Here is an 88057-nt window from a genome sequence, read left to right as displayed (position 1 = left end):
AGGCCTGGCTAAATTCTATAACGTATATGAAGGATGGTTAATGTTTCAAAACTTCAACTAAAAGATGTGTACACACAGTAGCCTCTCAAGAGGGGATTTGAAAAAGAACCCTTTGGCCGCATAGTTTGATTCATTTAACATCGTTCCATTTTCAATTTCTTCCTTGTTAAGTGCTCCAAAGTAGCGCCATTCATCAACCAATTCGCAATAATCATTACTCCCCATATCCTAAACGAGCATTTTAATAAATGCGCTTGTATCCCAACCCCTTAAATACACTAACCCCACCGTAAAAAGCACGATAAATTTGTATCATTTTAAGGCGGATATTAATTATAAAACTCTCTTTTTTTATTAATATAAATTATAAATAACTGATAATCAATGTATTTATACAGGTTAACATTTGTTGTATCAATTTTAACATATGTAGTACAATCGATTGTTTGGGTTGTATAGATTTGGTATCAAGGTTTAGTAATTCCGCTTGCAAGAGGCAGGATATTGAACCGCTTAGATAGCAAACCAATTTTTAAATTTTAACATAATAATGTATGAGAGGAAAACTACACATCAAAAAAGTTGTGTCTTTGATCTGGGTCAGCTTATCACTTTTGCTGGTGAGCATGTCGGGTTATGCGCAAACTAAAGTTACCGGAAAAGTTACCGGTGCCGACGACGGGCTGCCAATTCCGGGCGTAACCATCAGGGTAAAGGGCACAACAACGGTAACAAGTACAAATACCGAAGGAACTTATGCTATCAGCGCGGGCAGCAATGCTACCCTGATATTTACCTTTGTTGGTTATACAAGCCAGGAGGTAGCAGTAAATGGCGCTGCATTAAACGTAAAATTAGCCCCCGAAAATAAGGCCCTTAACGAGGTTGTGGTAATTGGCTACGGTAGCGCCAAGCGTAGCGACGTTACCGGTGCCATAAGCTCGGTTAGCGCGGCCACTATCGAAAAGGTACCGGTTACATCCGTGGATCAGGCATTACAAGGCCGTGCGGCGGGTGTACAGGTAACTAACAATGATGCTTCTCCGGGCGGTAACGTTTCGGTGATCATCAGGGGTACGGGTAGCCCGGCAACCGGCGGTAACTCACCATTGTATGTTATCGACGGTTATCCGTTGAACGCGGGCGGTATCAATAACATCAATCCAAGCGATATCGCTTCAATGGAAATCCTGAAAGACGCGTCGGCCACCGCCATTTACGGTGTAAGGGCTGCTAACGGTGTTGTTTTGATCACTACCAAAAGCGGTAAAAAAGATGGCAACGCGATAGTTGAATTTAACGCTTATAACGCGTTTCAAAGCAAGCCTAAACAGTACGATTTGTTAAACGCGCAACAATTTGCCACCCTGGCCAATACCGTAGCCGCTACAGATCCCAACAAGCATTTTACCACATTAGCTAACTGGGCCGACCCATCGTCGTTAACTAATGCCGACTGGCAAAATGCTATTTACCGCTCTGGTTTAACTCAAAACTATGATCTTTCTATCCGTGGTGGTAATGAAAAGGTACAATCAAAAGTAGCCGTTGGTTATTACGATCAAAAAGGTACCGTTTACGCTTCGTACTTTAAAAGGATCACCCTTGGTGCCAAGTTAGATTATACGCCCATGAAATGGCTTAAATCAACCACCAACGCCAATTACTCATACCAAAACTACAACACCCCTTATGGTACCGGCAGTTTAGGTAACATTAACCAATTGCCACCAACATTGGATGGCGGTAACAAAAATACCAGCCAGATAAAAGATGGCAAAGGTAACTACGGTTTTTATAACCCTATTTATACCTATGTTGCTAAAAACGGCAACCCTATTTATGATCTGGATCATAACCAATACAAAAACATTAATAACTTTTTCAAAGCAAACTCACAATTAGAAGCTTCTATTTTTGACGGTTTGAAATTGAAAACCAATGCAGGTGTTACTTATACAGGTTATAACGGTTCTTATTTTCAACCATCAGATAGCCGTAAAATTGATCAGTATGGCGCGGCTGCCGGTGCATCTGGCAACGCTTTGTTCTCTCAGCACATCAACAGTACTTTTGACTGGTTGTGGGAAAACTACCTAAGTTACGACAAAACCTTCGGTGCGCACACTATCAATTTTGTGGGTGGTGTATCTGAGCAGGAACGTGATTACAACAGCATGGGTGGCAGCGTAATTCCGCCAAACAGCGTTATTAAGGATTTAAACCAGGGTACAAACCTTAAGCTTGATCCTTATGGTAACGGTGAGGTTAAACGTTCATACGCTTCGCAATTTGCAAGGTTATCTTACAACTATTTAACCAGGTATTATTTAACCGCTACAGTTAGAAGAGACGGTTCATCGCAATTTGCGCCCGGTCACCAATACGGTACTTTTTACTCAGGTGCTTTAAACTGGAATGCTAAAAAAGAATCGTTCCTGGCTAATGTAGATTGGTTATCAGGTTTAAAATTCCGCGGTAGCTATGGCGAGTTAGGTAACCAGGCCGGTATTGGCGATTTTACTTACCAATCGCTTTACACCGCGGGTTCGGCACCGGGCAACAGTGGTAACCTTGGTTACGCTTTTGGTAAAGTTGGCGGTACAAACGGTACGTACCAGGCAGGTATAGCTTCTTTTCAGCCAGAAAATGATAACATCCGCTGGGAAACAGATTACGAAACCGATATTGGTACCGATATCTCGTTTTTACATGGTGATTTAACCCTTACAGTTGATTACTTTAACAGGAGATCAAAAGACTTCCTTTTAAACCTTACCGCTTCGCCGCAAACAGGATATTTAACCTTGCCAAGTAACGTTGGTTCGATAGTAAATAAAGGTTGGGAGTTTGCATTAAGCTACAACCATGCTGTAACCAGCGATTTACGTATTGACCTTGCCTTAACCGGTTCATTCATAAAAAATAAGCTTACCAGCTTAAATTCGGGCAACACTTATATAGGTAACCTGGGTAGCCTGGCCTTAACTGGTGATGGCTGGTCTGATTTTACCCGTACTTACATCGGGCAGCCAATTGGCGAATTTTACGGCTATAAAGCACTTGGAATTATCCAAAGCCAGGCGCAGTTAGATGCCTTAAACGCGGCAGCAAAAGCTAAAGGCAACTCTTATTATTATAAAGCTACTACCGCTGTAGGCGATAGGTTATTTGCCGATGTTAATAACAGCGGTAGCGTAACCCCTGATGACCAGGTAGCTTTAGGTAGCGCGCAGCCAAAATTCTTTGGTGGCTTTAACTTAGGTGCAAACTATAAAAACTGGGATTTTAACGCCTACTTCTATGGCGTTTACGGTAACAAAATACTTAACTACCAGGAGAGTAATTTAGAGAGCTTTGCGCAACGCGGATCTGTAAGTATCGAAAACGTGAGCAAAGAGTATTATAACAATTACTTTACACCTTCTCGCCCTTCAAACCGTTACGCGGCCGTTTATTATGACGATACCGATCATGGTAACCTTGTACCATCAAGCGTATGGATTGAAAACGGCAGCTTCCTTAAATTAAAAACCTTAACAGTTGGCTATAGCCTACCAACAGATCTGGTTAAAAAATTGACCCTGACTAAAGTAAGGATCTACGTGTCATCACAAAATTTATTCACCATTACAAAATACACTGGTCTTGATCCGGAGATCGGTTCACAAGGCGGCAGCCCAACACAAACTGGTATTGATAACGGTACTTATCCGTCATCAAGATTCTATACCGTGGGTTTAAACGTAGTATTTTAATAAGGAGATAAAAAAATTAACGATATGAAAATGAACAAAAGATATATAGCAGCGGCAGCCCTCCTGGCAGGTACACTACTGGTTCCGCTTAGCTGCAAAAAGAATTTTTTAACCCAAACCAACACGTTCCAGTCAACCGCTGATGCGACTTTTGAAAAATCGCAGGATGTAGTGGCCCTGGTAAACAGCATTTACGATGGTTACCAGAACAGCGATTTGCTGAAAAAATCAATCTGGTACTATGCCAACTTTACATCGCACGATTGGTTTAACGATGGTGGCGATATTGCCTGGAATAACTATACCATCAGCCCAACTTTTGCCGCTTTGTATACATTTTGGCAAAACGGGTATATCGATATCATCCGCGCCAACTCGGCGTTAGAGATCATCGCGACAGCTAAATCAAAAGGTGTTGTTACCGAAGAATTAGGAAACCGCCTGTTAGGTGAGGCTTACTTTTTACGCGGCATGACTTACTATTACCTTGCCGGTAGCTTTGGCGGCGTACCTATCGAATTAAAAGCATCAACCAATGGCTTATCACCAAGAAGCACGCAAGACCAGGTATTTGCCCAGGTTGTTGCCGATATGAAACAAGCCGAAACCTTATTGCAATCAAAAACAACTTTACCGGCAACAGAATTAGGCCGCGCTACCAAAGGTGCCGCTTATGCCTATGAAGGTTCGGCACAAATGTGGTTAGGTAAATATGCAGATGCGTTAACCGCGTTTAACAACCCCGAGTTGACCAACAACTATCACCTGTTGCCAAACTTTATTGATGTTCATGAATTTGATCATCAAAACAACGATGAATCGTTATTTGAAATTCAGTTTGACATCCAGGGTTCACAAAGCTGGGATGGCGGCTGGCAAAATGGCGGCGAAGTTGCCTGGATTGATGACTTTAGTTGGCCACATGAAATAAGCGGTTTTGGTTACGATTACGGTAACCCAGGCTTAGAGTATTCATACCAGACTGGTGATTTACGTAAACATGCAACCATTGCCGGTCCTGGCGATTCATTGATCAGCCCGGGGATTATCAAAAAATGGGGTGGTATTAAAGGTTACCAGGTAACTATTGATGGGTTTAAAAATGGTACCAAAGATAATGCCGGTCAGCAATATGGCTCATACGTAGGCGACGACGGCAAAATTATCAATACTGTTGGTGCTATCAGGCAGCCATGGTATGGTGATGACCTTACCCGCTCTGGTTATTATTGCGCTAAAAAATGGCGCGATCCAAACCTTACAGGCGCAAACGGCAACTCAACCATATTTGGTTCGCAAAACCAAATCCTGATGCGTTATGCCGAAGTGTTATTATCAAGGGCCGAGTGTAAAATACGTACAGGTGATGTACCGGGAGCAATGGCCGATTTGAAAATTGTACGTAACAGGGCCTTTGGTGGTACCGCTCCGGCAGTTATGCAGGATGGTTTAACCTTTGATGGTAAAGCAACCACGCCAATCACCGATCCTTTGCAAATGGTGTTAAGCGAATACAGGCACGAGCTAACCGGCGAATATTCATTGTTTTACCTGTTACGCAGAGCTGGCGCGGGTGTAGCTGCCGCATTTATCAAAAACAATTATGGTACTGATGGTACAGTTACACCGCAACCTTATCCATACGGCCCAACTGCCGATGGTAAATTGCATGGTGTTTGGCGTACATCGTTGCCGGCTGGTCATGATATATTACCGATACCGCAAACTGCAAGGGGGCTTAATCCAAACCTGACTCAAAACCCAGGTTATTAAGCAGAAGAGTTTAAATCAAAATGAGATTTGGTTTATAATTGGTTATCTTGTTTCGGCTTCTCCCAATTGGGAGAAGCCTTTTTACCTTTCGGGATTTAAAGCTTTTACCCCGATTTATGAGCGTATATTTATAACATACGCGGCCCTTATAACCTAATTGTACTTGCAATACCAATGGCGGTACATCAATAATTTAATATGCATTGCATCAAACCAAAATTTGATAAAATAGTGCTGAACTGATATGATGCTATGAAGAAAGTTTTAGCTATAGCAGGTATTTGTATAGCATTACTGGCCATTTTATATGTGCAACTTAAGCCCGGTACAGCCAGTGCCGATCCGCGGGGCAATGCTTACGCCGGCTCAAAAGCCTGTGCCAGATGCCATGCTAAAATTGCCGACTCATACCTGCATACGGCGCATTTTATGGCATCAATGCCCGCTACTGCCGGCACGGTGCATGGTAGCTTTGCAGCCGGGAAAAATACTTTCAGCATAGATCAAAACCAAAAAATAGTGATGGAGAAACGTGGAGGCGGCTTATATCAAACGTATTATGTAGATGGCAAGGCAAAGGATGCCCATCGTTTTGATGTTGTTTTTGGCGGGGTTAAAGGCGAAAGTTATTTGTATTGGAAAGATGACAGGCTTTACCAGTTGCCGCTTTCATACTTTAACCGCCAGGATGAATGGTCAACCAGTCCCGGTTATAAATTTAGTTTCGTTGATTTCCGGTCGATAGGTAAACGTTGTTTAGAGTGCCATGTATCCTATGTTAATGAAATGCCCGGCGAAAAGCAACAGTTAAGCCGCGACGAGCAATTTGATAAAAGCACCATGGTTTACGGTATTGATTGCGAGCGCTGCCATGGTCCCGGCGCACAACACGTCGATTTTCAAACTAATAACCCACAGGTAAAAACGGCGAAGTTTATAGCCAGGTATGCTTCATTAAGCAGGGCGCAACGTATGGATGCCTGCGCGGTTTGCCACTCGGGCATTCATACTTCCCTGCTTAAATCAACCTTTGGCTTTATGCCAGGCGATACCTTTGCCAAATATAAACTGCCCGAATTTCAGCAACATTTAGATACTACACAGTTAGATGTGCATGGTAAGCAATTTCAGCTATTGCAAAGCAGCAAATGTTACCTCAACAGCAAAATGGATTGTGGTACATGCCACGATACACACCAAAATACAAGAGGTAACGATGTTTTATATGCCCAAAAGTGCCTTAGCTGCCATAACAACGCTGGGCATACCTATTGTAAAATGAGTAATAAGCTTGGTGCAGATGTTTTAAAAAGCAAGTGCATCAGCTGCCATATGCCTGAGTTAACTACCAACGTAATTTCTGTACAGGTTGCGGATAAAGCGCCGCCGGTCCGGTTTTTTGTACATACCCATCATATAGCCATATATCCGCAGGAGGTTAAAAAGATATTGGCCTTTATCAACAAATAAATCAATGCATACTGTTAAATTTCAGCTCCTATTCTTTTATGAGTAAAATATATACTTCCGCTTTGTTTTTGCTTGCTGCTTGCCTGTTTTCGTGCAGAAAGCATACGCTGTTCCAGCAAATTTCGTCTTCGCATTCAGGCATCCATTTCAATAACCAGATCATCGAAACGGATACCATCAACCCCTTTGATATGACCAATATTTATAACGGTGGCGGCGTTGGTGTTGGCGATTTTAATAACGATGGCCTGCCCGATTTATATTTTACCGGCAACCTGGTATCAAACAAACTTTACCTCAATAAAGGCAATTTTGAGTTTGAAGATATTACGGATAAAGCAGGCGTAAGTGGCATGGGCCGATGGGGGCGTGGCGTTGCCATTGTAGATATCAATAACGATGGCTTAATGGATATTTACGTGTGTAATACCATTTACCCCGATTCGGCAAGGCGGCGTAATATTTTATACATAAATCAGGGCAAGGATAAAGACGGCGTGCCTCATTTTAAAGATGAGGCTAAGGAGTATGGCTTGGATCTTACCCGGCAATCAACCATGGCCAGTTTTTTTGATTACGATAACGATGGCGACCTGGATATGTACCTTACCGTAAACACGGCATCATCCAATTATTACCCCAATGTATTTGGTAAGGCAACCCGCACCAACAGCAACAGCACCGGCAGGTTATACCGTAACGACTGGGACGAAAAACTGCACCACGCCGTATTTCATGATGTTTCGCAGCAAGCCGGCACCAATATAGATGGCTTTGGCCACGGTGCCACTACGGTAGATATCAATGGCGATGGCTGGAAAGATATCTACGTATCTAATGATTTTGTATCAAGTAATATCCTGTACATCAATAACCACGACGGCACGTTTACCGATAAATCAAAGGAGTATTTTAAACATACCTCCTACAACGCCATGGGGCAGGATATTGTGGATATCAATAACGATGGCCTGGCCGACGTAGTGGAGCTGGATATGAACCCCGAGGATAATTATCGTAAAAAGATGATTTTGGGTGCCAATAGCTACCAGATGTTTCAATATTTTGACATGTTTGGCACGCAGTACCAATATGTGCGCAACACCTTGCAGGTTAACCAGGGGCCAAAAGTAGGCGCGCAGGGACGCATAGGCAGCCCGGCATTCAGCGAGGTTGGTTTTTTAAGCGGCATGTCGCAAACAGACTGGAGCTGGACACCGCTGGTTACCGATTTTGATAACGATGGCTACCGCGACCTGGTGGTAACCAATGGCTACCCCAAAGATGTATCCGATCGAGATTTTATGACCTACAGACAGCAAGCCTTCGCGGTAACGCCCAAGAAAAAGGTGCTGGAGCAAATTCCGCAAATAAAGCTGCACAACTATGCTTTCTCCAACAACGGCAACCTTACGTTTACCGATGTAAGTAAAACCTGGGGCTTAAGCCTGCCAACGTTTTCAAACGGTGCGGTATATGCCGATCTGGATAATGACGGCGCTATGGATATGGTTGTCAATAATGTTAACGACGAAGCGCTGGTATACCGCAATACCTCCCGAGATGATAAAGAGAAGAAAGACAAAACCCATTACCTGCAAATAGGTTTTACGGGCGATAAGCAAAACATTGAAGCCCTGGGTACTATTGTAAATATTTATTATGACCATGGCAAACAACAGGTTTATGAAAACGATCCTTACCGGGGTTATTTATCATCAGATGAATGTATAGCCCATTTTGGCTTAGGGAAGGTTAACATCGTAGATTCGGTGGTGGTTAAATGGCCCGGCAATAAAAAACAGGTTTTAATTAACGTGTATGCCGATCAAAAGCTGAAGCTTAAGATAAGCGACGCCAAAAATACATACACTTTAAACCAGCCCCAGTTTGCTACTAAAGCTTTGTTTAAAGAGGTGTCCGATTCGTTAGGCATTCATTTTAAACACAAAGCGGCCGATTTTATCGACTTTAATATTCAAAAACTATTACCGCACAAATTATCAGAATACAGCCCCGCGCTTGCCGTAGGTGATGTGGACGGCAACGGTTTCGACGATATGATAGTTGGTGGTAACGCCGTATACCCCGCTCAGGTATTTTTACAGCAGCCCAACGGCAAATTTACTCAGCGCGATTTGGTGAATACCCCATCAGATGGTAAGCACCTGTATAAAGATGCCGGCTTGCTGCTTTTTGATGCCAATGGCGATGGCAAGCTTGATTTGTACGCCGCAAGTGGCGGATACGAGGCCATGACAGGCAGCCCCGAGTACCAGGACAGGCTTTATCTTAACGATGGTAAAGGCAACTTTACCCTGGCAACAGATGCTTTACCGGCCAACTTTACCAGTAAGATGTGCGTGCGCGCCTGCGATTATAATAAAGATGGCAAGCTTGATCTGTTTGTATCTGGCAGGGTTGCCCCCTGGAATTATCCAAAGCCGGTATCGAGCATGATATTGCGTAACGATAGCAAAGATGGCCACGTTAAATTTACGGATGTTACCGCCCAGGTAGCCCCGGTATTGAAAAATGTGGGTATGGTTTGCGATGCCTTGTTTACCGATTTTGATAACGACGGCTGGCCCGATATGATCATGGCCGGTGAATGGATGCCGGTAACCTTCCTTAAAAACGACCATGGTAAGTTTGTTAATGTAACCGCGAATACCGGTGTTGGCGGTAAATTGGGCTGGTGGAATTCCATTGCAGCCGGCGATTTCAGGCATACCGGTCGTACGGATTACATTGTGGGTAACCTTGGGCAAAACAGTTTGTTCCAGGCCAGTGATCAGTATCCGGTTTACATTACCGCCAAAGATTTTGATAAAAACGGCAGTTTTACGGCTATACCGTCGTTGTTTTTACCATCGCAGGATGGTGATAAAAAAGAATTTCCATCGGTAGGGCGCGAGGATTTGCTGAAGCAGATGATCAGCATGAAAAAGAAGTTTCAAAACTTTAAATCGTACGCCACGGCTCCCATGAGCGATGTGCTATCGCCCGAGCAAATGGAGGGCGCGGTGAGGTTGAAAGCCAATATGCTTAAATCATGCTACCTGCGTAACGATGGCAATGGCAAATTCACCATGATTCCTTTACCTATAGAAGCCCAGGTATCTGTACTCAACGGCATGGAAACCGGCGATTTTGACGGCGACGGAAACCTTGATGTAATGATAAACGGTAACGACTACGGCACCGATGTATCCATAGGCCGCTACGATGCATTGAACGGCCTGATGCTGAAAGGCGATGGTAAAGGCGGCTTTAAACCCATGAGTATTTTGCAAAGCGGCATTTATATACCCGGCAACGGCAAAGCCCTCGTTAAACTGCGCGATAACAGCGGCCATATGTTGTTGGCTGCCAGTCAGAATAAAGACTCATTAAAGGTATTTAAAACAAATGCCCCAATGAAAAATATACCGGTTGCCGAACACGATGCTTATGCTTTAATAACCTATAAGGACGGTAAAACTGCAAGGCAGGAGTTTTATTATGGTAACTCGTTTTTATCACAGTCGGCCAGGTTTGTACAGGTAGGAGATAGGGTGAAAAGTGTGGTTGTTGTTGATAATAAGGGGAATAAGCGGAGTGTAGCGTTGTGAAAATGCCGGGAGCCTGAAAAAGCATTAATAACGCAGATTGCATGGCGGAGAAGACTCACCCGGCCACGCTACGCTGGCCACCCTCTCTTCAACCTGCGGTTGGAAAGAGGGGTTTGAGCGCTGATTATCAAATAATTAATTATTAATTGGTCATCACAATAAAGGCAAACTTTTCAAACCCCTCTTTCCGGCGAAGCCGAAGAGAGGGTGCCGCGCGTAGCGCTGGCGGGTGAGTCTTCTCCTGCGTTCAAACCGATGTTTGGGTAAACGCCTTGTGCCGTAGATAGGATAAACAATAATCAAGATAACTTTAGCCAAGAATCGGAGCAACTCTGAAAATGTAAACATAATTTTTTAACCAATAATCCTGATCAATCAAACACTCAAACCATTGTATCACAAATATTAACAATAATTACGCAATCGATTGTTTTTAAATTATTAAATTGCACAGGATAAGGGCTTACGGCGCTTATTCCATTTAAACCATATTATAAATAAGAAAGCATGTATTCTATTAAGTATCCCACTATAAAAATTAGCGGTAAAGGTGCTTTGGTGATGTTTATTTGTCTGCTGGGTGGCCAAAAACTCCAGGCGCAAAGCAGCGTACCACTTACCAATCTTTCCTTTTTCCAGGAGCCATCATCAAACTGGAAACTGGCCACCGGCGTACAAGCTGATTTGCAACAAGATGAAGTTTTAAGCACCAAAGATGGTACGGGCATTTTAGTAAACCTGCCCGGTAAAAAAGGAGCGAAAGATCTTTATACCAAAAGCACTTATGGCGATGTAGATATTGAACTGGATTACCTGATGGCTAAAGGATCAAACTCTGGTATTTATTTGCAGGGACGGTATGAAATTCAACTGCTGGATAGCTGGGGTACGGTAAATCCCAAATCGGGCGATAATGGTGGAATTTACGAACGCTGGGACGATAGTAAACCCGATGGGCAGCAAGGCTATGATGGTCATGCGCCAAGGCAAAATGCCAGCCGTGCACCGGGTTTATGGCAACATATGAAAATATCTTTCCAGGCACCAAGGTTTGATGCCGGGGGACAAAAGATCAGTAACGCTAAGGTGATTTACGTCTGGCTTAATGGTGTGCTGATACAGGATAATGTAGAGCTTGCCGGCCCAACCCGTGGCGCTATGGATAGCAAGGAAACCACGGCTGGTCCGCTGCGTATCCAGGGCGATCATGGGGCTGTAGCTTTCAGGAATATCAACATTACCAACTTTGATAAGCCGCACCCGGTATTGGGCAATTTAAAATACGCGGTTTACAAAGGTGGCGCTATAAAAAATCCGGATTATAAAACGCTTAAGCCCGAATCTGAGGGAAGCTCAATCGAACTATCATCTAACCAGGGCAAGTTAACCAACGACTTTTTAATGCGCTACACCGGCAATATTAAAGTAACCGAAGCCGGCGAATACACTTTTAGGCTAAGCGTACCAGGTGGCAAAGGCGCTTTGCGTATTAACGGCAGCGATGCGGTTACAGCCAACAACAGGGGGGAGGGCAAGATTCAACTGGCTGCCGGTGAGCACCCTTTTGACCTCGTTTACGCCAAAACAGTAGATTGGGCCAAGCCAGCTTTAGGCCTTACCGTTTCCGGTCCGGGTGTTAGGGAATATTTGCTGAGCGATGCCAACGTGAGCAACAATGATCCGGTTGATCCGATACTGATCAACGCCACCGAAAATACCATCCTGCGTAGTTTTAGCGATTTACCGGGCGGAATCCGGGTTACGCATGGCGTAAATGTAGGGAGCCCAAAATTGGTGCATTATACTTTTGATTTGGATAAAGGCATGATTGTGCAAGCCTGGCGTGGCGGTTTCCTTGATGCCACCCCCATGTGGCACGATAGGGGCGATGGTTCATCACGCGTCGCCGGCTCCGTACTATACTTTGGCAAACCTGTACCCTCAATTGAAAAATTGGGTACCGAACAAACTCCATGGGCAGCAGATACAGCAGGAACAGGATATAAACCTAAAGGTTATCTATTAGATAATAGCGGCCAGCCAACTTTCAGGTACATGGTTTATGGCGCTATGGTAAATGATGTCAGCACGGTTATAGATGGCGGGCAAGGTATCAGCAGGCAAATTATGGTACAAAACCAGGTTGATGGTTTATTTGTGCACCTGGTAACGGCCGGCAACATTGAATCATTGGGCAACGGTTTGTATACCGTGGATGATAAATCATACTACATCCGTATTGATGACGGGGCAAAACCAATTTTAAGGGGTGCCGGGGGAAAGCAGGAACTGATTATTCCCATCAAGCAAAAATTAACCTATTCTATCATCTTTTAAGCTGCCTGCATCATGATTCACAATATAAAACAAATGATAAATAAGGGCGCGTTGGTTATAGCCTTAACAGCTGCCGCGCTTTCCATCAATACGCAGAATACCTACGCCCAGGCCGAATCGCCTAAAGAGGACGATTTTTTTAAGATCATGAAAATCCCTGCGCCCGAAGGTACCATATTGGAGGTTGGAGGTTTATGTACCCTGCCAAACGGTACGCTGGCGGTAACTACCCGTCGTGGTGATATTTTTATGGTAGAGAACCCAACGGCTCAACACCCCTTCTTCCGCAAGTTTGCTTCGGGGCTGCACGAGGTTTTGGGCGCGGCTTATAAGGATGGCTCGCTGTATGTGGTACAACGCGGCGAACTCACCAAACTTACCGATACCAATATGGATGGTAAGGCCGATGTTTTTGAAACTATTTACGCCTGGCCGCTATCTGGCAATTACCATGAGTATAGTTTCGGCCCTAAAATAGCGCCCGATGGTTCTTTCTTTGTTACACTCAACCTGGGCTTCCCACCGGATTGGTGGCACCCCAAAAGCTTTGTGCCTTACCGCGGCTGGACGTTGAACATTAAAGAAGATGGCACCGTAACGCCATGGGCCGCGGGCATGCGCTCGCCTTGTGGTATCAGCATGATTGACGGCGAGTTGTGGTACAGCGATAACCAGGGTGACTGGGTAGGCTCTGGCAGTATTATGCAGGTAAAAAAAGGGGCGTTCATGGGGCACCCATCAAGCCTGGTTTGGACTAACTTGCCAAACTCGCCCCTCAAATTAACTTCTGAGCAGTTCTTCGCCAAAAACAACCCACGGATTGAATTTGACAAAGATGGCCAACCCTTTAAACCCCAGGATATTGTTAACGAAAAATTTAAAACCGAGTTTGAGGCCAAAAAAGAAATCCCCGAATTAACGCTGCCGGTAGTTTGGCTGCCGCACGGTATTTTGGGTATCTCCAACTCCGAAATTGTAAAAATTCCGCAGGACGCTTTTGGTCCGTTTGGCGGACAACTGCTGGTGTGCGACCAGGGGCAGAGCATGGTTGACCGGATCTTTTTAGAGAAAGTAAATGGCGAATACCAAGGCGCGGCATGGGCTTTCAGGAGTGGTTTTCAGTCGGGTGTGATCAGGCTGGCCTGGTTACCTGATGGTTCATTGGCCGCCGGTGAAACCAACCGTGGCTGGGGATCGGCAGGTGATGCCACCATGGGTCTGCAACGTTTGGTATGGAACAATAAAGTGCCGTTTGAAATGCGTGCCATCCGCGCCATGCCCGATGGTTTTGAGATAGAATTTACCAAACCGGTTGATAAAAAAGTAGCCGAGGATATCGCCTCGTATTCAGTAGAAAGCTACATTTATAAATACCAGGCCGTTTATGGCAGTCCCCCGGTAAATACCGAAAAATGCCCCATAGCAGGTGTAAAGGTATCTGAGGATGGTTTAAGGGCGAGGCTGATCGTTAATAACCTGCGCCGGTATTATATCCATACCATTACTTTAGATGGCATACGGGATAAGGAAAATTATTTTAATCTGGTGCATCCAACAGCTTATTACACACTTAACAGCATCCCCGTAGGGCAAAAACTTTCAATGAGCGAGGTGAGCACGCTAAACTCGGCCAAAACAAAAGCGGCGATGACAGCAACAGGTAAAAAAGGGGCTTTGGTAAAAGGCGTTCCTGCAAAGGTACTGGCAGCAACAAACGTAACGCCTACTTTTGATGATGTAAAACCATTGCTGGCAAAAAATACCTGCCTATCATGTCATAACGCCAATAAGCGCCAGGTTGGACCTGCTTATGTAGATGTTGCCAAAAGAAAATACAGCGTAAACGAACTGATACAACTGATTCACAGTCCTAAGCCCGAGCATTGGCCGGATTATTCAACACCAATGCCGCCCATGCCGCAGGTGCCTAAAGAGGAAGCCCGTAAAATAGCGCTCTGGATTAAATCACTGGCTAAATAAATTGACTACTAACCACATAAGATTTTACATAATGAAAAGGAATTACACTTTAATATTTGCCACGCTGTTGGCAGGCAGCGCCCTAACCGCAAAGGCCCAGGAAAAAGCCAAACCCGAAGATACCGAATACTACACCCCGGTACCACCCGTAGTAACCCCGGCCAAAAACATGGGCGATGCGCCATCTGATGCCATTGTTTTGTTTGATGGTAAAAACCTGGATGAGTGGGTAGCTACCAATGATTCCTCATCAACCCATAAATGGAAGGTAGCCGATCATGTGATCACCGTTGATAAAACCGCAGGCGATATCCAAACCAAACGTAAATTCCAGGATTTTCAACTGCATATTGAGTACCGCATCCCATCAAACATTACCGGTAGCGGGCAGGCCCGCGGTAACAGCGGTATTTTTTTGGCGGCTTTGCCTTGGGGTGCAGGTGGTTACGAATTGCAGGTATTGGATAACTACAACAATAAAACCTATGTAAACGGCCAGGTAGGCAGCTTATACAAACAATCGCCACCACTGGCAAACGCCTGCCGCAAACCCGGCGAATGGCAATATTATGATGTGATTTGGACGGCCCCGCGTTTTAACGAGGACGGTACTCTTAAGTCGGCAGCCCGCGCCACGGTATTACACAATGGAGTATTGGTTCAAAACAATACCGCCCTTAAAGGTGATACCCCATATATCGGTCAGCCCGAGTATCGTAAACACGGTAAGGAGCCTATTAAATTACAGGCTCATGGCGATAAAAGTGAACCGATTAGTTACAGGAATATTTGGGTAAGGGAGCTGTAAGTATTTTGCACATAGTTTCCGCAAGGTTAGCGTAACTTAAACTCGTGGCAAGAGAGCACAAAAACAAGCGTCATTGCTTCGTCGTTCCTTCTACCCATGACGTATTATAAAAACGATTTGTCATCCTGAGTTTGTAAATCCAGGGACTCTGAAAGTGAAATGACAACATCAAAAAAATGGGGTCATGCTGAGCCTGTCGAAGCACGTGGGCGAAGGCCTCTGCGCGCGACCCTTCGACAGGCTCAGGGTGACAGGCCGCCTTACTTTAAAACATAACTTGTCATGGGTAGGAACGAAGGATCTTCTTCGCCCTGCTAATTACAGGCTTTTATAGTGAAGAAGATTCTTCGTTCCTCAGAATGACAGGATGAATGACAGGATGGAGAGAGTAGTTCTTGCATCATCTCCATCTTCAGAGTCTGCGGATTTTACAACTCGCAATGACGCTTCTTTTTGTTTAAGATAATTCTTTATCAAGCCGAGTGTATCGAAAGTAAATTCCCCTCGCTATCCTCAAATACCCCCAAACAACCAAACTGGGGCGAAATTTGCGTTTTGGGCATAATAACTTTGCCCCCGGCGTTTTCAACGCGGTTTAGTACCAGGTCCAGGTCGCTGCCGCCGTTCAGGTAAATTTTTGCGCCGTCTTTTGATGGTGTGTACCCTTTGCCTTGTACAATGGCTACACCTATACCCACGCCACGCTCATGCAGTAAAAAGCCCATGCGGTTTGGTCCCATCATAATTTCGGGCATGTCATAATCATATATAGCACTGTAAAACTGCTTGGCGCGGTCAAAGTCAGTAACAGGTATCTCGGCCCAAAATATCGAATCTTTTAACATTTCCATGGTTGTCGGTTTTAAATGTTGGGGGTATTTGATACAAATGTATTTTTAATACCAGGAATTAAGAAGGTAAATAGCGATAAATTTGGGGCGTTTTACGCTCTTGTTTTTTTAGATTGTAGAAGCGAGACTTACGAAGTTTTTAAAACTTCGTAAGTCTTTCGTACGCCCGGGCTTTCGTGGCTTTACAGTGACTGTTATTTTGAAAGTATTTGCTCTGCCAGTTTAGTGCCCTCAACGCGGGCGCGGATCTTGGCAAATGCTATTTCGCGGGCTGTACTGATATCATCGCCAAAAGGAGAAAAGCCACAGTCGTCTGTAGTGCCTAACTGGCTAATGGGGATAATTTCGGCGGCTTCTAAAATCAGGTCGCTTATTTGGCCTGCAGTTTCTACCTGCGGGTTAAGCACGTCGGTAACCCCTAAAAAGATGCGCTGGTTGCTGCCCAGGCTTTCTTTAATAGCCTCAAGTACCGATGGTTTATCCTTTTCGGCAGCATATTCCATATAAAAATTGCCGGCGTGCAGTTTAAACAATAATGGCAACAGTTCGGCATACGGAATATCTGCACTATGGGTTGAATCATGATCACCACCAGGGCAGGTGTGTACACCTATCTTTTTCTGCTCTTCGGCGGTAAAGTGGTCTAACACTTGGTTGTTAAGATCAATAAAGGCAGCTAACAATTGCTTGCTTGGGTCTAATTTTATAGCCAGGCGGGCTTCTGTAAAATCTATCTGAACGTTGTAAGCACTGCTATCTAAACACGACCGGATGTCGTAAACAGCGTCATTCACCAGGTCGGACAGGAATTGATCGCGGCTGTAGCCGTCAATACCTTCCTGTGGATAAAGCAAACTCATAGCCGAGCAGGAAATAACCGCCTGCTTAATAGGCAAAGACGAATATTGCCTGGCCTTTTGCAGGTAGCTATTAGCAAATGTAGTGTAGTGAAACGGGCCACCGGTAAGCTTTGGCAACTGACGGGTATGACCATCGGCAAAAGGAATCACCACGCCATCGGCAGCAAAGTGTTTAAACCCCTGCATGGGGTAGGTAACAAAACTGGGTTTAGATTGTTCTCCATCTGATATCACGGGCGAACCGGTGGCTTCCAGTTCTTTAATGGTTTCCTGGGTGGCTTTGTCAAAAAGAGTTGATAATTCGGCTTGTTGAATTTGGCCGCCGGCAAAGGCGGTCATGGCTTGTTGTAAGTAAACCGGGCGCGGAATGCTCCCGATAGGTTCGGTTAATATGCTCATAAGTATTGGTTAAGATTGTTCATAAAGTTAAATAACTTAATTTCATAAAATAAATAGCCAGGATATTTTACTTGAAAAATATAGCAATACATTAAAATTTGTGTTAAGTACAGGTAAAGGCTGCTATAAACAAGTACATATAGCAATATGATATCTTTGAATTATTGCCGTTACTGTAACGTACTATTATCAGTAGCTTTGCATAACCTTTAGGATTTTAATACTTGTACAATCATTCCCTATATAAAATTATACCGATGTCTGAAAGATTGAAATTGCTTATCATTTTTATTGTTGGCTTGTTTTTGTTGCTGCCCCCTCAAAATTCATTCGCGCAAACCAAAAAGAAAAAAGGACATCATACGCTAAGGGATTCTTTACGGGAAAAAGTATTGCAAAGAGATTCCGTTATCCGGTCGTTTAAACACTCCGATGGTTCAGTGAACGTATTGTTGGGTAAAATTGAAGACTATACATCCACTTATGTAGAAACCAACTCCGATCTGGCACGCGGTTTTGATACTTTAGATATAAGCCAGCAATTGCCGACTTTAGAGAAACGCATGGCCCTGATGCGTAAAGCCATAGATAACTCCACTACCATGGGTTTCCTGGTATCAATAAGGGGAATGGTTGATCATTTAAAAGATCAGCTAAATTCATGGGAAGACCAGCTTACGGCCTACAATAACCAGCTTGATAAGATCCATTCAGATATTGCCGATTTTAAAAAAGACACCGTTTTAAGAACTGCCCCTGCTGATAGCAGTTTGAGATTGAAAAGCTTCATCCAGGTACAAAGCCTGGAGCGTAAGTGGAAAAGCCTTGATGATAGCACCGAAAAGGCTATCATTAAAATTGGACTGTTGGAAAACCGTGTATCGTCATTAACCATTTTGCTGATAGATGTTGACGATAGGATAGATTTAAAGATTCATGACTTCACTCTTAAAGCCATGGATAACGAGTACGGTTACATCTGGAACATCCATAAAGAGGGAAGTAAGCAGCGGCTTGATACCGCGCTTGTCCGTAGTTATAAGCTCAATTCCAGGTTGTTTCGTTATTTTTTAACTAACCAATCAAACTATAAAGGGCATTTCATCACCATATTTTTGTTGCTGGCTTTCCTGGGCTGGTTAATCAATAGCCGGCGCAAAGTTGCCAAAACAGGCAATGTGCATCAAAAAATAGTTGATGAAACCAGTTACGTGGTAAAACATCCGTACCTATCTGCTATTATGGTTATCAGTGTACTCGCGCCGTTTTTTTATGATCACGCCACACAGGTATTTTTGCATATCATGTTGCTTATTACAACTGGGATGATTGGCTTTTTAATTAAGGACGTATGGCCCAAACCCTTATATAAATTCTGGACGCTTCTTTTGGGCGCAGCAGTAGTTTTCGCGTTGAGCAGTTTACTGATCCTCAATACCGATTTTGATCGCGTTGTATTATTGCTGTTATCGGGTTACGTTATCTTCTTTTCGGTAAAGTTTGCTAAACTATTAAAATCATCTACAGATATTTATCCGCCACACCTAAGGATAATAATACGGGTATTTATTGGGTTGCAGCTGGTTTCGGTTTTGCTGAACGTGTTGGGCCGTTTTAGTCTGGCAAAAATAATGGGGGTATCTGCTACTTTAAATTTATGCCTGGCCATGGGCTTTTACCTGGTGGTGCAAATATTGATGGAAAGCCTGTTTTTACAGCTGGAGGCTAACAAAACCGCCAATAGCCAAAATTTTATCTCGTATATTGATTTTAAGGTTGTTCAAAAGAAATTTAAAGGTGTTTTAATAAAAATAACATCAGTATTATGGCTTTTGGCGTTGGCAAAAAACTTAACTATTGATGATTACCTGTACGATACCATAAACGATTTTTTAAACCATCCGTACCAAATTAGCAGTACGGCGTTCACGTTTAGGAGTGTGCTGGTGTTTATTATAGTTATCTGGCTTTCGGGCTTGTTGGCGCGGGTAATAAGCTATTTTTATGATTTTGCAGGGCAACAAACAAAGCTTACGCCACAGGCAAAAAAAACACGGTCGTCCATATTACTCATCAGGCTAACGGTATTTGTTGTTGGTTTTTTTGTGGCGATAACCGCCGCCGGTATCCCAATGGATAGGGTAACCATTATTATTGGCGCATTGGGTGTAGGTATTGGTTTTGGTTTACAAAACATTGTAAACAACCTGGTGTCGGGTGTGATACTGGCCTTTGAAAAACCGGTTCAGGTAGGCGATATTATAGAGGTAAGCGGCAAATCGGGCACCATTAAAGAAATTGGTATTCGCTCAAGCAAAATAGAATGTGGCGATGGCTCTGAGTTGATTGTGCCCAACGGGGATTTGATTTCGCAACACGTTGTTAACTGGACGCTGACCGACAATAACCGCAGGGTTGAATTAATTATACGTGTTGTTTATGGCTCTGATGTTGTTAAGGTTGAGGATTTGCTTTCCTCAATAGTTAATGAACATGCCGATATTATGAAAAGCCCATCGCCGGCTATATTTTTAAATAACTTTAGCGATGCCGCGGTGGAGTTTCGTGTTTTGTTTTGGGCTGCCGATATCAACAGATGGTCGCGGTTAAAAAGTGATGTAATGCGGGAGATTTACCTGGCGTTTAACAAAGAAGGTATTGAAATAGCCCAGTCGCAAAAAGAAATACAACTGCTTTTTCCTGAAAATGGCATTGCGGAAGCGAAAGCCATCGCGGCGGCAAAAAATCAACTTCCGGATACGCCAAGTGCCGCGCAGCCTGAATAAATATATTGGATTGTTTGTTGATGATTGAAATTTGCAAAAGATGGATTGAAGTTTGCAATTTGGAAGCATGATTTTAGTTTGATATTTGTAATATCAAACTAAAATACCAAAATGAATATCAAAGGAAACACCATTTTAATAACAGGCGGAACATCGGGCATTGGCCTGGCTTTTGCCGAAGAGTTTATAAAAGAAGGCAACCAGGTGATCATTACCGGCAGGCGAGCCGATAGGCTGGAGGAGATCAGTAAAAGGCTGCCCGGCATTATTACCAAATTATCCGACGTAGTAGACGCTGCACAACGGACTGAACTGGCCGATTGGGTTAAGCAAAACCATCCCGAAACAAATATTCTCATCAATAACGCGGGCGTTCAGCTGGTGGTGGATTTGAAAACCCCTTTGGATTTGGATAGGATTGCTCCTGAAATAGAAACCAATTTTATCGCCCCGGTACACTTAGGGTCGTTGTTTGTACCCATTTTAGGTGAAAATGCAAATGCCACTATCATGAATGTTACATCGGGGCTGGCATTTGTCCCTATCGCTTTAATGCCAATTTATTGCGCTACAAAGGCCGCTATGCATTCATTTACGTTATCGCTCAGATATCAGCTTAAAGATATCGGTATTAAGGTATTTGAAATTGCCCCGCCATCGGTAGATACCGAATTAGGGCACGATAGGCGGGCAGACAAAAGCCAATCGCACGGTGGTATCCCTGTTAGTGAGTTTATTGCCGGCGCTATGGATGCTATCAGGAATGATGTTTATGAAGCTACGGTAGGTATGTCGGCCGGCTTGCGCGAAAAACGCGAAGCTGTATTTGAAAGCATGAATGACCGCATTAAGTTGATTTAATAATTGCTAAAAAACAAAAGCCGCTTTGCAGTAAGCGGCTTTTGTTTTTAATAGTGGTCAATATTAATTATCCGTGCCTGCGGGCATGTATTTGCCTGCTGGCCTGATTTTGCTGACGATTGATCATTCGGGCTTGTCTGTTATTAAGACCACCACCATTGGCCTGCCTGTCGGCACGTACCTGGCGATTGATGTTTTGCTGCCTGTTTTCGGAATTGGCAGCTTCACCGGCGTTTAATTGGCCGTTGCGTACGCCATTGGCTATACGTTGTTGTTGGTTATAACGTCGCTGACCCACCCGGTTATCGCCGTATTGAGCGTTGTTGGCGTTGTGTTTATCGGCATTAATATCGTTGCTAACCTTGTTTTGCTGGTTATTGATATGCTCTTTTTCCTGTGAGGTTAAACGGCCATCGTTGGCTTGTCTGTCGTCGCGTTTTTCCTGGTTAATGTTTTGTTCTTTTCTTTCCAGGTTTTTTGATTCGCCGGCGGTTAGGCTACCGTTTGACATGCCGTTGGCAATACGCCCCTGCTGGTTGTAGCTGCGGCCGTTAACCCTGTTCATAGCGGTTGTAGCTGGCCGGCCGTTATTTACAGATGCAAACTGGTTACGGTCATGACTTGCTGTTTGCATGTGGTTTTGCTGCTCGGAAGTAGCCTGCTCATGATGCTCGTTCATGGCGGTGCGCTCCTGTTCGGTAGCCCTGGCATTAACACCGCCTGGTCCGTTAAAACTGGTGTGGTTATTTATAGTGGTGTTGTTAATAACCGTGCGGTTTACATAGGTGTTATGAATAATGGTAGTATTTACGTTGGTAACCGCAGTATTATACCTAAAAACGTTACCGGCCCAAACGCCGCCGCCAAAGCCTACGCCGCCGTAGCCAAAGCCATAATTAATACCCCCATAAAAACCTACGTGTGGGCCCCAATAGCCGGCATGGAAACCGTATACACCACCCTCGAAACCCCAATAGGCGGGAGTCCACAACAAACCATAGTGTGGCGGCCTTACCCATACACCGGGTACCCAATAGTAACCATCATCGCCATAGGCCCAGTAACCGGGCGTCCAGATGTAACCATCGCCCGGAATTACGGGTTGTTCATACACCGGTAAAGCCGGTGGCGCTATGCGCGCACTAATACTTACGCCTATGCTAACCTGGGCAAATGAAGAGGCCGCAATAACGATGAGTGATAAGGTTAATACAGCTTTTTTAATTTTCAACAAATTTTTCATTTTGTGTAGATTAGTAAATAATAGTTTAGGTATCTGACAATTGAAAAGACAAAAGGTTTATTGCATCCGCTAATCTTTCTTTCCGGGGAGGATGAGTTGGGATACCTAAGCGCGGCTGCAAGACTTACGAAGTTTTTAAAACTTCGTAAGTCTGGAATTTATAACATATTTTACCTTTCAAAGACCGCGTATCCTTGCGCTCGAAATTACTATTCCACCCCAATTTTTTACCGCCGCTATTTTCCCTGTGCGCACAAGATAGCCAATTAAAAGAGCTATTAACATAAACTCAAAATGCAAAACGTGAATAAATTGGTTAGATAGCTGATGCTTAGAATTAAGCGTCATTACTTACTTGTACGGGACTATTAAACAGAAAGATGCGATAAAGTGATAAAAATCAGGGTTTTTCTGGTAAGCCGATTTGCGGTTTATAACCTGCCTTAAACGTGTTAACAACAGATTTAGGCGTTAGCACAGTGACCGTTTGGTTTATGAGGAAAGGTTCCGCATCCTCATAGCCAAAGGATGTCCATCGGTAAACTGAATTGTTTGCGAGCAAATAGGGTTCTGTATTTAGTTCGATAAAAGTGCCGGATGGCAGCTTTTGAAGCTGATCTTCATAAGTTACTTTAGTTCCCTTAGTTATCCTTTCCGCGTGGATAATGTTGTCTATTTCGCTGATCGGCGTTTTATCAGTAAAACCATATTGGGGATTACCTTTAAGCCAGGCTGTTTTAAAATGCTGATGGTCCTGGTAACGGCATTGAAAGCAGGGGCGATGCCCGGCCGAAAAGGCGGTAGCTTCATCAAAAAAGAAAAGCTCGGTCCAGCGGTCGGGCATCATCACCTCCCGGTGGCGGCCCCTGAATTGCAGCGCGCAAATAATCCAGGCCTTTACTTTAAACGGGCGTACTATTTGCTGTTGCACGTTATGGATTACGCCACGGTTGCCCAACCACGCGCCACGGGCAGGGGTGGTGATGATATTTGCTTTTGGGTCAACGCGGTTTTGTAAAGGCATGTTTATGATTTGAACAGGTTATTCATTTCGGCATATGTTTTAGCTTCATTAGCAAAATCAAAGGTACCGGAACCGATTATTTCTTCGGCCGCCCTGAAGAACGCGCCGTAGGCCGCCCGGGCTAATGACGAACCTAAGCTTACCCTTTTCACACCCAGATCTTCCAGTTGGTGCAGCGAAAAGTTAGTGCCCGGTATGCCCATAATTACGTTAACAGGTTTAGGGGCTATGGCTTTTACAACAGTGGTTATATCGGCAGCGGTTTTAAGGCCGGGGGCAAAAAGTACATCGGCACCGGCAAATACCACTAATCGCTTAATAGTATCTTTCAAATCCAGTTTACCATGAATCAGGTTTTCGGCCCTGGCCGTCAACATAAAAGGGTAGGGCAGGCTTTTTGTTGCCGCTACGGCTGCTTTTACACGTTCGACAGCCAACTAAAACGGATAAATAGGATCGGCCGGATTACCTGTGGCATCTTCAGTAGAACCGCCCGCGAGGCCGATGTTGGCTGCCAATAAAATGGTTTCGGCGCATTGTTCAGGCTCATGGCCAAAGCCGTTTTCTAAATCGGCCGATACGGGTAAAGTAGTTGCGTTAACTACACTCTGCGCGTTTTGCAGCGTTTCCTGGCGGGTAATGGATGCATGTCCATCCGGTTTACCCAAAATATAGGCAAGGCCCGCGCTTGTGGTAGCTAAAGCTTTGAAGCCCATCATTTGTAAAACCTTTGCCGTGCCTGTATCCCAGGGATTGGGCACTACAAAAATACCGGGTTGCTCATGGAGGGCTTTAAAAGCGGCGGCTTTGGCAATTAATATGTTGTTAGCAGAGGTAGCCATTGGTTTTGAATTTTGATCAAAGTAAAGTATTTTCTTTTGCAAGGCTTCATATTTGTTAAACCGAGTTCAGAGAAATCGCCTTTAAAGATTTGCGTAAAGAAAGGTAGCTCCTATGGAGCAAAAAAAATAAAATATTTGTACTACAAACAGGTAGCCGCTATGCGGCATCGAATATCCAATAAGACGAAATCATGCCGCATGGCGGCTACCTGTTTGTAGAAAAGATCGCCCAGGCAAGTTATGCCGCATAGCGGCTACCTATTGTGCTCATTGAAAGAGTTTACCTTATACCCAAATACTAAAAGCGATTTTCCTGGCCCGGAAAGGAAAAATTCCGGCAATAAAAAAGCCTCCCCGATTAAGAGAAGGCTTTGGAGCGAAAGACGAGATTCGAACTCGCGACCCCGACCTTGGCAAGGTCGTGCTCTACCAACTGAGCTACTTTCGCGTTGGTGTTTTTTGAGGTCGCAAATATAGGAATTTGGTTAGGCCAAGCAAAAAAAATATCAATATTTTGTAAAGTTTTTGTTAACTTGTTTATTGTTAGTTGTTTGTGTTTTGTAAAACAACAGGGCGAATTGGAGAAGAGTGGAGGTCTGTTCGCCGCAACCTGCCGCGCGGGGCAAAAAAAGATTTTAGCAAGCAGGAGCGAACCGTAAATCAAGTTTAACTCTGTAAAACGTTTCGTTCTTTCACAATTTCTTTGATGAGTACCTGCAGGATCACGGCGTTCCAATCGGTGGCAAAGCTGCGGCTTTGGCGTTGCGCTTTGTTATGCCGATTGTAGATCATGAAGTAATGGTAGTAACTGCTGATGGCTATGTCATCCCAGCTTAAAATGTTTTGTAAATCCCAGCCTATGCCATCAAAATGGAAGCCGATACCGCAAAGCTCAAACGTTTGGTGAATTTTATACAGATCGTAATAGTAGTTGTAAATATTTACAAAGTAATTTTTCCATAACTGGTGAATAATATCATTCCATAGTTTGCCATAAAGATCTTTACGGATGCTGTAATAGCTACCCAGTTTTAGGCGGCAAACGTTTTTATCCTCGTTCCTGATCTCCACAAAATACTGCCTGCCAAATACAAAACGATAGCCTCGGGTCCACTTGATGCCGTACCTGAAAGCCAGCATATTTTCGGCCGGGACGTATTCCATGGGTATCAAGTCGGTAGGCATAAAGCTGTTAGGCTTTTCAATAACCAGGCCCGCTGGTTTAAAAACCAGTTTACGGTATAGTTTTTTGCTTAGCAGCTGCGGCACCTCTATGGTATTCACTCTATAAAAATAAGCATCAGTTTTTACAGATTATTTACATGTAGTAAATAAGTTACCCTGATACTGTATTTTTTATAAAAAGCATAACTTTATGCCGTTAAAAACAATGAATATCCGAAGGAAACAAAGCGGAGGACGTGCGCGATTCCTTCCTTGGGGAAGGAGGAGGTAGGGGTTTCTGTAAGCGTTTGCGCGGATATGCAAGCTCACCTTTCGTTGAAATGGCGTTAGAGGTTTTTAAAAATTCAATCATCAAAATACACCATTATGGCTGCCAGCAATATCATTCCCGCCCGTAAAAATGCCATTCTTACTATTTTATGGCTTGGCTTTTTAACAGGCACCCTTGATGCTATGGCGGCTATTATATGGAGTTATATTATCAACAAAAAAATAGTAGCGGGTATCATCTTCAAGTTTATAGCCTATGGCGCTTTTGGGCAGGCTGCCATGAACGGAGGTAACGAAATGGTGGTAGCCGGTATAATTTTTCATTACGTTATCGCTTTCGCGTTCAGCATGGTGTTTTATCTGTTGTATTCGCACTTTGATAAAGTGTTGCGCAATAAGTACCTTATAGGTGTTATTTACGGCGTTATCGCCTGGATGGTGATGAACCTGGGCGTAGTGCCGCTTAGTAAAATCGGTTTTCACCGCATCAAAATAGAAACCGCGTTAACCGGCCTGGCTATACTGATTGTGTGCATCGGGCTGCCTATAGCACTGGTGGCCGATAAAAAATACTGGTCGGCAAAATTTTCTCCCAAAAAATAATGGCTATCCAGTTCCCAACTACGGACTTCCCTGTTTTGCATACCCCGCGTTTGGTGTGTCGCGAGCTAACCGAAGCCGACGGCAATCAATTATTAGCCATTCGTAATAATGAAGATATTAATCGTTTTATTGGTCGCAGCTCAAACCAACCGCTTCAACATGTGCTTGGCTTTATAGCTTCAAGGCAGCAGGATTGGGAAGATAAAAAAAGTGTTTACTGGGGTATTGTTTTAAAAGAAACAAGCTGCGTTATTGGCACAATTTGTTTTTGGAACCTGGATTATGTCGTCGCCACAGCCGAAATTGGCTATGAGTTGCTCCCCGCCGAACAAGGCAAAGGCCTTATGAAAGAAACCATAGATAATGTGCTTGCCTACGGTTTTGAAGTAATGAAATTGAGTGCGATAACCGCCTGTTTACTGCCTGCTAATGAGCGCTCTTTGAAATTGCTCGAAAACAATGGTTTTACATATGCCGAGACGGTAGAAAACGAATTGGTTTATAAATTAAGCCACACACAATGGCTTAACAACAGACACCAATAAAAAAGGCCCGGTATTTTATTACCGAACCTCTTGGATTTAAAATTGATTAACAATTGCCGGTATTACTCCGGCATCTCATCACACCATAAACAGCGTTATGAAATGCTGAAGTTTACCTGCAATAAAAATCTACTTTAAATATTACTGCGGCATTAATATGCCATTTAAGCCATGGATAACACCATTTGATGCCATGGTATCAAATGATATCACCAACGCGGCATTTCCTTTAGCATCGGTGATTTGCAAATTGCTTTTATCATTTACCGATAGGGTAAGAGTATCGCCGTCAATGGTTTTGAGCGTGGTTTTTCCTTTACCAGCACTTAATGCCTTAATAATATCTGTTTTGGTGTATTTGCCTGCAACTATGTGGTATTTTAATAGTTTGGCCAGTTTGCCCTGGTCTTTCATTAAATCGTCCATAGTTGGTTTGGGCACCTTGCTAAAGGCCACATCATTTGGGGCAAAAACGGTAAACGGCCCCGGCGTTTTTAAATTAGCTTCAAGACCGGCGGTTTTTATTGCCAATGCAAATGGGGCATAATCTGTTGTGCTGCTTAACACGCCAACAACATCGCTGGTTGCTGCAGAAGGGGCGGCCGGTGTTGCGGCCGGAGCAGCGGTTTTAGCTGTGTCCTGTTGTTGAGTTTGTGCAGAAGCATTAGTGGAAAATAATCCGATAGTTAATGATGCAAGGGCAATTAAAACTGACTTTTTCATGTTCATCTTTCTTTTGTTCGGGTTCATAAATAAAATGTAAATGAGTAGCAGTTTATCTGATATTATTTCTTTTTAGTTATTTAAATTATCGTTTGTTGTATATGTTATAACTTATAATTATAGAAAAGGTTTTAAATAACATGAATTTCGTTAATTGAGGTCGAATTTCAGGAATAGAAAAGGGCGCGAATTTCTTTGGATTTTGACATTAATATTAGCGCTTTGTGCCGTTAGTTGCATTAATTTGCATCAATTATGAAAGCATTAGCCAGGCCGCTTTTTAAGGCCTTTATATTTTCGGTCATATTATCTATCGCGGCCAGTAGTATTTACTATGCCGTTGCCCAAAAAGGATTGGATTACAGCAGCGCGCTGCCAAAAATATTTGAGGGGATCGCGTTCCTCAATATCATTATCTTCATCATGTCGTTGCCATCGTTGTTTTTGGTTAACCCCGTTTACTGGAATAACCTTGCGGTACGTTTGCTGCTATATTTTGCCGGGCCGGTGGTATTTATTATCACTGCCGCTACATTGAAGCTACCACCTGCCGATAAAGTTGTTTACCTGCTTACCGGTGTAATATTCATTGTTGTACGCGCTGTGTTTTACTACCTGTTGGTTAAAAAGCAGAAATAATCAGATCTTATTAATGATAAGGGCCTGGTATAACCTCATTGGTTTTGACATCTTAACCGATTTTTCATAATTGATTTTGTAAACTTGCGCAGGTTAAATTTTTACAACACATTATGGGCCTGGGTAAACTGCTTTTAAGAACATACATCTTCTCCTTTTTGCTCACGATTGTTTTGGCAACCGCTTGGTCGTTTATATTTAATGCGCCGGCAACAGATATTAAGGCCATACAGGTTATCGTTTTAAGCAGTTTTTTATTCAATATACCCCTAAATCTCATTGCTTTCCCGGGGCTGTTTATGTCGGTAAGCTTTCAGGCAAGTAAGCTTAAGGCCGGCATAGCTTGTTTTTTGGCACCCGCGGCCATCCTTATCAAAGTTGCAACTATGAAAGGCACGCCGGCCAGTGAAATGGCTTTCAATATCATTATCGTCACGGCGTTTATATTGGTGCTGGCTTACTTCTTCTACAAAAATTTAACACCCAATAATCCCCGGCCGGTTAAGGCTTAGCCTTGCTAAATTGATATAGGCTTTTTGAAAGATTTGCGGTAAACTTGCATAATCAAATGAAAGCATTTTACGGAGATCTTAAATTGGGTATCTTGGGCGGCGGTCAGTTAGGGCGCATGCTGATACAACAGGCTATAAATTACAACGTTACAGTAAAAATTCTCGATCCCGACAGGGAAGCGCCTTGCCGAAAACTCTGCGACGAATTTACCGTAGGTTCCCTCGGCGATTATGAAACTGTATACAATTTCGGCAAAAATGTAGATCTCCTTACCATCGAAATTGAGAAGGTAAACGTAGATGCCCTGGAGCAGTTGGAGAAAGAAGGCGTGTTGGTTTACCCGCAATCGCGCATTATCAGGCTCATACAGGATAAAGGCCTGCAAAAGCAGTTCTTTAAAGAGAATGGTATACCCACGGCCGATTTCCAGGTGATTACTTCGCCGCAGCAGTTACAACAAAGCTATATCCCGTTCCCTTACATTCAAAAGCTACGTAAAGATGGCTATGATGGTAAAGGGGTTTATAAAGTGGTTGATAGCTCATACCTGGCCGGTGCCTTCAAAGAACCAAGCCTGATAGAGGAATGGATTGATTTTGAAAAAGAGATAGCTGTAATAGTTGCCCGCAACGAAAAGGGCGATATCAGCACCTTCCCGATGGTAGAAATGGAATTTAATCCGCAGGCCAACCTGGTGGAGTTTTTAATAGCACCATCCACACTTCCATTTGAAGTACATGAACAAGCCGAGCAAATTGCCCGTAAAATAGCCGAGAGTCTTAAAATTGTTGGCTTGTTAGCCGTTGAAATGTTTTTAGATAAAAACGGCAAGATATTAGTAAACGAGTTGGCCCCACGACCGCACAATAGCGGTCACCAAACTATTGAGGGTAACGTAGTATCGCAGTTTGAACAGCATTTAAGGGCCATATTTAACCAGCCCCTGGGCAATACCGACTGCCTCAACAACGCCATTATGATAAACGTACTGGGCGAAGCCGGCTACGAAGGCCCGGCCATTTATAAAGGCATTGAAAAGGTGCTTAATGTACCAGGTGTATATGTACACCTTTACGGCAAGGCACTAACTAAACCATTCAGAAAAATGGGCCATGTGACTATTGTTGATGCGGATAGAGAGAAGGCAATAGAGAAAGCGAGATTTGTGCAGAAGACGCTGAAAGTAGTTGCTTAATTAAGAAGAATGTATGCGCCTAAAAACTTCGTAAGTCTGGAATAGCTAATAGAGAATCCGTCATTGCGAGGTACGAAGCAATCTCCGAACTATACAGAGTAACTTTTCAAGTCGGGGATTGCTTCGTACCTCGCAATGACGTTTAAATAAAAAATTATGAGTACACAACCACAAGTCGCCATTATAATGGGCAGTAAGTCTGATTTGCATATTATGCAGGATGCTGCCGATGTTTTAAAAGAATTAGGTGTTAACTACGAGATTACCGTGGTATCGGCGCACCGTACGCCCGATAGGATGTTCAGCTACGCCCGTGCCGCGGCCGACCGTGGTATTAAAGTAATTATTGCCGGTGCCGGTGGTGCCGCCCACCTGCCGGGCATGGTTGCTTCGCTCACCCATTTACCGGTGATAGGGGTGCCCGTAAAATCAAGTAATTCTATTGATGGCTGGGATTCTATCCTTTCCATTCTGCAAATGCCAAATGGCATCCCGGTTGCTACTGTAGCGCTCAATGCAGCCAAAAACGCCGGCATCCTGGCCGCCCAAATCCTGTCAACTGCCGACGAATACCTGGTTAAAAACCTCATCGACTTTAAAGAAGACCTTAAGAAAAAAGTTGAGGAATCTGCAAAGGAAATGGAGGGGTAAGATGTGCAGATATGCGGGTTTCAGATGTGCAGATTTTTTTGTCTGAACCGCGATTAAACAGATTTTTTAGATTAACAGGATTTTTTTGGATAAAGGAGCAAGGACATTTTGACAAAGGAGCAAGGACTTTTGGATAAAGGACTTTTAAAATTCTGTTAATTATTTAATTCTGAAAATTCTGATTCAGACAAAAAAATCCTATTAATCCCTTAATCCAATAATCCGGGTTCAGACAAATTCTTGTGTTAGGGATTGAAACGGATACCGGCCAAAGTGGCTAAGGCCTGTGTAGTATGAGTGTAAAGCCCGGGCCGCAGGCAACACCATTTTAAGTAAAAGTCAAAATTAATATTTCAAAAATTTTTGAAATAACCCGATAACGGAAATAATTTGTAATATTTTTCAATAATTCTTAGATAATTTAAGGCTCATTAAATCAGTTATTTACATAAAAAATAAACCCTAAGTCCACCATCCCAAATCCCCGGTAAAAAATAATTTGTAATAAAAGTGTAACATCCTGTTATTTTACCTGTCTAAATGACACTATATAGCCAAGGTACTCCAATCCAGTTTAAGCTATAAGTGAGTTGAGGGCCCCGCACCTTAAGGGGCCCCGTAAAAAAATCAATATATTTAAAAACTAAATCTTTAAAAAAAATGGACAAATCAATTGTGATGTTATTTTATGCTGTGCCTGTAATTTTAATACTTGTACTGTACAAGTTTGTGTTGCGGGTGTTTTTTGGTATGGTGATAGTGCCTGATGACCGTATTGGTTTGGTGGTAAAAAAGTTCACCTTATCGGGTAAATCGCGCTTACCCGATGGTAGAATTATCGCTACCGCAGGCGAAGCCGGTATGCAGGCCAAAGCATTGGCCCCGGGCTTGTATTGGGGTATGTGGCCATGGCAGTATGGAATTACCATGGAGCCGTTTACCATTATTGAGCAAAACAAGCTTGGGCTGGTAAAGGCAAAAGATGGTGCATCTTTTGATACCGGTAGGGTATTGGGTAAACCGGTAAACTGCGACAAGTTCCAGGATGCTATTGCCTTTTTGGATAATAACGGTCAAAAAGGCCCGCAGGCGGCTTTCCTTACACCGGGTAGTTACCGTATCAATACCTTTTTGTTCGAGATTGTAACAGTGCCTATTACCCAGATACAGGAAAATAAGGTAGGTATTATTACCACCCTTGATGGCGAGCCGCTAAACAAAGGCGAAATTGCCGGTTACTCGGTTGAAGGCCACAAAAACTACCAGGACCCAATAGCGTTCATTAACGCTGGCGGCCGCAAGGGCTTGCAGGAAGATGTGATTTTGGCCGGTACTTATTACCTTAATCCATGGTTTGTGCTGGTTGAACAGGTTGATATGATTTACATACCAATTGGTTATGTAGGCGTGGTAAACTCCTTCGTAGGTGCCGAAGGTACAGATACCAGCGGTGATGCCTTTAAACATGGTAACATTGTAAAACGTGGCCAAAAAGGTGTGTGGGATGAGCCGCTTGACCCTGGTAAACACCCGGTAAATATTTACACTCATGCCGTTGAAATTGTACCAACAACCAACATTGTGTTAAACTGGGCCGATAGCCGTACAGAAGCGCATGAACTTGATAAAAACCTGAGTACAATTACTGTACGTTCAAGTGATGGTTTTACATTCAATTTGGATGTGTCACAAATTATCCACGTTCCGCGTAATGAAGCGCCAAAAGTTATCGCCCGTTTTGGTAAAATGAAAAACCTGGTATCGCAGGTGTTGGAGCCTACAATTGCCAACTACTTCCGTAACTCGGCACAAAAAAGTGATGTTATTGGTTTCTTAGCCAATCGTATTCAAAGGCAAAATGATGCCCGCGAGCATATTGGTACGGTATTAACAACCTATAACGTGATTGGTGTAGATACCCTGATTGGCGACATAGTGCCACCAGCAGCCTTGATGAAAACCCTTACCGACCGTAAACTGGCCGAAGAGGAAAAAGTCACTTACGAAATACAACGCCATGCGCAGATTGAGCGTAAGGAGTTTGAAAGCGCCCGTGCCGGTGCCGATATGCAGCCGGAGGTTGTAAAATCAACCCGCCAGGTGGAGATCAATACCCAGATGGCCGCCTCAAGGGTTGCCGCTTCTCGTGGTGAGGCCGAAGCTAAAACCATTAACGCTAAGGCGGATGCCGAAGTAAGGATTACGATAGCCAAAGCCGATGCCGAAGCTAAAACCGTGAACGCCAAGGCTGATGCCAACGCTACCGAAGTAAATGGTGTTGCCGAAGGTGCTAAAATTAAAGCCATAGGTATGGCCGAAGCCGAAGTTACCAAACAGAAAACCGAAGCCATGGGTACCGAACAATATGCCATTGTGCGTGTAGCCGAAGCCCTTGCCTCTGCAGGTATTAAGTTAGTACCAGAAATACTGGTGAGTGGTAAAGAAGGCGGTGGCAACGGCATGATAGATGCCCTTATAGGCACCGAAATGCTTAAAAAACTACAAAAAGCTAATGATGCCGGTAGTAGTGTGAGTGGTGAATAGTTTTGTTAGTATCAAGTAGTTAGTGTCAGGTAGCAAGACAATTTGCTGTCTGATTGAAACTTACGGAGGGTAAAAGCTTCGTAAGTTTTTTTGTTTTAGGGGAGAGTAAGGCATTCAACATTCCAATGTTATGCTCCCCTTCACAGTCATGGAATTTATTTCAGTACCCCACAGCTTAGGTGTCTAATATAAAGTATACTTGGCATATGGGACAATCGCTTTTAGACTTTTATAGCTTATTTTGGCTGAAGCCACTTTGTTTATTGCTTTTCTCCGCCCCATAAATGGGACGGCAATGAGTTTTAAAATACCCTTCAAGCCTGATTTTTTTATTCATTGCCGTTTTGGCTTTAGCCAACGGTTAATGAAAGTAACCGGAAAGGTGGCTTTAGCTCCAAATTGCAGAGTTGGGTTCTAAAAGCGATTGCTTCGCAGATGGGCTCCTGAAACAAGTTCAAGGCCGACTTTATACTTTACAACAGTTGGTGATTGATAGGTGTGTTAAAAATACTGTTTAAACAAATCATACATCAGCCACACAGCTCCGGCGCTTAGGCTAAACACTTTAAGCCGGTCGCTAACCCTATATTCCGCCCGGATATCGGCGCGGCAGATAAAAACAGAAATAAATATACTGACAAGTATTACCCCCGCCGAGGTAAACAAATAGCCATAGCTGATGGGGGAACTAAACAAGTGATCCATTTTTACACTTATATCGCCTTGTAATATCAACAATTGAAACAGCGCTTTGTAGATGTTTACGGCAATGATAATAACCCAACCTGCTTTTCTTTTGAGCGTAAAAAGTACAATACCAATAGGGAAAAGGAGATAAGGTATAACAGCATGAAAAAAATTAACGCTATAAAAAGCAGGACTAATCAGGTTAGCAAGCACAAACCTGCCACTAAACCTCACTGCTATAATATATAGAATTATTGTTACAGCTACGGTAATGTAGATATTTCTGTTAACTACCGCTTGTGGATTGATAACATTTAGTATGGATTGCTCAATGGCTTCAACCTTTTGTTGTTTAAGTACCTTTTGCCGGTCTGTAATTTCTGCTTCGGCATTGAGCTGATCAATTAGTTCTATACTTAATTGTCGGCTTTTCCACTCGGCATTCGCGGCCTCGATTGCTGCAGGCTGATAATCATGGCTATTATTTAAAATAGCCAGCAATTTGGCATCGCTTAAGGTTTTATATCGTACAGAAAATGGGTTTGGCGGTTGCTGCATCAGGTTTTGGCAATGTGAAAGGATTTCGGTTCATCAAAAAAATCAAACCTAAATATAGATCAATTAAACTGTTCTAATCAACTCAAACTATCAACACTTCCATCATACACTGCTCACCACTCGCCATTTACCACTCACCGCTATCTACTCACCACTCCCATCATATTATCTTCGTTGCTTGTAATATCAAAAAGGCAAAGGCCGCGGCAATAGTGAGTAACATGGTGGGTAAACCTGTTTTCATTTTCGCCCGGATGTTTGGCAGGCACACAACTATAGAAATCAGCAAAAAGAAAGCGATAACGATGCTGTCTTGTACAATGTTGTCAATAGTTATCGCGTCGGTGTAATGTTTATCCAGTTTCGCCTCAATGTCGGTAAAAAAAAAGTAGGCCTGTTTCAGCGCGTTGTACATTACGGCCCAGCTAAGCATAATCCAGCCTAATTGTCGCCTTAAACCAAAGCCGATAGCGCCAAATGGAAGTGCAAGGTAGGGTAAAGCTATCCAGATGAAAGACGGACGGTAGGAGTCAGAGTGGATCAGCATGTGCAAAACTACAGTATCGCCTTGTGCCAATGTTATAAAGTAAACCGCCAGCACGGTTAGTGAAATAGTATTAATTACTCTGATGGGTGTAAAAAAAGGTTGTTTAGCGGGGCGTGCTTTTATTTCCGCCGTTTTCGGGGCAGCTCTTTCAATGGTTTCCTTATTAACTTTACGCTTAAGGTAAAGATTAAAATCATCGGTTATCTGTTTGGCATCTTCGGGCGATAATACCCTGCGTTGAAGTTCAATATACGCGGTTTCTACAGCCAGGGGCTGAAAATTACGGGAATTGTGTACAATAGCGATCAGCTCTTTACTTTCAAGCCGCTCGTACTTATACTCAAAAGTATTAGCGAGGTTCATAACAACGGTTTATAAAAAAGGGGAATTAGGGTATGCAAATATATATACCAACTAACATAATTATATACCTGTAAACGGGTATTATTTTTTCAGTTGTTTAAGTTCGGTTTTTAGTTCTTGTAATTGCTGTTGAGCCTGTCTGTTTTCGAGGTAGAAATAAATGGCGCAGGCTAAAAATATCTTACCTAACACAAATATACCCGCCAAAACCCATTTCCAGTTTTTGTGGATCTTCATGTGGCTCGATTCAGCCTCTACCTCAATATACTGATGCCCGTTGTTATACTGTTTAGATTGATTGAAATCATCATTGCCGCGTTGTTTTTGGGTAAACTTTTCAGGGTTGGTTTTATCGCGTAAAATAATGTCATTTATTTCCTGTTCAATTTTGCCCCAGGTGTTTGGCGGTGGTGTAATGGCCATATTACGCGCCAGCAGCTCCATATCCAGTTCCAGCTGCTGTAAAGCCTCGTCCACTTCAGGAAAACGAGCTTTCATAAACATTAATTCTTTAGTTTCATCGTCAGAAGCCGCGCCCATTACAAAGGTTTCCAGGATGCCGCTTTCTATGTAATCTTCTACTCTCATTTGGCAGCGCGGATAATAGTGAAGCATTCTTTTAATAATCTCCTGATCTCGTCTTCTGTTTTTTGAAGCTCGGCCGCAATTTTACTGATGGGTTTACCATGCCAGTGAGCGCCGCAAAAAACCAGTTGCTGATCGGGTGTCATTTGTTGTATAAATTTATTTTTAACGATGAACACATTGTTCTGCACAGCATCGGGGGCGCTGTTATCGTTGGTGGTTTCAACATAACCGGCCAGTTTTTTACGGGCCATTGATTGCAGGCGGCAAAAAGCGTTTACGCCAGGTTTATAAAACTCTTCAATTTGGTTAGGTACATCATTAAACACCGCAATGAGATATTGCTCGGCAATGCCCCTGTTTTTTACAACCTCAAAAATATAACCCAGCAGCATAGCCGCGTAGTTGTTATACAGGTTATTTACAGATAACAACTTACTACCACTCACCTCTCCGGAAGTCTGTAACTGCATATTTTAATTTAATCAGGGGGCTAATTTTCACAAATGTACCAATCAAATATAAAAATAATTTAAATTATTTTTAAGTTAAAAAAATGTCTTTTTTTAAGAAGGCGCTTTTTAAGTGTTTGATGATTACATGTTTACGTGTAATTGTTAATTTAAGTTAAATGTATTTTCGCTCCAGTTACATTTAAAATTTATTTTTATTTTTAGGCATGCTTAAACATTTCTTTTTGTTGATCCTTGCAAGCACATTTTCTGCATTAGTATACGGGCAAAGCAACCGCACCGGGTTGGTATATGAAAGTGGTAGCCGGGTGGTACTGCCAAATATCCAGGTTGAAAACCTTACTACTCATAACGTAGTTTTAACAGATAGGGCTGGTGCCTTTAAAATTGCCGGTAAAAACGGCGAAATTCTGGTATTTAGTGGCAGTTTTTACAAAGCCGACACGGTTTTGCTTACCAATAATAAGCCTATGGAAATAGCGCTGATACCCCAACACAATATGCTTAGCGAAGTAAAAGTGACCGCTACAGAAGCTACACATACCGGCTCATTTCAATCGCCCGATTTTCATAACCAAACGGTGGTTTACCAGCGCGATGAAAAAGGCAATTATAAAGGCGGCGTAGCCATACGACTAAGCTATTTTAAAAAGGACGAGCATAAACGCGAAAAACAAGCCGCGTTTTTGAAAGACCAGGAGCAACAGGATCAAATAGCCCAGGTTTTTAATGCCAAAAAAATAAGCGAATATTTACCTTTAAAAGGCAAGGATATGGACGATTTTTTAATATTGTACACCCCATCTCCCAAAACGTATTTTACACCTGCTTTTAACCTGGCAGCATATCTTGATACCAGTTACAAAGAGTTTATTAAAATACCTGCAGATCAGCGTAAAACACAGTTGGAGCAGGCAAAAGCTGTCGCGAAGGAACTGGAATAAGGTTTATGTTTTTTTCCTGTTGCCACGGCTCGTCCAGATTGGTTCAGAATAAATAACCGTGAATCTACTTGTATGTGGCAGTATGCAATGTGACCCAATTTTTTTTTAATATTTTTCAGTTCGATTCCGGCTGTCTGTTATAATTGTCTATCAAATCCTAATGTAATAGTCCGGTAGTCCCGTAATCCCAACAGGCCCATAATCCCAAAATCCCTAATCCAATAGTCCCACAGTCTCATAGTCTAACAAGTCCCACAGTCAACAAGTCCCCAAGTCCCACACTCCAATAGTCCAAAAAAACTTATCTTGGCTTAAAATCTATCATCTAATGAAAAAAGGCCTTGTTACCCTCGCGTTTATTTTAATTGCTACTATATCATTTGCTCAAAGTATCACCGGTGATTGGTATGGGGTTTTGGATGTAAATGGAGCACATATACATTTAGTATTTCATATTGCAAGTGTTGCAGATAAATATACCACCACTTGGGATAGCCCCGATCAGGGAGGTAAGCAATTGGCAACTACCTCAACTACAGTTATCGGCAACCAGGTTACTATTGATGCATCTGCATTTAACATTAAGTACACCGGCACGTTTGTGCCCGATAGCAACAAAATCAAAGGCACATTTGCGCAAGGCGCGGCATTATTACCGTTAATATTATCTACCAACAAAAATTCGGCGATAGCCACTAAGCCCGCCGCCCGCTTGCAAGACCCTAAGGATTTTCCCTACAAGCAGGAAGAAGTTACTTTTATAAACCCCAAAGCCGGCGATAAATTAGCAGGTACCTTAACTATGCCGGCCAACGGTAAGGTATCAAAAGTAGTGGTACTGATAACAGGTTCGGGGCCGCAAAACCGTAATGAGGAATTGTTTAACCACCGGCCGTTTTTGGTTTGGAGCGATTGGCTTACCCGCCATGGTATTGCTGTGTTAAGGTACGATGACAGGGGCATAGCTAAATCAACAGGTGATTTTGCCACTGCCACCACTGCTGATTTTGCCGAAGATGCCGAAGCCGCTGTTAATTACCTTAACGCCCGGGCCGATTTGAAAGGTGCCGAAATTGGGTTGATGGGGCACAGTGAAGGCGGGATTATTGCTCCCATGGTAGCCAGCCGAAACAGGGTAGTTAAGTTTGTAGTGCTGCTGGCTGGTCCGGGTGTGCCATCAACGCAATTGCTGCAAAAACAATCGGCCGATCAGATGCGCTTGTTAGGTGCGCCGGAGGGCGCTATTACCCAGGCGCTGGCATCTAATGAAAAAATTTACAAACTTATTAAGGATAACCAAAGCTTGCCCACAGCCCAATTTAAAGTAAAGGCCGATACACTGCTATACCAGATAGCCCGTCAGTTTTCTTCGGCTACGCTGGGCAATCAAACTGCCGATGATTTTGTAAAAACAAAATCAGTTAGTATTGTGAGTCCCTGGTTTAGGTATTTTATGATTTTAAACCCCCATGATTACCTTAAAAAAGTAACCTGCCCCTTATTGGCTATAAACGGAACACTGGATAAGCAGGTAAGCAGTGCCGAAAACCTTGCAGGCATTAAAGCGAGCATGGAAAAGGTAGGGAATAAGCATTACGCAGTAGTACCCTTAACCGGTTTAAACCATTTATTACAAAAAGCCACCACCGGCAGCCTGGCCGAGTACGGCCAGATAGAAGAAACGATAGATCCCATCGCTTTAAAAACAGTGAATGACTGGATAGGGGAGTTGAAATAACAGACGGTAGAGTTACAAGCTGTTCATAATTAATATTTTATAAATTCAGCTTTTGCTGCCTTGGTCATGGCTAAGTAATTTGAGTGTTTTTGTAAACTTTCCTGGCTTTTTCCCGTTATAATATTGATGAATGGTGAAGTTTGGGATGCCGCTAAAGGATCATAAATTGCGCGAAACAAACCCCGCAAACCCGTTAGTTTTTAAAGTTGAGATATTTTAGGATCAAAACATGAATGAAATTATTTCTTTGGCAGAAATGGCTGCCAAAACGCTCACAACCGATGTTATTCACTTACTGCGAATAGAACTTGGTGAGCATGGCACTGTAGCCAGCATGGGTAACCAGGTATTGATCAAAATTAGCCAGGCCGATTTTGAATCGAGACTGGGCAATATGTTGCAGCAAATTCAACGGGTTATTGATCAGCATTTTCCTGCCCGGCAAAATCATTTATCCATTATTATACAGGATAACGAAGCCCGGTACCAAAATGTGTTTAAAATCTGGAAATCGGCGTAAAAGAATGCCTGGGTGGCAAGTTCAAAACCATGGGAATAGCTACCATTGTAGTCAGATACATTCAAATTTCCCGGTTGCTGTAACATCCCACCACATATTCCGTCTTTTAGGTAAATTTAAACAGCATCCTAAAGCGGCACTATGCATCCCGAAACCATTACCCCGGCAATAGAAACCCATAAAAGCGTTAAAATTGCATATGTTGATAATTTAAAAGTGATCCTTACGGTGCTGGTGGTTTTACACCATACGGTGATCACTTACGGCGGCCCTGGCAGTTGGTACTATTCCGAAAAAACAACCCATATTGGCGCGCTTATCCCCATGACTTTGTTTGTGGCCACCAACCAGGCATTTTTTATGGGTTTCTTCTTTTTTCTATCAGCCTATTTTACCGAATCATCATACCGCAAAAAGGGCGCAGTCCGTTTTATGGCAGATCGTTTGAAGCGGTTGGGAATCCCCCTGTTGTTTTACTCGCTTGTTTTATCCCCGGTGCTAAGCTACCTGGTATATCGTTTTGCCGAGGGGAATAAAATTAGTTACCTGCAATACCTGGGCGGTTTTCATTCATGGATAAGTTTTGGCGTGCTTTGGTTTGTGGCAGCCTTGCTTTTGTTTAGTCTGCTTTACGTAGGGGGAATGCTGGTGTTTAAAAGCAATAACCAGTCGTCACCAAAAACACCGGGAGCAATTGCAGTAGTTGTTTTTGCGATATTATTGGCTTTGGGCAGTTACCTGGTGCGCTGGGCTTTTCCTGTAGGTTGGGTGCTTGCACCTGTTGGTTTCCAATTTGGTCATTTTACGCAATATGTGGCTTTGTTTGCCATGGGTATTGTGGCATCACGCGGGGAATGGCTTAGTAAGGTTAATTATAAAATGGGTAAAGATTTCGCGATAATGGTTTTTGTGATGATTGTGGTGTTGTTCCCGGTATTGTATTACGTAGTAACGGTAACCAAAAGCCCTATTGAAACTTTAAATGGTGGTGGCAGCTGGCAATCATTGATGTACGCGTTTTGGGAACAGTGTACCGGTATTTTTATTATAGCAGCCCTGCTTGGCATTGCCGGTAAAAAGTGGAACACGCAAAGCGCTTTCTTTAAAAAACTATCTCGGGCTACCTTCGCGGTTTATATTTTCCATCCGCTGGTACTTATATCGGTATCCATGTTGCTTAGGTCATGGGCTATTGATCCGGCTGTTAAATTGCTGGTAGCGGCACCGGTAGTAGTAACCTTATCATTTTTAGTAGGACTGGGCATGGTGAGGGTACCCATAGTAAAAAAGATAATTTAATACATAGCCGAAGAAGTTTCTGAAAATATCCCTTGTAACGTATTGCTTTTGAATTTCAAGTACAGAAAAATATGCCTGGCCTTCTTATTTATTTGGTTAAAATAAGTTGAAAAAATATCAATAAACGGTGAGGATATTACCTCAACTAATCGTAATATTAGGCACTTAACCGTGTTACAAAATTGTACTTTTAAACTTAATAATATTGCCCTGTTATACTATTGTGTAATAGTTGATTAACTTATTTAATTTAAAAAATATATTTATTTTCAGCGTTACAGCTAATTGCTATATTAGGCTACTAACCCCTACCTTATGTCAAAACGTTTATTGTGTATTGATGATAACTACATCGATATAGCCATTATTAAAAACCACCAGGCCAAATCAAATACTTTTGCTGATGTTAAATATTATATGGATGCCAAAAGCGCCATCAAATTTCTTAAAGACAACATGCACAAACCTGCCGAATTGCCGGATGTGATTTTTTTAGATCTGTACATGGATTCTTTTAGCGGCTGGGATTTTTTAGATGAGTACAACCAGATATCTGGCATGTTTGCCAAAGAAATCACCATTCACATTGTATCATTTTCCATTTTGCCTAAAGATATTTCCCGGTCAAAAAATTATTCGTGCGTTACATCTTACTTCCCGAAACCAATGACCCAAAAGGCATTCCAGATTTTGTAGGGTAAAGTGGTATTATGGCTTGAAAGGTAGGGAGTATTAAGGCCGGAGGGTAAGGAAGATTTTATTTCAATCCAGCAGATCACTGAACAGGTATTCTTCATCGTATTCAACAGCGTAATGTTTTAATATTTCGAGGTATTCATCCCTGAATGATTTTTTGAGGTGATGTTGTTTTTGATTGCCGATGTATTTTACCACGCCATCAATCTGCGATTTGCTATTACTGAACGCACCGTACCCCCGTTGCCATTGAAATTTTCTTTTAGTAAATCCCGATTTGTTGATAAATTCCGAGCTATCCCCTTTTACGAGTCGCATCATTTCGGAGATGGATTGTTGAGGATCGAGGCCGATGAAGATATGCAGATGATCGGTAGCGGAGTTAATAGCCAGCATTTTATGACCGTTGTTTTGTACGATGCCAGTAATGTATTTATGTAGATCCTCTTCCCATGATGATTCTATAACAGCCAATCGGTATTTAACAGCAAAAACGCAATGGATATATAATTGTGTATAGGTATTTGGCATAACCAAATCTAATAAATTAGGCGGTTCGCGAGGGTAGGCATATTTAAAAAATCAGTTGGAGAAAACAAACAGGTAGCCGCTATGCGGCAGATTTGCGTGTTGGAATTGGGAGGTGCATAAGTTTTGGCGGATTAAAGAAAGCCTTTAACTGCGCAATTAAGCGGTTTGTGGCGAATATGTCCATTGGGAAAATCATCTTGAAGATAACAAACAGGTAGCCGCTATGCGGCATAAAGGTCATTCGAAACCGGATTTGCTACAAATAGGTAGCCGCTGTGCGGCAGATTTGCGTGTAGAAATTGACAAATGGATAGACTTCGTCGGATTAAAGAAAGCCTTTAGTTGCGCAATTAAGCGGTTTGTGGCGAATATGTCCATTGGGAAAATCATCTTGAAGATAACAAACAGGTAGCCGCTATGCGGCATAAACTTCATTCCAAACCGGGCTTACTACAAATAGGTAGCCGCTATGCGGCAGATTTGCGTGTTGGAATTGACAGGTGGATAAATTTGTCGACCTAAATAAGCTCTTTAATTGCCGCATAGCGGCTACCTGCTTGTAGAAAAAGATCGCCCAAGCAAATCATTCCGCATAGCGGCTACCTGTTTGTAGAAAAGGTCACGCATGCAAATCATGGCGCATAGCGGCTACCTGCTTGTAGAAAAAGGTCACGCATGCAAATTCTGCCGCATAGCGGCTACCTGTTTGTAGAAAAGGTCACGCATTCAAATCATGCCGCGTAGCGGCTACCTGCTTGTAGAAAGGATCGCCCACGCAAATCATGCCGCATAGCGGCTACCTGCTTGTTGAAAAAGATCGCCCCAGCAAATCATGCCGCGTAGCGGCTACCTGTTTGTAGAAAAGGTCACGCATGCAAATCATTCCGCATAGCGGCTACCTGCTTGTAGAAAAAGGTCGTCCAAGCAAATCATTCCGCATAGCGGCTACCTGCTTGTAGAAAAAGGTCGTCCAAGCAAATCATTCCGCATAGCGCCTACCTGCTTGTAGAAAAAGATCGCCCAAGCAAATCATGCCGCGTAGCGGCTACCTGTTTGTAGAAAGGTCGCCCAAGCAAATCATGCCGCATAGCGGCTACCTGCTTGTAGAAAAAGGTCACCCAAGTAAATCATGCCGCATAGCGGCTGCCTGTTTGTAGAAAAGGTCATCCACGCAAATCTGCCGCATAGCGGCTACCTGTTTGTAGAAAAAGATTACCCACGCAAATTATGCCGCATAGCGGCTACCTGTTTGTAGAAAAGATCGCCCAAGCAAATCATGCCGCATAGCGCCTACCTTTTTGTAGAATCAAGCAAAGCTACAAACCAGCGAAAACACCACGCCCTTCCATTGTTGTTATGCTGTTTATAAACAGGTGTAGCGCTGTAAATACTTCGGCGGGGTTGCGTAAATTGTTAAACAAAAAAAAGTCGGTTACGGAGGTGTAAATGCCGGCTGTGGTTTCAATATCAAGGTTGTCCCGGTAAAGCCCTCTCTCTATACCTTGCTTTAAATTCGCTTCGATAACACTTTTTAGCGTATCGTTTTTAAAATGAAGTACAACTCTGTGTGCGCGTGGATATCGTTGTAACACGGCATCGTTAAAAAGGTACCGGGAGGCAATCAAGTGTTTAAAAAGATCCTGTTGCAGAAATAACTCCCAAACAGGATCTGTAGTCATGTTTTTGTTTGCCTTCAATATGCCTTCGCCCTGCTCAATCAGCAAATCAACAACGGCTTCAACAAGGATGCCTTTGTTGGCAAAATGCTGGTAAAGCGTTTTCTTCGACATGCCCGCCGCGCCCGCCACCTCATCCATGGTAACACTTACAATGCCATGTTGGATAAAAAGCCCGATGGCGTTATCAATAAGATGTGTTCTTTTGTTGTCCATTGCAGCGGTTGATATTACTTGGCTTCTCTCCGTGGGGTTAAGCCCGCTTTATAAAAGAGCCAGCTACTATGGCTGGCTCTCGGTTTTCGCGGTTACATAGCGGTATACGGCCGCTCTTACGTTAAAATCGGCAAAGGCGGTAACCACAGTGCTTGAGGCTTGCTGGTAAGCAGCTTGGGCATCCAATACTTCAGAAATGGTAGCCAGGCCGGCTTTATAGTTATCCTGGTTAACTTTTACGTTTTCGGTAGCCTGTTCCAGATTGTCTTTGGCATAGCTAATTTGGGTTAGCTGGTCCTGCATATCATACCAATAGCGCACAATACCTACTTTCAATTGATTTTGGCCATCGCTGAAATCATTACGGGCTATTTGCTCGCTTATATGGTGTTGTTTAATCTTTTGCTTACCGCGTCCCCATAAACCGTTTGAAATAGGAATGCTAAGTGTAACAAAACTTGCTGGTGCAAAATTGCTTCCAATACCGCTATTGATCGATCCGGTTTGCGACGCGCTTAGGCCGACAGACAGACTGGGCAGGTTATCGCCATTGGCTAACCTGGTTTGCAGTTTTTCGCCCTCAATACGCTTTGTTAATAGCTGATAATTGGCATTCCCGTTTAAATTAGTATCGGGTTGCAGGGCAGGCAGGGTAGGCGTGCTTGTTTTGTTAAGTGTATCCTGCATCGTCATCAACGAATCAAAAGGAATACCGGTATACATCGAAAAATCTAACTGCGCTACATGGCGACCATTCTGGAGCTTGCTTTTGTTAACCAATAGCTGACTAAGCTGAACTTTTACCTTCAGCAAATCGTTCCTGGCTATTAAGCCCGATGCCAGCATATCTTTTTGCATTTTAAGTACGGCATTAAGCAGGGCTTCATTTAAAAGTATGGTTTTTTGCTGTTCCTGTATGTTTACCAGGTTCCAGTATTTTTGTTCGGTAAGTAATACCACAGAATCTGCCGATTGCTTTTTCCTGATCTGGCTCACCTGCAACTGTAATGCGGCCAGCTGGTTGCCGGTTTTAATTTTACCGCCGGCGTAAAGTGCTTCGGTACCGGTTACGCCAAACAGGTAAAGGTTATTAACTCCTTTTTCTAACAGGGGAGGCATGGCCGATACAAAATCCTTAAAGCCGAACAATCCAACCCCGGTGGCACTCACCGAGGGTAGATAATCTGATTTGGCCGCAGCAACATCGGCTTGGGCCGAGCTGATTTTTAACTCGCCGTTTTTTAGTGCGTAACTATAGGCAAGGGCCGCCTGCTTGCTTTGTTGCAGGGATATGCTGTGCTGCTGGGCACCAGCCTGCAGACACGATAAAATAAATATGGAAAAAAAGAATGTTTTCATGATCATGAACTTATGCGGTTACGGTTTCCGGGGTTTGGCTATCCGGTTTGTTTTGATCCTCCTTGCGGAAGAAAAGCCAGTAAAGGGTAGGCAGCACGAATAACGTGAGCAACATGGATAGCAATAACCCGAAACAGATCACTGTACCAAGCGGTCCCCATAATGACGACCGGCTGATCACCATCGGTATTACACCAACAGCCGCTGCCGATGAGGTAAGGAAAATAGGTCGCATCCGGCGCTCGGCAGATAGTTTTGCAGCTTCAAAGGCAGATTTACCCTCGTGCAGCCGCAACTCTTCGGCAAAATCTATGAGGATGATACCGTTACGCACTACAATACCGCAAAGCGCAAGCAAGCCCAAAAAGGATGTAAACCCGAACGGATATCCCATCACCAACAAACCGAACGATGCGCCTAACAAACTCAAAGGCATGGTGGTAATGCTTAGCAGGGCATGTTTAAGATGTTTAAAGTGCCATAATAAAATCAGGAATATCAATATGATACTTACGCCAAGCGCGGTACCCATTGGCCCCTGGTTTTCGCCTTGTAACTCCAGTTCGCCTCCGTAACGTAATTCAACACCGTTGGGGAGTTTTATTTTTTCAATGGCCGGTTGCATTTTGGCCAAAACGGCATTTGCCACAGCGTCCTGGGTTACATCCATACGTACAGTGAGTGTACGCACGCTGTTTCTGCGTGCTATCTGGCCGTCGTTCCATTCCTGGTTTACATCAGCAACCTGCCTTAAGGGGATAATGGATTTTGTTTGTGGCGATACGATATTAAGATCGCGCAGGGCCGATAGATCGCTCCTTGCAGCTTTTGGCGATTTAATTTTAACATCTACGGCGTAAGTGTTTTCCCAAAGCTGGGTAGCTGTTATCCCTTCGGAGTGCATAGCTACCGCGTTGGCAATATCGCTTTTGCCCAGGCCAAGCCTTGCTGCTTCGGCTGTTTTAACATCTATTTTAAGAGTGGGCTGTATCTCGTTATAATCTGTTCTGGCCCAGGTTACCTCTTTGTAGGTTTTGCCAATGGCTAAAACCTGGTTAGCCACCTGTTTTAATGATGAGATATCGTTTCCGCTGATCCTTACCTCAATAGGTGCCAGGGCGTTAATCATGTTCAGCTGCTTCATACGCACATAGGCGGATGGAAACAGGTTACTGTATTTATGCTGATATTCGATAATAACCTTTTCGGTTGCATCTTCAGATACTGTTTTGATCAATATCTGCGCATAGTTTTTTGCCGGCAAATTAGGCGCGTATACCGAGTGGAAACGTGGCGAACTGCTACCAATGAAGCTGGTATAGTTGATGATGCGCTTATCCTGTTTCAGTATCCGTTCCATGCCCTTTACCACACTATCTGTTTGAGATAGGTTATAGCCAGATGGTAAATAGATCTCCATCGCGAACTGGTTGCGCTCTACCTTAGGGAATAATTGCTGCGGCAGTACACCCATAATGCCAATTCCCACAACTACAGCCATCACCGCGAAAAACACGGTGAGTTTGTAGTGCTTCATAGAATTGCCGATATGGTTGTTGAAAAAATCCTGCAAGCGGTCCAGGAATGATCTTTTTTCATCTGCCTTATTATGCAGTAATCCTTTTTTTACAAATAGGGTGTTAAAGAAAGGAACCACCAGCATAGAGATCAGCAGCGATAGGGTTAGCGCTATCATAATGGTTACCGGGAATAACCGGATGAAATCTTTAGCGGTACCGGTCATGAAAAATGCCAGCGGTACAAAAGTGGCAGAAATGGCCAGCGTAGCGGTAAATACCGATGGAAACAATTCTTTAGCACTACTGATAGCCGCATCCCAAATAGACATGCCATGATCCAGCTTTTCAACGTGATTATCAATCACCACTATAGGGTCATCAACCACAATACCCAGCACCACAATTAAGGCGGCAAGTGTAACGGTATCAAGTTCAATGCCGGTCATATACATAATACCCAGCGTAGCGGCTATGGTGATGGGGATAGTGGCGGCGGCCACGGCGGCCACCCTGAAGGGTAACAGCAACAGGGCCACGCATACAACACCAATAAGCGCGAAGGCAAACTCTTTCATAAAGTGGCTTATCGAATCGTCCACAACCTCGGGCTGATCGGCCAGTTTTACCAGTTTAATATCCGGTGGGAGGTGTTCGCGTACTTTTTCGATGTGCGCTTCCAGTTCTTTACCAAATAGTACAATATTTTTGCCGGTTATCATCTCCAGCGAAACCACTATTGATTTGGTGCCGTTTGAGGTTACATAGCTATCCGGCTCGTCATATTCACGTTTCAGTGTAGCTACATCGCGCAGGCGCACGGAGTTGCCGTTTGCATCCTGCCTGATGATCTGGTCGGCAAGTTCTGCCTCGGTTTTGTAAAACGTGCTCAGGTGGATTGGCTCATCAACTACGGCTCCTTCTACTTTGCCGGTAGCGTTTATAGCGCCTTCATTTTGCAGTATCTGCATAATGTTGCCTGCCGATACACCTTTTTGCAGCAGCTTATTGTTATCCACGTAAACTGTTAGCTGCTCGTTTAGGTTGCCCGTGTGCGATATTTTGGCAACATCCTGCACCTGCCGCAATTCGGCTTCAATATCTTCTACATTGCGGAGCAACTCTTTATATGGCCTTGTATTTGATTCCACCGATAGGAGCAGGGCCGATGTATTTCCAAAATCGCTATCGATGTAAAACCCTTTAACCTCTTTGGGAAGCTGGCTTTGCAAAATGAGCATGCCGTTTTTAATCTTGTTCCAAAATGCCTTGGTTTGTATGGCGTCTAAATTATCGGCAACCTCAACAAAAATGTACATGACACCATCGCGGGAGTAGGAGTATGTTTTTTTCTTATTCACCTCATTATTGCTGAATAAGTACTCTTCCACTTTTTTGGTCAACTGCTCTTCAACCTGTTTGGATGAAGCACCGGGGTACACCCCGGTTATAAGGCCCTGCCTGATGGTAAAATCGGGAAACTCATTTCGCGGCATGTTAAAAAGCGCGGCTATACCAAGCAGAACAAGCACGGCAGATAAAGCCAGCGGGAATACATGGTACTCCATAGCCCATTCAATTAAATTACCTTTCTTTTTCATGATCTGCTGTTAGTTGTTGACAATTACGGGGGTTTTATCGGCAAGTTTCTGGTAACCAGAAGTTATTACCTCCTCGTTGCCGTTAAGGCCGGTTTTAATAGTAATGCCTTTACTGTAAAGCTGGCCGGTGGTTACTTCCTTTCGGGCCGCTTTATGATCTGCGGTTACTATGTATAAAAAGTTGTTGCCTTTTTCGTCAACCTGTATGGCCTGTACCGGTACTATCACTTCTTTGGCGCTGGTTGTATCTGCAACCCTGGCCGCTTTATCAAACACTACTTTACAAAGCATACCTGGTTTTAGCTTCATATCGTTATTGGCCAGGGTAATTTTTACGTTGTAATTGGCGCTGCCGCTAAGGGCTAAAACACCCACCTCGGCAACCTTGCCCTGTAAGGGAGTATCGCCCAGCGCATCAATTTTCACGGTAGCCGGGGTGCCTGCTTTATACCGGTTAACTTCACTTTCGGGCACGGCTACCAATACCTTAACAGCGCGGGTATCCAATAACTGCAATACCGGCTGACCGGGGCTTGCCACCGCGCCGGCTTCGGCTTTCTTTTCGCCAACGTAGCCGCTAACGGGAGCATAAAGATGGGTATGGGCTATATTTTGATAGGTTGCCTGCGCTGCCGATGTTGCCTGGTCGAAATTTGATTTGGCTTCCAGCATTTTTATTTCGGCAACGCTGCCTTTTTTAAATACTTCGTTTATGCGGGTGTAGTTTTCCTGGGCAAGTTTTACCTGGGCTAATTGAGCATTGTACTGGTTGCGGTAGGTAGTTTCATCTACAGCGCCTACCAGTTGTCCTTTATTTACAAAATCGCCGGTATGTACGGGGAATGATAAAATGGTTCCCGAAACCTGGAAACTTAAATCGATAGTTTTATCGGCCTCAAGCGTTCCGTCGTAAACGGTATTATCGCCGGCGGATATGGATTTGGTACTTAAGTTAAATACGTTGACAGCTAAAGTGTCCGGACCTGTAGTTTGCTCTTTTTTACCGGCGCATCCGGAAATCCATAAGGCAGTTAATACTGCCGCGGTGAGTGTAGTTTTGGTTTTCATTTAATTCAATTGAACATTTTGTGTGTTTTTGTCGATATGTATTTCAGGCTTTATCAAGGAATTTATATCAATAATTAGTAAATCCATTGATGAAAGTACAGATTTGTTTATCCGCTTAACTTACGTCTGATGCAAGCTTCGACAAATATACAGTATTTGTATCGATGATATTTTTAATGTGAATGTCATTTTAGAATTTCATTCAGATTACGATTAAACCGTTTGATTGCATCATAGTCACAAACAAAAAATGTATTTTTGTCGAGCCATGAAAGTAGATGAAAACGATAAGGTAAAAGAAGAGATTATTAAAGCGTCGGGCGTGGTGTTTGAACGTTACGGCTATTTAAGGGTTTCCATGCAGGATATTTCAAACGAATGTAAAAAGGGACGCAGCACGCTCTATCATTATTTTAAAAATAAAGAAGAAGTGCTGGATGCCGTTTGCGGTAAGCTTTTCTCGCACTGCTTGGAAGAAAGCGCGGCCTCCATAAGTAAACGACGATCTTTTTCGGCCAATATAGAATCCTTTAACAGTATCAAGATTAAAAACTTACGCGAGGTGGTTTTAAAATACCAGCTTGTTATTGACGATTTGAAACAAGACCCGGCGCAGCTGATGTTAAAAACCAGAGCTTTTGCCGATGATGAAATCGCCCTTGTAAAGCAAATGATACGGTGGGGGATAGAAAACAAGGATATAGTTGAACTATCTGAAGAAGATACCCAGTTTTTGGCCGAAACCCTGAGTGCCGCCTTTAAAAGCTTTGAACAGGAAATTATGATTTTTGGCCGTTTCCCACAATTTGAAAGCAAAATAGCCTGGTTATCGCAAATGTTGCATAAGGGTTTGATGTAGCGGAGAGTTGATTAAAAGGAAGATCTGCCTGAATCCAGAATTGGAGACTTTTTAGCGTAAACAGGTAGCCGCGACGCGGCATCTTGCTGGTGGGGCTATTTTACTACAAATAGGTAGCCGCTATGCGGCAGGAAATGTGGCTGGCAAAGAAAAAATCTCAACAATACAAAAATAAAATTGAAAGAAATGGATGACCGCTACGCGGTTACTCGAGGCCCCACTATTTGCCAGAAAATCTGTTTTATTGATGATGAACTTTACACACGCATGTAAAGCAACCGATATTATCCTCTCAAATATTTCTGCCGCATAGCGGCTACCTGGTTGTAGAAAAGAACATAAAATATTTTTATGCGCCGTAGGTGCTACCTCTTTCGTGTACCGCTAATTCTCAAACAAATACCCGCTATAGGCCAACCCTTTGGCAACGCTTTTGAAATTATCGCCCGAATTTAAATTCACATGCGGAAACCTGTTTTTGAACAGCTTTTGAACGCTGCCCACCAAAGATGTGCCGCCAGTTAAAAATAAGCTGTTGATGTTTTCAGGGTCGATGCCGTTTTGGGTCATAAATTCATCCAGGTAATTGGCAATCCTGTTTACATCTTTGGCTATAATATCTTCGTAACCGGGCAGTGAAATTTCCTCTTCAATATCGATATCCATTTTATGGTAACTAAATGTAGAAGTATCACCGTTTGAAAGTTCAATTTTTGTTTTTTCGATAGCCTGAAATACCGAATACCCCAGGTTATTGTCAATAAGGGTGATCAGGTTTTTAAACTGGCGGTCGTTACGTGAAAAGTAGTAATAATCTTCAATGTCTTTTTTAATGCGGGGCCCGTTAAAAAAGTTCATTTGTTCCCAGGAGCAAATGTTTACAAACAGCGATTTGGGTACTGTTAGCACTTTACCCGGCGTGGCCTCATACAACGTGTTTTTGCCAAAGTAGGGTGTACCCTTTTCCCACATAAAAGCCGAATCAAGGCTATCGCCGCCAATGTAGATACCGCCGCTGGCCATCATATCATTCTTACGATCTTTGCTGCCCACTTTTTCGGGGTCGAGTACCAGGTAGGTAAAATCTGTTGTACCACCGCCCAAATCGGCTACCAATACGTTCTCTTTTTTCGCCAGTGTTTTTTCATAGGCAAAGGCCGCGCCGATTGGCTCAAACTGAAAACGGACTTCCTCAAAACCTGCCAATGCCGCCGCTTTACTCAGTCTGGTTTGTGCCAGCGTATCTTTCTGCACATCATCATCATCAAAAAATACCGGGCGACCAATCACCGCCTTACGGCAATCCTGGCCAATCAATTCGTCGGCCCGTTCTTTTAATTCCTGTAAAATGATGGCTACCAGGTCAGACGCGTTGTAGCGCTTGTTTTGGATGCGGGTTTCGGTGAAGCTGCTTCTGGATAGGATTTGTTTAACCGATTTGATAAAACGGCCCTTCATGTCATCGGCAAGGTAAGCTGTGATGGCTTCTTCACCTACCACGTAATTCTTAGCATTACCCACAACCGGCTGCGCGTAAAAATAAATAAGCGAAGGGATGATGATGGTACTATGAATTTCCCTGGTTTCTTCATTGTAAATAGCCAAAGCCGAATTGGTGGTACCAAAATCAATTCCGTATAAAAACTTATTCATAGCAGCGGTAATAAAGCCTTTTTAAAATTTAAAGGGCGGCGAAAATATTAAAAATTAGCTTAAGAATGAAGCACAGGATGGGAATAACAAGTAAAAAGGGCTATGAATTTAGGAGCATACTTAATGCGGCAAGTTCATAAAAAAGCCCCGCATTGTTGCGAGGCTTCTAAATATTTTTAATTAAGCCAAAAAAGAGTTGGAAATATTAATGTCCCGCTGTCGCGGCGTCAAATATCCGGCAAAAATTGCCGCCGCCTATTTTGCCAATTTCATCGGCATTAAAACCGGTTTGCAACAAGGCATCTACCACGGCATAATAGAACCCAACCTTTTGATCTGGCCAAGTCTCGTTGGTACGCTCGCCAGCCCGCTGACGGTTTGGACCGCCACCCGGACCACCATTACCACCCGGAGGAGGGCCATCACGGCGGTCGCCATTATTGCCACCCAGCGGCGGACCGTCGCGGTGATCGCCATTGTTACCACCCGGCGGCGGGCCACCATTATCGCCCGGTTTACCCGGGCCGCCCTGCATTGGGCCAAAGTTACCTGCCGCCCTGTAGGCCGGGGTTAGTTTGGTATCGGTGCCAATACCTACATGGTCAACCCCAATAACATCAACAAGCGCGCGGATATTTTGGGCATACTCCAAAGGCGAATCAGCAAGATGTGTCCATACGCCAATTACGCCGCCCGCGTCTGCCACCATCTTAGCGGTTTCTTTACTAATCAGCCTTGGTTTCATCATGCGGGCCATAAACTGGTTTTGCCCCAGTTGGGTATCAAGGCCGGTGTGCGAAATGAGTGCCGGCTGCTTACTTACTTTAAGTGCCGCGGCTACGGTATCATTGCTGGCATGCGCCAAATCTACCAATATACCCAACCGGTTACATTCCTTGATCACATCGGCCCCAAACGCCGTTAAACCGCCTAATTTTGCCGGGTTGGTATACACGTCGCCAAGCGGTACCGATGCGTCGCTGTCATGAAGTAACCCCAGGTGGCGTAAACCGCGTTGGTAGGCAACTTCTACCCGGTCAAGGTGTCCTTCTAAAAAATGGCAGCCTTCTACAGATTGAATTACCGTAGGCTGGTGTTGCTGGTGCGCGTCGCGCAGATTGCCCATGTTTAATGACCGTTTTATTTTATTTTTGGCCAGTTGCTGGTCCATCACGGTAAGGCCGTTCAGGAAGCGCTCATAGGCCTGTTCAGGTTGATCTAATCGTTGATAATCCAGCGCGAATGTCATACAGATGGCCGATAAGCCAGAGCGGGTCATTTCGCCGGCCAGGTCAATATCTGGTCCGGGCATTTCGGCCGTGGTAAGCGGTACATCAATGTGATTATGCGTGTCAATGCCAATAGTAGCGGCTACAATGGCGGCCACGCGCGGATCAACCTCATTTACCATGGCCCAGCCTGCCAGCGGACTAAGCATCATTGCAGCACCTGTCCCGGCAATGGTGGCAATGAAGTCGCGTCGCGACCAGTTTGAAGGATTTTTTATCATTACTATTTATGTTAAAATCAGAAAACACAATGATAAATGTAAGTATCTGTTTTAAAAACGAACATCGCCCAATACATCACGAAAATCGACGATGGCCAATATTCAGCCGATTAAAGGAAAGCAAATTGCAGGTTATGTTAGGTTGGATATATCGGATGTTTCGATACCACAAGACTTTTATACCGATTGATTTTATAATTTTGCCCGCACAAAACAACTAAATGAAAGAGCAACTACTTCAATTAATAGCCGCGCTAAAAGAAAATTCAATAAAGTTTACCGATGTTTTAGCGTTGATCGAAACCTATTACACCCATCAGCCAACCGCTTTTAAAAACGGCGATACATATAATGAAGCCACACAAAACCAGGGTAGCGCTAAAGTTTTAACATTTGCAAAGCTGAATGACCTAAGCGCGGAAGATACGTTGTATTTATTTGCCGAGCACTATCAGGCCGTATTAGCACACCCGGATGCAACAGATCACCAAAACATCAGGCAGTTTATGGCTCATGGCTGGGCAGGCGTTGTTTTTGAAGGAGATGCCTTAGTAGCAAAGTAGTAATTGTTAAATAAAAGATACACCGTTTAAAATGTAGAATGCCCAACAGCGAATACTATTTCAATTCGTTATTGGGCATTCAATATTCGATATTACTTTTTTTTCTTAATTCTTGACTCTTAATTCTTGATTCTGTCTCAAGAAAGTTTCCAGTCCGGGCGTTCAAAGTGGCAGGTGTATCCGTAAGGGTGTTTTTGTAAATAATCCTGGTGCTCTGCTTCGGCATTCCAAAAATCGGTTGCGGGTACCACCTCGGTAACTATTTTGCCTGGCCATTTGCCGGATGCTTCCATATCGGCAATCAGGGCTTTGGCAGTTTCATGCTGGGCCTCATCCAAATAAAAAATGGCCGAGCGGTATGATGTACCGATATCATTACCCTGGCGATTGCGGGTTGTAGGATCATGGATCTGGAAAAAATATTCAAGCAAGCCCCTGTACGGCAAAACTTCGGGGTCAAAAACAATCTCGATACCTTCGGCATGTGTGCCGTGATTGCGGTAGGTAGCGTTAACAACATTGCCACCGGTATATCCCACAACCGTTGATATAACTCCGGGTTGCACCCTGAAAAGTTCTTCTACTCCCCAAAAGCAACCACCAGCCAAAATGGCTTTTTCAGTTTTCATAATAGCATATATTTTATATGTATAAAGGTAGCGCAGAATTGATAAAAAGGCAAGTGGGATACAACACGCCTATGTAAAAGATTACAACAGGAAAGGTTTATCACACTTACCACTGCAACTTATCCCAGCGGAATTGTGAAATAAAAAGTAGACCCTACGCCGCTTTCACTTTCGGCCCAGATACGGCCTTCGTGGCGGTGTATGATTTCGGCACTTAAATACAAGCCAATTCCAAAGCCAGATATATGTTGCGTATGTGTTGTTGCAACGCGGTAATAACGTTCAAATAGTTTACCAAGGTCTTGTTGCTTAATGCCCATTCCTTCGTCCTGTACGCTTACCTGGGCGTGGTTGGGCAAAAGCTCACATTTTATCTTAATAACCTTTCCCTTTGGCGAATACTTTACCGCGTTGCTGATAAGATTTGAAATTACCGAACTGATTTTGTCGCGGTCGGCGTTTACAGTAGTTTGCGCGCAGGGTTCAAATATAAAATGATGGCTGGTTGTGGTCAGCTCTGCTTCGGCCAGTACTTCGCGAATCAGATCATCCACATCAAAATTACTTTTATCGATAACGATCTTGCCCGATTCAAGCCTGGAAACATTTAGGAAACCATTAATCATGGTGCCCATTTTATTCACCTGCACATTAGCTTTACTTAAAGCCGATACGGCAAAAGCGTCATCGGTATTCAATGATTTTTTGTGTAAAACCTGTATAAGCGCGCTTAGCGATGTAAGTGGGGTTTTAAGTTCATGGCTAACCATGCCTATAAAATCGTTTTTACGCAGTTCGTCCTGTTTCTTTTCAGATATATCCCGGGCTATTTTAGATACGCCGATAATGTTTCCCTGTTCGTCGCGGATAGGGGAGATGGTTAGGGATACATCCAGTTTTTGTCCATGGTTGGTCAGGCGTTCGGTTTCAAAATGCTCTACACGGTCGCCGTTTTTAATGCGTGCTATAATCTGTGGTTCTTCCTGGTGCCTATCGGGCGGTATTAATTTCATGATAGGTTGTCCAATCATTTCGGCAGCCGTGTAGCCGAAAATCCGCTCGGCCGAACGGTTCCAGCTGGTTATAACGCCCTGCAATGTTTTGCTGATGATGGCATCGGCAGATGATTCTACAATAGCCGCCAGTTTTGCGCTCTTTTCCTGGGCCTGTTTGTAGGCAGTAATATCCAAAGCGATAACCAGCCCCGCGTATGTTTTGCCCGCATCATCTTTTAATGGCACAAAGTCAACCTGGAAATCGTCGCCTGCTACACTTTTCAATTCTTCACGAATTTGTTCGCCTGCCAGCATGCGCTCATAAAACGGGCGGGTTGCCGCGTAGCGTTCGGGCAGGGCAACATCGGCTATATATTTACCTGCATAGCTGGCATCGTGGTAGCCCAGTTTATCCATCAGGTCGCCCTCAATAGTAATAAGCCGCTGCTCGGTATCCATTACCAGGATTAAAGACTGTGGAATATTTACAGCTATAGACCGGAATAGCTTTTCACTTTTCTGGGCAGCTTCGCGGCTACGTTGCATTTCCTCGTTGCTGGCCAGCATTTCTTCATTCGCGGCTGCTAATTCTTCGTTGATGGCCGTAAGTTCTTCATTAAGCGCCTGAGTTTCCTCTTCGCTTTCGGCCAATGCGCGGGTGCGTTCTGTTACTTTATCTTCTAACGAGCGGTTTAGGGTAAAGAGTTCTTCACGGGCTTCAGAAAGTTCCTCATTAATAGTCATGAGTTCTTCGTTTGATGCCGAGATCTCTTCATTGGCAGCTGTAAGTTCTTCGTTAAAGGCGGCAGTTTCTTCCTCTTTTAGCTGTAATTCTGTTTGCAGTTGTTCTCGATGTTTCAATTCGCGAACAACGCCAAGATAAGATAGTAAGGCAATAATTACTGCCAGCGTAATGGCCGCAAGGATGGCCAGTGGCGCAAATGCGATGTACCGGTTAAGTAAGGCGGTTTTGTTTTCAAGCAAGCGGTTCTCATCCTGCTCGGCCTTGTCAACAGCCTGGCGCAGGGAATCCATCGCATATTTACCGGCCAGCAGGTCGGCGGTGTTCACAATGCCGCCATCTCGTTTTTTATCGGTTAAGGTATGCAGTATGTCAAACCTTTTAAGGAGTATAGCGCGGATGCGGGAAAGATTAACGATTTGGTCAGGATTATCGGCGGTGAGCGTAGTAACATCATTGGCCAAATGTACAGCATGTTGATATGCACCGTTGTAGGGTTCAAGAAAGTCTTCTTTATCGGTTAGGAGATAGCCCCGCTGACCGGTTTCGGCATCTTTCATTACCGACATCATTTTTTCCAGTTTTTGGATAACAAGCGTGCTATGTGCAACAGATTGGCTGCTGCTTAGCAAACTTGTTAATGTGGTAAACGACATTATGCCAACCACCAATAATATAACGATAGAAATACCGTACCCAAGTTGCAGGTTACGGTTAAATTGTAATTTCATAGAACCAGGGAAACACTCCTTTAAAGAATGCTCATAAAGGTATGTTTTTGCGGTATATAGCACAATGGGCAAGGTTTTCTAATGTACAATAGCTTGATTTGTAACGCGAATGTTACAGTTTACGTGTGACTGCTGCCCATTGCTTCGCGTTGACGGTGTTGTTTTGAAGACTCCCCCAAATATCCTGTTTATGGTTTGGCATTATTGGGTTTTAGTAACCTGCGCCATTATCACTCAATTGATACAAAACGTAGAAAAATTGATTCATTGCGGCTATTTGCGCTAAGGTTAATAACGTTTCTTTGAAAACTATTATAAACCACGTTTAATAAACATCAATGCCTGCTGCAAATTCAAGTTCTGTTCTTTTAAAAAGTAAACCACATTTTCAAATTTTAGATGGCCTCAGGGGAATCGCCGCCGTATCTGTAGTTATTTTCCATTTTATGGAATTTATAGTTCCCAAATATCCCGATAGTTTTATAGCACATGCTTATCTCTCTGTCGATTTCTTTTTCTGTTTATCGGGCTTTGTAATCGCCTATGCTTATGATACTAAGCTGGAAAGTATTGGCAAGCTGCAGTTCTTTAAAGCACGCCTTATTCGCCTGCACCCCATGGTTTTGGTTGGCGCGGTGATAGGTTTGTTAGCTTTTGTGTTTGATCCGTACAGCAGTCTTTACAAGGTTTACGGAGCCGGTAAAATTTTGCTGATGTTTTTAAGCTCCTGCCTGTTAATTCCGTACCCAACGGTGCATGAAAGGTATTTTAACCTTTTTCATCTTAACCCGCCAACATGGTCGCTGGCCTGGGAATATCTGGCCAATATATTTTACGCTTTTGTGCTCATCAGGCTACCCAAAAAGTTCATATGGGCACTCATGGTAATTGGCGCGGCCGGCCTTTATTACGAAACCGCGAAAGCCGGCTTTTTAGGCGTTGGCTGGGGAGGCGATAATGTGGCGGGTGGTGGCTTCCGTGTTTTATACTCGTTTTTAGCGGGGATATTGGTTTACCGTTATAACTTTATTATCAAATCAAAATTGGGATTTTTGGGTGTGGGTGCTTTGCTGTTTGTTATTTTTTTAATTCCATTTTCTGAGAAAACTAACCCGTTTATCGATCCTACGATTGCCATATTTTACTTCCCGTTTTTAATAGCCATGGGAGCAGGCGCGCAGGTAGGGCAAAAGCTGCAAGGCATCTGCAAGTTTTTAGGCGATATATCTTATCCGCTTTACATGATCCACTATCCCTTTTTATGGATATTGATGAGCTACATGGATTCAAAAAAGCCGGATACTCACCAGCTGATTATCATTATGTGTATAGGCGTAGTTTTATTAATTGCCTTTGCTTACCTGGTGATGCGATTGATAGATGTGCCCGTACGGAGGTATCTTAGCGCGAGGAATAAGCAGGTAGTGACGAAGGAAGTGAGCATAGTAGGGGAGGAATAAAGAAACTATTGAACTAATGTACTATAAAGTCATCCCGAACTTGTTTCGGGACCCCACAGGACAGGTAACCCGCATGAAGTATACTTAGCAAGTGGGGTGCCGAAACAAGTTCGGCATGACGTTGGAATTAAAAGTAATTGTCATAATCACTTTCACAGTCTGCGGATTTCACAGCTCAGCATTAACTTGTGATCATAAATTTATAGCATAACATATTAACCATATGAAAACCATAACCAATAAAATAATCGCTTGCCTGTTTTGCATAGGCCTGTGCACGATAGCCGCGGCCCAAACCAAAACCACGGCAATCCCCGGCGATTTTCCCGATCCTACCATTATTCATACCCCCACAGGGTATTATGCTGCCGGTACTTCTTCAGAGTGGGCGCCACATTATCCTATTTATCACTCTGCCAATTTAAAGCAATGGAAACAGGTTGGTTACGTGTTTGATAAAGCTCCTGATTGGACAGCCGGATCATTCTGGGCACCGGAGTATTACCACATCAACAATACTTACTATATTTATTACACTGCCCGCCGCAAGGCCGATAATATATCGTGTATTGGCGTAGCCACCTCCAAATATCCCGACCATGGTTTTACAGACCACGGCGTGATTGTAGCTTACGGTAAGGAAGCGATAGACGGATTTATTTACAACGATAACGGGCAGCTGTACATCACGTTCAAAGCATACGGACTGGATAAACGCCCCATTGAATTGCTGGCCAAAAAACTATCGGCAGATGGTCTTAAAACCGTTGGCGATGATGTGATTTCGCTGCTTAAAGACGATAAAGGGCAGGGCCTAGAAGGTGAAAGCTTTCTTAAAAACGGCAAATACATCTACCTGTTTTACTCGGCAGGCGGGTGTTGTGGTGTTGGCTGCAGTTACCACGTAAAAGTAGCCCGGGCTACCAGTTTTGCTGGTCCGTACGAAAAGTTGGAGAGCGATGAGGTACTGCAACCGGCCCCTGGTTGGAAATGCAGCGGCCACGGCACTTTTGTACAAACGGGAGCAGGTAAATATACTTACCTATGCCATGCTTATAACGAACGCAGCGAGACGCTTACGGGCAGGGAAGGCATGTTGGCCTCGTTAAGTTTTACAGGCAAAAACGGCTGGCCTGTAATGAAAGCCCTACCCAACCCAACAACGCTGCCCGATATTCACGACACCTTTACCGCTAACAAGCCCGCCTTGTACTGGCAATATGATTTTCATAGTGCTGTGCCGAGGGTAAAACAAGGTAATGGCAAGCTGCAGCTATCAGGTACTATGTTAGATAACAATAACGAAGGAGTTATTTATGGTGTACGCCCGGTATCTGATAATTTTGCTGTAACCACCACCGTAACTAACCACAATGCCGCTTTAAAAGGGCTGTCATTTTACGGTACGGCAAAAGCCGCACTGGGCATAGGTGTTGCGGGTAACGAGGTGAAATTCTGGATGATTCAAGACGGTGCGTTTAACGTAATTGATTCTGCGGCGATAAAAGCCGGTACTCCCGTTCTGCTTAAAATAACCATGCAGCCCGATAAAACCTGCAAAGTTTACTATAGCCAAAACCAGGGTAAGTGGACTGAGTTGGCTACCAGTAAAGTCATTGATATTAGCTTTTTGCCACAATGGGACAGGCCACAACGGGTAGGCTTATTTTACAAAGGCCCGGCGGACGAGTATGCAGAGTTTAAGGAGTTTAATTTGGTGAATAAAGGGGAGTAAAGAATCTGGAAATAATATCGAATAATGAATCTCGAACGCCGAAGGGTGTTAGTTCATTGTCCGATACCGATTTGCATAAACTTCAACGCCAGCACGCTTTTGGTGTTGTCACCAATAGCAGATTCATATTGTTGGGTGTTGATCTAGCACGCTGTTGGTGTTGTCACCAACAGCTGATTCGCACTGTTGGATGTTGTTCCTTTACATAAAAGCATTGGGGAGAAGACCTTGTTCGCTAAAATGGTAGCATTGCTGTTTGACGACGATAGCGCCGTAAACGAGTTGTCGGTGACAACACCAACAACGTGCGGGGCTGTTGGTTGTCAACAATAGCACATTCGTGTTGTTGGATGTTGTCTCTTTATCTTAAAATTCGCCCTTTGTCGGCGTTCACCGCCCGTTGTTGGTGTTGTCACCAACAACTTTTCTTCATCCCATATGATGTCGTAAAAATCCAAATTCATCTTCGCCTGTGATATAAAACCGGGCCGACGAATATTTATAATCTTCAGGTAATGCCGCCAAATTCCATTTGGGCTGTAGCGGGTTGTTGTGAATATAATCCAACTTCTGCATAAAAACTTTCGGACTCCACAAATCAACACTCAATGAATTGCGTTCCCAAAACTGGTACTGCCTGTCTTTAGCATTTACCCTGAATGCGTCGAACCATGGGTTTTTAGAATCAAGCAATCTGAATTTCATTTGCTGGGCAGTGAATTTCATCAATCGTTGTTGAACAGATTCACGCTTGTATCCATCCTGTATTTGCCATATTAGGTGGAAATGGTTGGGCATAATCACAAAAGCGTAAACCACTATACAGCCTTCATCAGAGAGGAATTTTAAACTTTGAATAATGACATCTTTAAACTCATCGTCTTTTAAAAGGTGTTTCCATTCAAGTATAGTCGCGGTGAAAAATTGAGGATGATAGTCGAAATTAATAAGTGCCATTTAGCCAATATCGTGCTTTCGCATTGGAATTCCTATGGCTATATCACTCTTGGTTTTCATACCGCACGCTGTTGGTGTTGTCACCAACAGCAGGGTCGTGTTGTTGGATGTTGTCGTTTTACTTTAAAATTCGGGATTGAGTGAGGTGTATGGAGAAAGCGACATTATTTTTAACGACAATAGCGCCATAAACGAGTTGTTGGTGACAAAACCAACAACGTGCGGGTATAGTCGCGGTGAAAAATTGAGGATGATAGTCGAAATTAATAAGCGCCATTTAGCCAATATCGTGCTTTCGTATTGGAATTCCTATGGCTATATCACTCTTAGTTTTTACACTAACAACGGGCGTATAACAATTACAAAACCAGTCCACACCGCACGCTGTTGGTGTTGTCACCAACAGCTGGTTCGATATGTTGAATGCCGTTGCTTAACCTAACAGCATCGTGCAAAGGGAAGTGATAATATGAAACAATCGGCAGTATTGTTATCGACGATAGTGCCGGAAAACAATTGTTGGTGACAACACCAACAACGTGCGGGCCGCAATATTGAAAATCTCCCCTTCCGGGGGAGATTTAGAGGGGACTTACTGCCCCACCTTCTTCAAACTATCCTCCTTGGCCTTTTTCGCTTTATCCTTAAAAAAGCCTTTCAGGAAAAAGTTGTGTTGGGCGGCTTCCAGGTCGTCGTTTAGTTTGATGGAGCTTTGTTGCAGGTTGTTGAGGGTGGTTTGTACTTGTACGGCCCCTTTGGGGTCGTTAAGGAGTACACCTATGGCGTTATCAGTACGGTTTAATTTTTCGCTGGCTTTGTTGAGGTTATTGGTAAGGGTAGAGGCGTTGGTAGCCGCGGCCTGCAATTGGTTTGCGGCCTGGCGGATGCGGTTAAACGTTGCGGTATCGGTAAGCAGGTTATCTGCTAAACCTCCTTTGGTGTTTAGCTTATTGCTAAATCTATTTAGCTGATCGGCCATTAGTGCCGCGCTTTGGGTGGCGGTTTGCAGGTTTTTCATGGCGGCGCGCAATTGCAGGGCCATGGTATTATCGGCCATCAACGCGCCGATGGTTCCTTTGCCTTGCAATATCTGGTGACTCAGCGTTTTAAAGTCGCTGGTTACGGCAAGCAGGTTTTGGTTGTTTTCCTGCAGGGTTTTCAGCATGTCATCGGTTGATAGCAGTTTCTCGGCTTGCAATACATCGCCATCCTGCACTTCGGGCGCCTGCGGACTGCCGCCATCTATCACAATAATTTTATTACCTATCAACCCGTCGCTACTGATCTTGGCCTGGGCGTTGCGGTGTATAAATTGCTGGGTAGCCTGGTCAATACTCATAAAAACCTGCACCTGCGATGGGCCGGTAAACCGTACCGCGCTGATGGTACCCACCTTTACGCCCGAAAACCAAACGTTGTTGCCCTTTTTTAAGCCGGCCACATCGCTGAATACCGAACTGAGCTTGATGTTTTTAACAAAGGCCTTTTGTTGCCCGCCAAGCGTAAATATGCCCAGGATGAACAATATAAGCCCCAGCCCCAAAAACAGGCCTACTATGATTGCTTTTTTATTTTCTGTCGCGTCCATGATAATGGTTGTAATGTCTTTTTGTATTTATTTGATAAAGTTATAGTCGTAAAATGGCTTCACCCGGTTGTCGTTGGTATCAAAAACTTCCTCAAAAGTGCCGGTGCGCTGAAACTGACCGTCGAGCATCATGGCAATACGGTCGCCGGTTTGTTTGGCGCAGGTTAAATCGTGCGTAATGATGATGGATGAAGTGTTGAAGCGTTCCTGCACCTCGTTAATCAGGTCGTTGATCTCAATACAGGTAATAGGGTCCAGGCCTGCGGTCGGCTCATCGTACAACATAATTTCGGGGTTCAGGATCAGTGTACGGGCAATGCCGATCCGCTTACGCTGCCCGCCCGAAAGCTCGGATGGCATTTGGTTGATGGTTTGCAACAGGCCAACGGCATCAAGCACGGTTTCTACATTGGTATCAATTTCCTTACGGGTAATGCCCTTGCGGTTGCGTACCAGCGGAAATTCCAGGTTTTTGCGCACTGTCATACTATCATATAAGGCGCTGTTCTGGAACGAGAAGCCTATCCGGATGCGCAGGGCCTGTAACGCTTCTTCAGTAATATGCGCTATGTTGCTGCCAAGTACCTCTACATCTCCTTCATCGGCCTTTAACAGGCCGGATATGATTTTGATCAACACTGATTTTCCCGTGCCCGACCTGCCAAGCACCACCAGGTTTTCGCCCTGGTAAAGGTCGAGGTCAATGCCGCGGAGCACGTGATAATCTTCAAAAGATTTTTTTAATCCCCTGATGCTGATAACCGGGTTAGTATGGTCGCCTTTTACAATTTTCTTTTCCATGGTGATGCGTAATTAACGGAACCAGCTGGTAATCTGCACAATAATAACCTCCTCAATAAACACCAGGAACATGGCCGTAACCACCGCGCCATTGGCCGCCTTGCCCACACCCTCGGTACCCTTTGCCGAATTATAACCCTGGTAGCAACCCACAATACCAATAGTAAACCCAAACATGATGGATTTAATGAGCGATGCCACAAAATCGGTATACGTAAGCGGATCAAAAAACTCCTGTATAAAGGTGCTCCAGGTGGTGCCCTCGTTTTGGGCTACATTTAAGTAACCACCAAACATGGCGATGAAGCCTGTATAGGTAGATAGGATGGGGATGGTAAGCGTGGTAGCCAGAACCCGGGTGCACACCAAAAACTTAAAGGGTTTGGTACCCGATACTTCCATGGCGTCTATCTGCTCGGTAACCCGCATGGAGCCAAGCTCGGCCCCAATGCTTGAACCTACTTTGCCCGATGCGATAAGTGCTGTAACCAATGGAGCCAAAGCCCGCATAATAGCGATAGACACCAATGATGGCAGCCACGAAGTAGCGCCGAACTGTGATAATGATGGCCGCGATTGTTTGGTGAAAATCAAACCCACTATAAAACCCGTTACCGTAATAAGAGTGAACGAGCGTACGCCAACCTCATAGCACTGGCGCATCACTTCCTTTAGTTCAAAAGGGGGCATAAAGGCTTCCCTGAAAAAGCGCAGAATGAATTTGTTGATATTATACAGGCTTACAAAAAAGTCGGTTATGGTTTGCCACAGTTTCGACTTTTTTTTGCGTACCGCCGGAGTGCTGCTTGCTGCTGTATCCATTAATTTATGATAGTAATGTTTTAATCATTGTTGATTACTGTACAAGTGCCCGCCGGTATTTGTTTGCGATGGGCGTTTTATAGGTCATAATGTTAAAACCTTATGACAAAATTGTTTAAGCCAATTATAATGCCATTGTTTAGCGACAGGTTTTAAGTGCTGACCTTTTGGGTTAAAAGTTAAGTTTTATTCGCGGTTGCAAACGTAAGTTTTTATAAATACCTGCCGGTAAAGTAAATGTAAAATTAAAAGCGCGTTAAGTAGATATAAGGTGCGTAAAAGGTGCTTAGATGGATGCGAAAGGTTATCAAAAGGTGATTGTTTGGTGCTTAGGAGGATACTAAAAACAGCGTTATTTGAGGCAAAAATGGAATCTATATTGATGAGATTATTGCAAAATATAATTCAAAACTTACAAAAATGATGAATAGTTGATATTGTTTTGTTAAATTCGTATCACCATTTATCCCCATTAAACCTGTTTCTGTTTTATGACAACCAATAACGTGATGCGCGAAATTACGCCGCTAACCCCAAGCGACTGCTTTACCATTTTTTCGAGGAATAAAAAGAAGTTTGATTTTCCGCTGCATTACCATGATGAGTACGAGTTAAACCTGATTATCAATGCTAAAGGAGCAAAACGGGTAGTGGGCGGCCATATTGAAGTGATAGAGGAACTGGAGCTTGCCCTAATCGGTCCGAATTTGTATCACGCCTGGTTTACCCATCAATGTCAAAGCGAGGATATTATGGAGGTAACCATACAGTTTCATAAAGATTTGTTTGATGAAAAGTTTCTGAAACGCAATCAGTTAAGCTTTGTGAAAAGCATGCTGGAGCGTTCGCAGCGTGGTATTGTATTTTCGCCGGAGACTATCCAGGTGCTTAAGGAGCGTATCCTTAATCTCGATAAAAAGAGCGGGTTCGATTCGGTGCTGGAGCTGATGTCGATCATGCATGATCTGTCTATCTCCCGCAATATGAAGATGTTATCAGATCCCAGCTTTACCAACGATAAGTTTTATTATAACAGCCGCCGCATTGAAAAAGTGTTTGAGCACATGAACACCAACTACAACAAGCAGGTATCCCTTGCCGAGGTAGCCAAAATAGCCAATATGCCCGAGGCTTCTTTTAGTCGTTTTATTAAAAAACGCACAGGTAAAACCTTCATTGATAGTCTTAACGAGATTCGTTTGGGCCATGCTTCCCGCATGCTCATCGATTCAACTTCCACCGTGGCCGAGATCGCCTATAAATGCGGTTTTAACAATATCTCTAATTTTAACCGCATCTTTAAACGCAAAAAGCTCTGCATCCCCAAAGATTTCCGCGAAACGTATACCGGGAACAGGGTGTTTATTTAGGTCGATTTGAAAATTTGAAAATGATGAGGTTGCTGGGTTTGTGCCTGGTTTACAGATGTTCATATCTTAGATATGACGCATTTTTTGTATATTTGAGTTGTTCACGGAGAAAACCTTCTCTCATATAAACTAACGCCATCGTTTCCTTATAAATGTATTGCTATAGCCGGATGGTAGTGGGATGTGAAACATGCATAATTGCGCTTCAATATTTAAACGATAAAAAGTCTATAATATTCAAAAACTAAAATAGAAGGTTAAAAAAGTATTATAAAACTTGTTTTTATAAACTCATTTTTGAATATGCCAATTATCATCAGAATTTGCAGAATTTGAAAATTAACAGAATTTGAAAACCTGTGCGCCTTTTTGCCCATCGCCAGGCATTCTGAATATTCTTAAATTCTGAAAATTCTGATCCCAAATAAAATTAAATGAAGTTACACTTCCTTGATGTTGCCATCATCGTTTTATACCTGTTGAGCACCATTTTTATCGGTTTATGGTACCGTAAAAAGGCCCGCGAAAACAAGGAAAGTTATATGCTTGGCGGTAAATCGTTGCCGTGGTATAAACTGGGGCTGAGTGATGCATCGGATATGTTTGATATCAGCGGCACCATGTGGATGGTGAGCCTGTGCTTTGTATACGGCATGAAGAGCATCTGGATTCCATGGCTTTGGCCGGTATTTAACCAGGTGTTTTTGATGATGTACCTGTCCCGCTGGCTGCGCCGCTCAAACGCTACCACCGGTGCCGAATGGCTGGCTACCCGCTTTGGTAAAACCGGGGCAGGAGTAGGGCCATCGCATATTGTGGTGATAGCCTTCGCGTTGTTAAGCTGCTTTGGGTTCCTGGCCTACGGTTTTATTGGCCTGGGCAAGTTTATCGAGATTTTTATCCCCTGGGATTTGGTAAAAGCCTACGTTCCTTTCAATGTAGCGCCTCAATATGTGCCGCATGTATATGGTATTGTATTCACCCTTTTCGCCATGTTTTATTCCATTTTGGGTGGCATGCACAGCATTGTATTAGGCGATATGATCAAATACGGCATCATGAGTGTGGCCTGTGTTTGGATAGGTTTTATAGCCGCAGGCAAGCTAAGCGGGCATCACCTCAATGTGCCTGATGGTTGGTACAGCCCGTTCTTTGGCAAAAGTTTAGGGCTAAGCTGGTCGGGCATTATCAACGAGGTAAATCAGAAAATAAAGGATGATGGTTACTCACTTTTCGGGTTGTTTTTTATGATGATGACCTTCAAGGGTTTTTTCGCGGCGCTGGCTGGTCCGGCACCAAATTACGATATGCAGAAAATCCTGTCCACCCGCTCGCCCGAGGAAGCCAGTAAGATGAGCGGTTTTGTGAACATTATATTGCTGCCCATCCGCTACTCGCTTATTGTAAGCTTAACCATTTTAGGTTTACTGTATTACCATCAAATGGACCTCAAGGATGCTACCGGCGCTATCGACTTTGAGCGTATCCTCCCGGCAGTTATCAATAACTTTTTACCCGTTGGTTTAGTAGGTTTACTACTGGCTGGTTTACTGGGCGCTTTTATGAGCACGTTTAGCGGTACCATGAATGCGGCGCAGGCCTATATCGTAAACGACATTTACCTCAAATACGTTACCCCGGCGGCTACTACCCGCAAGGTTATCGCCATGAATTACCTGGTTGGTGTGTTGGTTGTGGCTATAGGTGTTATCCTCGGCTTTTTTGTGAAGGATGTGAACAGTGTACTGCAATGGATCGTATCTGCGCTTTATGGCGGCTACGTAGCATCAAACGTATTAAAATGGCATTGGTGGCGCTTTAATGCTAATGGTTTCTTTTGGGGGATGCTGGCTGGCATTTTGTCGTCGATGGTATTCTCCTGGTTTATCCCTTCGGGCGAGTTATTGTATTGGTTCCCGGTGTTGTTTGGTATTTCGCTGGCCGGTTCAATAATTGGTTCTTACGCAAGTGAGGCAACTGATATAGCAGTACTCAAATCGTTTTACAGCACTGTACGGCCATGGGGCTTTTGGGAGCCGGTCAAAAAACAGGTAACGGCCGAAGATGCTGCTTTTGTGCCCAATAAAAATTTTAAGCTTAATATGTTCAATGTGGTTATAGGTACCATTGTACAATTATGCCTCACCATATTGCCCATGTATCTTATTCTGCAGCAAAAAATGCCCCTCATGGTAACTATCGCCCTGTTACTTGTGCTCATGACGGTACTTAAAAAAACCTGGTGGAATAAATTAAAAGATTATTGATTACGATACGCGATAAATATATGACCCCTCACTTTAAACAAAGGCTCAATACGCTGCAACAAGAACAGCAACAGTTGCTTACCAGGCCAAACCATATAGCAGGCACAGGCAATGGCGTTTATGACCGTTACGTAAATCCGGTGCTAACCGCTGCCCATGCCCCTGTAAACTGGCGGTACGATTTGAATGCTAATACTAATCCATACCTGATGGAACGTTTCGGCATCAACGCCGCTTTTAATGCAGGCGCTATCAAATTCAACGGCAAATACATGATGGTTGTGCGGGTTGAAGGGGTAGATCGTAAATCGTTCTTTGCGGTGGCCGAAAGTCCGGATGGCATTAGCAATTTTACCTTTTGGGAGTACCCGGTAAACTTGCCCCAAACGCATGAGCCAGATACCAATGTGTACGATATGCGTTTAACGCTGCATGAGGATGGCTGGATTTATGGTTTGTTCTGTACCGAAAGGCGCGACCCAGAAGCTCCGGCTCATGATCAATCAATGGCTGTGGCTGCCTGTGGTATTGCCCGCACTAAAGATTTGGTGACCTGGGATCGTTTGCCCGATTTAAAAACCAACTCGCCGCAGCAACGTAACGTGGTATTACACCCTGAGTTTGTGGATGGCAAGTACGCACTGTATACTCGTCCGCAGGATGGTTTTATCAGCGCCGGTACCGGTGGCGGTATCGGTTTTGGCCTGGCAGATTCCATGGAAAACGCGGTTATCGACCAGGAAACCATTATCGACAATAAAAATTACCATACCGTTTACGAAGCCAAAAACGGGCAAGGGCCAACGCCCATAAAAACAGAAAAAGGCTGGCTACACCTGGCGCACGGTGTACGCAACACCGCGGCAGGTTTGCGGTATGTACTGTACATGTTTATGACCGATTTGCATCAGCTTACCAAAGTTACTCATAAACCGGGCGGCTACTTTTTGGCCCCCGAGGGCGAAGAGCGCGTAGGGGACGTATCAAACGTAGTTTTTTGCAACGGCTGGATAGCCGATGAGGATGGTAAGGTATTTATTTATTATGCATCATCGGATACACGTATGCATGTAGCCACTACTACTGTTGATAAATTGATTGACTATGTTGTAAATACCCCGGCAGATGGCTTTAGATCGTCAACTTCGGTGGATACGATTTATGGTATTGTTGATAGGAATAAGAGCTTTCAGGAGACTTTATAGTCCTCCAAAAAGCAGGGGAATGTGCGAATCCCCTCTTGAGAGGGGCGGAGGGGTGTGTTCTTCATGCGAATAGAATGCTGATCGATACCCCTCACCTTAATATCCATCGTTCTCGTCTTAATAGTGGGATGGGAATTTAAGTTGAATAATGAAATATTTAAAATACACACTCAAGCAGACAATAGTCTTGCTGGACTTCTCATTTAAGAGGGGCGTAGTAGTATGCTTTTAGTATCAAATATAACATGCCGGAGAACACACCCCAGCCACCACACAATCCACCGCGCCCCCTCTCAAGAGGGGATAAGGAAGTTTTACATGTTTTAAAATCAGAATTAAGTTTAGAACTAAACAACATTATCAATTACTGGAAAAAATACACGCCGGATGAACAGCACGGCGGTTTTTTAGGTAAAATTGATAACGATAACCGCGTTACTGCCGATGCCCCCAAGGGGTCGGTTTTAAACGCGCGGATTTTGTGGAGCTTTTCGGCGGCTTATAATTTAAAGCCGGATGCTGAAAGTTTGGCGATGGCTCATCGGGCTTATGAGTATATCAGTAAGTATTTTATAGATGCTGAATTTGGTGGGGTTTATTGGTCGCTTGATTTTAAGGGCGATCCATTGGATACCAAAAAGCAGGTTTATGCAAGCGCGTTCACTATTTATGCTTTGAGCGAATACTACGTTGCATCGGGCGTGGAGGTGGCAAAAGAGCAGGCAATCAGTCTATATCATTTACTGGTTGATAAAAGCTATGATGCTGATAAAACCGGCTACATGGAAGCCTTTACCCGCGACTGGCAACCCCTTGGCGATTTGCGACTAAGCGCCAAAGATGCCAACGAAAAGAAAACCATGAATACCCATCTGCACGTACTGGAAGGCTATACCAACCTATATCGCATTTGGCCCGATGCAGAACTTAAAAAACAGATAGAAACACTGATAGACAACTTTTGCGATCATTTTATAGATGCAAAAACCAATCACTTAATATTGTTTTTTGATGAGGACTGGAATGCGAAATCGGGCACGGTATCTTACGGGCACGATATTGAAGCTACCTGGCTTTTATTGGAAGCCGCGGAAGTGATTGAAGATCATGGCAGGGCAACGCGCATCAAAAAGATTTGCCTTCAAATTGCAGATGCTACCACAGTGGGCTTAGATACAGATGGCGGTTTATGGTACGAATATGAACCTGCCCAAGACCACCTGATTAAAGAAAAGCATTGGTGGGTGCAGGCCGAGGCCATGGTAGGGTTCTTTAATGCATGGCAGATCAGCGGCGATCAAAAATACCTCGACTTATCTATTGCAAACTGGGCGTTTGTAAAGAATAGTATATTAGATCATCAAAACGGCGAATGGTTTTGGGGAATACTTGCCGATGGTAGTATTATGCCGGGCGAGGATAAAGTTGGCTTGTGGAAATGCCCCTATCATAATAGCCGGGCTTGTATTGAAATTATCAGGAGGATAGGGGAGTGAAGGAATTTAAAAATGAGCGTCATTGCGAGGTACGAAGCAATCTCCAAGTAGGCAAATCGAGCTTGTAAAGCCAGCTCTGTATAGTTTGGAGATTGCTTCGTACCTCGCAATGACGGATCTATAAATCAGTGCATTTCCATTTTTTCGGAGTTTTCTGATTGAGACTCGCAATTACGATTAATATATCACCATTAAATCTAAAAATAACCGATATGAAAATCAACCTATATAAACACGTTATCATTACCACATTGCTCTCCGCATCAACCTGTGCCAACTTGTTTGCGCAAACAGCCGATGGCGCTGCTCCTGTGGCGATAGCAAAAGAACAAATAGCAAAGGCCAATAACCTGGCACCCACGCCGCCAATGGGCTGGAATACCTGGAATACTTTTCAAACCAAAATTGATGAGCCATTGCTTAAAGGCATGGTTGATGCTTATGTGTCATCGGGCATGCGCGATGCCGGTTATCGATATTTTGTGCTGGATGATGGCTGGATGAGCATGGAGCGCGATAAAAACGGCGACCTGGTGGCCGATCCTAAAAAATTCCCTAAAGGTATGAAAGCCTTTGCCGACTACGTACACGCCAAAGGACTCAAGTTTGGCATCTACAACTGCGCCGGCAGTAAAACCTGCGCCGGGTATCCGGGCAGTCGTGGGCACGAATACCAGGATGCCCGTTTGTACGCTTCTTTTGGCGTCGACTTTTTAAAGTACGACTGGTGTAATACCGATAGCCTCAACGCCCGCGAGGCCTATATCACCATGAGCCAGGCCCTCAAAGCAAGCGGCAGGCAAATTGTGTTTAGCCTGTGCGAGTGGGGTAACCACCAGCCATGGCTTTGGGCAGGCGGTGTAGGCGAGTTGTATCGTAACACCGGCGACATCACGGCAAGTTTTGATAAAAATAAAAACTATGGCAGTTGGTCGGCATTAAGTGTGATGTCTATTTTAGATAAGCAGGTAAATATTGGCAAATACAACGGCCCAAATCATTGGAATGACCCTGATATGCTTGAAGTTGGCAATGGCATGAGCTTTAATGAAGATAAAGCGCATTTTTCCTTATGGTGTATGCTGTCGGCGCCACTGGCGGCCGGTAATGATTTGCGCAATATGTCGCCCCAAACACAATCAATTCTAACCAATAAAGAAGCCATCGCCATTGATCAGGACGCGTTAGGCATCGCCGCCACTCGAATTTACCAGGCCGATAGTTTGGAGGTATGGGCTAAGCCACTGGCAAATAACCAACTGGCTGTATGCTTTTTAAACAGGTCGACCGTAGCAAAAGATGTTGCCTATAAATGGCAGGAGCACACTATAAACAACGAGGAAGGTAAGCTCAATGCAGATTTTGCCCAGGCAGTTTACAAGCTGCATGATGTTTGGACAAAAAAAGATATCGGCACCACAAAAAAAGAATTTAAGCAAACATTAGCCGGCCATAGCGTTGTAATGTTGAGGCTTGTTAAGTTTTAATCATTCGATAAAATCAATAGCGTCGGGGCTGTGCGATTCCTTCCTTGGGGAAGGAGGAGGTAGGGGTTAAATTAGCTGTTCGTTATCAGCGGAAGGTCGCTCGCAGAAACCCCTCCCTGCATTTGCGCACATGTCCACCACGACCCTCCCAAGGGAGGGAATTAAAAATGAAATGATGATAACTTTAAAATATGGAGCGATATTCATGTTGGCTCTTTTAGGTTTGAACGCAAAAGCACAACTATACGCCCCTGCGGATAAAATGGCCACGGCAGGAGCCCGTGCGCTTTTTTACAGCATGCAGCGCCTGGTTGGGGCCGGTGTGTTGTTTGGCCACCATGATGATACCGCCTATGGTGTGGGCTGGCGCTTTGATGCCAACCGGTCCGACGTAAAAAGTGTTACAGGATCGTACCCCGCCATTTATGGCTGGGATTTGGCAAAAATTGAGCATGATAGTATCCGCGACATCAACGGCATTCCATTTGAGTTACAAAAGCAGCTGGTAAAAGATGCCTATAAACGTGGCGGGATTAATACCTTTTGCTGGCATATGGACAACCCCACGAATGGTAAAACAGCCTGGGATACCACAAAAAATACCCTTAAAGATCTTACAGCAGATGGTGCTTATCATAATGCCTATGTTGCTTATTTAGATAAAGCCGCCGCTTATCTCAAAGAATTGAAAGGGCCGGATGGGGAGGCAATCCCTATTTTGTTTCGCCCCTTTCATGAGCTTACGGGTAGTTGGTTTTGGTGGGGTAAAAAACAAAATACACCCGATGAGTTGATTGCCTTATGGCGATTTACCATCGATTACCTGCGTAACACCAAAAAACTCCATAACCTGTTAGTTGTATACTCGGCAGCTGATTTTGATTCGGAAGCCGAATTTATGGACCGTTACCCCGGCGATGATTATGTTGATTTTATTGGGTTTGATAACTACTGCACCCAGGGTGTAACAGCTTATCAAACCAAGCTTGATAAACGCCTAAGCATTATAGATGTAATAGCCGCAAATCATCGTAAACTGGCTTGCCTGCCCGAAACCGGCTACGTGCAAATTCCACAAGCCGATTGGTGGACCAGTATTTTACTGCCTACACTGGCACGACACAAAACATCGTATGTAATGGCCTGGCGCAATGGTAACGATCATCATTATTATGTGCCCTATCCCGGCCAGGCAAGCGCCGATGATTTTGTTAAGTTTTTTAACAGCGGGCAAACCATGTTTGGAAACAGGCTTGAGAAGCTGGGAGTGTACGGAAAACCGAATAGGTAGATTACAGATATGGGATTGATTTGAAAATTTGAAAATGAAGGCGGGGAATCTTTCCTGAATATGAATTTTTCGGATTATTGGAATCGAAATTCTGTTAATTCTTTAATTCTGAAAATTCTGATTCAGACAAAAAAAAGTTAATCTAATTAATCCAAAAAATCCCGGTTCAGACAAAATTCTTCCGCAATAGGGATGGAAGCGGATACCGGCCAGGTGGTTAAGGCCCCGTGCAGTATGAGCGTACAGCCCGGACCGAAGGTATTGCCATTATTGGACTAAAGACTTTTGGACAAAGGAACAAGGACTTTTGGTTTTTACCCTTTGTAATATTTGTATTCCCGATTCTATAACCATCAAGCTCCCGAATCTCGCACCAGGCAACCCGCACACGATCAACTCAATTCAACGCCGGGTCTTCCGGGAAATTGGCGATGTGGGCGTAGCGCTGGCCAAGACCTTTGATTACGTCTTTCCAAAGGTTTTGCTCTTCGTTGCTAAAAGGAGTTTCGGGGGCCAGGTGGTCAGATACTATCCAGCTATCTGCCAGTATTTCATTATCTAATTGTTGGGCAGTCCAGCCGCTGTAGCCGGCAAAAAATTTAATTTCAGTGGCATCCAGCTGATAGTTGCTCACCAGTTTTTTTACCTGTTCAAAGTCGCCGCCCCAGTAAATACCGCTGGCTATTTCAATACCGCCTTCAATTTTTTCGGGCGCGCGGTGTATAAAATGCAGGGTGTTTTGCGCTACCGGTCCGCCGTCATACACGGGCATTTCGGAGTATGATACATCGGGCAATACATCGCCCAGCATGTACTCGCCCTGGTGGTTTAAAATGAAACCCATGGCACCATCGGCAGAGTATTCTGTAAGGATAATTACCGACCTTTTAAAATTAGGGTCCATCATAAAGGGCTCCGAAATAAGTAAACGCCCCGCGGCTGCCGATATAGTACTTAGCATAAAGGTTTATTTATAATGATACAACAAGCATAGTAAAAATATGTCCAATAACGAAAACGAAAATGATTGTTATCAGGTTATACGGATTAATTAATTTGTAAGTTTGCATCGATGGATCAGCAGGAACTACAAAACTTAAGGCAGGATTACGCTGCCGCCACCTTAGAAGAGCAAAACACTAAAGGCGACCCGATAAATCAATTTGAACAATGGTTTAACGAAGCTGTTGCCGCAAAATTGCATGAGCCCAACGCCATGACACTGGCTACCGCTACCACCAATGGCAAGCCATCGGCGCGTATTGTATTGTTGAAAGGTTTTAACCCCAATGGCTTTATATTTTATACCAACTATTTAAGCCGCAAGGGTAAGGAACTTACCAAAAACCCACAGGCCGCTATCACCTTTTTTTGGGGCGAACTGGAACGCCAGGTGCGCATTGAGGGTACTATTGAGAAACTAACTAAAGAAGCATCTGAAAGATATTTTCACTCGCGCCCTAAACTAAGCCAGTTAGGCGCGGTAGCATCGCCACAGAGCCAGGAAATTGAAAACCGGGATGTGTTGGAGCAAAAAATGACCGAACTACAGGTCGAATACGAGGATAAAGACATACCAAAACCATCATATTGGGGGGGATATATTTTAAAACCGCAATTGGTAGAGTTTTGGCAGGGCAGAAGAAGCCGCCTGCATGATCGTATACTGTACAAAAGAACCGATAAAAAGACCTGGAAAAAAGTACGTTTAGCGCCATGATGTTTACCGATATTAAACAATTACTCATCGAAAAATTTGGTGAGGCTGTAATTGCCGGCGAAGAAACCGGAGGCTTACAACCTGCCCTGTTGATTAATCCCGACGATATTGTTGCCGTTTGCCTGGAGCTGCGCAATAACCCTAAAACGTATTTCGATTTTTTAGCCAGCCTGAGCGGGATGCATTATAATGATGATGCCAACCGTTACGGTGTGGTTTATCATTTAACATCCATCCCCTTTAAAACACAGCTTACCCTTAAAGTAAGCAAGCCGCATGACCGCGAAAGCGATCAGTTGCCTGAATTTAAAAGCGTTACCACGGTATACCGCACTGCCGACTGGCATGAACGCGAAGCCTACGACTTGTTAGGCATCTTTTTTGAAGGTCACCCCGATTTACGCCGCATACTGCTCCCCGATGATTGGGATGGTTTTCCGCTTAGAAAAGATTATCAGGCTGCCGAGTATTATAAAGGGATTAAGGTGGATTAGGAGCCTCACCTAAATCCTCTCCAAAGGAGAGGACTTTTGATTAGCATGGCTTTAATTAATATACTGCCGCATGTAGTGAAACTACATGCGGCTTTCCTTTTTTAGAACCCTCTCCTTTGGAGAGGGCAGGGTGAGGCTGTTAAAATTTGTTAAAATATTTTGATAATTACGAATTAATCGTAGATTTACGAAATAATCGTAATTGAAATGGAGAAATTATCAAAACAAGAGGAAGAAGCCATGCTGGCGGTATGGCAATGCGAAGCCGGGTTTATAAAAGATTTTTTAGATCAGATGGCCGAGCCTAAGCCACCTTACACCACACTGGCATCAACAATAAAAAACCTGGAACGTAAGGGTTTTTTAAGAAGCGAAAAAATGGGCAACTCCCTGCGTTATAGCGCTGCCATTAAGGAGGAAGAATACAAAAAACGCTTCATGAGCGGCTTTGTAAGCGACTATTTCCAAAACTCCTATAAAGACCTGGTTACCTTTTTTGCCAAAGAGAAAAAAGTTAGCGCTAAGGATCTGGAAGAGATCATTAAACTGATTGAAAAACAATAAAACCTATAACCATGCCAGCACTGTTTGTTTTTTTACTTAAAGTAAATATTGCCCTGTTATTGTTTTGCGCCGGTTATTACCTGGTATTAAGGCACCTTACCTTTTATACGCTTAACCGTGTTTATCTGCTTGCAGCTATTTTATTTGCAAGCATCTACCCCCAAATAAACCTTACCGATTTTTTGCAACGCCACGAGAAACTGGCCCGCCCGGTTCAACGGGTGGTTATTAACTGGCAGGCACCTGCCCAGGCTCTGGCACAAAAGGTTCATCAGCCCGCATATTGGCTGTATATTGAAGCCGTTTTTTGGATAGGGGCGGTACTATTGGCTATCCGCCTGCTGGTGCAGCTTTTTTCATTATACAAGCTATTCAAAAACTCGCAGCCCGCCACCATTGGCGATCATAGCGTGCGGGTGATGGACGATGATGCCGCGCCATTTTCCTTTTGGCGAAGCATTTTTGTAAACCCAGCCAAACATGAACCCGCCGATCTGAAAGCCATTTTATTGCACGAACAGGTGCACGTAAATCAATGGCATACAGCCGATATTTTGCTGGCCGAGTTAAGCAGCATCTTTTACTGGTTTAATCCTGGCGTCTGGCTCATGAAACGGGCTATCCGCGAAAATATTGAGTTTATAACCGATCAAAAAATTCTTAAAAAAGGAATAGATAGCAAAGCCTATCAGTACAGCCTGGTTTCGGTAGGTTTTAGTAATACACAGCCGGGTATAGTTAACCATTTTAATTTATCAACCATTAAAAAACGCATCATCATGATGAACGCTAAACGATCTTCAAAAATTAACCTTACACGCTACGCGTTTATGGTACCGGCTGTTATTGGTTTGCTATTGGTTTTCAGTATATCTAAAGCCGATTTTGTTAAAAAAAGCAAGGCTTTTAAAACGATAACTATTATTTCAAATAATGTGGGCAACGCGGTGGGTATTAACAAACTTACTGCAAGTATAAAATCTATTTTACCCGGTGTCGATACGGCAAGTACTAAAACATCGGCCAATGCGACAACGCCGATGGTATTTGAAAATAATTTTGCCGACGCGGTTTTTTATGTAGATGGCGTGCAGGTAACAAATACACCAACAGGAACACACTTTACCGACGATACCGAAAGCCTGGATTATATACAAGCTGCCGATGCGAAAAAATATTTTAACATAGGCGATGGTAAACATACAATTGCTTTTGCAACCCGGCAGAATACTACTGCAGGTATAGCTTTAAGAAAAAAAATATCACAATTGGTTAACTCGGGCAAAATTAAAGTACAAAGTGTTTCCAGGGACGCGCTTTACAGGGTAAATGAAAAGATTAAAAGTATAGATAGCGATATTGCCAGTCATCTATCAGCAGACACGCTCAAAAAATCGAAGCATTTTTTCATAGTAACCAATAGCGATTCATCGTTGGTATACGTAAATGGTAAAAAAGGAAAAATTAAAGATGTTGATCCCGACGATATACTTAGCGTGAACGTTTTTGATGCCAAAGGAGCCGCAGGATTTATCAATGAAAAGGTGGACGATAACACCGCGGTAATTTTCATCACCACAAAAAACTCGGCCGAAGGACAAAAATTTAAAGAGAAGCTGGATGGCTATACAGGTAATAATACGGCTATAGCCGGCGCGGGGGTAAAAGGTTTAAACGGCATGCCTTTGAAAGGCAAGGTTGCCAACGTAATGGTATATAACCTTAAAGTAGATAGCAAAGATAGCTTAGACGATAACGGCTCAAAAGGACTTAGGTATACTGTAAATGGTTTTACCAATGTAACTGCCGATGATAAAAAAGGTGCACCAGGTACTTTTGTAATAGTAAAGGATACCAGGGTAGACAAAAAGAATGCTGCAGGATCAAAATTGACCTTGGTAAAGGTAACCGGTAAAACAACCAGTTCATCGGGTACCAGCACTCCAGAAATAGTATTGGATGATAACGCCACTACTGGTACCGGAACAGTTAACAAAGTATATGTTACCGCCAGAAAAGCCAATACATTACAGCTTGTGAAAAGTAATGTAACTGTAAACGGCATTCCCTTATCAGATAGTGTTGTGGTGATGAGCGATCAAAACGCCCCGAAAACCACTACCTCGAAATGGAAAATATCGTACCGAACCGATGTCGACAATGATAAAGCAAGCCCGTTGATTTTGGTAGATGGTAAAGAGGTTAACCAGGCCGAATTTAAAAAGGTTAACCCAGCAGACATTAAAGATATTACTGTATTAAAAGATGATGCCGCTGCTGCAAAAAAATATGGAGAAAAAGCCAAACAAGGCGTTATTGTTATCGAGCTGAAGAAAAAGAAATAGTGAGTAGTTGATTGGGTTGATTAAGTTGAATAGGATCAGTTAATAGTTAATAATCGTTCTTTATATAACGCTTTTATAAACTTTTTCAGCCCGATCAGCTTTGGTGAGTGGTTGATTAGGTTGGATTATGCTTAAGGGAATTTGTTATTCTGAAAATTCTATAATCGTGAGAAGCCGTTTGAAAATGATCAAATAAAACTACTATATGCCCACGTCATTGCTTCGTATTCATAACGTTTTGTAAAAAACGTTTGTCATCCTGAACGCAGTGAAGGATCTTCTTCGTTAGAAAAGTCTGCAATTAGCAGGGCGAAGAAGATCCTTCGTTCCTCAGGATGACAAACTTTTATGTCATTTCCGTTTTCAGAATCCTTGGATTAAATACTCGCAATGACGCTTCCATATGTTTTTAAACAGCTTCTGAAAATTCTGATTCAGACAACCTAATCAACTTAATCATCCAAATCAACCATTCACTTAACTCGCTATAGCGAGTTTTTCTGTTTCTAAAAGTTTGATCAAAGCTTTTTCGGCAATATTAAGTTCGGCGGCCTTTACGTCTTCTTTTTCGTTGATGCTATCGATATATTTAAAAATGGTGCCATCTTCATAGCTTTTAATCACCGATGGATGCACGTAATATTTTTTGCAAACGGTACGGGTGTTACCCAGGTTGATAGCCACTTCATCAAGCACGCTCACAATTTTCTTTTTGCACTCGGTTACGTTTTGAAACTCGCCTGCTTCTTTAAAAGCGTACAAGGCACTTACGCTGCCACTCCAGGTACGAAAATCTTTGGCGGTGAAATCCTCTCCTGTAATTTCTTTGAGGTAGGTGTTGATATCACCCGATCCAATGCTGCAGCGGTCGCCGTCGGCGTTATAATACTGAAAAAGCTCCTTGCCTGGTATATCCCGGCATTGCTTAACCAGGTTGGCCAACCTGCGGCTTTGCAGTGCTACCTTATGAAAAACGCCTTTTTTGCCTTTAAACTCAAACTTAATATTCGATCCTTCAATTTTAATATGCCTGTTTTGCAGCGTGGTAAGTCCGAAAGAGCCATAAAGCTTTTTGTACGATTCATTGCCCACCCTAATGCTGGTAAGTTCCATTAGCCGCACCACAAGCGCTACTACTTTTTCGTGATCAAGATTATGCCGTTTTAAATCTTTGTCAACCTGCTCGCGTATAGCGGGTAAATGCTCGGCAAAGGTTTGCAGGCGATGGTATTTGGATTGATTGCGGATTTGGTTCCAGCCAGAGTGATAGCGATATTGCTTGCGCCCGGCGGCATCGGTACCGGTAAATTGTAAATGCCCGTTATCATAAGGCGAGATCCAAACGTTAGTATATGCCGGCGGAATCACCAGTTTGTTAAAACGGGCAATTAGCTCTTTATCTTTCACAAGTTTGCCATCTGCATCATAAAAACTCCATCCCTTGCCCGATTTCTTGCGCGTATAACCCGGCGACGAATCCGATACATAACGTAGTCCAACGGCTTTAGCGGTAACCTTTGGGTCGCGGCCAATTTTTTCGAGTTTTTGAAGGAGACGGTTCATGATAACATAACAAGGCATGCGGGATTAAGTTTTAAGAACGCTGCCTACGCAAACGGTGTTGGCAATCATCCTAATTTAGACCATCGATAATTCTCTCACAGCTTTGTAACTATCTTGATTGTTGCCTCTAAGTTCTTGACTCTTCTCCCTCATTTCCCTAACTTCACACTCAACAAACATCAAACTTATGAAATACAATTTTTTAGGGAATACCGGCTTGCTGGTTTCCGAAATTTGCTTTGGTGCAATGACTTTTGGTGGTTCGGGCTGGTGGGAAGCCATTGGGCAGATAAAGCAGGAGGGCGTAAACGAATTGATGAAAACCGTTGTCGACTCGGGCATCAATTTCATTGATACAGCCAACGTATATTCTTTTGGCGAATCAGAAACATTATTAGGTCAATCGATAATTGATTTGGGCCTTAACCGCCAGGAATTGGTTATTGCAACCAAAGTACGGGGCCGGATGGGGCAGGGCCCAAATGATACCGGCTTGTCGCGCTACCATATCTTCAATTCGGTTGACGCCAGTTTAAAGCGTTTACAGCTCGATCATATCGACGTGCTTTACGTACATGGCGTTGATCTTAAAACCCCGGTAGAAGAGATTATGCGTTCTTTAAACGATATTGTGCTGAGCGGCAAGGTGCGTTACATAGCCTGCTGTAACTGGCCGGCCTGGATGGTGATGAAAGCCGCCGGCATTGCCGAGAAAAATGGCTGGAACAAATTTGTTGGTCTGCAGTATTTTTACTCATTGGCAGGCAGGGATATTGAGAGGGAATTGTTGCCTGTTGCCGAAGATCAAAACCTGGCCGTAATGCCCTGGAGCCCGCTGGCCGGTGGTTTTATATCGGGAAAATATACTCGTGATAACCAGAAATCAGAAGGATCGCGCAGGGAGGCATTTGATTTTCCACCGGTGAATAAAGAGAAAGCTTTTGATATTGTAGATGTTATTGCGGAGATAGGAAATCAAAAAGGTGTCTCGGCAGCACAGATTGCATTGGCCTGGGTTCGTTTGCAAAAAGGCATTACCAGTACCATTATCGGTGCTAAAAATATCGATCAACTGAATGATAACCTTAAATCTATCGAGGTTGAACTATCTGCCGATGAACTTAAACGCATCGACGAAGTGAGTGCTTTACCTCGTGAATACCCTGGCTGGATGGTTGAAAGACAATCGGCCGATAGGGTACCTAAATAAGTCCGGTAAGTCCGAAAGTCGGTAAAGTCCGGTAAGTCAGAAAAGTCCGAAAGTAGTAGTAGTTAAATTAATGCTAACTGACGCTACTTTCGGACTTTTTTGACTTTTGGACTATAAATTGAAGCTACTTTCGGACTTACCGGACTTTTCCGACTTTCGGACTACAACCCTTTCAACGCCCCCACCACATACTCAACCTGGTCTGCATGCACATCTAAATGGGTTACAAAACGGATGCGGTGTTTGGCGGTATCGCTGGCTTTGATGCCTTTGGCGGCCAGTTTGGCTAATACTATAGCTGCCGGTTCAACGGTATCAAATAGTACAATATTGGTTTCTACAGGCATTACGTTGGTTACCCAGCTTTGTTTGGTTAGCTCTTCACTTAAAATGCGGGCATGGGCATGATCAATCTTCAGGCGCTCTACGTGATGATCTAAAGCATAAATAGCTGCCGCGGCCAGAAAACCGGCCTGGCGCATGCCGCCACCTAATACCTTGCGGATACGGCGGGCATATTTTATGGTAGCAGCATCGGCCAATAATACCGAACCCACCGGCGCGCCTAATCCCTTTGATAAACAAACTGAAATACCATCAAAGTATTTACCATAGTCCACAGCCTTATCGCCAGTATGGGAAAGGGCGTTAAATATTCGCGCACCATCTAAATGCAGTTTTAAGCCTTTATCCTGGCATAGTTGCGCTATGGGCGCAATGTTATCTAATGTGTAACAGCTGCCACCGCCTTTATTTACTGTGTTTTCCAATACTACGAGGCTGGTGTGCGGGTAATGGATGTTTTCGGCGTTTATCTCCGGCTCTATCATTTCGGGGGTGATGATGCCGCGATAACCATCCAGCAAACGGGTTGATACGCCGGAGTTAAAGGCTATGCCTCCGCCTTCATAACGGTAAACGTGGGCGGTTTGGTCGGCTATGAGCTCGTCTAAGGGTTGGGTAAAACACTTAATGGCAATTTGATTAGTCATGGTGCCCGATGGACAAAACAAGCCGGCTTCCATGCCAAACATGGCGGCGGCTTTTTGCTCAAGCGTGTTTATAGTTTCGTCTTCGCCAAAAACATCATCTCCAACTTTGGCGCTCCACATGGCTTCCAGCATTCCCGGGGTGGGTTTGGTAACGGTATCGCTGCGTAAATCAACAGTCATTTTAAAAAATTAAATTATTTTTGAAATTCAAATATCAGCATCTTATGCGTTCAATTTTACTTTTATTCTGTATTTTAAGTGTTACTGTAATTACAAAAGCGCAGCAGGTTGATAAATTTAAACAGGGAGGCTACACCGATACCTTAGGTAACCAGCACCCCGGTTTTATAAAAGTTAAAATACCCCAGGGCGGCATTTTTAATATTGGACATACCTACATTACTTACAAGGAAACAGACACTGCTTTTGAGCACGATATCAACATTGGTGCGATCAATAATTTTACTATGGGGGTTGATAGTTTTGTGGTAAGCCGTAATCCGGGCATCAGCAAGGTGCCTATTTTAGAGGTATTGCTTAATACACCCGTAAAAATTTATCATTCGGTATTTTATGATCGAGGTAATTTTCTCCTGCATACTTCAGATGGTATTTACCTGTTTGGTACCGATCCGGACAATCTGGGTTTAATTACCCGTAAAAACTTTAAAGAGGTTTTGAGCCATATTATGGAAGCAAAGCCAAACGCGGTAGCCAATATTCAAAATGGTACTTTTACCTATTTTTATATGGACGACCTTATCAAGTACTATAAAGTACGATAATAAAGTTACACGATGTTAATAGGCCTGCGCACATTAAATTTGTAAAAACTACGTTCAATCTATTTTAATTAGTTATGCGTTTAAACTTAATTATATTGTTTTTAATGATAGCCAGTAGCCCCGTGTGGGCCCAAAAATGGCAGCCCGGCAATTTTACCGATGTTAAAGGTAACCGTACCGTTGGTATGGTGCGCGTAAACCCCGGTGGCAAAGGCCCTATAAAAGACGAAGGGTTCATTGAGTTTAGGGACGACCCGAAGGCCAATCCTTATAAACTCAGCGCAAGTGATATACGTAGTTTTGTAGCGGGTAAGGATAGCTTTGTAGTTGCCCACGCCCCGCAAAATGAAGCGTGGAGTAAAGAAGAAACCGATTTTGTACAGGTGGTATTAGATGCGCCGCTAAAACTTTATATGGCTAAAGGTGGTACCGGCAGCGGTAGTAGCGGCGTGCATTTTTCGCCAGGAGTATCTGCAGGTTATGGTACCGGCGGTTACGGTGGTGGCCTGGGTGGCGGTGTTGGTATTTCCCTGGGAGGGGGCGGTGGCAACGGTGGCGGCAAAAGCGGCAAAACAGTTTACTACTACGGCGAAAGCACTGCCGAAATGAAACGCCTTACCGATGATAACTTTGAAGATATTATGGTTGAGGTTATGGGCGATGAGGAACAGGTGGTTGACAATATCAAAGAGCATAAATACAATCTCCGTAATATCGATAAGCTGCTTGATTATTATAATAAAATGATAGCATCGCACACCGGCGCGAAACCCTGATTAATGTTTTGTGGTCGCCAAAACACGATTATATATAAGAAACAGCCCGGACATCCGAATTGGATATCCGGGCTGTTTAGTTAAAACCAGTTTATACGTTAAAATAAACCATTATTAATTTTTTGTTAATAATGTATACAAAACCCGTAGAAATTATCATATTTAAAAAAATAAGGTTAATATTTTATTAAATCATTTAAAAAAGTATCTTAGGGCTTGCATAATTGTAAAACAGTAAAACAAGCCTATTGAAAACAATTACCCGAAGAGATTTTTTAGGAAAAGGTGCCATGCTTGCCGGTGGCGCATACCCGGCAATGATGGCTTTAGGCTTGTTAAAATCGGCCCCCGCACATGCTTTTAACCTGGAGGGCACCGGTAAAGGGAAACACGTCATTATTTTAGGCGGTGGTCTTGCCGGTATGACCAGCGCTTATGAACTTACCAAATTAGGCTACCAATGTACTATCCTTGAAGCCCGTCAGCGTGCAGGTGGGCGTTGTTGGAGCATCCGTAATGGCAGCACCAACCTAGAGATTGATAAACCCATGGCTACTGCTAAGTTTGACGAAGGGCAGTATTTTAACGCCGGCCCTTCACGTATCCCGCACCATCATGAACTTACCCTGCATTACTGCAAGGAGTTGGGGGTGCCTTTACAGGTTTACAATAACGTTAATGAGGGCGCTTATTACTTTGCCGAGGGTAAAGGGCCGCTGAGTAACAAAAAGATTAAGGTACGCGAAGTACATAACGACATTCGTGGTTACATGACCGAAATGCTGGCTAAAAGCATCGATCATGGAAGTTTGGATGGCAGCCTTACCAAAGAGGACGGACAAAGGATCATTGAATACCTGCAGGCCGAAGGTGGCCTGGATGTAGATAAGTTTTATAAAGCATCAGCAAGGCGTGGTTACACCCGAATCGCCGGGGGCGGGGGATAGGCCTGGAAAAATTGCCGATCCGCATAAACTGGCGGATATTATTCACTCCGGTTTGATGGACCCGGATTTTTATAACGTGGCCGAATATACTTACGAACTGCAAATGACCATGTTTCAGGCCGTTGGCGGTATGGATCAGATAGCTAAGGCGCTCGAAAAAAAGGTAGCACCGATGTTAAAAATGGGTGCCGAAGTAACCGCCATTAACAACCTGGCCGAAGGTGTTCAGATCAAATACAAAGATGTCCTGGGCGAACACTTACTCAACGGCGATATGTGCATTTGTACTTTACCATTGCCTGTATTGAGCAACATCAGCAATAACTTTTCAAGCGATGTAAGCAGGGCTATTGATTATATCGAATACATTAAAACCGGTAAAATTGGCTTACAGTTTAAGCGTAGGTTTTGGGAAGAGGATGAGCATCTTTACGGAGGTATTACGCACACCAACAATGATTTAACGCAGATATTTTATCCGTCTTATGATTATTTAGGGAAAAAGGGTATCTTAATAGGATATTACAATTTTAACGAAAAAGCCCAAAAAATTGGTGCTTTAAATTATGCTGAAAGGGAAAAGTTCGCCCTTGAAAAAGGGAGATTGATCCATCCGCAATATGATAAGGAGTTTGAAAGTTCTTTTTCGGTAAGTTGGCATAAAACAAAGTACAATTTAGGCGGATGGGCGGTTTACAATACCGATACCCGCAAAACCCAATACCCGGCGCTGTTAAAACCCGATAAGCAGGTATACTTTGCAGGCGAACATCTTACTTATTTAAATGCCTGGATGGCTGGCGCCTTTGAATCGGCCCGCAGCACCGTAGCCGCGCTACATGCCCGGGTAACAGATGGCAGGGCATCGTACCCGATGGTAAAATAAGCGGGGAAGAGAATTAAGAACCAAGAGTCAAGAATTAAGACAGCTGCAGGAAAAGGTTTTTGAAGTGGAGTATCAAAATAGAATTTTAACGATAATAATTCCAGCTAACTAACAATATTGTAAAGAATAACCATCATGCGTCTTGGCTCTTGATTCTTGACTCTTGATTCTAATTTAAAACCACCATGGCAACAAACTCACTTAACCGCAGAAACTGGATTAAATCCAGCGCATTTATGGCCGGGGGACTGGCCTTCTTTTCGGGAACTATCAGCAAGCTGGCCGCGATGCCTGTTGCCAAAAAACTGGTCCCGATGGCCAAACGCTTTACCGATATGGATGCTATTGCAGATGCTCCACCGGTATTAAAGGCGCGCTTGCTGGCTAATGAAAATCCGTTTGGTCCGTCGCCGGCTGCTAAAAAAGCAATCCAGGATGCTATCGATCTGGGTTATCAGTACCCTATGCAAAGCATGGGAATGCTTTATGATAAAATCGCGGCTTATGAAGGGATCTCTTCAGGCAATATATTGATGGAATCTGGTTCGTCGCCCTTACTGCTTGCGGCTGCCATGTATTACAGCAAGGGTGGTAAAAGCATCATCACCGGCGATCCATCATATGACGACCTGCCATCACATGCCGAAAGATTAGAAGGCAAATGGATTAAAGTGCCGCTAACTACCGATTATAAGCTCGACCTTGATGCTATGGAAGCGAAAATTGATGCCAACACAGGTTTGGTCTACATCTGTAACCCTAATAATCCTACCGCTACTATATTAGATACAGCCAAACTAAAAGCATTTTGCGAGCGTGTATCTAAAAAGGTAACCGTATTTGTTGATGAAGCTTATATCGATTACCTGCCCGATCCCAAAGGTTCAAGTATGATAGATACGATGAAGGCTAGTAACAATATCATTGTGGCGCGCACATTTAGTAAATTGTATGGTTTTGCAGGCCTGCGTTGTGGTTACATCGTATCCCAGCCAGAAACTATCAAGGTTTTATCTAATTATACAACAGGTTTCTCATTATCGGCAACAACCATCGCTGGCGCCCTTGTTGCTTATCGCGAGGAAGCATTTTTAAAACAGGCGTTAGAGAAAACACTGGCCTCAAAAGAGTATCTGTACTCGGTACTGAAAAAAGAAGGCTACGAATACATCCCATCGTCGGCCAACTTTGTGATGTTCCCCTTAAAAATGGGCAGCAAAAAGTTTGTGAGCGAAATGATGAAACGCGGTGTTGGCGTACGCAGCTGGCAATTTAACGGCAAAGAATGGTGCCGTGTAAGCATCGGCCGGATGGACGAAATGGAAGCCTTTGCAGACGCGTTTAAACAACTGTCTTAAGAAAGAATCAAGAGGTTAGAATCAAGAGTTAAGACAAAAAATCTTGATTCTAACCTTTCAGTAGCCTCGTTCCAACAAACAAAATCCCAGATATTAATACAACATAACAAATATCAATCGCAGAATCGGTTTCAAGCGCTTTCAGGAAAAAATCTTGATTCTTGACTCTTGATTCTTGACTCTTTTCCCAATGCGCAAATTAACTCTAACTCTACTTTTATCATCTTGCATTTATTTAGGTAATGCTCAAACCGCTGCGGTAAACCCAAGGCCGCTTACCATGGATGAGTATACCAAGGCACAGGGCTATACCATTGCCAATCTTGACCAGGATACCTACGTTAAATTTGATAACGCGTATGTGCTTGACAGGTATGAAAACCGCAAGCCTTACTTCATTACCG

Annotated in this window: 69 protein-coding genes, 1 tRNA gene and 1 pseudogene (1 of these 71 running past the window's edge); 43 read left to right on the top strand and 28 right to left on the bottom strand. The window is 43.6% G+C overall.

Features of this window, described 5'->3' with window-relative positions; genetic code table 11:
- Positions 1–554: 554 nt before the first annotated feature.
- From QWZ17_RS04550 to QWZ17_RS04520, 7 genes are all read left to right on the top strand, one after another.
- Positions 555–3758, top strand: coding sequence for a SusC/RagA family TonB-linked outer membrane protein (locus QWZ17_RS04550; RefSeq protein WP_290303765.1), 3204 nt, complete (start codon positions 555–557; stop codon positions 3756–3758).
- A 30-nt stretch (positions 3759–3788) separates the two neighbouring features.
- Positions 3789–5531: a RagB/SusD family nutrient uptake outer membrane protein gene (locus QWZ17_RS04545; RefSeq protein ID WP_290303764.1), complete on the top strand. Its 1743-nt coding sequence runs from the start codon at positions 3789–3791 to the stop codon at positions 5529–5531.
- A gap of 252 nt (positions 5532–5783) precedes the next feature.
- On the top strand, positions 5784–7001 hold the full coding sequence (locus QWZ17_RS04540) for a multiheme c-type cytochrome (protein WP_290303763.1): 1218 nt from the start codon (positions 5784–5786) through the stop codon (positions 6999–7001).
- A 38-nt stretch (positions 7002–7039) separates the two neighbouring features.
- Positions 7040–10615, top strand: coding sequence for a VCBS repeat-containing protein (locus tag QWZ17_RS04535; protein ID WP_290303761.1), 3576 nt, complete (start codon positions 7040–7042; stop codon positions 10613–10615).
- Positions 10616–11122: 507 nt separating this feature from the next.
- Positions 11123–12952 carry a 3-keto-alpha-glucoside-1,2-lyase-like domain-containing protein gene (locus QWZ17_RS04530; RefSeq protein WP_290303760.1) on the top strand — a complete coding sequence of 610 codons (1830 nt, stop codon included), beginning with the start codon at positions 11123–11125 and terminating at the stop codon, positions 12950–12952.
- Positions 12953–12964: 12 nt separating this feature from the next.
- A complete protein-coding gene (locus QWZ17_RS04525) occupies positions 12965–14932 on the top strand; it encodes a c-type cytochrome (protein WP_290303758.1) in 1968 nt (655 codons plus the stop codon).
- Positions 14933–14963: 31 nt separating this feature from the next.
- Positions 14964–15740 carry a 3-keto-disaccharide hydrolase gene (locus tag QWZ17_RS04520; RefSeq protein WP_290303757.1) on the top strand — a complete coding sequence of 259 codons (777 nt, stop codon included), beginning with the start codon at positions 14964–14966 and terminating at the stop codon, positions 15738–15740.
- A 473-nt stretch (positions 15741–16213) separates the two neighbouring features.
- Here the strand turns inward: QWZ17_RS04520 and QWZ17_RS04515 are convergent, their stop codons facing one another.
- Entirely contained in the window at positions 16214–16591 is a 378-nt protein-coding gene (locus QWZ17_RS04515; RefSeq protein ID WP_290303756.1) for a VOC family protein, read from the bottom strand.
- Between the two features lie 194 nt (positions 16592–16785).
- On the bottom strand, positions 16786–17850 hold the full coding sequence (locus QWZ17_RS04510; RefSeq protein ID WP_290303755.1) for a cobalamin-independent methionine synthase II family protein: 1065 nt from the start codon (positions 17848–17850) through the stop codon (positions 16786–16788).
- Between the two features lie 257 nt (positions 17851–18107).
- Here QWZ17_RS04510 and QWZ17_RS04505 point away from each other — a divergent pair, with 257 nt between their 5' ends.
- Together QWZ17_RS04505 and QWZ17_RS04500 are read left to right on the top strand one after the other, a co-directional pair.
- Positions 18108–20636, top strand: a complete 2529-nt coding sequence (locus QWZ17_RS04505) for a mechanosensitive ion channel family protein (protein WP_290303753.1) — start codon at positions 18108–18110, stop codon at positions 20634–20636.
- A 111-nt stretch (positions 20637–20747) separates the two neighbouring features.
- The gene (locus QWZ17_RS04500; RefSeq protein WP_290303752.1) at positions 20748–21497 is read left to right on the top strand and encodes an SDR family oxidoreductase; all 750 of its coding nucleotides are present in this window, start codon (positions 20748–20750) and stop codon (positions 21495–21497) included.
- Positions 21498–21564: 67 nt separating this feature from the next.
- Here the strand turns inward: QWZ17_RS04500 and QWZ17_RS04495 are convergent, their stop codons facing one another.
- From QWZ17_RS04495 to QWZ17_RS04475, 5 genes and pseudogenes are all read right to left on the bottom strand, one after another.
- Positions 21565–22740, bottom strand: coding sequence for a hypothetical protein (locus QWZ17_RS04495; protein WP_290303751.1), 1176 nt, complete (start codon positions 22738–22740; stop codon positions 21565–21567).
- 400 nt (positions 22741–23140) lie between these two features.
- Complete coding sequence (locus tag QWZ17_RS04490) at positions 23141–23764, bottom strand: hypothetical protein (RefSeq protein WP_290303750.1); 624 nt, start codon at positions 23762–23764, stop codon at positions 23141–23143.
- Between the two features lie 2 nt (positions 23765–23766).
- Positions 23767–24606, bottom strand: a pseudogene (locus tag QWZ17_RS04485) (isocitrate lyase/PEP mutase family protein).
- A gap of 372 nt (positions 24607–24978) precedes the next feature.
- Positions 24979–25054: transfer RNA gene (locus tag QWZ17_RS04480), tRNA-Gly, on the bottom strand.
- A 218-nt stretch (positions 25055–25272) separates the two neighbouring features.
- Positions 25273–25890: a hypothetical protein gene (locus QWZ17_RS04475; protein WP_290303749.1), complete on the bottom strand. Its 618-nt coding sequence runs from the start codon at positions 25888–25890 to the stop codon at positions 25273–25275.
- 267 nt (positions 25891–26157) lie between these two features.
- Here QWZ17_RS04475 and QWZ17_RS04470 point away from each other — a divergent pair, with 267 nt between their 5' ends.
- A complete protein-coding gene (locus tag QWZ17_RS04470; protein ID WP_290303748.1) occupies positions 26158–26664 on the top strand; it encodes a hypothetical protein in 507 nt (168 codons plus the stop codon).
- Entirely contained in the window at positions 26664–27209 is a 546-nt protein-coding gene (locus QWZ17_RS04465) for a GNAT family N-acetyltransferase (RefSeq protein ID WP_290303747.1), read from the top strand. Before QWZ17_RS04470 ends, QWZ17_RS04465 begins: the two co-directional genes overlap by 1 nt.
- Before the next feature lie 141 nt (positions 27210–27350).
- Here the strand turns inward: QWZ17_RS04465 and QWZ17_RS04460 are convergent, their stop codons facing one another.
- The gene (locus QWZ17_RS04460; protein WP_290303746.1) at positions 27351–27932 is read right to left on the bottom strand and encodes a fasciclin domain-containing protein; all 582 of its coding nucleotides are present in this window, start codon (positions 27930–27932) and stop codon (positions 27351–27353) included.
- Between the two features lie 255 nt (positions 27933–28187).
- On the opposite strand from QWZ17_RS04460, the gene QWZ17_RS04455 reads away from it, so the two are divergent.
- The 5 genes from QWZ17_RS04455 (at position 28188) to QWZ17_RS04435 (ending at position 33474) form a co-directional block, all read left to right on the top strand.
- Positions 28188–28571: a hypothetical protein gene (locus QWZ17_RS04455; RefSeq protein WP_290303745.1), complete on the top strand. Its 384-nt coding sequence runs from the start codon at positions 28188–28190 to the stop codon at positions 28569–28571.
- 113 nt (positions 28572–28684) lie between these two features.
- Entirely contained in the window at positions 28685–29083 is a 399-nt protein-coding gene (locus QWZ17_RS04450; RefSeq protein WP_290303744.1) for a hypothetical protein, read from the top strand.
- Between the two features lie 56 nt (positions 29084–29139).
- Positions 29140–30279, top strand: coding sequence for a 5-(carboxyamino)imidazole ribonucleotide synthase (locus tag QWZ17_RS04445; RefSeq protein WP_290303743.1), 1140 nt, complete (start codon positions 29140–29142; stop codon positions 30277–30279).
- A 156-nt stretch (positions 30280–30435) separates the two neighbouring features.
- Positions 30436–30930: a 5-(carboxyamino)imidazole ribonucleotide mutase gene (gene purE, locus QWZ17_RS04440; RefSeq protein ID WP_290303742.1), complete on the top strand. Its 495-nt coding sequence runs from the start codon at positions 30436–30438 to the stop codon at positions 30928–30930.
- Between the two features lie 660 nt (positions 30931–31590).
- On the top strand, positions 31591–33474 hold the full coding sequence (locus QWZ17_RS04435; protein ID WP_290303741.1) for an SPFH domain-containing protein: 1884 nt from the start codon (positions 31591–31593) through the stop codon (positions 33472–33474).
- A gap of 501 nt (positions 33475–33975) precedes the next feature.
- Here the strand turns inward: QWZ17_RS04435 and QWZ17_RS04430 are convergent.
- From QWZ17_RS04430 to QWZ17_RS04415, 4 genes are all read right to left on the bottom strand, one after another.
- Complete coding sequence (locus tag QWZ17_RS04430) at positions 33976–34719, bottom strand: hypothetical protein (protein ID WP_290303740.1); 744 nt, start codon at positions 34717–34719, stop codon at positions 33976–33978.
- Positions 34720–34879: 160 nt separating this feature from the next.
- Positions 34880–35629, bottom strand: a complete 750-nt coding sequence (locus tag QWZ17_RS04425) for a hypothetical protein (protein ID WP_290303739.1) — start codon at positions 35627–35629, stop codon at positions 34880–34882.
- 81 nt (positions 35630–35710) lie between these two features.
- Positions 35711–36217: a hypothetical protein gene (locus QWZ17_RS04420; RefSeq protein ID WP_290303738.1), complete on the bottom strand. Its 507-nt coding sequence runs from the start codon at positions 36215–36217 to the stop codon at positions 35711–35713.
- A complete protein-coding gene (locus QWZ17_RS04415) occupies positions 36214–36687 on the bottom strand; it encodes a sigma-70 RNA polymerase sigma factor region 4 domain-containing protein (protein ID WP_290303737.1) in 474 nt (157 codons plus the stop codon). The genes QWZ17_RS04420 and QWZ17_RS04415 overlap by 4 nt, the downstream gene beginning before the upstream one ends.
- Positions 36688–36893: 206 nt before the next feature.
- Between QWZ17_RS04415 and QWZ17_RS04410 the strand changes: the two genes are divergently transcribed.
- The 5 genes from QWZ17_RS04410 to QWZ17_RS04390 all read left to right on the top strand — a co-directional run bounded on the left by QWZ17_RS04410 (position 36894) and on the right by QWZ17_RS04390 (position 41884).
- Complete coding sequence (locus QWZ17_RS04410; RefSeq protein WP_290303736.1) at positions 36894–37631, top strand: hypothetical protein; 738 nt, start codon at positions 36894–36896, stop codon at positions 37629–37631.
- Between the two features lie 328 nt (positions 37632–37959).
- Positions 37960–39369 (top strand): alpha/beta hydrolase family protein, encoded by a 1410-nt coding sequence (locus tag QWZ17_RS04405; protein WP_290303735.1) that lies wholly within the window; start codon positions 37960–37962, stop codon positions 39367–39369.
- Positions 39370–39598: 229 nt separating this feature from the next.
- A complete protein-coding gene (locus QWZ17_RS04400; RefSeq protein ID WP_290303734.1) occupies positions 39599–39889 on the top strand; it encodes a hypothetical protein in 291 nt (96 codons plus the stop codon).
- A gap of 141 nt (positions 39890–40030) precedes the next feature.
- Complete coding sequence (locus tag QWZ17_RS04395; protein WP_290303733.1) at positions 40031–41188, top strand: acyltransferase family protein; 1158 nt, start codon at positions 40031–40033, stop codon at positions 41186–41188.
- A gap of 315 nt (positions 41189–41503) precedes the next feature.
- The gene (locus QWZ17_RS04390; protein ID WP_290303732.1) at positions 41504–41884 is read left to right on the top strand and encodes a response regulator; all 381 of its coding nucleotides are present in this window, start codon (positions 41504–41506) and stop codon (positions 41882–41884) included.
- Between the two features lie 66 nt (positions 41885–41950).
- On the opposite strand, the gene tnpA is transcribed toward QWZ17_RS04390, so the two are convergent.
- The gene (gene tnpA / locus QWZ17_RS04385) at positions 41951–42415 is read right to left on the bottom strand and encodes an IS200/IS605 family transposase (RefSeq protein WP_290303731.1); all 465 of its coding nucleotides are present in this window, start codon (positions 42413–42415) and stop codon (positions 41951–41953) included.
- Between the two features lie 1129 nt (positions 42416–43544).
- Here tnpA and QWZ17_RS04380 point away from each other — a divergent pair.
- Positions 43545–43670, top strand: a complete 126-nt coding sequence (locus QWZ17_RS04380) for a hypothetical protein (protein ID WP_290303730.1) — start codon at positions 43545–43547, stop codon at positions 43668–43670.
- Between the two features lie 61 nt (positions 43671–43731).
- Here the strand turns inward: QWZ17_RS04380 and QWZ17_RS04375 are convergent, their stop codons facing one another.
- The 4 genes from QWZ17_RS04375 to QWZ17_RS04360 form a co-directional block, all read right to left on the bottom strand.
- Entirely contained in the window at positions 43732–44307 is a 576-nt protein-coding gene (locus QWZ17_RS04375) for a TetR/AcrR family transcriptional regulator (RefSeq protein ID WP_290303728.1), read from the bottom strand.
- Between the two features lie 66 nt (positions 44308–44373).
- Positions 44374–45666 (bottom strand): TolC family protein, encoded by a 1293-nt coding sequence (locus QWZ17_RS04370; protein WP_290303727.1) that lies wholly within the window; start codon positions 45664–45666, stop codon positions 44374–44376.
- Between the two features lie 10 nt (positions 45667–45676).
- Positions 45677–48784, bottom strand: coding sequence for an efflux RND transporter permease subunit (locus QWZ17_RS04365; RefSeq protein WP_290303726.1), 3108 nt, complete (start codon positions 48782–48784; stop codon positions 45677–45679).
- A gap of 9 nt (positions 48785–48793) precedes the next feature.
- Positions 48794–49852, bottom strand: a complete 1059-nt coding sequence (locus tag QWZ17_RS04360) for an efflux RND transporter periplasmic adaptor subunit (RefSeq protein WP_290303725.1) — start codon at positions 49850–49852, stop codon at positions 48794–48796.
- Between the two features lie 268 nt (positions 49853–50120).
- Between QWZ17_RS04360 and QWZ17_RS04355 the strand changes: the two genes are divergently transcribed.
- The gene (locus tag QWZ17_RS04355; protein WP_290303724.1) at positions 50121–50711 is read left to right on the top strand and encodes a TetR/AcrR family transcriptional regulator; all 591 of its coding nucleotides are present in this window, start codon (positions 50121–50123) and stop codon (positions 50709–50711) included.
- Positions 50712–51095: 384 nt separating this feature from the next.
- Here the strand turns inward: QWZ17_RS04355 and QWZ17_RS04350 are convergent, their stop codons facing one another.
- The gene (locus QWZ17_RS04350; RefSeq protein ID WP_290303723.1) at positions 51096–52364 is read right to left on the bottom strand and encodes an Hsp70 family protein; all 1269 of its coding nucleotides are present in this window, start codon (positions 52362–52364) and stop codon (positions 51096–51098) included.
- A 205-nt stretch (positions 52365–52569) separates the two neighbouring features.
- Positions 52570–53874 carry a dipeptidase gene (locus QWZ17_RS04345; protein WP_290303722.1) on the bottom strand — a complete coding sequence of 435 codons (1305 nt, stop codon included), beginning with the start codon at positions 53872–53874 and terminating at the stop codon, positions 52570–52572.
- A 221-nt stretch (positions 53875–54095) separates the two neighbouring features.
- On the opposite strand from QWZ17_RS04345, the gene QWZ17_RS04340 reads away from it, so the two are divergent.
- Positions 54096–54437, top strand: coding sequence for a HopJ type III effector protein (locus tag QWZ17_RS04340; RefSeq protein WP_290303721.1), 342 nt, complete (start codon positions 54096–54098; stop codon positions 54435–54437).
- A gap of 137 nt (positions 54438–54574) precedes the next feature.
- On the opposite strand, the gene msrA is transcribed toward QWZ17_RS04340, so the two are convergent.
- Together msrA and QWZ17_RS04330 are read right to left on the bottom strand one after the other, a co-directional pair.
- A complete protein-coding gene (msrA, locus tag QWZ17_RS04335; protein ID WP_290303720.1) occupies positions 54575–55066 on the bottom strand; it encodes a peptide-methionine (S)-S-oxide reductase MsrA in 492 nt (163 codons plus the stop codon).
- 119 nt (positions 55067–55185) lie between these two features.
- Positions 55186–57534 carry a PAS domain S-box protein gene (locus QWZ17_RS04330; RefSeq protein WP_290303719.1) on the bottom strand — a complete coding sequence of 783 codons (2349 nt, stop codon included), beginning with the start codon at positions 57532–57534 and terminating at the stop codon, positions 55186–55188.
- A gap of 338 nt (positions 57535–57872) precedes the next feature.
- Here QWZ17_RS04330 and QWZ17_RS04325 point away from each other — a divergent pair, with 338 nt between their 5' ends.
- Together QWZ17_RS04325 and QWZ17_RS04320 are read left to right on the top strand one after the other, a co-directional pair.
- Positions 57873–58994 carry an acyltransferase family protein gene (locus QWZ17_RS04325; protein WP_290303718.1) on the top strand — a complete coding sequence of 374 codons (1122 nt, stop codon included), beginning with the start codon at positions 57873–57875 and terminating at the stop codon, positions 58992–58994.
- A 223-nt stretch (positions 58995–59217) separates the two neighbouring features.
- Positions 59218–60729 (top strand): family 43 glycosylhydrolase, encoded by a 1512-nt coding sequence (locus QWZ17_RS04320; protein WP_290303717.1) that lies wholly within the window; start codon positions 59218–59220, stop codon positions 60727–60729.
- Between the two features lie 429 nt (positions 60730–61158).
- Here the strand turns inward: QWZ17_RS04320 and QWZ17_RS04315 are convergent, their stop codons facing one another.
- The 4 genes from QWZ17_RS04315 to QWZ17_RS04300 form a co-directional block, all read right to left on the bottom strand.
- The gene (locus QWZ17_RS04315) at positions 61159–61686 is read right to left on the bottom strand and encodes a transposase (protein WP_290303716.1); all 528 of its coding nucleotides are present in this window, start codon (positions 61684–61686) and stop codon (positions 61159–61161) included.
- A gap of 592 nt (positions 61687–62278) precedes the next feature.
- Positions 62279–63274, bottom strand: a complete 996-nt coding sequence (locus QWZ17_RS04310) for an MlaD family protein (RefSeq protein ID WP_290303714.1) — start codon at positions 63272–63274, stop codon at positions 62279–62281.
- A 27-nt stretch (positions 63275–63301) separates the two neighbouring features.
- Positions 63302–64075, bottom strand: a complete 774-nt coding sequence (locus QWZ17_RS04305) for an ABC transporter ATP-binding protein (RefSeq protein ID WP_290303713.1) — start codon at positions 64073–64075, stop codon at positions 63302–63304.
- Between the two features lie 12 nt (positions 64076–64087).
- A complete protein-coding gene (locus tag QWZ17_RS04300) occupies positions 64088–64897 on the bottom strand; it encodes an MlaE family ABC transporter permease (protein ID WP_290303712.1) in 810 nt (269 codons plus the stop codon).
- A 491-nt stretch (positions 64898–65388) separates the two neighbouring features.
- Here QWZ17_RS04300 and QWZ17_RS04295 point away from each other — a divergent pair, with 491 nt between their 5' ends.
- The 6 genes from QWZ17_RS04295 to QWZ17_RS04270 all read left to right on the top strand — a co-directional run bounded on the left by QWZ17_RS04295 (position 65389) and on the right by QWZ17_RS04270 (position 74013).
- Positions 65389–66267, top strand: coding sequence for an AraC family transcriptional regulator (locus QWZ17_RS04295; protein ID WP_290303711.1), 879 nt, complete (start codon positions 65389–65391; stop codon positions 66265–66267).
- 434 nt (positions 66268–66701) lie between these two features.
- Complete coding sequence (locus QWZ17_RS04290; RefSeq protein ID WP_290303710.1) at positions 66702–68534, top strand: sodium:solute symporter family protein; 1833 nt, start codon at positions 66702–66704, stop codon at positions 68532–68534.
- 20 nt (positions 68535–68554) lie between these two features.
- On the top strand, positions 68555–69739 hold the full coding sequence (locus QWZ17_RS04285) for a glycoside hydrolase family 130 protein (protein ID WP_290303709.1): 1185 nt from the start codon (positions 68555–68557) through the stop codon (positions 69737–69739).
- Between the two features lie 245 nt (positions 69740–69984).
- Positions 69985–71235, top strand: coding sequence for an AGE family epimerase/isomerase (locus QWZ17_RS04280; protein ID WP_290303708.1), 1251 nt, complete (start codon positions 69985–69987; stop codon positions 71233–71235).
- Between the two features lie 212 nt (positions 71236–71447).
- Complete coding sequence (locus QWZ17_RS04275) at positions 71448–72722, top strand: glycoside hydrolase family 27 protein (protein ID WP_290303707.1); 1275 nt, start codon at positions 71448–71450, stop codon at positions 72720–72722.
- 172 nt (positions 72723–72894) lie between these two features.
- Entirely contained in the window at positions 72895–74013 is a 1119-nt protein-coding gene (locus QWZ17_RS04270; RefSeq protein ID WP_290303706.1) for a glycoside hydrolase family 26 protein, read from the top strand.
- 397 nt (positions 74014–74410) lie between these two features.
- Here the strand turns inward: QWZ17_RS04270 and QWZ17_RS04265 are convergent, their stop codons facing one another.
- Entirely contained in the window at positions 74411–74974 is a 564-nt protein-coding gene (locus tag QWZ17_RS04265; protein ID WP_290303705.1) for a YqgE/AlgH family protein, read from the bottom strand.
- Between the two features lie 111 nt (positions 74975–75085).
- Here QWZ17_RS04265 and pdxH point away from each other — a divergent pair, with 111 nt between their 5' ends.
- The 4 genes from pdxH to QWZ17_RS04245 all read left to right on the top strand — a co-directional run bounded on the left by pdxH (position 75086) and on the right by QWZ17_RS04245 (position 79136).
- The gene (pdxH, locus tag QWZ17_RS04260) at positions 75086–75733 is read left to right on the top strand and encodes a pyridoxamine 5'-phosphate oxidase (RefSeq protein WP_290303704.1); all 648 of its coding nucleotides are present in this window, start codon (positions 75086–75088) and stop codon (positions 75731–75733) included.
- The gene (locus QWZ17_RS04255; RefSeq protein WP_290303703.1) at positions 75730–76227 is read left to right on the top strand and encodes an NADH-quinone oxidoreductase subunit C; all 498 of its coding nucleotides are present in this window, start codon (positions 75730–75732) and stop codon (positions 76225–76227) included. The genes pdxH and QWZ17_RS04255 overlap by 4 nt, the downstream gene beginning before the upstream one ends.
- A 207-nt stretch (positions 76228–76434) precedes the next feature.
- On the top strand, positions 76435–76791 hold the full coding sequence (locus tag QWZ17_RS04250) for a BlaI/MecI/CopY family transcriptional regulator (protein WP_290303702.1): 357 nt from the start codon (positions 76435–76437) through the stop codon (positions 76789–76791).
- A gap of 11 nt (positions 76792–76802) precedes the next feature.
- The gene (locus QWZ17_RS04245; protein ID WP_290303701.1) at positions 76803–79136 is read left to right on the top strand and encodes a M56 family metallopeptidase; all 2334 of its coding nucleotides are present in this window, start codon (positions 76803–76805) and stop codon (positions 79134–79136) included.
- Positions 79137–79613: 477 nt separating this feature from the next.
- Here the strand turns inward: QWZ17_RS04245 and QWZ17_RS04240 are convergent, their stop codons facing one another.
- Entirely contained in the window at positions 79614–80699 is a 1086-nt protein-coding gene (locus QWZ17_RS04240) for a DNA topoisomerase IB (RefSeq protein ID WP_290303700.1), read from the bottom strand.
- A 187-nt stretch (positions 80700–80886) separates the two neighbouring features.
- On the opposite strand from QWZ17_RS04240, the gene QWZ17_RS04235 reads away from it, so the two are divergent.
- Positions 80887–81909 (top strand): aldo/keto reductase, encoded by a 1023-nt coding sequence (locus QWZ17_RS04235; RefSeq protein ID WP_290303699.1) that lies wholly within the window; start codon positions 80887–80889, stop codon positions 81907–81909.
- Positions 81910–82070: 161 nt separating this feature from the next.
- Here the strand turns inward: QWZ17_RS04235 and QWZ17_RS04230 are convergent, their stop codons facing one another.
- Positions 82071–83081, bottom strand: a complete 1011-nt coding sequence (locus tag QWZ17_RS04230) for a threonine aldolase family protein (protein ID WP_290303698.1) — start codon at positions 83079–83081, stop codon at positions 82071–82073.
- Positions 83082–83125: 44 nt separating this feature from the next.
- Between QWZ17_RS04230 and QWZ17_RS04225 the strand changes: the two genes are divergently transcribed.
- The 6 genes from QWZ17_RS04225 to QWZ17_RS04200 form a co-directional block, all read left to right on the top strand.
- Entirely contained in the window at positions 83126–83686 is a 561-nt protein-coding gene (locus QWZ17_RS04225) for a hypothetical protein (protein ID WP_290303697.1), read from the top strand.
- A 74-nt stretch (positions 83687–83760) separates the two neighbouring features.
- The gene (locus QWZ17_RS04220) at positions 83761–84462 is read left to right on the top strand and encodes a hypothetical protein (RefSeq protein WP_290303695.1); all 702 of its coding nucleotides are present in this window, start codon (positions 83761–83763) and stop codon (positions 84460–84462) included.
- 248 nt (positions 84463–84710) lie between these two features.
- Positions 84711–85409 carry a flavin monoamine oxidase family protein gene (locus QWZ17_RS04215; RefSeq protein ID WP_290303694.1) on the top strand — a complete coding sequence of 233 codons (699 nt, stop codon included), beginning with the start codon at positions 84711–84713 and terminating at the stop codon, positions 85407–85409.
- Entirely contained in the window at positions 85375–86295 is a 921-nt protein-coding gene (locus QWZ17_RS04210; RefSeq protein ID WP_290303693.1) for a flavin monoamine oxidase family protein, read from the top strand. The genes QWZ17_RS04215 and QWZ17_RS04210 overlap by 35 nt, the downstream gene beginning before the upstream one ends.
- 185 nt (positions 86296–86480) lie before the next feature.
- Positions 86481–87653 (top strand): pyridoxal phosphate-dependent aminotransferase, encoded by a 1173-nt coding sequence (locus QWZ17_RS04205; protein WP_290303692.1) that lies wholly within the window; start codon positions 86481–86483, stop codon positions 87651–87653.
- A gap of 190 nt (positions 87654–87843) precedes the next feature.
- On the top strand, positions 87844–88057 hold the 5' portion of the coding sequence (locus QWZ17_RS04200; RefSeq protein WP_290303691.1) for a Hint domain-containing protein. Its footprint extends 785 nt past the window's final position; 214 of the gene's 999 nt are visible here — the first part of the coding sequence; its start codon is at positions 87844–87846; its stop codon lies beyond the right edge, outside the window.

Origin of the sequence: Mucilaginibacter flavus (assembly GCF_030409315.1) — a bacterium.
In the GTDB taxonomy this organism is placed as follows: domain Bacteria; phylum Bacteroidota; class Bacteroidia; order Sphingobacteriales; family Sphingobacteriaceae; genus Mucilaginibacter; species Mucilaginibacter flavus.
The sequence above is the reverse complement of the archived record's forward strand: the minus strand, read 5'-3'. Positions and strand labels throughout refer to the sequence as shown.

Coding starts and splice junctions, on each gene's coding strand:
- QWZ17_RS04550 (WP_290303765.1), top strand. CDS start 555: ATGAGAGGAAAACTACACATCAAAAAAGTTGTGTCTTTGATCTGGGTC.
- QWZ17_RS04545 (WP_290303764.1), top strand. CDS start 3,789: ATGAACAAAAGATATATAGCAGCGGCAGCCCTCCTGGCAGGTACACTA.
- QWZ17_RS04540 (WP_290303763.1), top strand. CDS start 5,784: ATGAAGAAAGTTTTAGCTATAGCAGGTATTTGTATAGCATTACTGGCC.
- QWZ17_RS04535 (WP_290303761.1), top strand. CDS start 7,040: ATGAGTAAAATATATACTTCCGCTTTGTTTTTGCTTGCTGCTTGCCTG.
- QWZ17_RS04530 (WP_290303760.1), top strand. CDS start 11,123: ATGTATTCTATTAAGTATCCCACTATAAAAATTAGCGGTAAAGGTGCT.
- QWZ17_RS04525 (WP_290303758.1), top strand. CDS start 12,965: ATGATTCACAATATAAAACAAATGATAAATAAGGGCGCGTTGGTTATA.
- QWZ17_RS04520 (WP_290303757.1), top strand. CDS start 14,964: ATGAAAAGGAATTACACTTTAATATTTGCCACGCTGTTGGCAGGCAGC.
- QWZ17_RS04515 (WP_290303756.1), bottom strand. CDS start 16,591: ATGGAAATGTTAAAAGATTCGATATTTTGGGCCGAGATACCTGTTACT.
- QWZ17_RS04510 (WP_290303755.1), bottom strand. CDS start 17,850: ATGAGCATATTAACCGAACCTATCGGGAGCATTCCGCGCCCGGTTTAC.
- QWZ17_RS04505 (WP_290303753.1), top strand. CDS start 18,108: ATGTCTGAAAGATTGAAATTGCTTATCATTTTTATTGTTGGCTTGTTT.
- QWZ17_RS04500 (WP_290303752.1), top strand. CDS start 20,748: ATGAATATCAAAGGAAACACCATTTTAATAACAGGCGGAACATCGGGC.
- QWZ17_RS04495 (WP_290303751.1), bottom strand. CDS start 22,740: ATGAAAAATTTGTTGAAAATTAAAAAAGCTGTATTAACCTTATCACTC.
- QWZ17_RS04490 (WP_290303750.1), bottom strand. CDS start 23,764: ATGCCTTTACAAAACCGCGTTGACCCAAAAGCAAATATCATCACCACC.
- QWZ17_RS04470 (WP_290303748.1), top strand. CDS start 26,158: ATGGCTGCCAGCAATATCATTCCCGCCCGTAAAAATGCCATTCTTACT.
- QWZ17_RS04465 (WP_290303747.1), top strand. CDS start 26,664: ATGGCTATCCAGTTCCCAACTACGGACTTCCCTGTTTTGCATACCCCG.
- QWZ17_RS04460 (WP_290303746.1), bottom strand. CDS start 27,932: ATGAAAAAGTCAGTTTTAATTGCCCTTGCATCATTAACTATCGGATTA.
- QWZ17_RS04455 (WP_290303745.1), top strand. CDS start 28,188: ATGAAAGCATTAGCCAGGCCGCTTTTTAAGGCCTTTATATTTTCGGTC.
- QWZ17_RS04450 (WP_290303744.1), top strand. CDS start 28,685: ATGGGCCTGGGTAAACTGCTTTTAAGAACATACATCTTCTCCTTTTTG.
- QWZ17_RS04445 (WP_290303743.1), top strand. CDS start 29,140: ATGAAAGCATTTTACGGAGATCTTAAATTGGGTATCTTGGGCGGCGGT.
- purE (WP_290303742.1), top strand. CDS start 30,436: ATGAGTACACAACCACAAGTCGCCATTATAATGGGCAGTAAGTCTGAT.
- QWZ17_RS04435 (WP_290303741.1), top strand. CDS start 31,591: ATGGACAAATCAATTGTGATGTTATTTTATGCTGTGCCTGTAATTTTA.
- QWZ17_RS04430 (WP_290303740.1), bottom strand. CDS start 34,719: ATGCAGCAACCGCCAAACCCATTTTCTGTACGATATAAAACCTTAAGC.
- QWZ17_RS04425 (WP_290303739.1), bottom strand. CDS start 35,629: ATGAACCTCGCTAATACTTTTGAGTATAAGTACGAGCGGCTTGAAAGT.
- QWZ17_RS04420 (WP_290303738.1), bottom strand. CDS start 36,217: ATGAGAGTAGAAGATTACATAGAAAGCGGCATCCTGGAAACCTTTGTA.
- QWZ17_RS04415 (WP_290303737.1), bottom strand. CDS start 36,687: ATGCAGTTACAGACTTCCGGAGAGGTGAGTGGTAGTAAGTTGTTATCT.
- QWZ17_RS04410 (WP_290303736.1), top strand. CDS start 36,894: ATGCTTAAACATTTCTTTTTGTTGATCCTTGCAAGCACATTTTCTGCA.
- QWZ17_RS04405 (WP_290303735.1), top strand. CDS start 37,960: ATGAAAAAAGGCCTTGTTACCCTCGCGTTTATTTTAATTGCTACTATA.
- QWZ17_RS04400 (WP_290303734.1), top strand. CDS start 39,599: ATGAATGAAATTATTTCTTTGGCAGAAATGGCTGCCAAAACGCTCACA.
- QWZ17_RS04395 (WP_290303733.1), top strand. CDS start 40,031: ATGCATCCCGAAACCATTACCCCGGCAATAGAAACCCATAAAAGCGTT.
- QWZ17_RS04390 (WP_290303732.1), top strand. CDS start 41,504: ATGTCAAAACGTTTATTGTGTATTGATGATAACTACATCGATATAGCC.
- tnpA (WP_290303731.1), bottom strand. CDS start 42,415: ATGCCAAATACCTATACACAATTATATATCCATTGCGTTTTTGCTGTT.
- QWZ17_RS04380 (WP_290303730.1), top strand. CDS start 43,545: ATGCCGCATAGCGGCTGCCTGTTTGTAGAAAAGGTCATCCACGCAAAT.
- QWZ17_RS04375 (WP_290303728.1), bottom strand. CDS start 44,307: ATGGACAACAAAAGAACACATCTTATTGATAACGCCATCGGGCTTTTT.
- QWZ17_RS04370 (WP_290303727.1), bottom strand. CDS start 45,666: ATGAAAACATTCTTTTTTTCCATATTTATTTTATCGTGTCTGCAGGCT.
- QWZ17_RS04365 (WP_290303726.1), bottom strand. CDS start 48,784: ATGAAAAAGAAAGGTAATTTAATTGAATGGGCTATGGAGTACCATGTA.
- QWZ17_RS04360 (WP_290303725.1), bottom strand. CDS start 49,852: ATGAAAACCAAAACTACACTCACCGCGGCAGTATTAACTGCCTTATGG.
- QWZ17_RS04355 (WP_290303724.1), top strand. CDS start 50,121: ATGAAAGTAGATGAAAACGATAAGGTAAAAGAAGAGATTATTAAAGCG.
- QWZ17_RS04350 (WP_290303723.1), bottom strand. CDS start 52,364: ATGAATAAGTTTTTATACGGAATTGATTTTGGTACCACCAATTCGGCT.
- QWZ17_RS04345 (WP_290303722.1), bottom strand. CDS start 53,874: ATGATAAAAAATCCTTCAAACTGGTCGCGACGCGACTTCATTGCCACC.
- QWZ17_RS04340 (WP_290303721.1), top strand. CDS start 54,096: ATGAAAGAGCAACTACTTCAATTAATAGCCGCGCTAAAAGAAAATTCA.
- msrA (WP_290303720.1), bottom strand. CDS start 55,066: ATGAAAACTGAAAAAGCCATTTTGGCTGGTGGTTGCTTTTGGGGAGTA.
- QWZ17_RS04330 (WP_290303719.1), bottom strand. CDS start 57,534: ATGAAATTACAATTTAACCGTAACCTGCAACTTGGGTACGGTATTTCT.
- QWZ17_RS04325 (WP_290303718.1), top strand. CDS start 57,873: ATGCCTGCTGCAAATTCAAGTTCTGTTCTTTTAAAAAGTAAACCACAT.
- QWZ17_RS04320 (WP_290303717.1), top strand. CDS start 59,218: ATGAAAACCATAACCAATAAAATAATCGCTTGCCTGTTTTGCATAGGC.
- QWZ17_RS04315 (WP_290303716.1), bottom strand. CDS start 61,686: ATGGCACTTATTAATTTCGACTATCATCCTCAATTTTTCACCGCGACT.
- QWZ17_RS04310 (WP_290303714.1), bottom strand. CDS start 63,274: ATGGACGCGACAGAAAATAAAAAAGCAATCATAGTAGGCCTGTTTTTG.
- QWZ17_RS04305 (WP_290303713.1), bottom strand. CDS start 64,075: ATGGAAAAGAAAATTGTAAAAGGCGACCATACTAACCCGGTTATCAGC.
- QWZ17_RS04300 (WP_290303712.1), bottom strand. CDS start 64,897: ATGGATACAGCAGCAAGCAGCACTCCGGCGGTACGCAAAAAAAAGTCG.
- QWZ17_RS04295 (WP_290303711.1), top strand. CDS start 65,389: ATGACAACCAATAACGTGATGCGCGAAATTACGCCGCTAACCCCAAGC.
- QWZ17_RS04290 (WP_290303710.1), top strand. CDS start 66,702: ATGAAGTTACACTTCCTTGATGTTGCCATCATCGTTTTATACCTGTTG.
- QWZ17_RS04285 (WP_290303709.1), top strand. CDS start 68,555: ATGACCCCTCACTTTAAACAAAGGCTCAATACGCTGCAACAAGAACAG.
- QWZ17_RS04280 (WP_290303708.1), top strand. CDS start 69,985: ATGCCGGAGAACACACCCCAGCCACCACACAATCCACCGCGCCCCCTC.
- QWZ17_RS04275 (WP_290303707.1), top strand. CDS start 71,448: ATGAAAATCAACCTATATAAACACGTTATCATTACCACATTGCTCTCC.
- QWZ17_RS04270 (WP_290303706.1), top strand. CDS start 72,895: ATGATGATAACTTTAAAATATGGAGCGATATTCATGTTGGCTCTTTTA.
- QWZ17_RS04265 (WP_290303705.1), bottom strand. CDS start 74,974: ATGCTAAGTACTATATCGGCAGCCGCGGGGCGTTTACTTATTTCGGAG.
- pdxH (WP_290303704.1), top strand. CDS start 75,086: ATGGATCAGCAGGAACTACAAAACTTAAGGCAGGATTACGCTGCCGCC.
- QWZ17_RS04255 (WP_290303703.1), top strand. CDS start 75,730: ATGATGTTTACCGATATTAAACAATTACTCATCGAAAAATTTGGTGAG.
- QWZ17_RS04250 (WP_290303702.1), top strand. CDS start 76,435: ATGGAGAAATTATCAAAACAAGAGGAAGAAGCCATGCTGGCGGTATGG.
- QWZ17_RS04245 (WP_290303701.1), top strand. CDS start 76,803: ATGCCAGCACTGTTTGTTTTTTTACTTAAAGTAAATATTGCCCTGTTA.
- QWZ17_RS04240 (WP_290303700.1), bottom strand. CDS start 80,699: ATGAACCGTCTCCTTCAAAAACTCGAAAAAATTGGCCGCGACCCAAAG.
- QWZ17_RS04235 (WP_290303699.1), top strand. CDS start 80,887: ATGAAATACAATTTTTTAGGGAATACCGGCTTGCTGGTTTCCGAAATT.
- QWZ17_RS04230 (WP_290303698.1), bottom strand. CDS start 83,081: ATGACTGTTGATTTACGCAGCGATACCGTTACCAAACCCACCCCGGGA.
- QWZ17_RS04225 (WP_290303697.1), top strand. CDS start 83,126: ATGCGTTCAATTTTACTTTTATTCTGTATTTTAAGTGTTACTGTAATT.
- QWZ17_RS04220 (WP_290303695.1), top strand. CDS start 83,761: ATGCGTTTAAACTTAATTATATTGTTTTTAATGATAGCCAGTAGCCCC.
- QWZ17_RS04205 (WP_290303692.1), top strand. CDS start 86,481: ATGGCAACAAACTCACTTAACCGCAGAAACTGGATTAAATCCAGCGCA.